At 69.4% G+C, this 88,785-nt stretch carries 86 protein-coding genes and 1 pseudogene; 53 read left to right on the forward strand and 34 right to left on the reverse strand.

Features of this window, described 5'->3' with window-relative positions:
* Nucleotides 1–914 (forward strand): TonB-dependent receptor domain-containing protein (locus tag DTS01S_RS21990; protein ID WP_156493782.1); only part of this gene is annotated, 914 nt, incomplete at its 5' end.
* A gap of 304 nt (nucleotides 915–1,218) precedes the next feature.
* On the opposite strand, the gene DTS01S_RS21995 is transcribed toward DTS01S_RS21990, so the two are convergent.
* Nucleotides 1,219–2,112 carry a LysR family transcriptional regulator gene (locus tag DTS01S_RS21995; RefSeq protein WP_046983776.1) on the reverse strand — a complete coding sequence of 298 codons (894 nt, stop codon included), beginning with the start codon at nucleotides 2,110–2,112 and terminating at the stop codon, nucleotides 1,219–1,221.
* Nucleotides 2,113–2,248: 136 nt separating this feature from the next.
* Between DTS01S_RS21995 and DTS01S_RS22000 the strand changes: the two genes are divergently transcribed.
* From DTS01S_RS22000 to DTS01S_RS22020, 5 genes and pseudogenes are all read left to right on the forward strand, one after another.
* Complete coding sequence (locus DTS01S_RS22000) at nucleotides 2,249–3,241, forward strand: TerC family protein (RefSeq protein WP_061288777.1); 993 nt, start codon at nucleotides 2,249–2,251, stop codon at nucleotides 3,239–3,241.
* A gap of 218 nt (nucleotides 3,242–3,459) precedes the next feature.
* Nucleotides 3,460–4,718: pseudogene (locus DTS01S_RS22010) on the forward strand (IS3 family transposase).
* A gap of 372 nt (nucleotides 4,719–5,090) precedes the next feature.
* Nucleotides 5,091–5,246: a hypothetical protein gene (locus tag DTS01S_RS30940; RefSeq protein WP_164474684.1), complete on the forward strand. Its 156-nt coding sequence runs from the start codon at nucleotides 5,091–5,093 to the stop codon at nucleotides 5,244–5,246.
* 39 nt (nucleotides 5,247–5,285) lie between these two features.
* The gene (locus DTS01S_RS30945) at nucleotides 5,286–5,441 is read left to right on the forward strand and encodes a hypothetical protein (protein WP_016448436.1); all 156 of its coding nucleotides are present in this window, start codon (nucleotides 5,286–5,288) and stop codon (nucleotides 5,439–5,441) included.
* A gap of 149 nt (nucleotides 5,442–5,590) precedes the next feature.
* A complete protein-coding gene (locus DTS01S_RS22020; protein WP_061288786.1) occupies nucleotides 5,591–6,637 on the forward strand; it encodes a hypothetical protein in 1,047 nt (348 codons plus the stop codon).
* A 120-nt stretch (nucleotides 6,638–6,757) separates the two neighbouring features.
* Here the strand turns inward: DTS01S_RS22020 and DTS01S_RS22025 are convergent, their stop codons facing one another.
* The 4 genes from DTS01S_RS22025 to DTS01S_RS22040 form a co-directional block, all read right to left on the reverse strand.
* On the reverse strand, nucleotides 6,758–9,271 hold the full coding sequence (locus DTS01S_RS22025) for a TonB-dependent siderophore receptor (protein ID WP_061288788.1): 2,514 nt from the start codon (nucleotides 9,269–9,271) through the stop codon (nucleotides 6,758–6,760).
* A 96-nt stretch (nucleotides 9,272–9,367) separates the two neighbouring features.
* The gene (locus tag DTS01S_RS22030) at nucleotides 9,368–10,321 is read right to left on the reverse strand and encodes a FecR domain-containing protein (RefSeq protein ID WP_061288791.1); all 954 of its coding nucleotides are present in this window, start codon (nucleotides 10,319–10,321) and stop codon (nucleotides 9,368–9,370) included.
* A gap of 2 nt (nucleotides 10,322–10,323) precedes the next feature.
* Nucleotides 10,324–10,803 (reverse strand): sigma-70 family RNA polymerase sigma factor, encoded by a 480-nt coding sequence (locus tag DTS01S_RS22035; RefSeq protein ID WP_061288935.1) that lies wholly within the window; start codon nucleotides 10,801–10,803, stop codon nucleotides 10,324–10,326.
* Nucleotides 10,804–10,950: 147 nt separating this feature from the next.
* On the reverse strand, nucleotides 10,951–11,589 hold the full coding sequence (locus tag DTS01S_RS22040) for a TetR/AcrR family transcriptional regulator (RefSeq protein ID WP_017407121.1): 639 nt from the start codon (nucleotides 11,587–11,589) through the stop codon (nucleotides 10,951–10,953).
* A gap of 140 nt (nucleotides 11,590–11,729) precedes the next feature.
* On the opposite strand from DTS01S_RS22040, the gene DTS01S_RS22045 reads away from it, so the two are divergent.
* From DTS01S_RS22045 to DTS01S_RS22080, 8 genes are read left to right on the forward strand one after another with little or no spacing between them, the layout of a single operon-like run.
* Nucleotides 11,730–13,076: an NAD(P)/FAD-dependent oxidoreductase gene (locus DTS01S_RS22045; RefSeq protein WP_061288794.1), complete on the forward strand. Its 1,347-nt coding sequence runs from the start codon at nucleotides 11,730–11,732 to the stop codon at nucleotides 13,074–13,076.
* Nucleotides 13,073–13,825 carry a DUF1365 domain-containing protein gene (locus tag DTS01S_RS22050; RefSeq protein WP_061288797.1) on the forward strand — a complete coding sequence of 251 codons (753 nt, stop codon included), beginning with the start codon at nucleotides 13,073–13,075 and terminating at the stop codon, nucleotides 13,823–13,825. Before DTS01S_RS22045 ends, DTS01S_RS22050 begins: the two co-directional genes overlap by 4 nt.
* Complete coding sequence (locus DTS01S_RS22055) at nucleotides 13,822–15,090, forward strand: SAM-dependent methyltransferase (RefSeq protein ID WP_016448428.1); 1,269 nt, start codon at nucleotides 13,822–13,824, stop codon at nucleotides 15,088–15,090. Before DTS01S_RS22050 ends, DTS01S_RS22055 begins: the two co-directional genes overlap by 4 nt.
* Before the next feature lie 17 nt (nucleotides 15,091–15,107).
* The gene (locus DTS01S_RS22060) at nucleotides 15,108–15,677 is read left to right on the forward strand and encodes a chalcone isomerase family protein (protein WP_016448427.1); all 570 of its coding nucleotides are present in this window, start codon (nucleotides 15,108–15,110) and stop codon (nucleotides 15,675–15,677) included.
* Between the two features lie 17 nt (nucleotides 15,678–15,694).
* Nucleotides 15,695–16,975 (forward strand): MFS transporter, encoded by a 1,281-nt coding sequence (locus DTS01S_RS22065; protein ID WP_061288800.1) that lies wholly within the window; start codon nucleotides 15,695–15,697, stop codon nucleotides 16,973–16,975.
* Nucleotides 16,972–17,532, forward strand: a complete 561-nt coding sequence (locus tag DTS01S_RS22070; RefSeq protein ID WP_061288803.1) for a DUF3833 domain-containing protein — start codon at nucleotides 16,972–16,974, stop codon at nucleotides 17,530–17,532. Before DTS01S_RS22065 ends, DTS01S_RS22070 begins: the two co-directional genes overlap by 4 nt.
* 5 nt (nucleotides 17,533–17,537) lie before the next feature.
* Nucleotides 17,538–18,329 carry an SDR family NAD(P)-dependent oxidoreductase gene (locus DTS01S_RS22075; protein ID WP_016448424.1) on the forward strand — a complete coding sequence of 264 codons (792 nt, stop codon included), beginning with the start codon at nucleotides 17,538–17,540 and terminating at the stop codon, nucleotides 18,327–18,329.
* Between the two features lie 5 nt (nucleotides 18,330–18,334).
* Nucleotides 18,335–18,775 (forward strand): nuclear transport factor 2 family protein, encoded by a 441-nt coding sequence (locus DTS01S_RS22080; RefSeq protein ID WP_061288806.1) that lies wholly within the window; start codon nucleotides 18,335–18,337, stop codon nucleotides 18,773–18,775.
* Here DTS01S_RS22080 and DTS01S_RS22085 read toward each other — a convergent pair.
* Complete coding sequence (locus DTS01S_RS22085; RefSeq protein WP_016452725.1) at nucleotides 18,759–20,126, reverse strand: aminotransferase-like domain-containing protein; 1,368 nt, start codon at nucleotides 20,124–20,126, stop codon at nucleotides 18,759–18,761. The two genes, DTS01S_RS22080 and DTS01S_RS22085, sit on opposite strands and share 17 nt — an antisense overlap.
* 69 nt (nucleotides 20,127–20,195) lie before the next feature.
* Between DTS01S_RS22085 and DTS01S_RS22090 the strand changes: the two genes are divergently transcribed.
* The 3 genes from DTS01S_RS22090 to DTS01S_RS22100 all read left to right on the forward strand — a co-directional run bounded on the left by DTS01S_RS22090 (nucleotide 20,196) and on the right by DTS01S_RS22100 (nucleotide 22,104).
* Nucleotides 20,196–20,600: a VOC family protein gene (locus DTS01S_RS22090; RefSeq protein ID WP_016448421.1), complete on the forward strand. Its 405-nt coding sequence runs from the start codon at nucleotides 20,196–20,198 to the stop codon at nucleotides 20,598–20,600.
* A 63-nt stretch (nucleotides 20,601–20,663) separates the two neighbouring features.
* Entirely contained in the window at nucleotides 20,664–21,521 is an 858-nt protein-coding gene (locus tag DTS01S_RS22095; protein WP_061288811.1) for a PhzF family phenazine biosynthesis protein, read from the forward strand.
* A gap of 22 nt (nucleotides 21,522–21,543) precedes the next feature.
* Nucleotides 21,544–22,104 (forward strand): DinB family protein, encoded by a 561-nt coding sequence (locus DTS01S_RS22100; protein ID WP_061288814.1) that lies wholly within the window; start codon nucleotides 21,544–21,546, stop codon nucleotides 22,102–22,104.
* Here DTS01S_RS22100 and DTS01S_RS22105 read toward each other — a convergent pair.
* From DTS01S_RS22105 to DTS01S_RS22145, 8 genes are all read right to left on the reverse strand, one after another.
* A complete protein-coding gene (locus DTS01S_RS22105) occupies nucleotides 22,074–22,832 on the reverse strand; it encodes a glycosyltransferase (RefSeq protein ID WP_016448418.1) in 759 nt (252 codons plus the stop codon). The two genes, DTS01S_RS22100 and DTS01S_RS22105, sit on opposite strands and share 31 nt — an antisense overlap.
* Entirely contained in the window at nucleotides 22,829–23,437 is a 609-nt protein-coding gene (locus DTS01S_RS22110; RefSeq protein ID WP_061288820.1) for a methyltransferase domain-containing protein, read from the reverse strand. The genes DTS01S_RS22105 and DTS01S_RS22110 overlap by 4 nt, the downstream gene beginning before the upstream one ends.
* Nucleotides 23,434–24,192, reverse strand: coding sequence for a PIG-L deacetylase family protein (locus tag DTS01S_RS22115; protein ID WP_061288825.1), 759 nt, complete (start codon nucleotides 24,190–24,192; stop codon nucleotides 23,434–23,436). The genes DTS01S_RS22110 and DTS01S_RS22115 overlap by 4 nt, the downstream gene beginning before the upstream one ends.
* Nucleotides 24,180–25,256, reverse strand: a complete 1,077-nt coding sequence (locus tag DTS01S_RS22120; RefSeq protein ID WP_061288827.1) for an acyl-CoA dehydrogenase family protein — start codon at nucleotides 25,254–25,256, stop codon at nucleotides 24,180–24,182. The genes DTS01S_RS22115 and DTS01S_RS22120 overlap by 13 nt, the downstream gene beginning before the upstream one ends.
* A gap of 111 nt (nucleotides 25,257–25,367) precedes the next feature.
* Nucleotides 25,368–26,894: an alpha,alpha-trehalose-phosphate synthase (UDP-forming) gene (locus DTS01S_RS22125; protein ID WP_061288938.1), complete on the reverse strand. Its 1,527-nt coding sequence runs from the start codon at nucleotides 26,892–26,894 to the stop codon at nucleotides 25,368–25,370.
* Nucleotides 26,891–27,709, reverse strand: coding sequence for a trehalose-phosphatase (otsB, locus tag DTS01S_RS22130; protein WP_061288830.1), 819 nt, complete (start codon nucleotides 27,707–27,709; stop codon nucleotides 26,891–26,893). Before otsB ends, DTS01S_RS22125 begins: the two co-directional genes overlap by 4 nt.
* 7 nt (nucleotides 27,710–27,716) lie before the next feature.
* A complete protein-coding gene (locus DTS01S_RS22135; protein WP_016452716.1) occupies nucleotides 27,717–27,950 on the reverse strand; it encodes a hypothetical protein in 234 nt (77 codons plus the stop codon).
* Nucleotides 27,951–28,201: 251 nt separating this feature from the next.
* Entirely contained in the window at nucleotides 28,202–28,525 is a 324-nt protein-coding gene (locus DTS01S_RS22145; RefSeq protein WP_016448411.1) for a hypothetical protein, read from the reverse strand.
* Nucleotides 28,526–28,832: 307 nt separating this feature from the next.
* On the opposite strand from DTS01S_RS22145, the gene DTS01S_RS22150 reads away from it, so the two are divergent.
* The gene (locus DTS01S_RS22150; protein WP_016448410.1) at nucleotides 28,833–29,798 is read left to right on the forward strand and encodes a ferritin-like domain-containing protein; all 966 of its coding nucleotides are present in this window, start codon (nucleotides 28,833–28,835) and stop codon (nucleotides 29,796–29,798) included.
* Nucleotides 29,799–29,823: 25 nt separating this feature from the next.
* Here the strand turns inward: DTS01S_RS22150 and DTS01S_RS22155 are convergent, their stop codons facing one another.
* The gene (locus DTS01S_RS22155) at nucleotides 29,824–31,227 is read right to left on the reverse strand and encodes a short-chain fatty acyl-CoA regulator family protein (protein WP_061288833.1); all 1,404 of its coding nucleotides are present in this window, start codon (nucleotides 31,225–31,227) and stop codon (nucleotides 29,824–29,826) included.
* A 117-nt stretch (nucleotides 31,228–31,344) separates the two neighbouring features.
* On the opposite strand from DTS01S_RS22155, the gene DTS01S_RS22160 reads away from it, so the two are divergent.
* Genes DTS01S_RS22160 through acnD form a run of 3 tightly spaced genes read left to right on the forward strand, consistent with a single transcriptional unit; the run spans nucleotide 31,345 to nucleotide 35,615 of the window.
* Complete coding sequence (locus tag DTS01S_RS22160) at nucleotides 31,345–31,743, forward strand: acyl-CoA thioesterase (RefSeq protein ID WP_016448408.1); 399 nt, start codon at nucleotides 31,345–31,347, stop codon at nucleotides 31,741–31,743.
* Nucleotides 31,740–32,927, forward strand: coding sequence for a bifunctional 2-methylcitrate synthase/citrate synthase (gene prpC, locus DTS01S_RS22165; protein ID WP_026062818.1), 1,188 nt, complete (start codon nucleotides 31,740–31,742; stop codon nucleotides 32,925–32,927). Before DTS01S_RS22160 ends, prpC begins: the two co-directional genes overlap by 4 nt.
* A 60-nt stretch (nucleotides 32,928–32,987) precedes the next feature.
* Entirely contained in the window at nucleotides 32,988–35,615 is a 2,628-nt protein-coding gene (gene acnD, locus DTS01S_RS22170; RefSeq protein WP_061288837.1) for a Fe/S-dependent 2-methylisocitrate dehydratase AcnD, read from the forward strand.
* On the opposite strand, the gene DTS01S_RS22175 is transcribed toward acnD, so the two are convergent.
* Both DTS01S_RS22175 and DTS01S_RS22180 read right to left on the reverse strand, forming a co-directional pair.
* Nucleotides 35,603–36,517, reverse strand: coding sequence for a LysR family transcriptional regulator (locus DTS01S_RS22175; RefSeq protein ID WP_061288839.1), 915 nt, complete (start codon nucleotides 36,515–36,517; stop codon nucleotides 35,603–35,605). The genes acnD and DTS01S_RS22175 overlap by 13 nt on opposite strands.
* A 142-nt stretch (nucleotides 36,518–36,659) precedes the next feature.
* Nucleotides 36,660–37,226, reverse strand: coding sequence for a TetR/AcrR family transcriptional regulator (locus tag DTS01S_RS22180; protein WP_061288842.1), 567 nt, complete (start codon nucleotides 37,224–37,226; stop codon nucleotides 36,660–36,662).
* Nucleotides 37,227–37,363: 137 nt separating this feature from the next.
* On the opposite strand from DTS01S_RS22180, the gene DTS01S_RS22185 reads away from it, so the two are divergent.
* From DTS01S_RS22185 to DTS01S_RS22195, 3 genes are read left to right on the forward strand one after another with little or no spacing between them, the layout of a single operon-like run.
* Nucleotides 37,364–38,593, forward strand: a complete 1,230-nt coding sequence (locus DTS01S_RS22185) for an efflux RND transporter periplasmic adaptor subunit (protein ID WP_061288941.1) — start codon at nucleotides 37,364–37,366, stop codon at nucleotides 38,591–38,593.
* A gap of 26 nt (nucleotides 38,594–38,619) precedes the next feature.
* A complete protein-coding gene (locus tag DTS01S_RS22190; RefSeq protein WP_061288845.1) occupies nucleotides 38,620–41,769 on the forward strand; it encodes a multidrug efflux RND transporter permease subunit in 3,150 nt (1,049 codons plus the stop codon).
* 5 nt (nucleotides 41,770–41,774) lie between these two features.
* The gene (locus DTS01S_RS22195) at nucleotides 41,775–43,265 is read left to right on the forward strand and encodes an efflux transporter outer membrane subunit (RefSeq protein ID WP_061288848.1); all 1,491 of its coding nucleotides are present in this window, start codon (nucleotides 41,775–41,777) and stop codon (nucleotides 43,263–43,265) included.
* Here the strand turns inward: DTS01S_RS22195 and dsbG are convergent.
* The 3 genes from dsbG to DTS01S_RS22210 all read right to left on the reverse strand — a co-directional run bounded on the left by dsbG (nucleotide 43,211) and on the right by DTS01S_RS22210 (nucleotide 47,090).
* Entirely contained in the window at nucleotides 43,211–43,813 is a 603-nt protein-coding gene (gene dsbG, locus DTS01S_RS22200) for a thiol:disulfide interchange protein DsbG (RefSeq protein ID WP_061288851.1), read from the reverse strand. The two genes, DTS01S_RS22195 and dsbG, sit on opposite strands and share 55 nt — an antisense overlap.
* Before the next feature lie 367 nt (nucleotides 43,814–44,180).
* The gene (locus DTS01S_RS22205; protein ID WP_061288856.1) at nucleotides 44,181–45,308 is read right to left on the reverse strand and encodes a FecR family protein; all 1,128 of its coding nucleotides are present in this window, start codon (nucleotides 45,306–45,308) and stop codon (nucleotides 44,181–44,183) included.
* 18 nt (nucleotides 45,309–45,326) lie between these two features.
* Complete coding sequence (locus tag DTS01S_RS22210; protein WP_061288859.1) at nucleotides 45,327–47,090, reverse strand: methyl-accepting chemotaxis protein; 1,764 nt, start codon at nucleotides 47,088–47,090, stop codon at nucleotides 45,327–45,329.
* A gap of 245 nt (nucleotides 47,091–47,335) precedes the next feature.
* Between DTS01S_RS22210 and cobG the strand changes: the two genes are divergently transcribed.
* The 4 genes from cobG to cobJ are packed head-to-tail and all read left to right on the forward strand — an operon-like array spanning nucleotide 47,336 to nucleotide 50,802.
* Nucleotides 47,336–48,586: a precorrin-3B synthase gene (gene cobG / locus DTS01S_RS22215; protein WP_061288862.1), complete on the forward strand. Its 1,251-nt coding sequence runs from the start codon at nucleotides 47,336–47,338 to the stop codon at nucleotides 48,584–48,586.
* A complete protein-coding gene (locus DTS01S_RS22220) occupies nucleotides 48,586–49,215 on the forward strand; it encodes a precorrin-8X methylmutase (protein WP_061288865.1) in 630 nt (209 codons plus the stop codon). The genes cobG and DTS01S_RS22220 overlap by 1 nt, the downstream gene beginning before the upstream one ends.
* Entirely contained in the window at nucleotides 49,205–49,975 is a 771-nt protein-coding gene (gene cobI, locus DTS01S_RS22225; protein ID WP_061288867.1) for a precorrin-2 C(20)-methyltransferase, read from the forward strand. The genes DTS01S_RS22220 and cobI overlap by 11 nt, the downstream gene beginning before the upstream one ends.
* Nucleotides 49,969–50,802, forward strand: coding sequence for a precorrin-3B C(17)-methyltransferase (gene cobJ / locus DTS01S_RS22230; RefSeq protein ID WP_061288878.1), 834 nt, complete (start codon nucleotides 49,969–49,971; stop codon nucleotides 50,800–50,802). The genes cobI and cobJ overlap by 7 nt, the downstream gene beginning before the upstream one ends.
* Here cobJ and DTS01S_RS22235 read toward each other — a convergent pair.
* The gene (locus DTS01S_RS22235) at nucleotides 50,736–51,530 is read right to left on the reverse strand and encodes a cobalt-precorrin-6A reductase (protein WP_061288887.1); all 795 of its coding nucleotides are present in this window, start codon (nucleotides 51,528–51,530) and stop codon (nucleotides 50,736–50,738) included. The two genes, cobJ and DTS01S_RS22235, sit on opposite strands and share 67 nt — an antisense overlap.
* Here DTS01S_RS22235 and DTS01S_RS22240 point away from each other — a divergent pair.
* From DTS01S_RS22240 to DTS01S_RS22270, 7 genes are all read left to right on the forward strand, one after another.
* Nucleotides 51,529–52,731, forward strand: a complete 1,203-nt coding sequence (locus DTS01S_RS22240; protein WP_061288889.1) for a bifunctional cobalt-precorrin-7 (C(5))-methyltransferase/cobalt-precorrin-6B (C(15))-methyltransferase — start codon at nucleotides 51,529–51,531, stop codon at nucleotides 52,729–52,731. The two genes, DTS01S_RS22235 and DTS01S_RS22240, sit on opposite strands and share 2 nt — an antisense overlap.
* A complete protein-coding gene (locus DTS01S_RS22245; protein ID WP_061288943.1) occupies nucleotides 52,728–53,225 on the forward strand; it encodes a cobalamin biosynthesis protein in 498 nt (165 codons plus the stop codon). Before DTS01S_RS22240 ends, DTS01S_RS22245 begins: the two co-directional genes overlap by 4 nt.
* The gene (cobM, locus tag DTS01S_RS22250; RefSeq protein WP_061288892.1) at nucleotides 53,222–54,112 is read left to right on the forward strand and encodes a precorrin-4 C(11)-methyltransferase; all 891 of its coding nucleotides are present in this window, start codon (nucleotides 53,222–53,224) and stop codon (nucleotides 54,110–54,112) included. Before DTS01S_RS22245 ends, cobM begins: the two co-directional genes overlap by 4 nt.
* The gene (gene cobF, locus DTS01S_RS22255; RefSeq protein ID WP_061288895.1) at nucleotides 54,109–54,906 is read left to right on the forward strand and encodes a precorrin-6A synthase (deacetylating); all 798 of its coding nucleotides are present in this window, start codon (nucleotides 54,109–54,111) and stop codon (nucleotides 54,904–54,906) included. Before cobM ends, cobF begins: the two co-directional genes overlap by 4 nt.
* A 63-nt stretch (nucleotides 54,907–54,969) precedes the next feature.
* The gene (locus tag DTS01S_RS22260; RefSeq protein ID WP_013800515.1) at nucleotides 54,970–55,299 is read left to right on the forward strand and encodes a DHCW motif cupin fold protein; all 330 of its coding nucleotides are present in this window, start codon (nucleotides 54,970–54,972) and stop codon (nucleotides 55,297–55,299) included.
* Between the two features lie 275 nt (nucleotides 55,300–55,574).
* Nucleotides 55,575–56,984 (forward strand): chloride channel protein, encoded by a 1,410-nt coding sequence (locus DTS01S_RS22265; protein WP_046988679.1) that lies wholly within the window; start codon nucleotides 55,575–55,577, stop codon nucleotides 56,982–56,984.
* A 114-nt stretch (nucleotides 56,985–57,098) separates the two neighbouring features.
* Nucleotides 57,099–57,611, forward strand: coding sequence for an MgtC/SapB family protein (locus tag DTS01S_RS22270; protein WP_061288898.1), 513 nt, complete (start codon nucleotides 57,099–57,101; stop codon nucleotides 57,609–57,611).
* Nucleotides 57,612–57,625: 14 nt separating this feature from the next.
* Here the strand turns inward: DTS01S_RS22270 and DTS01S_RS22275 are convergent, their stop codons facing one another.
* The 5 genes from DTS01S_RS22275 to DTS01S_RS22295 all read right to left on the reverse strand — a co-directional run bounded on the left by DTS01S_RS22275 (nucleotide 57,626) and on the right by DTS01S_RS22295 (nucleotide 61,994).
* On the reverse strand, nucleotides 57,626–58,117 hold the full coding sequence (locus DTS01S_RS22275; protein ID WP_046241156.1) for a type II toxin-antitoxin system YhaV family toxin: 492 nt from the start codon (nucleotides 58,115–58,117) through the stop codon (nucleotides 57,626–57,628).
* The gene (locus DTS01S_RS22280; protein WP_016452695.1) at nucleotides 58,114–58,443 is read right to left on the reverse strand and encodes a type II toxin-antitoxin system PrlF family antitoxin; all 330 of its coding nucleotides are present in this window, start codon (nucleotides 58,441–58,443) and stop codon (nucleotides 58,114–58,116) included. Before DTS01S_RS22280 ends, DTS01S_RS22275 begins: the two co-directional genes overlap by 4 nt.
* 97 nt (nucleotides 58,444–58,540) lie before the next feature.
* A complete protein-coding gene (locus tag DTS01S_RS22285) occupies nucleotides 58,541–60,784 on the reverse strand; it encodes a TonB-dependent receptor (RefSeq protein WP_061288901.1) in 2,244 nt (747 codons plus the stop codon).
* 123 nt (nucleotides 60,785–60,907) lie between these two features.
* Entirely contained in the window at nucleotides 60,908–61,303 is a 396-nt protein-coding gene (locus DTS01S_RS22290; protein WP_061288905.1) for a hypothetical protein, read from the reverse strand.
* A 28-nt stretch (nucleotides 61,304–61,331) separates the two neighbouring features.
* Nucleotides 61,332–61,994 carry an MSMEG_1061 family FMN-dependent PPOX-type flavoprotein gene (locus DTS01S_RS22295; RefSeq protein ID WP_016452692.1) on the reverse strand — a complete coding sequence of 221 codons (663 nt, stop codon included), beginning with the start codon at nucleotides 61,992–61,994 and terminating at the stop codon, nucleotides 61,332–61,334.
* A gap of 70 nt (nucleotides 61,995–62,064) precedes the next feature.
* Between DTS01S_RS22295 and DTS01S_RS22300 the strand changes: the two genes are divergently transcribed.
* Complete coding sequence (locus DTS01S_RS22300; RefSeq protein ID WP_017406574.1) at nucleotides 62,065–62,898, forward strand: AraC family transcriptional regulator; 834 nt, start codon at nucleotides 62,065–62,067, stop codon at nucleotides 62,896–62,898.
* A gap of 34 nt (nucleotides 62,899–62,932) precedes the next feature.
* Here the strand turns inward: DTS01S_RS22300 and DTS01S_RS22305 are convergent, their stop codons facing one another.
* Both DTS01S_RS22305 and DTS01S_RS22310 read right to left on the reverse strand, forming a co-directional pair.
* Nucleotides 62,933–63,625: a GntR family transcriptional regulator gene (locus tag DTS01S_RS22305; RefSeq protein WP_061288908.1), complete on the reverse strand. Its 693-nt coding sequence runs from the start codon at nucleotides 63,623–63,625 to the stop codon at nucleotides 62,933–62,935.
* Between the two features lie 57 nt (nucleotides 63,626–63,682).
* Entirely contained in the window at nucleotides 63,683–65,461 is a 1,779-nt protein-coding gene (locus tag DTS01S_RS22310; protein WP_061288911.1) for an IlvD/Edd family dehydratase, read from the reverse strand.
* Nucleotides 65,462–65,664: 203 nt separating this feature from the next.
* On the opposite strand from DTS01S_RS22310, the gene DTS01S_RS22315 reads away from it, so the two are divergent.
* The 7 genes from DTS01S_RS22315 (at nucleotide 65,665) to DTS01S_RS22345 (ending at nucleotide 72,485) form a co-directional block, all read left to right on the forward strand.
* Nucleotides 65,665–66,693 carry a Bug family tripartite tricarboxylate transporter substrate binding protein gene (locus tag DTS01S_RS22315; RefSeq protein ID WP_061288915.1) on the forward strand — a complete coding sequence of 343 codons (1,029 nt, stop codon included), beginning with the start codon at nucleotides 65,665–65,667 and terminating at the stop codon, nucleotides 66,691–66,693.
* A 150-nt stretch (nucleotides 66,694–66,843) separates the two neighbouring features.
* On the forward strand, nucleotides 66,844–67,785 hold the full coding sequence (locus tag DTS01S_RS22320) for an AraC family transcriptional regulator (RefSeq protein WP_043795679.1): 942 nt from the start codon (nucleotides 66,844–66,846) through the stop codon (nucleotides 67,783–67,785).
* 130 nt (nucleotides 67,786–67,915) lie between these two features.
* The gene (locus DTS01S_RS22325; protein WP_061288918.1) at nucleotides 67,916–68,500 is read left to right on the forward strand and encodes a carboxymuconolactone decarboxylase family protein; all 585 of its coding nucleotides are present in this window, start codon (nucleotides 67,916–67,918) and stop codon (nucleotides 68,498–68,500) included.
* Nucleotides 68,490–69,587 (forward strand): acyl-CoA dehydrogenase family protein, encoded by a 1,098-nt coding sequence (locus DTS01S_RS22330; RefSeq protein ID WP_061288921.1) that lies wholly within the window; start codon nucleotides 68,490–68,492, stop codon nucleotides 69,585–69,587. The genes DTS01S_RS22325 and DTS01S_RS22330 overlap by 11 nt, the downstream gene beginning before the upstream one ends.
* Nucleotides 69,584–70,399: an ABC transporter ATP-binding protein gene (locus DTS01S_RS22335; protein WP_013800535.1), complete on the forward strand. Its 816-nt coding sequence runs from the start codon at nucleotides 69,584–69,586 to the stop codon at nucleotides 70,397–70,399. The genes DTS01S_RS22330 and DTS01S_RS22335 overlap by 4 nt, the downstream gene beginning before the upstream one ends.
* Nucleotides 70,400–70,488: 89 nt before the next feature.
* Entirely contained in the window at nucleotides 70,489–71,730 is a 1,242-nt protein-coding gene (locus tag DTS01S_RS22340; RefSeq protein WP_016448371.1) for an ABC transporter substrate-binding protein, read from the forward strand.
* A complete protein-coding gene (locus tag DTS01S_RS22345) occupies nucleotides 71,727–72,485 on the forward strand; it encodes an ABC transporter permease (RefSeq protein WP_174538922.1) in 759 nt (252 codons plus the stop codon). The genes DTS01S_RS22340 and DTS01S_RS22345 overlap by 4 nt, the downstream gene beginning before the upstream one ends.
* 46 nt (nucleotides 72,486–72,531) lie before the next feature.
* On the opposite strand, the gene DTS01S_RS22350 is transcribed toward DTS01S_RS22345, so the two are convergent.
* Nucleotides 72,532–74,118 (reverse strand): Ig-like domain repeat protein, encoded by a 1,587-nt coding sequence (locus DTS01S_RS22350; RefSeq protein ID WP_061288923.1) that lies wholly within the window; start codon nucleotides 74,116–74,118, stop codon nucleotides 72,532–72,534.
* Nucleotides 74,119–74,347: 229 nt separating this feature from the next.
* On the opposite strand from DTS01S_RS22350, the gene DTS01S_RS22355 reads away from it, so the two are divergent.
* A complete protein-coding gene (locus DTS01S_RS22355) occupies nucleotides 74,348–75,100 on the forward strand; it encodes a helix-turn-helix transcriptional regulator (protein WP_043790986.1) in 753 nt (250 codons plus the stop codon).
* A 77-nt stretch (nucleotides 75,101–75,177) separates the two neighbouring features.
* Here DTS01S_RS22355 and DTS01S_RS22360 read toward each other — a convergent pair whose 3' ends face one another.
* Entirely contained in the window at nucleotides 75,178–75,558 is a 381-nt protein-coding gene (locus tag DTS01S_RS22360; protein WP_016448367.1) for a type II toxin-antitoxin system VapC family toxin, read from the reverse strand.
* Nucleotides 75,555–75,758, reverse strand: a complete 204-nt coding sequence (locus DTS01S_RS22365) for a type II toxin-antitoxin system VapB family antitoxin (protein ID WP_016448366.1) — start codon at nucleotides 75,756–75,758, stop codon at nucleotides 75,555–75,557. The genes DTS01S_RS22360 and DTS01S_RS22365 overlap by 4 nt, the downstream gene beginning before the upstream one ends.
* 150 nt (nucleotides 75,759–75,908) lie before the next feature.
* Here DTS01S_RS22365 and DTS01S_RS22370 point away from each other — a divergent pair, with 150 nt between their 5' ends.
* From DTS01S_RS22370 to DTS01S_RS22390, 5 genes are all read left to right on the forward strand, one after another.
* A complete protein-coding gene (locus DTS01S_RS22370; RefSeq protein ID WP_043790988.1) occupies nucleotides 75,909–76,721 on the forward strand; it encodes an SDR family NAD(P)-dependent oxidoreductase in 813 nt (270 codons plus the stop codon).
* 109 nt (nucleotides 76,722–76,830) lie between these two features.
* Entirely contained in the window at nucleotides 76,831–78,507 is a 1,677-nt protein-coding gene (locus tag DTS01S_RS22375; RefSeq protein ID WP_061288925.1) for a VRR-NUC domain-containing protein, read from the forward strand.
* A complete protein-coding gene (locus DTS01S_RS22380; protein ID WP_061288928.1) occupies nucleotides 78,504–80,822 on the forward strand; it encodes a helicase C-terminal domain-containing protein in 2,319 nt (772 codons plus the stop codon). Before DTS01S_RS22375 ends, DTS01S_RS22380 begins: the two co-directional genes overlap by 4 nt.
* 79 nt (nucleotides 80,823–80,901) lie before the next feature.
* Nucleotides 80,902–81,255, forward strand: coding sequence for an energy transducer TonB (locus DTS01S_RS22385; protein WP_012207609.1), 354 nt, complete (start codon nucleotides 80,902–80,904; stop codon nucleotides 81,253–81,255).
* 66 nt (nucleotides 81,256–81,321) lie between these two features.
* Complete coding sequence (locus DTS01S_RS22390; RefSeq protein WP_012207608.1) at nucleotides 81,322–81,711, forward strand: VOC family protein; 390 nt, start codon at nucleotides 81,322–81,324, stop codon at nucleotides 81,709–81,711.
* 33 nt (nucleotides 81,712–81,744) lie between these two features.
* Here the strand turns inward: DTS01S_RS22390 and DTS01S_RS22395 are convergent, their stop codons facing one another.
* Nucleotides 81,745–83,529 carry a monovalent cation:proton antiporter-2 (CPA2) family protein gene (locus DTS01S_RS22395; RefSeq protein ID WP_046239598.1) on the reverse strand — a complete coding sequence of 595 codons (1,785 nt, stop codon included), beginning with the start codon at nucleotides 83,527–83,529 and terminating at the stop codon, nucleotides 81,745–81,747.
* Between the two features lie 159 nt (nucleotides 83,530–83,688).
* On the opposite strand from DTS01S_RS22395, the gene DTS01S_RS22400 reads away from it, so the two are divergent.
* The 4 genes from DTS01S_RS22400 to DTS01S_RS22415 all read left to right on the forward strand — a co-directional run bounded on the left by DTS01S_RS22400 (nucleotide 83,689) and on the right by DTS01S_RS22415 (nucleotide 86,755).
* A complete protein-coding gene (locus DTS01S_RS22400; protein WP_016448361.1) occupies nucleotides 83,689–84,549 on the forward strand; it encodes an ABC transporter ATP-binding protein in 861 nt (286 codons plus the stop codon).
* A gap of 6 nt (nucleotides 84,550–84,555) precedes the next feature.
* Nucleotides 84,556–85,395 (forward strand): ABC transporter permease, encoded by an 840-nt coding sequence (locus DTS01S_RS22405; protein WP_061288931.1) that lies wholly within the window; start codon nucleotides 84,556–84,558, stop codon nucleotides 85,393–85,395.
* Nucleotides 85,396–85,400: 5 nt separating this feature from the next.
* Nucleotides 85,401–86,216, forward strand: coding sequence for an ABC transporter permease (locus DTS01S_RS22410; protein ID WP_012207604.1), 816 nt, complete (start codon nucleotides 85,401–85,403; stop codon nucleotides 86,214–86,216).
* 68 nt (nucleotides 86,217–86,284) lie between these two features.
* Nucleotides 86,285–86,755 (forward strand): RidA family protein, encoded by a 471-nt coding sequence (locus DTS01S_RS22415; protein ID WP_012207603.1) that lies wholly within the window; start codon nucleotides 86,285–86,287, stop codon nucleotides 86,753–86,755.
* A 23-nt stretch (nucleotides 86,756–86,778) separates the two neighbouring features.
* On the opposite strand, the gene DTS01S_RS22420 is transcribed toward DTS01S_RS22415, so the two are convergent.
* Both DTS01S_RS22420 and DTS01S_RS22425 read right to left on the reverse strand, forming a co-directional pair.
* The gene (locus DTS01S_RS22420) at nucleotides 86,779–86,988 is read right to left on the reverse strand and encodes an oxidoreductase-like domain-containing protein (RefSeq protein ID WP_013800552.1); all 210 of its coding nucleotides are present in this window, start codon (nucleotides 86,986–86,988) and stop codon (nucleotides 86,779–86,781) included.
* Between the two features lie 97 nt (nucleotides 86,989–87,085).
* The coding region (locus DTS01S_RS22425; RefSeq protein ID WP_156493783.1) for an IPTL-CTERM sorting domain-containing protein at nucleotides 87,086–88,785 on the reverse strand (1,700 nt) is incomplete at its 5' end.

Genomic DNA, 88,785 nt, shown 5'->3' on the forward strand with positions numbered 1-88,785 from the left:
GCTACACGCTGAACAACGTGGGCGCGTATGTGCAGGCCATCTTCAATGCAACCGACCAGCTCAAGATCATTCCGGGCCTGCGCCTGGACAAGTTCTCTGGCCGTACCGCCCTGAGCCCCAGCGGCACCACCGGCCCGCTGCAGGACTACGGCTGGATAAAGCAGCCTAAGCTCAGCATGGTGTACAGCGTGAACGACGCGACCAGCGTCTATGCCAACTGGGGTCGCACCTTCCAGATCCTGACCGGATCACGCGCACCAGCCTACATCACCTCCGCCACGCAGGCCAAGTTCGCCCCGTCCATCAACACCGGTACCGAGCTGGGCGTAAAGTTCAAGCCCAGCCCTCGGACCGACCTGCGCGTGGCCGTGTGGCAGCAGGACGCCACCGACGAAGTGGCCAACATGCCCAGCACCGGCACCAACGTGAGCCTGGGCGAAACCCGGCGCAAGGGCATCGACTTTCAGGCATCCACCCGCATCGGCAGTGCAGTCACGCTGTGGGCCTCGCACTCGCTACAGGAAGCCAAGGTGCGCCGTGCGTTCACCGCATCTGGCACCTCGCTGGCGGGCAAGGAGGTGTTCGCCACCCCGCGCCACATCACCAACGCCGGGGTGGATTACCAGGCGAACGAGGCGCTGCGCCTGGGCCTACAGGCGCGCGCACAAGGCAGCTACTTCATAGACGACCTCAACGCCCAGGGCAAGTTCGGCAGCTTTGTGCTGCTGGACTTCAATGCACGTTATGCCCTCTCCAAAACCGTGAGCGTGGACCTGCAGGTGAAGAACCTCGCCAACCGCAAGTTCGCCTACGTGTGGTGGGACAATTTCTTCTGGCCCGCTGACAGCGCCCAGCCCATGTACTCGCCTGGCGCGGGCCGCTCGGCCTTTGTGTCGCTCAACGTGAAGTGGTGATGGCGTAGTCTGCGTGCGACTTTCCCAGGCTGTCTGCTCAGGCGTTGCGCGCACTCAGCAGACTGGCAACCAAGTCACGCACGGTGCGTGACTTGGGCAGTCCCGGCCAATAAATCAGCAAGGTCGGAAAGTAGACCGTGGCCGAGAACGGGCGGAACGCCTCGCCCGGCAGCAACTGGCGAGCGCATGAATCCAAGCGTTGTGCAGGAGGTGGTGAGTCGGCCTGGACGAGGCGCTGGGGCTTCAGCCAGCCCGAGCCCGTTACGCCGACGCGTACCGACCTGTCGCCCGATCCGGCAGCGATTCAGCCGGCGACTCCGGTCGCCGCGGCGCCCATAATTTTCTGCACCAGCGGATGATGCTGGCCGCGCCGAGAGCGAATGGCGTGGATCTCTTCCTTCACGCCATCGGCGCTTCCCAACAGTCTCAGGCCCCGCATCACACCGATGCCGCCGGCGCCCAGGCGGCTAACCGGGAACACGCCCAGCCCTCGCGCAGCGAAGACAGCGAGCAGTGCGCTGTCCTCGAACTCTCCAACGATGCGCGGTCGCAGGCCCTGGGTCATGAACCAGTGCTCCAGCGTCGTGCGCAAGGCCGAGTGACCGGTCGGAAGCAGCACGGGTAGGTCATTCAGGCTGTACGGAAACCCATCGCGCTCGGTTTTGCCCACAATGCTCGCGGGACCATACCATTCGACCGGCGCATCTACCAGCCGTTCGCTAGACAAGCGCAAATTGGGGTTACGTGGTGCGGCCTGCCCGGCAAGCACCAAGTCCAGGTGGTGCAACGCGAGCTCACCCAGCAGTTGTTCGAATTCGCCTTCGTGACAGACGAGGCGAAGGTTGGTGGTTGTCAGCACCGGCTCCAGCAGCGCGTGGGCGGCGAGCTTGGAGATGCCGTCGGAGAATCCCACCGCGAGACGCGCCACCTTGCCGTTAGCCGCTTCACGCACCTCGTCAGGAATGACCTGGCCAAGCTGGAAGATCTCCTCGGCGCGTGCGAAGGCGGCCTGGCCCGCTTCAGTGAGCGCCACGCCACGGCCCGAGGGTTTGAGCAGCTCTTGACCCAATGCCTTCTCCAACTCGCGTACCTGAGCGCTGATGGTCTGCACTGCCATGTCGAGCCGCTCGGCTGCCCTGGCGAAGCCACCTGCTTTGGCCACAACCCAGAAGTAATGCAGATGGCGGTAGTTCAGCATGCGTGCTCCAGTGCGGAAAAACCGAATCTTAGGTGCGAATAACTCTGGTTTGTTCAAACGAAGACCATCCCTAAACTCCAGACATTCCATTACACCTTCACCAATGCATCAGACCGTCGTTCACTGAAAGAGCAAAATGGAACTTATCACTCCCTTCCTCACGTCCGACTTCATGGGCAAGCCGGTATGGGTCTGGCTGACCTTCGTCGGTATCGTCGTAGCGCTGCTGGCATTCGACCTAGGTGTGCTGCACAAGGACGATCAGGAGATCGGCGTGCGCGAGAGCCTGCTGCTGTCGGCCGGCTACATCAGCGTAGCGCTGGTCTTCGGTGCCTGGGTGTGGTGGTACCTGGGAGCTCAGAGCGGCATGGACTACTACACCGGCTTCATGATCGAGAAGTCGCTGTCGATGGACAACGTGTTTGTGATTGCGCTGATCTTCAGCTTCTTCGCGATCCCGCGGCAGTACCAGCACCGTGTGCTGTTTTGGGGCATCTTGGGCGTGATCGTGCTGCGCGCCATCATGATCGCTCTGGGCGCAACGCTGGTCAGTCAGTTCAGCTGGGTTCTGTACTTGTTCGGTGCATTCCTGATCTTCACGGGCATCAAGATGTGGATCATTGCCGACCACATGCCCGACATCGCGAACAACCCGCTGCTGAAGTTCCTGAAGCGGCATATACGCGTTACCGACGGCCTGCGCGGCAACGCCTTCTGGGTACGTATGAAGGATCCCGAAACTGGCCGGCTTGAGCGCTTCGCGACCCCACTGTTTCTCGCCCTGGTGCTGGTAGAGTTTGTCGATCTGATCTTTGCGGTCGACTCGGTGCCGGCGATCTTCGCGATCACGACTGACCCGTTCATCGTCTACACCAGCAACATCTTTGCCATCCTAGGCCTGCGCGCGCTGTACTTTGCGCTGGCGGCGATGATCCATCGCTTCAAGTACCTGAAGTACGCGCTGGCTCTGGTGCTTGTGTTTATTGGAAGCAAGATTTTCCTTGTGGGCATCATTGGAAAGATCCCGGCAATGATCTCGTTAAGCGTGACCTTCGGGCTAATCGCAGGTGGCGTTCTCGTCTCGCTGTGGAAGACGCGCGGCGAGCAGGCCGCGGCGGAGGTCCGGTGACGATTCCGATCTGGCAGCGGCTGCGCGATGCAGCCGCTGTCCTCAGCGACGAAAGGATATCGATGCATACGCTGGCGAAAGCCTACGGACCCGAAGCGCACGGTAGCGAGCAACACAAGTCACCGTGGCCTCCATCATGAGCCGCAGATGAAATAGACCCCTGATTCCCCGGCCCCGTCCTATCGCTTATCTTTGAAGATAGGAACAGGACTGTGCATATGACTAGGCATACGGAGTCAATAGAGGTAGTCGTGAAGGACCAGCGCCGCAGGCGCTGGTATCTCGCAGAGAAGGCGGCGCTGGTGCGCCGAATCTACGAACCAGGCATTAGCGTGTCATTGGTCGCTCGGCAGGAAGGCGTTTCGGCTGGACTGCTGTTCCAGTGGCGCAAGCTCGAACGCCAGGGGGCTTTGACCGCCGTCTCCGCTGGCGAGGCAGTCGTGCCCGCATCCGAACGGGCTGCTGCCCGCGCGGAAATCGCCAAGCTGCAGCGCGTGCTCGGCAAGAAAACCTTGGAGAACGAAATCCTCAAGGAAGCCGTGGAGTACGCCGCAGAAAAAAAGTGGATTGCGCGCTCGCCCTTGTTGCCCGGGGACGACCAGTGAAGACGGTTTGCCGGACGATGGGGCTGGCGCGCTCGCATGTGCGCGACCTGCTTGGGCGCGGTGAAGACTGGGCCGATGGCCGCAGCCATCGCACACCCAGCGACGATGCCGGGCTGCTCGCCGAACTGCGCCAGCAAATTGCCGACTTGCCCAGCTAGGGCTACCGACGGGCCTGTGCCTTGGTGAACCGCCAGCGTGCGGCACGGGGCGCCCCGAGGGTCAATGCCAAACGCGTCTATCGCGCCATGGCACAAGCCGCTCTGCTGCTGCCCAAGGCGCCTCGCCGGCGCCAGTCCGCACGCACGCATGAGGGCCGTGTTGCGGTCTCGCGCAGCGACCTTCGATGGTGCTCCGATGGTCTGGAAATCAAGTGCGATTCGGGTCAAACCGTGACGGCCACCTTCACCAAGGATTGCTGCGACCGTGAGGTGATGGCTTGGCGCGCGTGGGAGGGCAAAGGGCTGCCAGGTGAGCCGGTACGCGAGATGCTCATCGAGGCCGTGGAGCGCCGCTTCGGCTCGGTCGAAGCGGTCCCGCAGGGCCAGGAGTTGGAGTTCCTCAGTGACAACGGCGGAGCCTACATCGCCGCCGAAACGAGGGCACTGGCGCGCGCTCTGGGTCTGAAGCCCATCAACACGCCCGTCTGCAGCCCGCAGAGCAACGGCATGGCCGAGAGCTTCGTCAACACCTTCAAGCGCGACTATGTGGCGCGCATGGACCTGAGTGACGCGCAGACGGTACTGGCGCAACTGCCAGCGGCCTTCGAGCACTTCAACGAGGTGCATCCGCATTCTTCGCTGAAAATGCGTTCGCCTCGGGAGTTCAGGCGACAACAGGCTGCAGGGGCTGAGCAGGCACTTCATTGCGAATAGGGCGGGGTCGGGAGTACGGGGGCAACATCAGGCATTGCGTCGAGTTCACGACTTTATGGAAACGACTATTTGTATGAGCAGTGCGCTGAGCCGCATGGATGCTACGCTTCTGTTTACGACTTTATTTGGCCAGAATAGCGCAGGCCGTGGCCTGCCCTGGTCCTTCGTTGCCCCCTGTGCGAAATGTCCGTCGGACACCCGGCGGCTGGCCTACCTGCGGTGTCGCAACATGGGGCTGCGCACGCTCTGGCCGGTCCTACGGCTGAGCCGCATGTCCGGGCCCACACTGGTTACCAGCGCAGTGCATATCTGCGCTGCAGTCGGGCGCTTCGTTTGACGCGCCTCTTTGACCACCATGTGAAGGAGATACCCATGGCTCAGCAAAACGACCAGCAACAGCAGCAAAACAACCCGCAGCAGCAGAACCCGAACCAGCAAAACCCGGGACAGCAGCAGCAGGACAACCCCCAGCACAAGCAGCCTGGCCAGAACCAGCCAGGCCAGCAGCAGCCCAATCAGCCCCGCTGACAGGCTGGGCGGCGTTCCGTTTGACGTGAGGATGGAACCATGAAACAGCTTCTTCCCACGAGAGGCCCGCAGCATCCGGCCTATGTTCCCATGCAGATGGGGCAACCCATCACGGACAGGAACTACAGCCAGATGCAGTGCAAGGCGAACGTCCGCCAACAAGGGCAGCCTTTGCGCCAGCCACAGCAACGCTGATTGATCGCAGCCAGCGCTGGTGCAGCGCTCCCTGGAACCGGCCGCCTTCGGGCGGCTTTTCCGTGTCGAGGGCCTGCCCTGGCCGGGGCCGCCGGAGATCTCCCCGCACAATGACGCCTTTCCAGCATCAACCTCCAAGGATTTCAACGATGACACTGCAGCGCCCCTGCTTCGTTTTGCCGACCCTGGTGCTCGCCCTGGGATTGTCGGGGTGTGCCGCGCCGCCTTCCAGCGGGCAGCTCGAGAAGGAGGAAGCGGAGCAGGCGAAGACGCTGTGGGTGATCAGCGAGGCCTTGAAGGCCAACATGGCCGTGGTGCTGGTGGCTGACCTGACGCCGCACAAGTCGCTGGCCGACGCCGACGGCATGTCCAAATGGACCTCGAACGTGCTGTGGACCCACCAGGACAGGCCGGAGATCGTGTTCGGCCGCAAGTTCCAGAACAACGCGCTGCAGCGCGATCCCAAGACCACCTACCTCTTCAAGGCCTTCGAGGTCCATGTCCTGCCCCCCGGCAAGTACCTGCTGACGGGCGGCGATGACTACTGGCTCAATGCCCGGCTCGACCAGCTGGGGGCCAAGGCGGGCGCTGCGGGCGCAGGCCGCGGCGCCAGCGGCACGGCGTCCCTGGCGCCCGAGACCTACCGCGAGTTCTATACCGAGATGAACTGGAAGGAGGCCACCACGCACACGCAGACCCGCACCGAGAAGTACTGCACCACGGTGCACCGTGCCTCGGGCCATTGCGTGGCCTGGGGCGAGCGGCAGGTTACGGACAGTACGCCGGGCATGGGTGCGGGCTACTACCAGGACACGGACTCGCGCGACATCCCTGCGCTCAAGGTCCAGGTGCGCGTGCCGCCCCGGCAGGCCCTGGCCAGTTTCACGCTGGAAGGCGGGCAGCTGGTGCTGAGCCAGCGCTCGTATCTGAAGACGCCCAGCTACCAGTTCCGCCAGGCGGGCTGCCGCAAGGTGGCGGCCGAGAAGGTCGAATGCCCGCTGGAGGACTTCACCGTCCACACGCTGCCGGTGCCCATGGAATTCACGCGCACCTATCTGGCCTCCCGCGCCAACCTGACCCCTGACCAGGAAAAACTCATGGCGCGGCTGGTGCCCATGCAGTTCACCACGCTGGGCCGCCAGGGCGCCGCCGATCCGATCTGGGGCACGCCGATCTCGCTGCGCAAGGGGCCTTGAGGTCCGGGCGCAGCCGATGGCCGATGGTCGATGGTCGTTGATCGGCTGCGTCGGGTGGCTGCCCTTTCCGTGCCCGGCCGGTTGTTGGCGGGCTGCGGCGACCGGTGCCTGCCTATGGGGTCACCAGGTGTGCGCGTAGCTGATCTTCAGCACCGTGCCGGCCGCTGGCAGGCGGCTGGTGTTGTTGTTGCTGCGCAGCAGCTGGCTGTAGAGCGGGAAGTACTGGCGGTTGAACAGGTTTTCCACGCCCAGGGACACACGGTTCTTGGGGTCGATCTTCCACTGGCTGATCAGGTCCACCGTGGTGTAGCCCCGTGTGTCATAGCGGCCGAAGCCGGTCTTGCCGTCCAGGCGGTAGTCCTTGGAGGCATAGGCGGTGGCCTGGAGGCGGTGGCTCCAGCGCGTGTCGGGCCGGTACTCCACATAGGCGGTGAGCTTGAGCGGAGGGATGCGAAAGCCCGTCATGTCCTGGTAGCCGCTGGCGGCCTGGGGCAGCTCGCGGCCCTTCATCCAGGTGAAGCTGCCGCCCACGCTCCAGTGGTCGTCGTCGCTGAAGTAGTCCAGGCCGCCTTCGATGCCATGGATCTTCTCGCGGGTGCGCAGCAGGGTCAGGCCATTGTTGAAGCTCTGCACGGCGCCCAGGTTGGAGCGCGACTGGAAGACGCTGAGGTTTGCCATCACGTTGGAGAACTTGCCGCGCCAGCCCATTTCATAGGTGTTGGTCTTGACCGCCTGCAGGTTGGAGTTGCCCAGGTTGAAGGCCGGCGTGGCATTGCGCACCACCACACCGATGTCCGGCAGCTCGAAGCCCTGGCTGTACGAGGCATAGAGCTCCTGGCCGGGGACCGGCGTGAAGACCGTGCCCAGGTTGTAGGTCCAGGCGTTGTACCTGACGGTGCCGCCGTTCACGGACTGGGGGCTGGGGGCGCGTGACTGCGACAGCGGCGTGAAGTCATTGAAGCTGGCCTGGGCGCGGTCGTAGCGCAAGCCGCCTTCCGCCGACCATTGCGCATTGAACCGGTGCTGCAGCTGAGCGAAGGCGCCGATGCTGCGCGTGGTAACGGGCGGCATGTAGATCAGCTGGCCCGTCTTGTGGAAGACCAGGCCGCCGCTGGCGTCATAGGCCCGGGGATCGAAGATGTCGATGGGCATGTCGGTGCGCTCCTGGTTGAAGTCAGCACCCCAGATCAGCAGGCTCTTCTTGCCGGCGCCCAGCGGCGTCTTCAGGGTCAGGCGCCCGCCAAAGACCTCGGAGTTCTGCATGGACTGGTCGACATTGGCGCCCCGCACCGGCACGGCGCGTGCGTCGAAGGGCGCAAAACGGGTGAAGAAGTCCCGGTAGTAGAGCTGGGCGGCCAGCGTGCTGCCTGCGATGTCCCGGTTCTCGTAGTCCAGGCCCAGCATGGTGTTCTTGATCTGGTTCTGGTCGGCCAGCACCAGGCCCTTGATGGGGCGGGCCGCCGCCGTTCCTGCCGGCAGCCGCGCCACCGACGGGTCGGAGGCGTAGTCCGTGTCCTGGGCCGCGTTGTAGTGGCTGGCGGTCAATTGCAGGCGCTGGTCGGCATCGAGCTTGAAGCCGATCTTGGCCGAGGCGTTGTAGATGTTGGAGTCGAACAGGTCGCCCTGGCTGGGCTCGGGTGCAATGCGGTCGCCCCTGGCGTCGAAGGCGCCGCCCATGTGCCTGGCGCCCAGGCTCACCGAATAGTCGACCACCTCGCCGCCGCCGGACAGGTAGTGCTGCACCTCGCCGCCCAGCCCCGCGCCGCGCAGGCGGGACAGCGGGGCCGAGCCGGTGACGATGGTCTCGGCCCGCGTCTCGCCCGAGGGCCGCTTGGTGCGGATGGAGACAATGCCGCCCGCCGCACCGCTGCCGTAGATGGCGCTGCTGCCGCGCAGCACCTCGATCTGCTTGATGTCGGCCGGGTTGATGTTGGCCAGGTTCCTGGACGAATCGCGGTTGGTGTTCAGCGGAACGCCGTCCACCAGCACCAGCATGTTGCGGCCCCGCAGCGTCTGGCCGTAGTCGGTGATGGTGTGGCTGGAGTCCGCCATGCCGGGGACCACCTTGCTGAGCATGGTGGCCAGGCTGTCCGAGCCCTGGCGCAGCTGCTCGACCTCCTGGGCTTCCAGGATCGTCACCTGCCGCGAGGGTGCGACCAGGTTGTTCTGCGTGCGTGCGGTCACCGTGATGGCGGCAAGCTCCGTGGCCTGTGCCGCGGCTTGGGCAGCGGGCACGGCCGCTGCGGCAGACGGCGCCTGGCGGGCCGCCGCAGGCAGCTTCTCCAGCGCATAGTTGCCCGCACCCACGCGGCGTGCTGTCCAGCCTGACGTGTTCAGCAGCTGGGCAAAGCCTTCCTCCACGGAGAACGTGCCGGACAGGCCGCGTGTCTCCATGCCGCCGAGCTGCTGCAGGTCCATGCCCAGGTTCACGCCTGCCTGTGCGGCAAAGGCCATCAGCGCCGGGCCCAGCGGTCCCGGCTGGATCTGGTAGCTCCTGGCAGCGGCGCTGGCGGCCGGCTCGGCCGCCTGGACTGGCAGCGCGTGCAGCAGCAGCGAGGTGCTGACGGCCAGGGCCGCCAAGGCGGTGGCGCGCAGGCTGGCGCGTGGTCCGGCGGTGGAAGAAGGGGAGTGCATGGTGTTCTGTCCTCTGGGCTGTCGATGAAAGTGGTCTTCGCAAGCCTTGACAGGCGAGAGCGAAAAACCGGACAGCCACGGCAGAAAAAAAACGGATCAGCGCCGCGCCACCGTCACCCAGTACCGGCTGCGCTCGTGCACGCGCACCGGCAGGGTCTGGGCCAGCAGGGCCAGGATGCGGTCGGTGTCATGCAGCTGGTAGGTGCCGGAGACGCGCAGGTCGGCGACATCGTCGTCGCACCGCACAAGGCCTTCGCGGTAGCGCGACAGCTCGGCCAGGAAGTCCTGCAGCCGCAGGTTCTCGGCATAGAGCACGCCCAGCGTCCAGGCCGAGTCCCGCGGCGCCACCGGGCGGGTGGCGCTGGCGCCTTGTCCATCGAATTGCAGTTGCTCGCCCGCATGCACCACCACGGCCGTGGCCGATGCTGCCGGCGTGACGCGCACCGCGCCCTCCAGCACGGCCAGCGTCGTGCCACGCTCCAGCTTGCGCACGATGAAGCGCGTGCCCAGGGCCTGCATCTGGCCGTCGTCTGTCTGCACCATGAAAGGCTGGGAGGCGTAGGGCGCCGCATGCGCGGTCTCGACCAGGATTTCCCCGGCATGCTGGCGGATGCGCCGCGCCGTGCCATCCATGCGCACGCTGATGGCCGAGGCCGTGTTCAGCTGCACGCGGCTGCCATCGGCCAGCGTGACCGCGCGGCGCTCGCCCCTGGCCGTGCGGTAGTCGGCCGTCCAGTCCTGCCAGGGCAGATGGCGCCAGGCCAGCCAGCCCAGCGCAGGCGTGGCCAGGGCCAGCACGGCCGAGCGCAGCAACTGGCGCCGTGCCGCCGAGGGGCGCGCGCGGTTGAGCGTGGCCATGCCGACGGCGGCGGGCACGGTGTTGAAGCGGCCCTTGAGCTGCTCGGCGCATTGCCAGATCTGTTCATGCCGGCTGCTCTGGCTGCGCCAGCGCGCCAGTTCGGCCTGCTCGGCCGCGCTGAAGTCCGAGGCGTGCCTGCGGGCCAGCCAGCGGGCGGCCTCGTCCAGGATGCGTGCGTCTGCGGCCTGCATGCTCAGCGCTCCAGCATCACCAGCAGGCATTGCCGAAAGCCCTGGGCCATGTAGCGCGTCACGGTGCGCACGCTCAGCTGCATCCGGTCGGCAATGTCCTCGTAGGACAGGTCTTCCAGCTGGGACATGAGAAAGGCCGTGCGCACCCTGGCGGGCAGGGCGTCCAGCAGCGCATCGAGCTCCTGCAGCGTCTCCAGCAGGATGGCCCGCGCCTCCACGGACGGCACGGTGGCCTGGGGCAGGAGGTGCAGGGAGGCCAGGTAGGCCTGCTCCAGCGAGCGGCGTTCGAGGTGATTGACCAGCAGCCGCCGGGCCACTGTCGTCAGATAGGCCCGAGGCTCCCGGATGTCCTCGATGGCCTGCGTCCTGGCGCTGACCCAGATGCGCGTGAACGTGTCCTGGGCCAGGTCGGCCGCATCGCAGCGGTTGCCCAGCCTGCGTTGCAGCCACGCGACCAGCCAAGGGTTGTGCTGCGCGTACATGCTGCCCAGAGCCTGGCTGGCGCCACTGTCGGTGGATGGATGCACGTGCCGGGCCTTTCCTCTTGTGCGTCAAGAAACTGCCGGCATTTTATCCAGTTGATATGAATTCTCATTTGCATTGGGATCGGTGCGATCCCGCGCACCGGATCAGCCCGCCGCCGCCAGCCCGTCGAAGGTCGTGCTGGTCACCCAGTCGATGATCTGCGCGTGCGTGTACTGGCCCGACTCCTTGAGCAGGGCCACCACCGGATCGCAGGCCCGCGCGAACAGCGTGTAGAGCACCAGTTCGGCCGGCAGCGTGGCCTGCATCTGGCCGCTGGTCTGGGCCTCGGTGATCCAGATGCTCAGGCGGTTGCTCAGCGCGATCAGCCGGTCCATGTAGTCGTCGTTGGATTGCAGCGAGGCGCTGAGGTTGGAGTTCTGCGCGGGCAGGGAGGGCATCTCGCCTTCCAGCTGGGTCTGCATGGCCCAGCGCGTCACGGCCTTGAGCTGGTCCAGCGGGCGCGTGGGCGTGCCGGCCTCGGCCGCCAGGCTGGCTTCGTCGCGCAGGCCGTCCACGAAGGCCAGGGCACGGTCCAGCACGCCCACCATGGCGGCCCCTGCCAGTTCTTCCTTGGAGGTGAACAGCTTGTACAGGCTGGCCTTGGCCATGCCGGCCTCGGCCGCCACCTCGTCCACCGTCATGGCGTCGTAGCCCTTGGTGGCCAGCAGCCGGTTGACGGCCGCCACGATGGCCTGCTCGCGCACGCGCTGTATCTGTTCTTTGATGGAGGAGCGGCTTGTCATAGCCATATTTTAGACCCGACAGGTCATATCCGATACCAAATAGTGCAAAGCGGATACGTTTGGTATATAGTTTGAACTCATCAGTTCACAGTTTGATCTTCATGGTCTGACTGATCGATTCAACCAGGAAGGACGCTCCCATGCATCGCATTGCAGTCATCGGGTCGGGGATTGCGGGGCTGGCCGCAGCACGGCGGCTGGCCGGCGCGCCGGGCGGGCATGGCGTGACCCTGCTGGAGGCAGGCAGCCATTTCGGCGGCCATGCCAACACGGTCGATCTGGCGCTGGGCGGCGTGAGCCAGGGGGTGGACACGGGCTTTCTGGTGTTCAACCACCGCACCTATCCGCTGCTGACCCGTCTGTTCGAAGAGCTGCAGGTGCCCACGGCGGAGGCCGAGATGTCGTTTTCCGTGCAGGTGCCGCAGGCCGGCGGCCGGGCGGGCCTGGAGTGGAGCGGCAGTTCGCTGGGCGGTGTGTTCGCCCAGCGCAGCAATCTGCTGCGGCCCCGTTTCCTGAAGATGCTGGCCGAGATCCTGCGCTTCAACCGCCTGACCACGCGCATCGCCGAGGAAGGCGATGAAGCGCGGCTGCGCAGCTGCATCGAAGATTTCCTGGACGACCACGGCTTCGGGCCGGCCTTTCGCCAGGACTATCTGCTGCCCATGATGGGCTGCATCTGGTCCTGCCCCACCGACCAGATGCTGCGCTTTCCCGTGGCCACGCTGATCCGCTTTTGCCACAACCACGGCCTGATCCAGGTCACGGACCGGCCGCAGTGGCGCACCGTGCGCGGTGGTTCGCGTCAGTATGTGCGGCGCATGGTGGCCGCGCTGCAAAAGGACGGCCGCCACGAGGTCCGGCTGAACGCGCCCGTGCTGGGCCTGCGCCGCGCCGCCCACGGCGTGCTGCTGCAGATGGCGCACGGCACGGAGCGGTTCGACGCCGTGGTGCTGGCCTGCCACAGCGACCAGGCCCTGCGCCTGCTGGGCTCCGATGCCACGCCGCTCGAGCGCAGCGTGCTGGGCGCCATCCGCTACCAGCCCAACCAGGCCGTGCTGCACACCGATGCCGGCGTGCTGCCGCGCCGCCCGGCGGCCTGGGCCGCCTGGAACTACGAACGCGCCGCCGATCCCGGAAAAGACCGGGCCGGCGTCTGCCTGCACTACCTGCTCAACCGCCTGCAGCCCCTGCCGTGGCAGCAGCCCGTGATGGTGTCGCTGAACCCGGTGCGCCCCATCGATGACAGCCAGGTCCACGCGCGCATCGAGTACAGCCACCCGGTGTTCGACCTGGCCGCCATCGAGGCCCAGGGCCGGGTGGATGCCCTGCAAGGCCAGCGCAGGACCTGGTTCTGCGGCGCATGGTGCGGCTACGGCTTCCATGAGGACGGCCTGCGCTCGGGCCTGGTCGCGGCCGACGGCCTGCTGCATGCCCTGCAGACCTTGCCCGTCCTGCCCGCCAGCGCGGCCTTCGAGGGGGTCGCATGACGGCCCGGCCGCTCATCGGCTTCGGCCATGTCTGGCACCGCCGCCTGCGGCCGGTGGAGCATGCCTTCCGCTACCCGGGCTATTTCCTCATGCTGCCCATGCGCAGCCTGCGCACGCACCCGGACGCCGCGCTCAGGCGCAACCGCCGTGGCTGGCTGAGCTTCCATGACAGCGACCACGGCGAGGGCGGCTGCGACGCACTGGCCTGGTTCGAGCAGCTGCTGCACAGCGAAGGCATAGCCGACGCCGATGGCGAAGTCTGGCTGCACACCTTTCCGCGCGTGCTGGGCTACGTGTTCAAGCCCGTGAGCTTTTGGTATGCGCACCGCGCCGACGGGTCGCTGGCCGCCGTGCTGGCCGAGGTCAACAACACCTTTGGCGAGCGCCATGCCTATCTGCTGGCGGGGCCGGACCTGGCCTGGGGCCGCGAGCAGGTGGCGCGCAAGCAATTCCACGTCTCGCCGTTCTGCGAGGTGCGCGGCGAGTACCGCTTCCGCTTCGAACGCAGCGAAGACCGCACCCTGGCACGCGTGGACCTGCATGACGAGGACGGCCCGCTGCTGCAGACCAGCGTGGGCGGCGTGCTGCAGGTGCTGGATGCCGCCGCCGTGCGCCGCGCCTTCTTCGGCACCCCTTTGATGACGCTGGGCGTGGTCGCCCGCATCCACTGGCACGCGCTGCTCCTTTGGGCCAAGCGCGTGCCTTTCCATGGCAAACCCTCCGCGCCCAAGCGCTTCGTCACAAGATGAACACTACCGCCGCCCCCCTGCTGAGCCCCACCGCCGCAGCGCCGCGCCGCACGCCTGCGCGGGCACGCCGTGTGCTGAACCTGCTCGAACGCCTGCCCCACGGGCAGCTGGACCTGGAGCAGCCCGATGGCCGCCTGCTGCACCTGCCCCGTCCGCCGTCGGGGGCTGCCGACGCGCATTGCGTGCTGCACGACTGGCGGGCGCTGGAGCGCACCCTGAAATCGGGCGACATCGGCCTGGCCGAGGGCTATATCGCCGGCGAATGGGACAGCCCCGACCTGGCCGCCCTGCTGCGCCTGTGCATGGCCAACCGCGACCATGTGCAAAGCCTGGTCTACGGCAGCTGGTGGGGCCGGCTGGGCTACCGCCTGCGCCACCTGCTGCAGCGCAATACGCGGGCCGGCAGCGCCAGGAACATCCATGCCCACTACGACCTGGGCAACGATTTCTACCGCCTGTGGCTGGACCCCGGCATGAGCTACAGCGCCGCCTGGTTCCAGGGGCGCACGGGTGAATCGCTGCGCCACGCCGACCTGCAGGACGCCCAGCAGGCCAAGCTCAGGCGCACGCTGGACGAGGTGCGGCTGCAGCCCGGCCAGCGCCTGCTGGAGATCGGCTGCGGCTGGGGCGGGCTGGCCGAGGCGGCGGCGCAGGAGTTCGGCGCCCGGGTCACGGGCGTGACGCTGTCGCGCGAGCAACTGGCCTGGGGACAGCAGCGCATGCGGCAGGCCGGCCTGGCCGACGCCGTGGAGCTGCGCTACCAGGACTACCGCGACCTGCCGGCACGGCATGCGGGCGAGCCCTTCGACGCCATCGTCTCCATCGAGATGTTCGAGGCCGTGGGCCGAGAATACTGGCGCGGCTACTTCCAGACGTTGCGCGACTGCCTCAAGCCCGGGGGCCTGGCCTGCATACAGACCATCACGCTGCGCGAGGACCTGTTCGCGCGCTATCTGCGCTCCACCGACTTCATCCAGCAGTACATCTTCCCGGGCGGGCTGCTGCCCAGCATTCCTGCCTTCGAGCAGGAGGCACGGCGCGCCGGCCTGGTGGTGGAGCGCCGCATGGCCTTCGGCCGCGACTATGCGGAGACGCTGCGGCGCTGGCGCCAGGCCTTCGATCACCACCTCGACGCCGTGCGGGCCCAGGGCTTTGACGAGCGCTTCGTGCGCATCTGGACCTTCTACCTCGCCTACTGCGAGGCGGCCTTCGACACCGGCAACACCGATGTCGTCCAGTTCACGCTGCGCAGGCCCCTGCCATGAAATCGCCACCACGTCACATGCCGCGCCGCCAGGCGCTGGCCTGGGGCGCCGCCTGCGCCCTTGTCCCTTCACTGATCGCCATGCCCAACGAACTCCACGCCAAGACTCCGACTGCCGACCTTCCGGCCGAACTGCGCAGCGCCCTGCCGGCCGCGCGCCTGGTGGGCACGGGCGTGCTGCGCTTTTTCGGCCTGCGCGTGTACGAGGCACGGCTGTGGGCCGCACCGGGCTTTGTGCCCGAGGACTACGCCCGCCACCCGTTCGCGCTGGAGCTGGTCTATGACCGCAAGCTCGAAGGCGCGGCCATCGCCGAGCGCTCCATCGCCGAAATGCGCAGGGTCGACGGCTTCACCGAGGAGCAGTCCCGCCAATGGCTGGCGCTGATGAAGCAGGCGTTTCCCGATGTGGCGGCCCAGGACCGGCTGCTGGGCCTGAACGACGGCCAGGGCGAGGTGCGCTTCTTCCACAACGGCCGCCAGACTGCACAGCTGCGCGATGCCGACTATGCGCGCCTGTTCTTCGGCATCTGGCTCGCGCCCCAGACCTCGGCACCTGCCATGCGCAGCTCGCTGCTGGGCCAATCCTGAGCGCCCGGGACCACGCCATGGCCTCGCACCCTGCCGCCGCCCCCTTGCTGCCCTGGCGCACAGGGCTGGCCTATGGCAGCCTGGCCGCGCCGCTGGCGTTCGTGTCCCTGCCGCTGTATGTGAACCTGCCCTACCACTACGCCAGCGTGGCCGGTGCGCCGCTGGCGGGGCTGGGCGCGGTGCTGCTGGCCACGCGTGCCTTCGATGCCCTGGTGGACCCCGCCATCGGCCGCCAGGCCGACCGGCTGCTGCGCCGGGGCATGCGGCCAGCGTGGTGGGCGGCTGCACTGGCCAGCCTGCTGATGGTCCTGGGCTTCTGGGCGCTGTGGCATCCGCCGCGCGGTGCCCAGGCCGCCATGCTGGGCTGGCTGGCCTGCAGCCTGCTGGTGTGCACGCTGGCCTACAGCTTCGTCACCATCGTCCACCAGGCCTGGGGCACGCGCTGGGGCGGGCAGCCCGCCTGGCGGGCCCGCGTCACGGCCTGGCGCGAGGGCGCTACGCTGGGCGGTGTGCTGCTGGCCAGCGTGTTGCCGGCCTGGCTGGGCTTGGACGCCACCAGCGCCGTGCTGGCGCTGGGCCTGGCGCTGGGGCTGGTGGGGCTGTACCGGCTCAAGGCTCCGGTGACGCTGCCGCAGCAGGCCACGGCGGACACCTCTCGGATCTCACCATGGGCGGATGCCGGCTTTCGCCGGCTGCTGGCCGTCTTCATGGTCAACGGCGTGGCCGCAGCCATTCCGGCCACCTTGCTGCCCTTCTTCGTGGCCGACAGATTGCAGGTGCCCGGGATGCAGCCCCTGCTGCTGCTGTGCTTTTTTGGCGCGGCGGCCCTGGGCCTGCCGCTGTGGGTGAAGGCCGTCTCGCGCTGGGGCCTGGCGCCCAGCTGGCGCGCGGGCATGCTGGCCAGCGTGCTGGCCTTCGGCTTCACGCCCTGGCTGGGCACGGGTGACGGCCTGGCCTTCGCCGTGATCTGCCTGGCCAGCGGGCTGGCCCTGGGCGCGGATCTGGCCCTGCCGGGCGCACTGCTCACGGGCGTGATCCACGAGTCCGGCCAGGGCGGCCAGGGCGAGGGCCGCTACCTGGGGTGGTGGACCTGCGCCACCAAGCTCAACCTGGCCCTGGCCGCAGGGCTGGCCCTGCCCCTGCTGTCCGTTGCGGGCTACCGCAGCGGCAGCACCGATCCGGCCGGCCTGCAGGCCCTGGCCTGGGCCTATGGCGGGCTGCCCTGCCTGCTCAAACTGGCGGCGGCCGGGCTGCTCTGGCGCGCCGAGCGACTGCATTCTTCCTGGAGGCACACATGAGCCACATCACCCACTGCGCTTCGTTTTCACCACTGCGGCGCGCCTGCCTGGGGGCGGCATTGGCGCTGTCTCTGGCGGGCTGCGCCGGTCCTTCCGTGCAGGACTACGCCAAGGAGCAGCCGACGCTGGACCTGCGCCAGTACTTCAACGGGCCGCTGACGGCCCACGGCATGTTCACGGACCGCTCGGGCAAGGTGGTCAAGCGATTCACCGTGCGCATGACGGGCCGCTGGAATGGCGACGAGGGCACGCTCGATGAGCACTTCGTCTACAGCGACGGCAGAACGCAGCAGCGCATCTGGCATATCCGCCACCTGGGCGAGGGCCGCTACAGCGGCCGGGCCGACGACGTGGTGGGCGAGGCCCAGGGCCAGAGCGCGGGCAATGCCATCCGCTGGAGCTATGTGCTGGCCCTGCCCGTGGACGGAAGGGTCTGGAACGTCAGCATGGACGACTGGATGTACCTGATGGACGGGCGCACCCTGCTCAACCGCACGGCCATGAGCAAGCTCGGCCTGCACCTGGGCGACGTGACGCTGGCCATCATCAAGGAGTGATGGCCATGCCACTGTTATCCCGCCGGCTGAACCCGCCGCTGCGCGACTGGAAGGGCCGCTCGGCATGGCTTCTGGGCGCCTCCTCGGGCATAGGGCGCGCCACGGCCGAAGCGCTGCACGGCCAGGGCGCGCGCGTGATTGTCTCTGCGCGGCATGGCGGTGCGCTGCAGGATTTCGTGCGCGGCCGCGAAGGCTGCCTGGCCCTGCCGCTGGACGTGACCGATGCCCAGGCCGTGGCACAGGCAGCCCGTGCCGTGCGGGCCCATGTGGGCAGGGCGCCCGACCTGGTGGTGTACTGCGCCGGCCACTACCGGCCCCAGCGCGCCACCGAGTTCGACCTGGCCGAGATGCAGCGCCACCTGGCCGTGAACTATGGCGGCGCGCTGCACCTGCTCGATGCGGTGCTGCCCATGCTGCTGGAGGCCGGCCAGGGGCATCTGGCCCTGGTCGGCTCGGTAGCAGGCTATCGCGGGCTGCCCATGTCCCTGGCCTACGGTCCTACCAAGGCGGCGCTCAACAACCTGGCAGAAAACCTCTACCTGGACCTGCACGGCCCGGGCCTGGGCGTGTCCATCATCAACCCCGGCTTTGTCGATACGCCGCTGACGGCGCAAAACAGCTTCAGCATGCCGGCCCTGATCGGTGCCGACGAGGCCGCCCGGCATATGCTGCAGGGCTGGGCACAGGGGCGCTTCGAGATGAATTTTCCGCGCCGCTTCACGCGCTGGGTGCGGCTGCTGCGCTGCCTGCCCGATGCCTGGTATTTCTCGGCGGTTCGCCGCATCACAGGAGCCTGAAACCGATGAGCACTGCCCTCGGCGATCCCCGACTGGACCGGCTGGCCCAGGCCTATGAGGCGCTGCGCCGCGACAACCTGCCGGCGCTGCTGGCCCTCTATGCGGAACAGGCCCGGTTCAAGGACCCGTTCAACGATGTGCGCGGCCACGCAGCGATACAGCGCGTGTTCGCCCACATGTTCGAGCAACTGGACCGGCCCCGCTTCGCCGTCAGCCAGGGCGCGGTGCAGGGGGACAGCGGCTTTTTGCTGTGGGAGCTGGGCTTTGTCAGGGCATCGGGCCAGCCCATGCACATCTGCGGCACCAGCTACCTGGAGTTCGATGCGCAGGGACTGGTGGCAGTGCACCGCGATTTCTGGGACCCGGTGGAGGAAATCTTTGCCAAGGTGCCCGTGCTGGGTGCCGTGGCCAGGGCGCTGCAGAACAAGCTCAAGGCTCCGCAGTAAGCAGCCTGGCCAATTGCGCCAGGGCGCCGTCCAGGTCGTCCAGGCCTGGGGCGCCCAGGCAGATGCGCAGCCCGCTGGCACGGTCGTGCGGCTCCACCATCAGCGAGCCCGGATCGGTCAGCGTCACGCCCAGCGCCGCTGCGGCCGACACCAGGCGGTCGGCGGCCTCGCGCTCCATGGGCAGCCAGGCGTTGTAGGCCTCGGGGTGCAGCACCAGGCGGCTGTCGCCCAGGTGTGGGGCAAGGTGCGATGCGGCCAGCCGCACGCGCCGCTGTGCCTCATGGCGCAGGTCGGCCTGCAGGGAGGCGACCACGCCCTGGGACAGCCATTCATCGACCACGGCGCATGACAGGGCCGAAGGCGCCATGGACAGCTCCTGCAGCGTCGCCAGCGCGGCGCCGCACAGCGCTGGCGGCAGCACCAGCGTGCCCACCTGCAGCCCCGGGCCCAGCGACTTGGACAGCCCGTTCACATGCAGGGTGATCTCGGGCGCCAGGGTCGCCAGGTGCGCAAGGCGCGCGTGATCGGGCGAGCAGGCGGCATACACGCCGTCCTCGATGATCCAGGCGCCTGCGTTCCGGCAGATATCCACGATCGCCCGCCTGCGCTCCGCGCCCATGGTGGCCGTGGTCGGGTTGTGCAGCGTGGGGGTGAGGTAGAGCACCTTGCCTTCGGCGGCGGGAATGCCGTGCAGCGCCTCGGCCAACGCCTGCGGCAGCAGGCCCTGCGCGTCCATGGCCAGGCCCTGCAGGGCGCAGCCCTTGCGCCGGGCCAGGGCAATGGCGCCGGGGTAGGTGATGCGCTCGGTCAGCAGCCGGCCCCGGGGCTGGCAGACCAGGTCCAGGGCCAGGGACAGCGCCTGGCGCGCGCTGCTGGTCAGCACCATGTGGCCGGGTTCCACGTTCAGGCCCAGCGTCTGCAGCCAGCGCGCGAGCACGCGGCGATGCTCCGCATGTCCGCCCGGCGGCGCGTAGGAATTGAAGTGATCGGCATCGATGCGGCGCGCAATCGCGGTCAGCGTGCGCGCCAGCAGGCGTTCGCTGATGGCGGCCGGCGGCGCGTTGGAGGACAGGTCGATGGCCTCGCCGCCCTGCGTCCGCCGGGCGGCCACGAAGGTGCCCCGGCCCTTGACGCTGCGCGTCAGCCCCCGGCGCTCCAGCAGCGCATAGGCCCTGGTCACCGAGCCCAGGCCGATCTGCAGCCTGTCGGCCAGGTCTCTGTGGGCGGGAAGGCGGTCGCCGCCGGCCAGCCGGCCTTCGACGATGTCGTCGGCCAGGGCGCGCGCCAGCCGCTCGGCGGCACTGGCTTCAATGCGCGCAAGACGGGGTGTCCAGGGGGAGGGCAGGAGCATGGTCGGGGCAAGGAAAAAAAGAGTGTGCCGTGACACTATTTCATTTCTCGATAGTGTAACGTTCACCCCATGTTCAGCCACATCACCGTCGGCGCCCGTGATCTCGAGCGGGCCGGCCGCTTCTATGACGCGGTGCTTTCCCCGCTGGGACTGCAGCGCCGCGCCGTCCAGCCCGATGGCGGGCCGGCCGCGCTGTGCTGGGTGGCGCCGCAGGCTTCCTTGCCGCGCTTTTATGTCTACAGCCCCTTCAACGGCGAGCCGGCCACGGCGGGCAACGGCAGCATGGCGGCCTTTCTGGCACCGTCGCCCGAGGCGGTGGATGCGGCCCATGCCGCCGGGCTGGCCCGGGGCGGCAGCGACGAAGGCCCGCCCGGCCCGCGACCGCATTACGGCGATGGCTACTACGGTGCCTACCTGCGCGATCCCGACGGCAACAAGGTCCATGTGGTGCATCGCGCCGATGTGCGGCCGTAGCGCAGATCGGGCCCGCCGCCCGTTTCCCCTTCTTTTCCTTCCCATGCAACAAGGACTGTCTTCATGAGCATTGCCGTTCATATGGTCGACGTTTTCGCCAGCGGCCCGCTGTCCGGCAATCCGCTGGCCGTGATCACCGGTGGGCAGGCGCTGACCACCGCACAGATGCAGCAGCTGACGCGCTGGTTCAATCTCTCCGAAACCGCGTTCCTGCTGCCGCCCACGCAGGCGCAGGCCGACTACCGCGTGAGGGTTTTCACGCTGGACCGGGAGATGCCTTTTGCCGGCCATCCCACGCTGGGCAGCTGCCATGCCTGGCTGTCCCAGCGCGGTGCGCCCAGGAACGCAGGCCACATCGTCCAGGAGTGCGGGGCGGGCCTGGTGCAGATACGGCAGGAGCATGGGCGGCTGGCATTCGCTGCGCCGCCCATGCTGCGCTTTGGCGCGCCCACCGCCGACGAGCTGGATGCCGCGCTGCGCATGCTGGGCATCACTGCCGAAGAGGTGCAGGCCGCCTCGTGGATAGACAACGGCCCCGGCTGGCTGGGCATCCGCCTGGCCTCGGCCGAGCAGGTGCTGGCGCTGAACCCGGCCCGGCAGTGGCCCACGCGCATGGACGTGGGCGTGGTGGGGCCCTATGCCAGGGGTATCGGCGGTGCCAGCCCTGCCGCCTGCGAGGTGCGCGCCTTCTTCTCCGATCACCAGGGCGCCATCGTCGAAGACCCCGTCACCGGCAGCCTCAACGCGTCGCTGGCGCAGTGGCTGTTTGCGACGGGAGTGATGGACAGCGACTACGTTGCCGCCCAGGGCCGCTGCCTGGGCCGTGACGGCCGCATCTTCCTGACCCGTGACGGCACGGGCCAGGTCTGGGTGGGCGGCACGGCGCGCACCCATGTCGAAGGCGCACTGAGCGGCCTTTGATCCACACCGAAAGAACCCACGAATGACAGCGATCCAAGAGAGCCTGTGCGCTCCCGTCTCATCGGCCAGGGCCAACCTGAAAATGCTGGTGCGCTACAAGGCCTGGGCCAACGGCCTGACCTTCAAGAGCGTGATGGAGCTGCCCGAAGGCGAGGCCTTGAAGCAGCGCCCCACGAGCTTCGGCAACATGGTGCGCACGCTGAACCACGTCCTTGTGGTGGAGGACATCTTCAGGCACCACCTGCAGGGCCGCAAGCATGGCTACACCATGCGCAACACCGACCACACGCCCACGCTGCAGGCGCTGTGGGAATCCGTGCAGGCAATGGACCGCTGGTATGTGGAGTTCGTCGATGCGTGCCCGGACGAGGAACTGGCGAAGGTCGTGCACTTCGAGTTCGTGGGCGGCGGGCAGGGCGCCATGACGCGCGAGCAGATCGTGCTGCATGTGGTGAACCATGGCAGCTACCACCGTGGCTTTGTCAGCGACATGATGTACCAGGTGCCCTTCGTGCCGCCGGCCAACGACCTGCCGGTGTTCCTCAGGGACTGCTACCGCGTGGACGAGCCGGCCTGCGGTTGAGGCAGGGCCAGGGCCTGCTGCGCCAGGGCGCCCTGGAGCACGGGCAGCGCAGGCGGCGCGTCGCCGGGCAGGGCCCATCCCTGGCGCAGCGCACCGGCAAAGCCGTCGGCCACGCGCGAGTAGGCGCGGCCGCTGGTCATCACCCGGGGCCTGGCCGACCAGGCGATGCGGGCGCCGCCGGCCGCCAGGCGGTCCACCAGGTCCTGATCCTCGCCGCAGGTGCGTGCGTCGAACCCGCCGGCCTGGCGGTAGTGCCAGGCTGAGATGCCCAGGTTGGCGCCATGCACGTGGCGGTGGCCGTCGCGGTCCGTGTAGGTGGTCTCGAAGTGCCGCCGCGCCGTGTCCGCCTGGACGCCGTGGGCCGACCAGTCGGCCACCTGCACCGTGCCGCAGACCACGTCGGACTGAAGCGCCAGCTGGTCGGCCAGCCAGCTCGGCGAGACGGTGGTGTCGGCGTCCGTGAAGGCCAGCCAGCGGGCGCCCAGCAGCAGCAGGTACTCCGACCCCAGGGCCCGCGCCTTGCCCACGTTGCGCGCGGCAATGGACAACGGGATGGCGGGCCAGCGGCGCACGGCCGATTCGGTGGCGTCCTGGCAGCTGTCCAGCACCACCACGACGGCCACGGTCTCGCCTTGCAGGTCGGCATGGGCGGCCGCGCAAAACACGCTGTCCAGGCAGCGGCCTATGAGGTCTTCCTCGTCATGGGCTGGGATGCACACGCCGATCATCTGTCCGTCCTTTCAGGGGTTTTCTGCCAGATGTCCAGCTGGAAATTCGGTTCGCTGTGGCTCAGCAGCAAGTGCAGCTGCGCATGGGCCGACACGCTGTCATGCAGGGCGCGGGTGCTCTGCAGGTGGTCGTGCGCCCCATGCCGCCAGTGGCACATGAGCCAGTGGCCGCCGCCCTGCAGCGAGGCCAGGCACTGGCGGTTGAAATGCGCCAGTGCCGCGTCGTCGAAGTAGTAGGCAAGCTCCGAGACCACGATGAGATCGAAGCCTTGCTGCGGCGCCTGGGGCACCTGTGGCCATTGCCAGGGCAGGGGCAGGGCCTGCAGGTCCAGGCGGGCGCGGTCCTGCGGCGCAATCCGCTGGCGGCACAGATCCACGGCCCTGTCCGAGAAATCGACGGCGCACAGCCGGTCGCAGCGCTGCAGCAGGCGCTGCGTGGCCTCGCCATTGCCGCAGCCGGGCTCGAAGCCGTGGGCATAGCGCTCGCGCGGCAGGGCGGCCAGCAGCAGGTCGCGCTTGCGCCGTTCGTACCAGCGTGATGCGACCTGCCAGGGGTCGGGGTCGGCCTGGTACATCTGCTCGAAGTGCTGCCGGGCGCCGTTCATAGGAACACCACTTCAAACGGACGCAGCAGGCGCTGCGTGGCCCAGGACGGCAGGATGGCGTCGCGGCCCGTGGACGGGTCGGGCAGCAGCTGGCTGCGAAAGCACGACAGGGCCTGGCGCTTGAGCGCCAGCTCCTGCGGCGCCAGCGCAATGGCGGCGGCGCGGTGCCAGGGCACGCGCGCGTCGCCGGGCTCGGCCCAGTGCCAGGCCCAGATCGGCAGCTCGAAGAGCCGGCAGCCCGCGTGCCGGGCTGCCGTGGCGCAGGCCTGGCCCGTGGCCTCGTGGTCCGGGTGACCGTCTTCGCGCCAGGTGCACAGCAGCGCATCCGAGGGCTGCAGCAACTGCTCCAGCCGTTGCAGCAACTGCGCTGCATGCTCGGCGATATGGCCGTCGGGCAGGCCCAGCCGCAGCACCTGCGCCTGCGGCGCAAGCAGGGCCAGGGCCTGGGTGCTCTCGTGCACGCGCTCGCGCACCAGACGCTGCGGCGGCCACAGCGTCGAGTCGGGGTGGCTGGCTCCGCCATCGGTCACGGAGACGATGAGGCAGGGCATGCCCCGCTCGGCACAGCGGCGCAGCAGGCCGGCGCAGCCCAGGATCTCGTCATCGGGGTGCGGCGCGACGATGACGGCGCGGCGCCGGCCGTCCAGCAGGTCGTCCATGGATACCTGCGCTGGCCGGCGCTGCGCAAACCAGGCCTGCCAGCGCGATTCCGGCGTGCCCCGGCCCTCGATGAGGCGCGGCTTCACAGCATCCATGCCGCGCCTCCCGGTGCCTGCGAGGTCTGTGCCTTGTCGGCCAGCAGGCGGCCCAGCGCGGCCTGGTCGCGCTCGGCATGGCTTTGGCGGATGAAGACGGGCAGGTCGGCCATTAGCTGCGCCAGGCCCCTGTTCTTGCACAGCGGGCCGGGACCGATGGCGCGCGGCACGCGCCGCAGCACCTCTTCGGCGGCGGCTTCCACGGCCAGGCGGGCGCGGCTCACGGCCAGCAGGCAGGGGTCCGAGGGCGTGGCATCGATGCGGGCTGCAGCGTCGCGCAGCAGGCCGGCCGCGCCGGCCAGGGCCACATCCAGCGCGCCCAGGTGGGCCTGGCGGTGCGGGTCCTCGCCTTGACCGACGGCCTGCTGCAGATGGCTGGCGATGCGCGCTGCCGCGCCATGCCAGCAGGCAGCAACGCCCGCGCCGCCATGGTGAAAGCCGGGGCGGCTCAGGTACTGGCCCGGTTCGCCGACCAGCACGCCGGTGGCGCCGTCGAAATGCACGTCGGCGCTGGCGCTGGCGGCCATGCCCACGGCCTGCCAGTGGCTGTCGTCCCTGCGGATGCCGGGCTGGTCCATGGTGACGGCGATCAGGCAGCGCCGGCCGTCGGCCAGCCAGCCGCTGACCAGGGCACGGTCCACCGCGCGCGCGCCCGAACACCAGGGCTTGTGGCCGGACAGCTGCACGGCCATGCCGGCATGTGCCGCAGCATGGGGGGCCGTGGGCGTGGCCTGCACGCGCTCGCCCGGCGGCTCGGCGCACCAGACGGCCCAGCGCAGGCCTTCGGTGCACAGGTCTGCCTGCAGCTCGGACAGGATGGCCAGGGCATCGGTATGGCCTTCATAGAGCTTGGCCAGGCTCAGGCTGTGGGCGGCCACCTCGGCCAGTGCGCGCCAGCGCTGCAGCGTGTGGCCATGGCCCGGCAGCGGCAGGCGGTCGGCGCCCTGCGCCACCAGCAGGGCCAACTGGTCCGCTGGCGACAGGTCCGTGTGGCCGCGCAAGGCCTGCGCCAGCGTGTCGCTGCATGTCCACGCATGGGCGTGCTCGTTGTCGTGCTGGGCCATCGCCGCTTGCCTTCCTTTTGTGTGTCGTGCGCAGCCCTGGAAATGGGGGTGGGGCCGGGCGATGCCATGGTGCCGGGAGGATGAACGCGGCGCCGCAGGAGCAGGAAGGCATTACCTGTCGGAGACCACCGACCGGCAGGCGTCCCGTTCCACGCCGTCGGCAGGGCAGGCGGCCAGCTCCAGGCGCAGCGGTGCCTGCTCCTGCCTGATCGAGGGAACGGGGATGCCGAAGGCTTCCCTTTCCCTGTGCTCCAGCGGCCTGGCCTCTTTCAAGGCAGACAGAAAGGCCTTGCGCCACCAGTGCACATCCTGCTCGGCGATGCGCTGCAGCAGCCGCTGGTGCCGCTGGCGCCTTTCCTGCAGGGGCATCTGCAGGGCCTGCTGCACCACGGCGGCCGTGCCGTGCACGTCGTAGGGATTGACCAGCAGCGCCTCCTGCAGCTGCTCGGCCGCGCCGGCAAACCGCGACAGCACCAGCACGCCCGGGTCGGCCGGGTCCTGCGCCGCCACATATTCCTTGGCCACGAGGTTCATGCCGTCGCGCAGCGGCGTGACCAGGCCCACGGCCGCCGCGCGGCACAGGCCCGGAATGCCATCGCGCGGCAGGGTCTGGTGGATGTAGCGCACGGGCATCCAGTCCAGCTCGCCGTAGTCGCCGTTGACGGCGCCGCACAGCGATTCAAGCTCCCGCCGTATGTCGGCATACGCGTCCAGGCCCTCGCGCGTGGGCGAGCCGATCTGGATCAGCGTGGCGCGCCGGCGCTGCTCGGGATGGCGGGCCAGCAGCTCCCGGAAGGCACGCAGGCGCTGCGGCAGGCCCTTGGAGTAGTCCAGCCGGTCTATGCCCAGCAGCAGGCGACGCTGTGCGTACTCGTGCTTCATGCGCGCATGCATGTCCTGCGATGCGCCGGACAGGGCCAGCGCCGCGAAGCCCTCCACATCGATGCCGATGGGGAAGGCGCGGCACACCAGGCGCTGCCCATGGGCACGCAAGGCGCCATCGCCCAGCGACTGGCCCCCGGCCTCGTCGCAGACATAGCGCTCGAAATGCTGCACGTCCTGGCGGGTCTGCAGGCCCACAAGGTCGTAGGCAAACAGGCAGCGCATCAGCCACTCATGCTCGGGAATGGCCGCCAGCAGGGTCGGCGGGGGCAATGGGATGTGCAGGAAAAAGCCGATGCGCTGGCGGCAGCCCAGGGCGCGCAGCTCGGCCGCCAGCGGGATCAGGTGGTAGTCATGCACCCAGAGGATGTCGTCCTGCGCCAGCAGGGGCAGCAGTCGGCGCGCAAGCAGCTGGTTCACGCGGCGGTAGCCGGCCGCAAGGCCCGTGTCGAAGCTCGCCAGGTCCAGCCGTCCGTGAAAGACGGGCCACAGCACGCCGTTGCTGTAGCCCGCGTAGTAGCTGTCATGGTCCGCGCGGTCCAGGTCCACCGTGGCCAGCGTGACCTTGCCGGCCTGGGTGCGGTGCACATGGCCGGCCGGCGCGGCCTGGGCACCGTCGTCGGTGACGGTTCCACTCCAGCCGAACCACAGGCCGCCCGTCTGCCGCAGCGCATCGCCCATGGCCACGGCAAGGCCCCCGGCTGCGGCCCTGCGCGGATCGGCCACGCGGTTGGAGATCACCACCAGCCGGCTCATGGCAGGGCCTCCGCGCAGGTCTGTGCCGCCAGGTGCATGCATGCGGACTGCAGCCAGGCGTGCACGGCCTGCGGGCTGTCCAGCCGGTGGCGGGCCCTGCTTGCGCCTTCGCCCACCTTGATCGCCATGCCGCCGTGCGCCTGCACCACGGCAAAGCCGCTCTCGTCCGTGACATCGTCACCGGCAAACACCGGGATGCGGCCGGCGAACGGCGCTTCGCGCAGGAAGGCCGCAATGGCGTGGCCCTTGTCCACGCCTGCGGGCCTGACCTCCAGCACGCATTTGCCGTGCAGCAGCTCCAGACCGGGCTGGTGTCGCAGGGCGCGGCCCAACATGTCCAGGCACAGCGCCGCCAGCTCTGGCGCACGCCGGTAGTGCAGTGCGACCGAGGAGCGCTTGCGCTCCACCAGCAGGCGCGGATGGTCGGCCGCCAAGGCATTGCACATCTGCAGCACGGTCTCTGGCATGGCCGATGCCTGCATGTGCAGGCGGCCTGCGGCATCCCGCCGCTGCAGGCCGTGCTCGCAGGCGGCGGGCAGATGCAGCGGCGCCAGAAAGTGGTCCAGCATCTCGACCTGCCGACCCGTGACGATGGCCAGCGCACCGCCCAACAGACCCTGCAGCCTGGCCAGCATGGGGATCAGGACGGGGTCTGGCGCAATGGCGTCCGGGGTCTCGGCCAGCGGCACGAGCGTGCCGTCGAAGTCGAGGAACAGGGCGGATCTGCAGGTGGGGGATGGGGGTGTTTCCATGGAGGCGCCAGGGTATGGGTTGCCGGTTTCGTGGATCGACATCAGGAAAGCGTCTGCTGCCATGGCCTGCTCACCGCTCGGCCTTGATGGAGCCGCGGATGTTGGTGATGGCCAGGCAGAACTGCAGGCTCACCAGCGCCCAGGCCGCCGTGGACCAGCCCCACAGCGCCCACAGCGCATTGCTGAGCATCAGGATCCAGAAGCCCAGGTTGCGCCTTTGCGCAGAACGCGAGCCCACACACCAGGCGCCGGCGATGGAGGCCAGAAAGGCAGGCCACTGGAGCCAGTCGGGAATGTCGGGCATGGGGCTGCTCCTGTATGGAGTGAAGCGCGGGCACCTCAGTTGCAGGGCCGTGCCGGGTCGTCTTTGTCGATGGAGTGGCATTCCTTGCAGGCTCCGCTTTCGTGCGCGCGGGCGGCTAGGTTGACGTGGAAGGCCGCCACTTGCTGCAGCTGCTCCCCGTCCAGAGCCCTTCGATGCCGGTCATGCGGTTGCTGGCGATCTTGTTGGCTGCCAGCAGCTCGTTGCGCTTCAGGTGCAAGCTTCAGGTGCCATCAAGGCTGCTTGCGCACCATCTTCTTGCGCCGTTCGGCATCCAGGCCCGGCGTCTGGCGCATGTCGGTATCGACCTGGCCGGAGGCGAGGTCGTCATGGGCCTGGCGCATCACCGGATCGGGCGCATCGCTGGTAGCGTCCAGGCTCTGGTCGCGCTCGTGCGGAAGGCGCAGGCCCTGTTCGGATGCGTCGGATGCATCGGATTCACCGGGCGCATGGGGCGCCTTGCCGACCTGTCCGGGCAGCTTGGTCTGGCCATCGCCCGACGGCTTCGCCTGTGTGGGTGCAGAGGACTTGGATGCGGATGGGGTCTTGTCTTTCATGGCGTCTTCCTTTCATTCGCGGCCCTGCGCAGGCGGCGCTTGGGCCATGGTCTCTTGGCCCTTTCGCAGCCGCCGTGGGACCACGCCGAAAGCGCAGGAACGAAAAGATGCCTCGCGCATGAACGCCGTTCTCAGGCACGCCGATTGCCCTGTGCCGGGGTGCGAAAAATGGCCACAGGCCACTGGCGCGATGTCCGCAAGGCCCGGTCGCCGCGTTCCTACGGCACATGGCCGCAAGCGCGCACGCCGGCGGCGCGCCACGGCGATCACGATAGACATCACTTTCAACTGCCAAGGAGCACATTCCATGACGCAATCGAATCCCGCAAACCGTGACCCGCTGTCCGACGCGCCCGGCGCACATCCCGTGGGCACCGGCATAGGCGCTGCAGGCGGTGCCGTGACCGGCGCTGCATTCGGCGCAATGGGCGGCCCCATCGGTGCTGCCGTGGGCGGTGTGGCCGGTGCCGTGGTCGGCGGGCTGGCCGGCAAGGGCGCGGCCGAAGCCGTCAATCCCACGGTCGAGGACGCCTACTGGCGCGACGCCTACCAGAACGAGCCCTACTACGTGGCCGGCCGCAGCTATGAGGAGTACCGCCCCGCCTACGAGCTGGGTTGGAACGCGGCCGCCGCGCGCCGCGATGCCGATTTCGATGCCTTCGACGCCGAATGGGAGCGCGAATGGACCACGCGCCGTGGCGCCAGCCATCTGGACTGGGACCAGGCCCGGCCCGCAGCGCGCGCAGCCTGGGAGCGCGCAGGCGTTCGCGATGTCCGTGATGACACGGGGACCATCGTGGCACCGGCCTACACCGGCGACATCGACAACGACGATGTGGCCGACGTGCTCAACGACCTGCTCGAATCCTGCCGCGATGGCGAGTACGGCTTTCGCACCTCGGCCGAGAACGCCGACTCGCCGGACCTCAAGACCCTGTTCCTGCGCCACAGCGCCGAGTGCGGCGCCGCCGCGCTGGAGCTGGAGGCCGAGATCCGCAAGCTGGGCCGCGAGCCCGCATCGGGCGGCACGGTGGCCGGCGCGCTGCACCGGGGCTGGGTGTCGGTGAAGACGGCGCTGACCTCGCAGGACGACAAGGCCGTGCTGGAGGAGTGCGAGCGCGGCGAGGATTCCGCCGTCGCCCAGTACCGCAAGGCGCTCAAGCAGCCGCTGCCTCCGGCCATCCGCGTGATGGTGGAGCGCCAGGCCCAGGGAGCGCAGCGCAACCACGACGAAGTGCGCGATCTGCGCGACCGCATGCGCGCGGCCTCCTGACCCGGCACAGGATGCCTGGGGGTTGCTAGCCGCCTACGCCGTACGGCGCAAAGCGGCTGGCGTTCTCATCCACATGCAGCGCCTTTCCCACATAGGGAAAGGCGCGCTGCGTGCACTGGTCGCGCTCGCAGACCTTGCAGCCCATGCCGATGGGCGTGGCCGATTCCGGATCGCCCAGGTCCAGCCCCTTGGCATAGACCAGGCGCGAGGCATGGCGTATGTCGCAGCCCAGGCCGATGGAGAAGGTCTTGCGCGGCGAACCATAGCCGCGCTGGCCATGCGAGACCGAGCGTGCAATCCACAGGTAGCGCCGCCCGTCGGGCATGCTGGCGAGCTGGCGCAGCACCTGGTCGGGCTGGCCGAAGGCCTCGTACACCGTCCACAGCGGGCAGGTGCCGCCGGTGCGGCTGAAGTGGAAATGCGTGGCCGACTGGCGCTTGGAGATATTGCCCGCGCGGTCCACGCGCACAAAGAAGAAGGGCACGCCGGGCGCGCCGGGCCGCTGCAGCGTGCTCAGCCGGTGGCAGACGGTTTCAAAGCCCACGCCAAAGCGCTGGCCCAGCAGGTCGATGTCATAGCGCAGCTGCTCGGCCGATTCCAGGAACAGGTCGTAGGGCAGCAACAGCGCGCCCGCAAAGTAGTTGGCAAGGCCCACGCGGGCGAGCTTGCTTGAGGCCGGGTCGCCCTGGAAGGCGGCGGTGGCGATCAGCCGGTCCAGCGTGTCGCCCATCTCCAGCAAGGCCAGCTGCGTGCCCAGCTGGAAGGCCTGTTGCGCAGGCTCCAGCGCCGAGGACAGCCACAGCGAGCGCGTGGCCGGGTCGAACCGGCGCTGGCTTTGCCGGGAGTCTTCCAGGCGATGCACCTGCACGCCGTGGCGCTGCTGCAGCCGCCGGACCAGCCAGTCCGCCAGATGGCCCGGGTCCGCACGCGCCTCGCCGGCCAGGGCCTGGGCCGCGCGGTCGACTTCATCGAAGTAGTTCTGGTGCGCAAAGAAGAAATCGCGCACGGCCTCGAACGGCATGGTGCGCGCCACCGGCATGTCCGAGCGGTCATCGCCCAGCCTGAGCGACATGCTCTCGATGCGCTCCAGGGCCTCCAGATGGCGGCGGTGCAGCGCCATCACCGCACGTCCCAGGGCGGGCATCTGCGCGGCGACTTCCTGCAGCTCGGGCAGGGCAATGGATTCGGGCGCCTCGGCAAGGGCCTCGCGCAGGCCGGCGACCAGGCGCGCTTCCTCGTCCTCCGAGAACTGCTGGATATCGACGCCCAGCGCGCGGTTGAGCTTGAGCAGCACCGACACCGTCAGCGGCCGCTGGTTCTGGTTCAGGTAGCTGGGCGACAGGCCCAGCGCGTGGGCCAGGGCGATCTGGGACAGGCCGTGCTCCGCGCGCAGTTTGCGCAGCTTGACGCCCATGAACGTCTTCTTCATGGCTGTTTCCTCGGGTGGCTGTTATTCGCAGAATTTGCAAATTCACGGACTTCGTTTCGCAAGAATTCGCCTTTTCAGCACTATGGCAGGGGCGCTATTTTGCGTAAATTGCGAAACATGACAACACCCACCGGAACCGCCGAGCTGCATGAACTGGTATTGCCCGCGCTGGCCAACCACCACGGCACGCTGTTCGCGGGCCAGGGCCTGCAGCTCATGGCCAAGGCGGCCTTTCTCGCTGCGCGCAGCCTGGCACAGCGCGAGGTCGTGATGGCCGCCGTCACCGGCGTGGACTTCCTGGCGCCCGTGCCCGTGGGCCACGAGATCGTCCTGCGCGGCTGGGTCAGCCGCATCGGGCGCAGCTCCATGACGGTCTGCGTCACCGCGTCGGCCCAGGCTCCGGGCATTGCCTGCGAGGACGTGCTCAAGGGCCTGTTCGAGATGGTGGCTGTCGACCACAACGGCCTTCCTGCGGCCATTGCCCATTCCTATCTGAACCAGGAGACCCTTTCATGAGTACCACGACCATCGACGCGCCATCTGCGCCAACTTCGTCATCTGCGTCCGCATTCAAGCCCAAGAAATCCGTCGCGCTGTCGGGCGTGACCGCCGGCAACACCGCGCTGTGCACCGTGGGCCGCTCGGGCAACGACCTGCACTATCGCGGCTACGACATCCTGGACATTGCCGAGGTCTGCGAGTTCGAGGAGATCGCCCATCTGCTGGTGCACGGCAAGCTGCCCACGCGCCCCGAACTGCAGGCCTACAAGACCAAATTGCAGGCGCTGCGCGGCCTGCCGGCCAGCGTCAGGCAGGCGCTGGAGCAGCTGCCTGCCGGCGCCCATCCGATGGACGTGATGCGCACCGGCGTCTCGGCCCTGGGCTGCGTGCTGCCGGAAAAGGACGACCACAACCTGGCGGGTGCCCGCGACATTGCCGACCGGCTCATGGCCAGCCTGGGCTCCATGCTGCTGTACTGGTACCACTGGAGCAATTCGGGCCGGCGCATCGAGGTGGAGACCGACGACGACTCCATCGGCGGCCACTTCCTGCACCTGCTGCACGGCCACCGTCCGTCCGAAGGCTGGGTGCGCGCCATGCACACATCGCTCAACCTCTATGCAGAGCATGAGTTCAACGCCTCCACCTTCACGGCGCGCGTGATCGCGGGCACGGGCAGCGATATGTATTCCTCCATCGCGGGCGCCATCGGCGCGCTGCGCGGCCCCAAGCATGGCGGCGCCAACGAGGTGGCCTTCGAGATCCAGAAGCGCTACGACACGCCCGACGAGGCCGAGGCCGACATCCGCCGCCGCGTCGATGCCAAGGAAGTGGTGATCGGCTTCGGCCACCCGGTCTACACCGTCAGCGACCCGCGCAACGTGGTCATCAAGGGCGTGGCCAAGCGCCTGTCCGACGAGGCCGGAACCACCCGCATGTACGACATTGCCGACCGGCTGGAATCGGTGATGTGGGAGGTCAAGAAGATGTTCCCCAACCTGGACTGGTTCAGCGCCGTCAGCTACCACATGATGGGCGTGCCCACGGCCATGTTCACGCCGCTGTTCGTGATCGCGCGCACCAGCGGCTGGGCCGCGCACGTGATCGAGCAGCGCCAGGACAACAAGATCATCCGCCCCAGCGCCAACTACACGGGGCCGGATGACCAGAAGTTCGTGCCCCTCGATGCGCGCGCCTGAGCCGCCGCTGTCCTGAACCTGGCGGGCGGGCTGCAGGCCTGCCCGCATTGCATCCGCCCCATGAACAACGACCACAAGAAACCCCTGCCCGGCACCACGGTGCACTACATCGATGCCCGCGCCGCCGTCGATGCGCTCTCGCCCGGCGCCTGGGCACGCCTGCCCTACACCGCCCGCGTCCACGCCGAGAACCTCGTGCGCCGCGCCGATCCCGCGCAGCTGGACGGCTACCTGCTGCAGCTCATCGAGCGCCGGCGTGACATCGACTTTCCCTGGTACCCCGTGCGCGTGGTCTGCCACGACATCCTGGGCCAGACCGCCCTGGTGGACCTGGCCGGCCTGCGCGACGCCATCGCGGCCGAAGGCGGCGACCCGGCCCAGGTCAACCCCGTCGTGCCCGTGCAGCTCATCGTGGACCACTCGCTGGCCGTGGAGTGCGGCGGCTTCGATCCCGATGCCTTCGTGAAGAACCGGGCCATCGAGGACCGCCGCAACGAGGACCGCTTCCACTTCATCGAGTGGACAAAAAAAGCCTTCGCCAACGTGGATGTGATCCCCGCAGGGAACGGGATCATGCACCAGATCAATCTGGAGAAGATGTCCCCCGTGGTGACAGTGCAGGATGGCCTGGCCTTCCCGGATACCTGTGTCGGCACCGACTCGCACACGCCCCATGTCGATGCCCTGGGCGTGATCGCCGTGGGCGTGGGCGGCCTTGAGGCCGAGAACGTCATGCTGGGCCGCGCCTCCTGGATGCGCATGCCCGAGATCGTGGGCGTGCGCCTCACGGGCCGGCGCCAGGGCGGCATCACCGCCACCGACATCGTGCTGGCCCTGACCGAATTCCTGCGCCAGCAAAAGGTGGTGGGCGCCTATGTGGAATTCTTTGGCGAGGGCGCCGACAGCCTGAGCATCGGCGACCGCGCCACCATCTCCAACATGTGCCCCGAATACGGCGCCACGGCGGCCATGTTCTCCATTGACGACCAGACCCTGGCCTACCTGCGCCTGACCGGCCGCGACGAGGCCCAGGTGCGCCTGGTCGAGGCCTATGCGCGCACCGCAGGTTTCTGGAGCGACAGCCTGGCCGATGCCCAGTACGAGCGCGTGCTGCAGTTCGACCTGTCCACCGTGGTGCGCAACATGGCCGGCCCCTCGAATCCGCACCGGCGCCTGCCCACCTCGGCCCTGGCCGAGCGCGGCATTGCCGATGCCGCAAAACTGCAGGCCGCCCGCGCCCAGGAGCGCCAGGGCCTGATGCCCGATGGGGCCGTCATCATCGCGGCCATCACCAGCTGCACCAACACCAGCAACCCGCGCAACGTCATCGCCGCGGCGCTGCTGGCGCGCAATGCCAATCGCCTGGGTCTGGCGCGCAAGCCCTGGGTCAAGTCCTCGCTGGCGCCGGGCTCCAAGGCCGTGGAGCTGTACCTGAAGGAGGCCGGGCTGCTCACCGAGCTGGAGCAACTGGGCTTTGGCATCGTCGCCTTTGCCTGCACCACCTGCAACGGCATGAGCGGCGCGCTGGACCCCAGGATCCAGCAGGAAATCGTCGAGCGCGACCTCTACGCCACGGCCGTGCTCTCGGGCAACCGCAACTTCGACGGGCGCATCCATCCGTATGCCAAACAGGCCTTCCTGGCCTCGCCGCCGCTGGTCGTGGCCTATGCGCTGGCGGGCACCATCCGCTTCGACATCGAGCAGGACGTGCTGGCTGTGGTGGGCGGCCGCGAGATCCGCCTCAAGGACCTGTGGCCCGCCGACGAGGAGATCGACGCCATCGTTGCCCAGGCCGTGCGCCCCGAGCAATTCCGCGCCGTCTACGAACCCATGTTCGCCATCCGCAAGGACGATGGAGACCGGGCCCGGCCACAGTACGACTGGCGCCCCCAGTCCACCTACATCCGCCGCCCGCCCTACTGGGATACCGAAGGCGTGGGCGCGCTGGCGGCCTTCCCGCGCACGCTGCGCAACATGCGGCCGCTGGCGCTGCTGCCCGACAACATCACCACCGACCACCTGTCGCCCTCCAACGCCATCCTGGCCGACAGCGCGGCGGGCGAATACCTGGCGCGCATGGGCCTGCCCGAGGAAGACTTCAACTCCTACGCCACCCACCGCGGCGACCACCTCACCGCCATGCGCGCCACCTTCGCCAACCCGCAGCTGGTCAATGAAATGGCCGTCATCGATGGCGTGCAGCACAAGGGCTCGCTGGCGCGCATCGAGCCCGAAGGCCGCGTGGTGCGCATGTGGGAGGCCATGGAAACCTACCTGAACCGCCGCCAGCCGCTGATCATCATCGCGGGCGCCGACTACGGCCAGGGCAGCTCGCGCGACTGGGCGGCCAAGGGAGTGCGGCTGGCCGGAGTCGAGGCCGTGGTGGCCGAAGGCTTCGAGCGCATCCACCGCACCAACCTCATCGGCATGGGCGTGCTGCCGCTGCAGTTCCTGCCGGGCACCGACCGCAAGACCCTGGCGCTGGACGGCACGGAGATCTATGGCGTGGAAGGCGAGCGCACGCCGGGCACCCAACTCACGCTGGTGATTGAACGCAGAGGCGGCCAGACGCTGCGCGTGCCCGTGACCTGCCGGCTGGACACGGCCGAGGAGGTATCGGTCTACGAGGCCGGCGGGGTGCTGCAGCGGTTTGCGCAGGACTTCCTGGCGCAGGCTCAGGCAGCCTGAGCAGGGGGGGCGCCAGCGGCCAGCGGCTGGCGCGCCAGCTCGATGAAGGCCTGCAGATAGTCGGTCTGCAGGTCCGCCACGCGCGCGCCCAGGAAGATCTGCTTGGCAATGCCCTTGGCGCCCAGGCGCACGGGAACCACGTCCAGCTTGCCCGCGTACTCCTGCACCAGCCAGCGCGGCAGGGCCGCCACGCCCCGGCCGCTGGCCACCATCTGCATCATGATGTCCGTGGTCTCTATGGCCTTCTGGCGGCGCGGCGTGATGCCTGCCGGCATGAGGAACTGGTTGTAGATGTCCAGCCGGTCCATGGGAACGGGATAGGTGATCAGCACCTCGGGCGCGAGCTGGGCGGCCTCCACGAAATCGGCCCCTGCCAGCGCATGCGCGCTGGAGACCACCAGCACCTGCTCGTAGTCGAACACAGGCACGAACTCCAGGCCCGCCTTGAACAGCGGATCGGGCGTGACCAGCAGGTCGATCTCGTAGCCGAACAGGGCGCCGATGCCGCCGAACTGGAATTTCTGCTTCACATCCACATCCACATCGGGCCAGCTCGCCAGATAGGGCGCGACGATCTTGAGCAGCCACTGGTAGCAGGGATGGCACTCCATGCCGATGCGCAGCGCGCCGCGCTCGCCCTGGGCGAACTGGCGCAGCCGCTCCTCGGCCAGGTCCAGCTGGGGCAGCACGCGCTGGGCCACGGCCAGCAGGTACTGGCCGGCCTGCGTCAGGCGCAGGCTGCGGCCTTCGCGCAGCCAGATGTCCGTGCCCAGCTGCTGCTCCAGCTTCTTCATGCTGTGGCTCAGCGCCGACTGCGTCACGCACAGCACGCCGGCCGCCGCCGTCAGCGAGCCCTGTTTTTCGACTTCACGGACGATGGCGAGGTGGGTGCGTTCCAACATTTTGGTGAGAAAAATTCATGGATTTTTGAACTAGAAAAATTTTAGTTCATTGATGCGAATCCATTCCATGGCTGCCTTCATCGATTGAAAGCAGTGCATGACCATCATTCATCACCTCGGTTTCCCATCGGCGCCCGGCGTGCTACGCAGCCGGTGCGCCGGGCTGCAGGGCGCCGTGCAGGAAGGCCTGCTCCATCACGGCCGCCACGCTGGCCCGCGCAACACGGCCGCGCCGCTCCGCATCCAGCAGGCCCACGGCCATGGAAAGCCACAGCTCGGTCATCGCCGCGGCCGTGATGTCGATGCGGAACACGCCGGCCTGCTGGCCGCGCAGGAAAAAGGCATCCATGGCTGCCACCCATTCGCTCTCTATCTGGCCGACCACCGAGATGTCGGAGCGCCAGAAATACATCAGGAACAGCAGCAGCGTCTGGTGGTCCTGGCAGTGGGCGGTGAGGCGGCGCAGCGCCTCCAGCGGCGCGTGGCGCTCCAGCTCGGCCGCGCGCATGGCGCGCGACAGCGTGTCGGCCGCATGCCCTATGAGCCGGTCTATGAGCTGGTCGCGCGTGGGGCAGAAGCGGTAGAGCGTGGCCTTGCTGATGCCGATGGCGCGTGCCAGCTCCTGCAGATTGGCCTTGGGATCGTCCAGCAGCGCCAGTGCCAGTGCGCCCAGCAGCTTGCCTTCGTCCTCTTGCTTGGTGCTCGTCATCGCTTGTCATGCCTCCTTGGAAAGTGCGGGGATTTTATCTGTTGATGTTTTAAAGAATCAAATGAATCGATGTTGACTCATTTGATTCTGATATGTACCATCGCGGCCTTCGTATCGAACTCAATCAGGTTGTGAACATGAGCATGCGTCTGAACAAGCGACGTGGCCTGCCGCTGGCGGCCCTGGTGCTGGCCGCCCTGGCCGCCCTGGCAGCGGGCTGCGGCCGCAACGAGGCTCCGGCCGCAGCGGGTGACGCGCTGCCCGTGGTGCAGGCCGTCACCGTGCAGCCCGCGCCGCTGGCCCTGTCCAGCGAGCTGCCGGGCCGTATCGAGCCCGTGCGCGTGGCCGAGGTGCGTGCGCGGGTGGCCGGCATCGTGCTGCGCCGCCATTTCGAGGAAGGCGCCGACGTCCGGGCCGGCCAGGTGCTGTTCCAGATCGACCCGGCGCCCCTGCGCGCCGCCCTGTCCCGCGCCCAGGGCCAGCTGGCCAGCGCCGAAGCGGTCCTGATCGAAGCGCGTGCCGTGGTCGGCCGCAACGCGCCGCTGGTGGCCCAGGAGGCGGTCAGCCGCCAGGACTTCGAAGCCATGCAGGCCCGCCTGCAGGCGGCCCAGGCCGCGCGGCAGTCCGCCCAGGCCGAGGTGCAGGCGGCCGCCCTGAACCTGGAATACGCCACGGTCAGGGCGCCTATCGCTGGCCGCATCGGCCGTGCGCTGGTCACCGAGGGCGCCCTGGTGGGCCAGGGCGAGGCCACGCCCATGGCGCTGGTCCAGCAGCTCGACCCGGTCTATGCCGACTTCCAGCAGCCCGTGGCCGAAGCCCAGCGCCTGCGCGCGGCCCTGGCCGAGGGCCGCCTGGCACAGACGGAGGGCAAGGACGGCACGCCGGTCTCCCTGAAGGTGGATGGCACGGGCCTGCAGCGCACGGGGCAACTGCTGTTCTCGGATGTGACGGTGGACCGCGGCACCGGCCAGATGGCGCTGCGCGGGCGCTTCGACAACCGCGACGGCATGCTGCTGCCCGGCATGTATGTGCGCGTGACCGTGGGCCAGGGCGTGGACCCTGCCGCCATCCTGGTGCCGCAGCGGGCCGTGCAGCGCAGCACCGACGGGCAGGCCCACGTGCTGGTGGTGGATGGCCAGGACACGCTGCAGATGCGCCCCGTGCAGACCGCGGCCATGCATGGCGCGCAGTGGCAGATCAGCGCAGGCCTCAAGGCCGGCGAGCGCGTGGTGGTGGGCCGCATGGCAGGCCTGCAGCCCGGGGCGCGGGTTCAGGTCACGGCCCTTTCCGATGCCGCGGCCTCCCCTACGGCGGGGCTGTCCGGCACCTTCAGCGCCTCCGGCAGCTCCGCCACGTCCAGCGACTGAGCCGGCGCCTGCCCAAGGAATAGACCATGTCCAAGTTCTTCATCAACCGCCCCAACTTCGCCTGGGTGGTGGCCATCTTCATCATGCTCGCCGGGCTGCTGGCCATACCGGCGCTGCCCGTCTCCCAGTTTCCCAACGTGGCGCCGCCGCAGATCTCGATCACCGCCAACTACCCGGGCGCCTCCGCCACCACGGTGATGGAGTCGGTGACCAGCGTCATCGAGGAGGAGCTCAACGGCACCAAGGGGCTGCTGTACTTCGACTCATCCAGCGGCTCCACGGGCCTGGCCGAGATCACGGCCACCTTCGCCCCGGGCACCGAGCCCGCGCTGGCCCAGGTGGAGGTGCAAAACCGCATCAAGAAGGCCGAGGCGCGCCTGCCCGCGTCCGTGATGCAGATGGGCCTGCAGGTCGAGCAGGCCAGCGCCAACTTCCTGATGATCTACTCGCTGACCTACAAGGACGGCAGCGGCAGCAACAGCGAGGTGGCCCTGTCCGACTACGCCGTGCGCAACATCAACAACGAGATCCGCCGCGTGCCCGGCGTGGGCAAGGTGCAGTTCTTCGCGGCCGATGTGGCCATGCGCGTGTGGGTCGATCCGAACAAGCTGCTGGGCTACGGCCTGTCGGTGGCGGACGTGAACGCGGCCATCGCCGCCCAGAACGCGCAGGTGCCGGCCGGCAGCTTTGGCGCCTCGCCCGCAGGGCCCGGCCAGGAGCTGAGCGCCACCATTGCCGTCAAGGGCACGCTGGCCTCGCCCGAGGAGTTCGGCCAGATCGTGCTGCGTGCCAGGGCCGATGGCTCGGCCGTGCGCCTGGCCGATGTGGCGCGGCTGGAGGTCGGCCAGCTGGACTACAGCTTTTCCTCGCGCGAGGACGGCCGCCAGGGCGTGGCCGCCGCCGTGCAGCTGGCGCCCGGCGCCAACGCCATGCAGACCGCCAAGGCCGTCAAGGCGCGCCTGGCCGAGCTGTCGCAGAACTTCCCCGCCGGTATCCAGTACGCCGTGCCCTATGACACCTCGCGCTTCGTGGAAGTGGCCATCGGCAAGGTCATCCAGACCCTGGTGGAGGCCGTGGCGCTGGTGTTCCTGGTGATGTGGCTGTTCCTGCAGAACCTGCGCTACACGCTGATTCCCACCATCGTCGTGCCCGTGTGCCTGGCCGGCACCCTGGGCGTGATGTATGCGCTGGGCTTTTCGGTGAACATGATGACCATGTTCGGCATGGTGCTGGCCATCGGCATCCTGGTGGACGACGCCATCGTGGTGGTGGAGAACGTGGAGCGCCTCATGGCCGAGGAGGGGCTGTCGCCGCTGGCGGCCACGGTCAAGGCCATGCAGCAGGTCTCGGGCGCCATCGTCGGCATCACCCTGGTGCTGGTGGCCGTGTTCCTGCCGCTGGCCTTCATGAGCGGCTCGGTGGGCGTGATCTACCGGCAGTTCTCGCTGTCGCTGGCCGTGTCCATCCTGTTCTCGGGCCTGCTGGCGCTGACCTTCACGCCGGCGCTGTGCGCCACGCTGCTCAAGCCCGTTGCCAAGGGCCACCACGCCGAGCGCAAGGGCTTCTTCGGCTGGTTCAACCGCCGCTTCGCGGCGCTGACCGAGCGCTTCGACCTGCTCAACCAGCGGCTGGTGCGCCGCGCCGGGCGCTGCATGCTGGTGTATGCCGCCATCGTGGCCGGGCTGGGCGTGGCGTACACGCGCATGCCCGAATCCTTCGTGCCCTACGAGGACATGGGCTACTACATCGTCGGCGTGCAGCTGCCGCCGGGCGCCACCACGGAGCGCACCAAGGCCATGGTCAAGGACATGGAGGACTACATCCAGGGCCGCCCCGCCACGGCCCAGGCCGAGTTCCTGATGGGCTACAGCTTCTCGGGCATGGGGCATAACGCGGCCCTGGCCTTCGTCACGCTCAAGGACTGGTCGGTGCGCGGCGCCGGGCAGGCGTCGTGGGACGAGGTGCAGGCCTTCAACCAGCGCTTTGCCAGCCTGTCCGACGGCACCGTCATGGCCGTGGACCCGCCGCCCATCGACGGCCTGGGCAACTCCGGCGGCTTTGCGCTGCGCCTGCAGGACCGCGCCAGCCTGGGCCGCGAGGCGCTGATCGCCGCGCGCGACCAGCTGCTGGCCAAGGCCAATGCCTCGCCCATCATTGCCTACGCCATGATGGAAAACCTGGAGGATGCGCCCCAGCTGCGGCTGGACATCGACCGGCGCAAGGCGCAGGCCCAGGGCGTGGATTTCAGCGCCATCAACACGGCCCTGTCCACCGCCTACGGCTCGGCCGTGATCAACGAGTTCCCCAACGCGGGCCGCCTGCAGCGCGTGGTGGTGCAGGCCGATGCCCAGGCCCGCGCGCGGCCCGAGGACATCCTGCGCCTGCACGTGCCCAACGCCGGCGGGCAGCAGGTGCCGCTGTCGGCCTTTGCCACGGTGCGCTGGGAAAGCGGGCCGGTGCAGATCTCGCGCTACAACGGCTATCCGGCCTTCCGCATCTCGGGCGACGCCAGGCCCGGCCACACCACGGGCGAGGCCATGGCCGAGCTGGAACGCATCATGGCCGAGATGCCGCGCGGCATCGGCTACGAGTGGACGGCCCTGTCCTTCCAGGAGAAAGCCGCCGGTGCCCAGGCGCCCAAGCTGTTCGCGCTGGCCATCGTGGTGGTGTTCCTGCTGCTGGTGGCCCTGTACGAGAGCTGGAGCATTCCCGCCGCCGTGATGCTGATCGTGCCCATCGGCGCGCTGGGATCGGTGCTGGCCACCTCGGCCGTGGGCCTGTCCAACGACGTGTACTTCAAGGTGGGCCTGATCACCATCATCGGCCTGGCGGCCAAGAACGCCATCCTGATCGTGGAGTTCGCCAGGGACCTGCATGCGCAGGGGCACAGCCTGGCGCAGGCCGCGCTGCAGGCGGCGCGGCTGCGCTTTCGGCCCATCGTCATGACCTCGCTGGCCTTTATCCTGGGCGTGGTGCCGCTGGCGCTGGCCTCGGGCGCGGGCGCCTCCAGCCAGGCCGCCATCGGCTTCGGCGTGATCGGCGGCATGCTGTCGGCCACGCTGCTGGGGGTGGTCTTCGTTCCCGTCTTCTTCGTCTGGGTGCTGTCCCTGTTCCGGCGCAAGGCGCCGGCCGGCACCCCGCCTGCCCTGCAGGCCCCGGCAACCCCCATCGAGTAAGCGCCATGTCCATGCACTTCTTCCCACGCGCCCTGTGTGCGCTGGCCGCCAGCCTGGTGCTGGCGGGCTGCTCCCTCGCCCCGGTCCACCAGCGTCCGCAGGCGCCCATTCCCACGCAATGGCCGCAGCAGGATGCCGCGCCCGTGCTGTCCTCGTCGGCGGCCACGCTGGACTGGAACAGCTTCATCGCCGACCGCCAGCTGCGCCAGCTGGTGGACCTGGCCCAGGCCCACAACCGCGACCTGCGCCAGACCCTGCTCAACGTGGAGGCGGCACGCGCCCTGTACCAGGTGCAGCGCGCCGACCGCCTGCCGGGCGTGGGCCTGCAGGGCGGCGGCACGCGCCAGCGCCTGCCGGGCGACATGAATGCCACGGGCCAGCCCCAGGTGCAGGGCAGCTGGCAGGCCGGCCTGGGGCTGGCCGCCTTCGAGCTGGACCTGTTCGGCCGCGTGCGCAACCTGTCCGAAGCCGCCCTGGGCGAGTACCTGGCCACCGAAGAGGCCGCGCGCGCCGCCCGCATCAGCCTGGGCGCCGAAGTGGTCCAGGCCTACCTGTCCCGCGACGGGGCCCTGCGCCGGCTGCAACTGGCGCAGCGCACGCTGCAAAGCCGTGAATCCTCGCTGCGCCTGAGCGCGCAGCGGCGCCAGGCGGGCACGGCCACGGCCCTGGACCACCAGGACGCCCTGGGCCTGGCCGCCCAGGCCCGCGCCGACGTGGAGCGCAGCGAACGCGAGCTGCGCCAGGCCGGCAACGCCCTGCTGCTGCTGACGGGCGTGGAGGATCTGACGCCGTACCTGTCCGCACAGTCGTCCCAACCGTCCCAACCATCCGATGTGCCCCTGCTGCTGCAGGACCTGTCGGCCGGCACGCCTTCCGAACTGCTCATCCACCGGCCCGACATCCAGGCGGCCGAGCACCGGCTGCGCGCGCGCAGCGCGGACATTGGTGCGGCGCGCGCGGCCTTCTTCCCGCGCATCTCGCTCACCGGCTTCCTGGGATCGTCCAGCGCCGATCTGTCCGACCTGTTCCGCCCGGGCCAGCGCGCCTGGTCGTTCACTCCCCAGGTCACGCTGCCCCTCTTCGACGGCGGGCGCAACCGCGCCAACCTCGACCTGGCCGTGCTGCGCAAGGACATGGCCGTGGCAGCCTACGAGCAGGCCATCCAGACCGCCTTCCGCGAAGTGGCCGACGCCCTGGCCGCCACCGACACGCTGCGCCGCGAGGAAGCCGCGCGCCTGGCGCTGCGCGACAGCAGCCGCGAAAGCCTGCGTCTGGCGCAGGCCCGTTACCAGGCGGGGGTGGACGACCATCTGCGCTACCTGGACGCACAGCGCAACGCCTTCGCCAATGAAAGCGCCTACATCGATACCGTGACCCAGCGGCAGTTGGCGCTGGCCCAGCTGTTCCGCGTGCTGGGCGGCAGCTGGACGGCGCCGCCGCCTCACAGCGCCCCGAACACCTCCGGCAAGGCCGCATCGCGCGGCATGCCGCCATAGCTCTTGGTGCCGCCCTGGCTGTCGATCACCACGATGCCCGGCGTGCCACGGAAGCCCAGGGACATCATCAGCTTGCGGTGGGCCTCCAGCGTCTTGCGCACGTCGGGGCTGACGCTGAAGGCGGGCGCTATGCCGCCCTGGGCGGACTTCTTCTCGTGCTCCATCAGTGCGGCCGCGCGGTCCGGGGCCTGCAGGATGGCGGCGGCCTTGGCCGGGCTGTCGTCCCGGATCACGCCCACCAGGATGTGGCGCAGCTGCACCTTGCCTGCGTCCACCCAGGGGCGTGCGGCCTCCCAGAACTTGTGGCAGTACTTGCAGTTGGGGTCGGTGAAGGTATAGATCACGCGCGGCGCATCGGCCTTGCCGTCGGGCACCCAGGTGGAGGTCTCCAGCTGCGCCTGCACGGTGTCGCCCGCCGGCTTGGCGGCCTGGGCCTTGGCCTGGGGGGGCTGGGCCGTGGCAGGGCCTTCTGCGGCCGTGGCCCATCCCGCCGCCAGAAAGAGGCTGGCAGCCATGCCTGCAAAAAGGACGGTGCGTTGAAGATGCATGGGAACTCCTTGAAACGGTTGAATGAATGAGGGTGCGGCGCTGCGCGGCAAGCGTGCAACGCCTGGTGCTGTGGCCACAGCGGCGGACGGTGTGAGTCGGAGTGCATCCGCCGCGTTCCATCGGTCCAGGAAATCGCTTGCGGCAATCTCTTACACGACGGCCGACCGACCACACGCCGTTTCCGCCGCGTTGCAGCCCATGGGCTTCGCACGCCGCTGATTGTCATTGACACCCTTGCAGATGCTGCGCATCGGCGCTGGGCAGTCGTCATTGCAGACAGCCAGGGCGAGCGGGGCAGGGTGGAGGAGGGCTTGCGCCCGGCGCGGCAGGCAGTCTTGGAAGCGTGGGCCGGTCCCGCCTCCGTGCTCAGGGCGCAGCGGCAATCTCGGTCTGGCCATCGGGCCCGGCCACCAGAGTGACGGGCAGGATCTGGGCCAGCATGCGTGCGAACTCGGCGGGGCGGCTGGCCTGGTAGGTGCCGCCAATGCGCAGAGCCGCCACGGCCGGGTCGTGCACTACCAGGCCGGTCGGCCCGTAGCGCTCCAGTTCCACCAGGGCGTCGGCCAGGGGCGTGTTCTCGAAGCGGATCAGTCCCTTGCGCCACAGCGCAATGCTGCCGGGCGCCACAGCCGACACCGGACCGAGCACGCCTGCAGGCGACACGCTCAGGGCCTGGCCAGCGACCAGGTCGGCAGGCGTTGCCGCGCCTTGCGCACCGGCCACGCGCACATGGCCTTCCTGCACGGCCACCTGGGCGCTGCCCGCCTCCATGCCCGTGGCGCGATAGCGCACGGAAAACCGCGTGCCGCCCACGGTGACGCGCGCCGGGCCGGCCAGCACATGAAAGGGCCTGGCACTGTCGGGTGCCACGGCAAACAGGATCTGCCCTTGCGTGATGCGCACCTCGCGCCGGTCGCGGTACAGAGTTACCTGCGCCTGGGTATCGGCATCCAGGGACAGTGCGGTGCCATCCGGCAAGGTGATGGTCCTGACCTGGCCGCGTGGGGTCAGGTGGCTGCTGGTGAAGGTGGGCTGCTGCTGCCACTGGTGCCAGCCCACGCCCACGCCCACGGCCAGGGCCACCGTGCAGCACAGGGCCGCCAGGGCAGGTCGCGGCAGCAGGGGGGACCAGCTCCAGCCTTGGCGCTCTTCGGAGGACGGGCGCTGCGAGGCCGGTTCCGGGTGTGCGTGAGGCACTGACTGCGAGCGCCGGCGTGCCTGCTCCGCGCGCAGGCGCGCCACCTGTTCGGGGGGAATGGACCGCGCTGCCGCCAGGCTCTGGCCCAGGTGGCGCAAGGCGGCCTCGTGCGCCGTGCTGGCCGCCAGCCATTCGGTGAATTCGGCTTCTTCCTCGGCGGTCAGGCCTTGCTCCATGCGCGTGTGCCAGTCGGCCGCAGCGAGGTCGATGGGGTTTTGCCCGCGGAAGAACTCTTCCAGTTCGCGCACCTGCGCAGCCTTGTCCAGGGGCGCGGTGCAGGAGCGGTGGCGGCGCATGCGTGCGGCTTGCCGGTTTCAGAAGCTGGTCCAGTCCTGCGATTCGGCGGACGGCTTGGTCGCAGCCAGGCGTGCAGGGCTTGCAGGGCGCGCGCCAGCTGCGGGTCGTGCCGGTGCCGGCCTGGCCGGCGCCAGCGCAGATGCCGTGGCCGTGCGCGTGGGCACGGACGCCGGCAGCGGCGCCTGCAAACGCGGCTGTTGTGCCGCGCCACCCTGGTCGCCCAGGCGGAAGATGGCCACGGCCTGCACCAGGCGCTGGGCCTGGGACTTGAGGCTGGAGGCCGCCGCCGCGCTTTCTTCCACCAGCGAGGCGTTTTGCTGCGTGACCTGGTCCATCTGGCTCATGGCCTGTCCGACCTGGGCCACGCCGGCGCTTTGCTCGTCGCTGGCATTGCTGATCTCGCCCATGAGGTCGGTCACGCGCTGTATGGATTGCAGCACCTCGGCCATGGTGGCGCCGGCCTGGTCGGCCAGCTCCGCGCCCTGGCTGACGCGCGTGGCGCTGTCAGTGATGAGCTGCTTGATCTCGCGGGCGGCCTGCGCGCTGCGCTGGGCCAGGGTGCGGACCTCGGCGGCCACCACGGCAAAGCCCTTGCCCTGTTCACCGGCGCGAGCGGCTTCGACGGCGGCATTGAGGGCGAGGATGTTGGTCTGGAAGGCGATGGAGTCGATCACGCCCACGATGTCGCCGATCTGGCGCGAGCTGGCATGGATGTCCTGCATGGCGCCGACGACTTCCTGCACCACGGTGCCGCCCTTGACCGCCACCTGGCTGGCTCCGAGCGCGAGCTGGTTGACCTGGCGCGCGTTGTCCGCGTTCTGCTGCACGGTGGAGGACAGCTCGTCCATGGAGGCTGCGGTTTCCTGCAGCGCGCTGGCCTGCTGCTCGGTGCGGCGGCTCAGGTCGGCATTGCCCTTGGCGATCTGCTCGCTGGCCACGGCCACGCTGTCGGCGTTGTTGCGCACGTCGCTGACCACGCTGGCCAGGCTCTGGTGCATGGCGTTGAGCGAGGCCTGCACGCTGCCGGCGGGCGCTTCGCTGCGCAGCAGTCCGGGGTCGAGGTTGCCGTCGGCGATCTGGCGGGCGACCTCGCCCAGCTGGGCCGGCTCGGCGCCCAGCGCGCGTGTCAGGCCGCGTGCGATCAGCCGGCCCATGAGCAGGGCCAGCACGAAGGCGACCGCGCTCATGCCGATCTGCATGTTGCGTTGCTGCACATAGGACTGCGTTGCCTGCTCCACCATGACCTGGGCGTGCTGGCGCGTGAGCCGGCTGTACTCGTCGGTGGCCGCGATCAGCTGGGCCAGCAGCGGCCGGCACTCGCTGTTCATCTTGGCAATGGCCTCGTCCCGTTGCTGGCGCAGCGCCAGCGCGACGATGTCCAGCGCCACCGGGCCGTAGCGCTGCTCTATCTGGTCGATGCGGGCGACCAGGGCGCGTGCCTCCTCACCCACCCCGGGCGCGGCCACCAGGGCCATGAGCTGGTCCAGCCGGTTCTTGACCTCGGCATGGGCGGCGTACACGGCCGCTTTTTCCAGCTCCAGGTCGGCTGGCGTGTTCACCAGCACCAGGTTGCGCGCCGCGATGGCACGGCTGTCCACGGCTGCGCGCACCTGTTCGGCCAGTTGGGCACGGGCGTTCACGCCATCGACGAACCGGGTCAGGTTGCGGTTGGCATCGTCCAGCGCCTGCAGAGCGGATACGGAAACCAGCGCGACCAGCAGAGCCAGGGCGGTGAAGGCGGCGTAGAGCTTGGTCTTGACGGTCCAGGTGCGGAGATTCATGGCGCTTTCCAGGTAGATGGTGCAAGTATCAGTTTTTATCAAAGAATAAGTGATTAATTTGATAAAAGCCCTTTGAAAATTGTTAAATTTCCATGAGAAGTGACAAATTCAGACGAGGCATCGGTTCAGCGTCACCGCTGCGCTTCCCATGCAGGCTGGATCAACAAAGCCCGCATTTCTTGAACGCCTGCGGGTGCTGCCCCTGCGGGACAGGCTGCGTCGGCGCTACAGTCGGTCCCCATCCCATGCATACCCCTCCCCACATACAAGGCTGGTGCCCCGGCGCCTGGCAGCCCATGGCCTCCGGCGATGGGCTGGTGGTGCGCGTGCGCCCGCCGCTGGGGCGGTTGACGGTGGTCCAGGCGCGGCGCCTGGCGCGCCTGGCCCTGGTGCATGGCAGTGGCGTGCTGGAGCTGTCCAGCCGCGCCAATGTGCAGCTGCGCGGCATTGCACCCGGTCGGCACGCCGCCGTGCTGCGCGCCCTGGCGGCCGTGGGACTGCTGGACGCCGACGCGGGCCGCGAGCGCCGCCGCAACCTGGTGATCGACCCGCTGTGCCGGCCGCAGGAGGCTGTCCATGCGCTGGGCCAGGCCCTGCAGCAGGCGCTGGATGCGGCCGACGACCTGGCCGGCCTGCCCGCCAAGTTCGGCTGGTCGGTGGAAGGCGCGCCGGGCCGGCTGGCCGGCGTGTCCGCCGATATCCGCCTGCAGCGCACCTCTACCGGCTGGCAGGTGCAGCCCGATGGACGGCAGCAGGCGCTGGCCGTGGCCGACGCGGACCAGGCCGTGGCCGCAGGCCTGGCGCTGGCGCGCTGGTTTGCCGGTCAGGCCGTCCTTCGCCGCGCCCAGGGCTTGCGGCCCGGGCGCATGGCCGCGGTGGCGGCGCAACTGCAGCCGCCCCCGGGACTGGACTGGGTGGAGACAGAAACCCCGGCCCACGGCGAAGGACCGGCGCCCGGTGCCGTGCCCGGCGTGGGCTGGCTGTTGGGCGCGCCGCTGGGCCGCTTGCCGGCCGTGGCGCTGGCGCGGCTGCTGCGCGCCTTGCCTGAGCAGGCCTTTTTGCGTGTCACGCCCTGGCGCATGCTGCTGGTGGAAGACCAAGACGCGGAAGCTGGCGCCGCCATGCCCCGCTGGTGGGCGGCTGCAGGGCTGGACAGCGCCGCTGACTGGATCACCCACGCCCATGACCCGCGCCTGCGCGTATCCGCCTGTACCGGCGCGCCGGGCTGCACCCAGGCCCTGGGTCCCACGCAGACATTGGCGCTGGAGCTGGCGCCGCAGGTGCCGCCCGGCGCGCACCTGCATGTGACCGGATGCGCCAAGGGCTGCGCGCGGCAGGCGCCGGCCACGGTGGTGCTGCGGGCAGAAGGTGAAGACGAGGGCGAAGGCCCCGTCTATTCCGTAGTGCGCCACGGCCGTGCCGGGGATAGGGCGCAGGAGCAGCGGACCCTGGCCTCGGTGCGAGACAATCCGGGATTGCTGTTTTCAAAAGAATAATGCTGCACCGCTACGAAACCGATGGCGCCGAGATCTACCGGCAGTCCTTTGCCACCATCCGCCGCGAGGCGGCGCTGGAACGCTTCACGCCTGTCGAGGAACGCGTGGTGGTGCGCATGATCCACGCCGCCGGCCTGGTGGGGCTGGCCCCGCACGTGGCCTTCTCCCCCGGCATGGCCGAGGCCGCCGCGCAGGCCCTGCAAAACGGCGCGCCCGTGCTGTGCGACGTGCGCATGGTCAGCGAGGGCATCACGCGCTCGCGCCTGCCCGCCGCCAACCCCATCATCTGCACGCTGCAGGACGAGCGCGTGCCCGCGCTGGCCCGTGACATGGGCAATACGCGCAGCGCCGCTGCGCTGGAGCTGTGGCGCTCGCACCTGGCCGGCGCCGTGGTGGCCATCGGCAATGCGCCCACGGCCCTGTTCCACCTGCTCAACATGCTGCAGGACCCGGCCTGCCCCCGGCCGGCCGCCATCATCGGCTGCCCCGTGGGCTTTGTGGGCGCCATGGAATCCAAGCAGGCGCTGATGCAGGACCTGCCCGTGCCCTGCATGGCCGTGCACGGCCGTCTGGGAGGCTCGGCCATTACCGTGGCCGCCATCAACGCACTGGCCAGCCATGTCGAGTAGGCAGCCGCGTCCCAGCCAGGGCGGGCCCGGCATTGTCTGCGTGGGCCTGGGCCCGGGCGACCCCGAACTCATGAGCGTCAAGGCCGACCGCCTGGTGCGCGGCGCCCGCCAGGTGGCGTTCTTCCGCAAGAAGGGCCGGCCCGGCAAGGCCCGCCAGCTGGTGGACGGCCTGCTGGCCCAAGGCGCTGCCGAGCACGCCATGGAATACCCGGTGACCACCGAGCTGCCCGTGGACAGCCCCGCCTATGTGGACCTGCTGGCGCGCTTCTACGACGACTGGTGCCTGCGCCTGGAAGCGCTGGCGCAGACCGGGCAGGTGGTGGTGCTGTGCGAGGGCGACCCCTTCCTCTACGGCTCCTTCATGCATCTGTACACCCGGTTGCGCGAACGCGGCCAGGTGCCGCTGGACGTGGTGCCCGGCATCCCCGGCATGGTGGGCTGCTGGCACGCCACGGGCGAGCCCATCACCTGGGGCGACGACGTGCTCAGCGTGATGACCGGCACCCTGTCCGAAGACGAGCTGGTGCGCCGCATGCAGTCCGCCGAGGCCCTGGTGGTCATGAAGGTCGGCCGCAACCTGCCGCGCATCCGCCGCGCCCTGCAGCGCACGGGCCGGCTGGAGGCCGCCTGGCTGGTGCAGAACGGCACCACGGACAGCGAGCAGGTCGCGCGCCTGGGCGATGTGTCCGACGACGCCTGCCCCTATTTCGCCATCGTGCTCGTGCACGGCCAGGGCCGCCGCCCGGAGGCCGCATGGTGAGCGCCGGCCGCCTGACGGTGGTGGGGCTGGGCCCGGGCGCACTGGACCAGATCACGCCCGAAGCCGCAGCCGCCTTGCACGGGGCCGACGATGTGGTCGGCTACCTGCCCTATGTGTCCCGCGCGCAGGCCCTGCTGGCGCAGGCGGGTCAGGGCCAGGCCGTGGCCTGGCATGCCTCGGACAACCGCGTGGAGCTGGAGCGCGCGCGCCAGGCGCTGGCGCTGGCCGCGCAGGGGCGGCAGGTGGTCGTGGTGTCCTCGGGCGACCCGGGCGTGTTCGCCATGGCGTCGGCCGTTTTCGAGGCCATGGAATCGGCCGATGCGGCGCAGGCCGCCGCCTGGCAGGCGCTCGATATCCAGGTGCTGCCCGGCATCACCGCCATGCTGGCCGCCGCCGCGCGGGCCGGCGCGCCGCTGGGCCATGACTTTTGCTGCATCAATCTCTCGGACAACCTCAAGCCCTGGCCGGTGATCGCGCGGCGCGTGGAACTGGCGGCCGAGGCCGACTTCGCCATGGCCTTCTACAACCCGCGCTCCAAGAGCCGGCCCGAAGGCTTTGTGCGCCTGCTGCAGCTGCTGCGCACCCGCTGCGAGCCGCAGCGCCTGCTGGTGTTCGCGCGCGCCGTGTCCACGCCCGAGGAACACTTGCACGTATGCACGCTGGCCGAGGCCACGCCCGAGATGGCCGACATGCGCACCGTGGTCCTGGTGGGCAACAGCGCCACGCGCCGCGTGGGCCGCTGGGTCTACACGCCACGCCACTACGGCATGGATGGCGGCGCGGGCGGTGCTGTCGGCGCCGTCGGCGCTGTCGGCAGCACGCCATGAGCGATCCAGTGCAGCACCGCAGCCACCGACCCGGTGCGCTGGCGCTGCGGCAGCGCCGGGCGCTGCACCATCACCACGGGCAGGCCCAGGGCGCGTGCGGCATCGAGCTTGCCGCGCGTGGCCTCGCCGCCTGCGTTCTTGGCCACCAGCCATTCGATGCCTTGCGTGCGCAGCAAGGCCTCGTCATCGTCCGCGCTGAAAGGCCCGCGCCCCAGAACCACCGTGGTGTGGGGCAGGGGCAGGCTGCCGGGCTCGGGCGCATCGACCAGGCGCAGCAGATAGTGGTGCTGCGGCTGGCCCGCAAAGGCCGCAAGCTGCTTGCGGCCCACGGCCAGAAACACCCGGGCGGCTGCCTGGGGCAGGGCGGCAGCGGCGGCTTGCATGTCGGGCACGTCGATCCAGGCATCGCCGGCACTGGCCTGCCAGGGCTCGCGCTCCAGCGCCAGCAGCGGCGTGCCGGTGGCCTCGCAGGCCTCGCAGGCATTGCGGCTCATCTGCGCGGCAAACGGATGAGTGGCATCGACCACATGGCTGATGGCCTGCCCGCGCAGGAATTGCGCCAGGCCCTGGGCACCGCCAAACCCGCCCACGCGCGTGGGCAGGGGCTGGGCCACGGGCGACTGCGTGACGCCCGCATACGAGAACACGGCGGCAATGCCGGCGCGGTGCAGGGCCTGGGCCAGCTGGCTGGCGCCGCTGGTGCCGCCCAGCAGGAGAACATGGGGCATGACTGATCCCTGGTTGACATTGGTGGGCCTGAACGAAGACGGCCTGGACGGCCTCGCACCCGCCGCGCTGCGCGCGCTGGACGCTGCCGAGACCGTTTTTGGCGGGCCGCGCCACCTGGCGCTGGCCGGTGCCGGCGAGCGGGGCCGTCCCTGGCCCGTGCCCTTTGACGTGGCGCCCGTGCTGGCTTGCCGTGGCCGGCCCACGGTGGTGCTGGCGTCGGGGGATCCGTTCTGGTTCGGGGCGGGCGGCAGCCTGGCGGCGCATCTGGCGCCGCAGGAGTGGCGCTGCCACGCCCAACCCTCGACATTTTCGCTGCTGGCGTCCCGCCTGGGCTGGAAGCTGGAAGACACGGTCTGCCTGGGCCTGCACGCCGGCCACGTGGAGCAGCTGCTGCCGCATCTGTCGCCAGGCCGCCAGTCGCTGGTGCTGCTGCGCGATGGCGCCGCCGTGGCCGCACTGGCGGACTGGCTGGTGCAGGAAGGCTGGGGCGACAGCCGCCTGGAGGTCATGGAATCCGTGGGCGGCCCGCGCGAGCGCCGCCGCGCATGGCGCGCCGCCGAAGCCGCCCAGGCCCTGGCCGCCGACCCTGCCTGCGCGCCCGTGGCCGTGGCCGTGCTCGCCCAGGGCGGCGCGGCCCTGCCGCTGGTGCCGGGCCGGCCCAATCACTGGTACGCCAACGACGGCCAGATCACCAAGGCCCCGGCCCGCGCGCTGACCCTGGCGGCTCTTGCGCCGCGCCACGGCGAATGCCTGTGGGATGTGGGCGGCGGCTCGGGCTCGGTGGCCGTGGAGTGGTGCCTGGCCGGTGGCTCGGCCATCAGCCTGGAGCAGCATGCGGCGCGTGCGGACAACATCCGCCTCAACGCCCGGCGCTTCGGACTGCAGGCGCGCCTGCGCGTGGTGCAGGGCGTGGCGCCCGAGGCGCTGGCCGAACTGCAGGCGCTGGCCCGGCCCCAGGCCGTGTTCGTGGGCGGGGGCTTTGACGCCGAATTGTTCGATCGCCTGCAGGCCCTCATGCCCGCAGGCTGCCGCCTGGTGGTCAATGCCGTGACGCTGGAGACCGAGGCCCTGCTGGTGCAACTGCAGGCCCAGCACGGCGGCCAGCTGCTGCGGCTGGAGATCTCCAGCGCCGAGCCGCTGGGCCGCATGCGCAGCTGGAAGGCTGCGCGGCCGCTGGTGCAGTGGAGCTGGCAGCGGTGAACCCGGACCAAGCCATCCCCCACCGCTGCGGCGTGCTGGGCCTGGGCCTGCACACCGACGCACTGCCCCATGCGCTGCAGGCGCTGTGGCAGCGGGCGCAGGCGCAGCTGCCGGAAAGCGCAGACGCAGGCGCCTGCGCGCCCCAGCCCATCTGCGCGGTGGCCGTGCTGGATACCAAGGCCGGCCACCCGGCGCTGGCCGCCTGGATGGCGGCTGTCGTGCCCACGGCCGTTCTGGTGCGCGTGCCGCCAGGGCAACTGCCTGGGCAGCCCGTGGTCACGCAGTCGCCGCGCATGCTGGCGCGCTATGGCACGGGCAGCGTGGCCGAGGCGGCGGCGCTGGCCGCCGCAGGCCCGCACTCCGCCCTGAGCGTGACCCGCCTGGTGGCGGACGACGGCAGCGCCACCCTGGCCCTGGCCGTGGGCCAGGGCGGACCTCTGAACTGTTGCCTGGCCCACGCCAGCCAGGCCAAGAAACAAGGAGCAACGGCATGACCGTGCATTTCATCGGCGCCGGCCCCGGCGCCGCCGACCTGATCACCGTGCGCGGGCGCGACCTCATGGCAGCCTGCCCGGTCTGCCTGTATGCGGGCTCGCTCATTCCCTCGGAACTGCTGGCGCACTGCCCGCCGGGCGCGCGCATCGTCAACACCGCATCCATGAGCCTGGACGACATCGTGGCCGAGATCCAGGCCGCCGAGGCGCGTGGCGAAGACGTGGCGCGCCTGCACTCGGGCGACCTGTCCGTCTGGTCGGCCATGGGCGAGCAGCTGCGCCGCCTGCGCGAGGCCGGCATTGCCTACACCGTCACGCCCGGCGTGCCCTCGTTCGCGGCCGCCGCCGCCACGCTGGGCGCGGAGCTGACCCTGCCCGGCCTGTGCCAGTCCGTGGTGCTGACGCGCACCTCGGGCCGCGCCACGGCCATGCCCGAGGGTGAGAACCTGGCCGCCTTCGCGGCCACGGGCGCCGTGCTGGCCATCCATCTGTCCATCCATGTGGCCGCCAAGGTGCAGTCCGAGCTGCTGCCGCACTACGGCGCCGACTGCCCCGTGGCCATCGTCTGGCGTGCCAGCTGGCCTGACGAAACCGTGGTGCGCACCACGGTGGGCAGCCTGACCGAGGCCGTGGCCACCCACATGGAGCGCACGGCCCTGATCCTGGTGGGCCGCAGCCTGCAGGCCGAGGACTTCGGCGAAAGCCGCCTCTACGCGGCCGACTACGACCGCCGCTACCGCCCGCTGGGCACCGAGCCGCGCTTTCCCGCCACCGATGTGCGCGGCGGCGCCGCGCTGGATACCGCGAGGGATACCTTGAGGGACACCGTGAGCGGCACCGGGAGCGACACCGTGATCGACGTGCCCCTCGGGAACCCCGCCCCATGAGCGCGGCCCTGCCGCCCGTGGCGCTGAGCCTGATCGGCATCGGCACGGGCAACCCCGACCACCTCACGCGCGAGGCCCAGGCCGCCATGCAGGCCGCCGACCTGATCCTGCTGCCGCACAAGGGCGAGGACAAGGCCGAACTCGCCGCCCTGCGCCGCGACCTGTGCGATGCCGTGCTCACTGCGCCCGGCCCGCGCATCGAAGGCTTCGACATGCCCGTGCGCCGCAGCGTGGGCGACGACTACCTGGCCCAGGTCGATGAATGGCATGCGGCCATCACGCGCTGCTGGCAGGCGGCCATCGCCCGGTCCCTGGACGAGGGGCTGCAGCCGTGCAGCCCCGGCCAGCCCTTGCAGGTCGCCCTGCTGGTCTGGGGCGACCCTGCGCTGTACGACAGCACCCTGCGCATTGCCGCGCGCATGCAGCCGGCGCCGCACAGCGTGCGCGTGGTGGCGGGCATCAGCTCCATGCAGGTGCTGTGCGCCGCGCATGCGATTGCGCTCAACGGCATAGGCCAGCCCTTCGTGGTGACCACGGGCCGCCAGCTGCGCGAGCAGGGCTGGCCGCCCGGCGTGGACACGGCCGTGGTGATGCTGGACGGGCAGTGCAGCTTCACCGAGCTGCCCTCCCACGGCCTGCACATCTGGTGGGGCGCCTACCTGGGCATGGACCGCCAGATGCTGGACAGCGGCCCGCTGGCCGAGGCGGCACCGCGCATCGTGCAGGCCCGCGCCGCAGCGCGCGAGCGGCATGGCTGGATCATGGATATCTACCTGCTGCGGCGCGGGGACTGAGGCCGAGGCTGCTGCCGACGCCGGTCCCCACGCTGTACACCCCCTTCATCAAGGAATCCCGCCATGCAGATGGACAACATCCCCTTCAACACCACCGACTGGGCCGCCGTGGCGCCCACCGAGCATTCGGCCGAGGCCGGCCAGGCGTTCTGGCGCACGCAGAACTTCGGCAACATCCGCGTGCGCACGGTGGAGTACACGCCCGGCTATGTCTCCGACCACTGGTGCACCAAGGGCCATGTGCTGCTGTGCCTGGAAGGGGAACTGGAGACCGAACTGGCGGACGGCCGCCGCTTCACGCTGACGCCCGGCATGAGCTACCAGGTGGCGGACAACGCCGAGCCGCACCGCTCGCGCTCGCCCAAGGGCGCCAGGCTCTTCGTGGTGGACTGAACCTGCAGGCACGATCGGCACGGCAGCGCGCTGCAGGTCTGCGACAGGTTCGCGCCGGCGCGGGCGAGAGCTGCGCAAACGTGCCGTCATTGAGTGGCGTACGGCACGGGTTGCCAGGTTGCCCATGCCCGGGTGGTGGAATGCCTGACGGACGGCTCTCCAGGTACACAGTCATCGGCCATCAACTCAGCGGCGAAGTAGGCATTGCCGATGGCGACAGCCCTTGTGGCCGGGCTTGTGCACAATGAAGAGCTTTCGCCCAGCCTCTTCACGCGATGCAGCAAGAACCCGACTTCCTCCACAACCTGAACCAGGAATTCCGGGACGGCAGGCGCTGGCTGGACCGCACCATCGTGCTGGCCTATGCCGCCGCCGCCGGGCTGTGCGTGGTGGCCTTCACGCTGATGGCGGACGCGGGCTTCGAATTCTTCGAGAGCATCTACCACTGGCAGGGCGGCTGGGCCGTGCTGCTGTGGATGCCTGCCGTCACGGCGGGCGCCGTGTGGCTCACGCGGCGCTGGGCGCCGGGTGCGGCGGGATCGGGCATTCCGCAGGTGATCGCCACGCTGGACCCGGCGCTGGACTCCACGCAGCGCGGGCGCTTCGTGTCGCTGTGGCTGTCCTTCGCCAAGATGGCGCTGGCCAGCGCAGGCTTTGCGGCGGGGCTGTCCATCGGGCGCGAGGGGCCGTCGGTGCAGGTGGCCGCCGGTGTCATGCACCATGCGCGGCGCTGGTTCGGCCCGCATTCGGGCATCAGCCACCATGCGCTGCTGGTGGCTGGCGGCGCGGCCGGCATTGCGGCGGCCTTCAACGCGCCGCTGGCCGGCGTGGTCTTCGCCATCGAGGAGCTGTCGCGCAAGCTGGAGTCACGCTCCAGTGGCCTGATCATCGCGGCCATCGTGCTGGCCGGCCTGATGGGCGTGTCGGCCTTCGGCAACCTCAGCTATTTCGGCCGCATCCAGGTGCCCCACCTGACCTGGGACGCGCTGCTGCCCGGCCTGTGCGTGACCTTGGCCTGCGGCGTGCTGGGAGGCCTCTTCGCCAAGCTGCTGGCCGCCTCGCTGACCCGTGCGCCCGAGCGGCTCAACCAGCTGCGCGCGCGCTTTCCCATCCGCTTCGCGGCGGCGGTCGCGCTGGTGATCGCCGTCATCGGCATGGTCACGGGCGGCGCCACCTTCGGCGCGGGCTCGGAAGCCGTCAAGCACATGCTGGCGGGCCAGGCCGACGTGCCTTCGTTCTACGTCACCCTGAAGTTCATCGCCACCTGGCTGTCGGCCTGGGTGGGCGTGCCGGGCGGCATCTTCGCGCCCTCGCTGTCCATTGGCGCGGGCGTGGGCCACAACGTGGCCGGCCTCATGGGCGCAGACATCGCGCCCGCCCTCATCGCCATGGGCATGGCCGCCTTCCTGGCCGCCGTGACGCAGGCGCCGCTGACGGCCTTCATCATCGTCATGGAGATGGTGGACGGCCACTCCATGGTGCTCAGCCTCATGGCGGCGGCCATGCTGGCCAGCCTGGTCTCGCGCATGCTGGCCCGGCCGCTGTACGAGACGCTGGCCCAGCACATGCTGAGCATGGTGGTCGCACCTGCACCTGCACCTGCACCTGCTCCTGCGTCGGCACCCGCACCGGTGCCCGAGCAGGCCTCTCCCCCGAAGGACCAGGACAAGCCCGCAGGCGCCTGAAGCGGGCGCGCTTGGCTGACAGCCAATGGCGAATGCCGATGGCCTGGGTGTGCTGCACGCCACGCCATGCTCCCTTCCTGAGTCCGGACGCAAACCCAAGGAAAGGAACGCGGCATGTGGGAGGAAGTGGCCAACACCCTGGTCGAGGAATTTTCCAGCCTGCCCGATGCGGCCGAGGTCACGCGCGTCATGGTGCGCCTGCTGCTGGCGGCGCTGCTGGGCGGCATCGTCGGCTACGAGCGCGAGCACAAGGGCAAGGCCGCAGGCCTGCGCACCCACATGCTGGTGGCCATGGGCGCGGCGCTGTTCGTGCTGGTGCCCGAGCGCGGCGGCATGGACATTGCCGACATGAGCCGCGTGATCCAGGGCGTGGTGGCCGGCGTAGGCTTCCTGGGCGCGGGCGCCATCATCAAGCGCCACTCCGAGGAACAGGTGCAGGGCCTGACCACGGCAGCTGGCATCTGGATGACGGCCGCCATCGGCGTGGCCTGCGGCCTGGGGCGCGAAGCCATCGCGCTGCTGGCCACGCTGCTGGCCATCGTCATCCTCGTGATGCTGCCGCATATGGTCAGTGCGCCGCCCCCGCACGATGACGCGGAGCCGGACACCAAGCCGCGCGAGACCTGAGGGCGGGCTGCGGCTCAGGCGTGCGGCTGTGAGTCGGGTGGCGGGGACTTCGCCTGTGCCAGCAAACTGTCCCAATCGCCAGGAGGGTGCCCGTTGGCGAGCATTTTTCGGAACACCCTGTAGGCATCGTCGCTGCCCTCATAGGCTCGCCTGGTGTCCTCATCGTTGACCCAGGCGAACACGATGATTTTGCTGGGGGCGTGAAAGCGGAAGAACAGGCGGTACTGCTGGAAGAACCTGGCCCGAAACCAGTGCTTGTGCTCCTCGCCCAGGGTATGGCCCTGGCGGTAGTCTGGCCGCGTCGGATCCTGCGGGATGACATCGAATGCCAGCTTGCGGATCGCCGCCAATCGCTTGGTCGCGTTCTTGCGTGTGTACCCGCCAGGGTCCTTCGTTTTCAGACCCTCCACTTCGTGGCTCAACGCCTGTAGCTGGGCCAGGAAAAGCGGGTGCATGAATACCGTCCAGCCGTGGATGCGCAAGGGGGCGGGCGGTACGGCGCTCATTCGTCGTCTGCCGAAAGCGGTGCATCCAGATCGACCTCGATGCCTTCGGTCAGCGCCTGGATCTGCTGCGCCAGACGGGCATCCATGGTCTGCAGGCGCTCGGGGTGGGCTGCCATGTCCTGGGCCAGAAAGCCGAGAAACTGGCCCAGCACGGGATCGGCATCCTCGGCGGAGTCGGCGCGACTGAGCACGACCTCCCCGCCGGGCAGGATGGTGTAGTGGATCCTGTCGCGCTTGCTCAGGTGCAATGCGCGGCGAACGGCTTCGGGAATGGTGGTCTGGTAGCGGTCAGTGAGCGTGGATTCGGCTTCAAGTGTCGAAAACATGATGGCATCTCCTGATAGGCTGCCATGCATGGTAATGCAGGTGCATTACCATGCCCGGGCGAAAGGTTCCTTCCCCAAAAAGCACGCGCATCCCGCCTCAGAAATCCACACTCGCACTCAGCGAGAACGTGCGCGGACCGCCCACCGTCAGGTAGCCCGAACCCGGGTAGCCGCCCACGGAAGCCCAGTAGTTGCGGTCCGTCGCGTTGTCCACGCGCAGGCGCAGCGTGAGCAGCTTGCCCTGCACTTCGGTCATGTAGCGCACGCCCAGGTCCAGGCGGTTCCATCCGGCCACGCGCAGGGTGTTGATATCGTTGGCGTAGCTGGCGCCGGTGTGCACCAGGCGGCCGTCCAGCGCCAGGCCGTTGATGCCCGGCACATCCCACTCCACGCCCGCCGTGGCCTGGAAGCGCGGCACGCCGATGACGCGCTTGCCGTCGGTGGTGGCGCGGCCCGTGCTTTGCTGCCTGGCGTCCAGCCAGGTGGCGCCGCCCAGCAGGCGCAGGCCGCGCATGGGTTCGCCGAAGACGTTGAATTCCACGCCCTGGTGACGGTCCTTGCCGGCCGAGGTGAAGAGGTTGCCGTCGATCAGCGAGCGTGGCTTGTCGGTGGAGAAGAAGGCCAGGCCGCCGCCCAGCTTGCCGCCGTCGTACTTGACGCCCACTTCCTTTTGCTTGGTCACGTAGGGCGACATCTGCTGGCCCGCGTTGGCGATGAGGGTGTCGCCCGACTTGGCCGGCGCCGTGTCGCCCTGGGCCAGTCCCTCGATGTAGTTGCCGTACAGCGATACCTGGGGCGTGAGCTTGAACACCGCGCCCAGCACCGGGCTGGTGCGGCTCTGGTCATAGGCCGTGCGCACGCCGCCCTGGCTGGTGACTGCGCCGTTGCTGACGATGCGGTAGCTCACCGAGTCGGTCTCTATCGTCTGGCGGCGCACGCCGGCCGTCACCAGCATGCGGCCGTCCATCAGCGACAGCGTGTCGCCCAGCGCAAAGCTGTTCAGGCGCGTGCCCCGGTTGTAGGCGGGGTTGGACAGGTCGTTGCCCAGGTAGTTGAGCGGCGTGATCGCGTAGTAGCTGGGGTTGTAGAGGTTGGTGTTCAGCACATTGCCCTGGACCGCAGACGTGCTCATGCCATAGGCGTTGTAGACCTTGAGGTCGAAGGCCGAGTAGCTGGCCACGATCTCATGGCCCACGCTGCCCGTGTTCAGGCGTGCGCGCACGCCCAGCTCGCCTGTGCTCACGCGGTCCTTGCGCGCGTTGTCGAAGCGGCTGGTGGTGGCCGCGCCATTGCCGGCCGCCGCCAGCGTGATGTTGGCCAGCGAGTTGTTCTCTGAACTGCGGCGCAGGCCGTAGGCGGCCCAGGCCGTCACGTTACTGTTGATGTCCCATTCGCCGCGCAGCGTGCCGAACAGGTCGCGCTCGTCGGAATAGGTCCAGGGCTGGGCCCAGTTGGAGGAAGCATCGGGCGCCGCAGGAATGGCGGCCAGCCCTGCGCCCGGCGTGACATTGGTGCGCGTGCGCTTGAGGCGGTTGTCCTGCCAGCCGATGTCGCCCGACAGGCGCACATTGCGGCTGCGCCAGTCCATGCCCACGGACAACAGATCGAGCTTGGAGCTTTCCTGGTCGATGGCGGTATCGCCGCCCCGGTGCGCGGCATTGAGGCGGATGCCCGTGGCCTGGTCGGGGCCGAAGCGCCGGCTCACGTCGGCCGCCACGAAGGCCTGGCCGCCGCTGGCAATGCCTGCCGTCACGCGCGACAGCGGATCGCTGCCCGCGCGCTTGGGCAGCAGGTTGATGTTGCCGCCCAGCCCGCCGCCATTGGGGCTGGCGCCCATCAGAAAAGCCGATGCGCCGCGCAGCAGCTCCACGCGCTCGAACAGCTCGGTGGCGATGTACTGGCGCGGCAGCAGGGCATACAGGCCGTTGTAGGCGACGTCGTCCGAGCCCAGCACGAAGCCGCGCACGAAGTAGGACTCCTGGAAATTGCCGAAGCCGCGCGCCACGCGCACGGAAGGATCGTTCTGCAGCACATCGCCCACGCTCTTGGCCTGGCGGTCCTGGATCAGCTCGTTGGTGTAGCTGGTGATGGAGAACGGCGTCTCCATGTTGTCGCGCGTGCCCAGAATCCCGGCCCGCCCGCCGCGTGCCACCTGGCCGCCCGCGTAGGGCCTGGACAGGCCTTCAGCCGACGCATCGGCGCTGGCCTCCACGGTGACGGTGCCCAGCTCGGGCGCGGCCGTTGCCGTGGAAGGGGCAGGCTGGGCCCATGCGGCGCCAGCAGACAAAAGAAGGGCCAGAGCCCCGGCGATCGGGGTCAGCGTGTGGAGGGGGGAGTGCATGGAAAAAACGGGATGAGAATGCGGGATGAGAATGATTCCCAATAATTTTATCGATGCGACTCCCCCGTATGGAGCTTGTAGGGAGATGTGTCTGTTTGTGCCCACACTCCGCCTGGCCCGCCTTCACGCCTGTCCAAGCAGCTCCCACGAGCAGACCTGCGCCTCATCCTCCCCCTGCACGAACGCAACCCGCATGCCCAGCGCCTTGCCCATGCCTTGCACGGCCAGGCGCAGGGCGGCGGGCACGGCGCGGTCGCCTGTGATGACGACCATGCCCCGGCACAGCTGGCGCATGCGTTCGCGGTTGCGCTTGAAGAACAGGGCGCGCTGCTTGCGTTCTTCGTGGCTTTCCTCGGGGTGGTCGCCGGGCAGGTGGTCGGTGAGCAGCACGAATTGCCGGCCCTGGTCGAGCAGGGATTCCAGCTGGCCTTCGGCCGATGCGTCTTCGTTGGTGCGGGCCTTCTGCGCCGCATGCTCGCGCAGGTAGACCAGGGGAAAGCGGGAGGTATCGATCAGCATGTCATGGTTCCTGGGAAAAAGCAGGGCATCAGTACAGGTCGTGCCTGACCGCATGGGCGTAGTGGGCGTCGGCCTGTTCCTGTTGGGCGGCATCCATGGCGGGCGCCGTGGCATCGGCCAACTGCGTGAGGGCGGCCATCATCTGGCCCACGGTGGGCAGGGCGGTGCGGTCCAGCTGGCTTGACGGGTTCCACAGGCCGGAGCGGTGGATGGCCTTGCCGCAGTGCAGCAGCACCTCGTCGACCAGCACCACGGTGGCGGTCTTGGGCGTGCCCCGGCCTTCGCTCAGCTCCTGCAGCAGATGGGGGTCGGTGGAGATGCGGCCGCGCCCGTTGATGCGCAGGAAGATGTCCAGCCCCGGGAACAGGAAGAGCATGGCCAGGCGGTCATCGGCCTGCAGGTTGCGCAGGGATTCGATGCGGTTGTTGCCGGGCCAGTCGGCAAAGGCCACGGTGCGCTCGTCCAGCACCTGCACAAAGCCGGGTGGCCCGCCGCGCGGCGAGGCATCCAGGCCGCGTTCGCCGGCCGTGGCCAGGCAAAAGAAGCTGGCCTGGCGCAGATAGGCCTCGTGGAAGTCGGACAGGCGGTCGCGCACGGCCTTCTGGATTCTTTCTGCCGGGGCGGCGTAGAGCGAGTCCAGGTCGATGGCCGGGCCTGGCGGGTCTGCAAGGGCGGTGTTGTCTGTGTGCATGGCACAAGCGTAAGAACAAAGGCGTTGGCGGCTGTAGACTGGATCGGCCAACAAATAGCTCAAAGACGCCATGCCCGATGCCATTCTTGAACTGGTCAGCCATGTGAACCGTGCCGATGGCCCCGTGCTGATCGCGGCCGTGGGCAACCAGGACGAGGAGCTGGCCTCCGAGCCGCACCGCCACGCGCGCGGCCAGCTGTTCGGCTCGCTGCGCGGGCTGCTGTCGGTGGGCGTGGAAGACGCGGTCTGGGTGGTGCCCGCCATCCATGCCGTGTGGCTGCCGCCGCACCAGCTGCATTCGGGCCGCTCCCATGGTCCCTTCCACGGCTGGAGCGTCTACGTGGCGGAGCCGGCCTGCGCCGACCTGCCGCAGCGGCCCTGCGCCATCCGCACCTCGGGCCTGCTGCGCGAGGCCGTGCTGCGCGCCGCCGGCTGGGGATGGCAGCAAGGCGTGCCCACAACGCAGCCCGTGCAACCAGGCCCTTCGGCGGACCAGGCCCGCGCCCATGTGATGGCGGTGATCCTGGACGAGATCCGCACCCTGCCCGTGGAGCCCCTGGGCCTGCCCCTGCCCGCAGACCCGCGCCTGCAGCGCATCGCCCGCGCACTGATCGCCGACCCGGCCGATGCCCGCGACCTGGAGGCCTGGGCGCGCTGGGCCGCGGTCAGCTCGCGCACGCTGAGTCGGCGCTTTGTCTCGGAAACCGGCTTCAGCTTCACTGCCTGGCGCCAGCGCGCGCGGCTGATGCGCTCGCTGGAGATGCTGGCCGCCGGCGCGCCTGTAACGAACATCGCGCTGGACCTGGGCTACGCCACGGCCAGCGCCTTCATCGGCTTGTTCCGGCGCACGTTCGGGGAGACGCCTGCGGCGTACCGGGGGAGGTTGAGGGCGGCTCGGGACTGAGGGGCTGCACTACCCGCCCAGCTAAGGACTTCGCCTACAACCGCTGCAACTGCGCATTCAGATACGCATCGCGCGAGGGCAGCAGGTGCTCGGCGCACAGGCGGACCAGGGCGTCGCGGTCCTGGGCGCGCAGGGCTTCGATCATTTGCCAGTGTTCCTGGCGTGCGCGCTCGCGGTAGTTGGCCGAGACCAGGGAGGCGAAGCGGATGGGGTGCGTCTGGCGCGCGTATTCGGTGATGGCCTTGTGCAGCGTGTCGTTGCCCGCCAGCGCAAACAGTTCCTGGTGAAAGGCCAGGTTGATGCGGAACACCAGGCGCGCGTTGCCTTCGGCCACGGCGGCGTCGTGCTGCTGCTGGATGGCGGTCAGGCGGTCCAGGCTTTCGGGGGGAACGGGCAGGGGGATCTTGCGCGCGGCCTCGACTTCCAGCATGCCGCGCAGCTCGTACAGTTCCTGCACTTCCTGGGTGGAGAAGGAGCGCACCAGGGCGCCCACGTTCTTGCGGCGCTCGATGAGGCCCATGCGGTCCAGCGCGGCCAGGGCCTCGCGGGCCACATGGCGCTTGACGTCGAAGCGGGCCATGAGGTCGTCCTCCACCAGGCGCTCGCGCGGGTGCAGCCGGCCGAAGACCACGTCCTCTTCCAGCGCGGCCACCATGGCGCCCAGGGCGTCCGGTGCCGGCGCGGGTTCTGCATCCAGGGAAATCGGCAATGGGGCGGCAACGACCATCAAGACAAGCGGTTGGGACAAAGACGCCATTTTGTCCGAATTGACCGCCTGCGCCGACTATTCGCGCCGGCCGGGAATGGTGCCGCGCTCGGTGGCGCAGCGCAGGAAGTCGAAGTCCACGCCCTGGTCGGCCTGGTTCACGGTGGTGAGAAAGAGCTTGCGGTAGCCGCGCTCGGCCGTGGGCACGGCCACCGGCTGCTCGCGGGCGCGGCGGGCCAGTTCCTCGTCGCCGACCTGCAGCGTGAGCTCGCGGCGCGCCACCGATAGCGTGATGCGGTCGCCATTCCTCACATGGGCCAGCGGCCCTCCCACGGCCGATTCGGGCGTGACGTGCAGCACGATGGTGCCGAAGGCCGTGCCGCTCATGCGCCCGTCGGAGATGCGCACGATGTCCTTGACGCCGGCCCGCGCCAGCTTGCGCGGGATGGGGATGTAGCCGGCCTCGGGCATGCCGGGCGCGCCCTTGGGGCCGATGTTCTTGAGCACGAGGATGTCGTCGGCCGTCACGTCCAGGTCGTCGCTGTCGATGCGGTGGGCCAGGTCGGCCGCGTTCTCGAAGACCACGGCGCGGCCTTCGTGCTCCATGAGCCGGGGATGGGCGGCCGACTGCTTGATGATGGCGCCGCCCGGCGCGAGGTTGCCGCGCAGCACGGCGATGCCGCCCTGCGGGTAGATGGGGTTGGAGCGCGGGCGCACCACGTCCTGCGCAAAGCCGGGGCCGGCGCGATCGATCTCTTCGCCCAGCGTGCGGCCGGTGACGGTGAGGGCGTCCAGGTTCAGCAGGGGCTTGAGCTCGCGCAGCAGCGTGGCCATGCCGCCTGCGTGGTGGAAGTCCTCCATGTAGTGGTCGCCCGAGGGCTTGAGGTCCAGCAGCACGGGCGTGTCGCGGCCCATGCGGTCCAGGGCCTGCAGGTCGATGTCATAGCCCATGCGCCCCGCGATGGCGGCCAGGTGCACGAGCCCGTTGGTGGAGCCGCCGATGGCCAGCAGCACGCGCATGGCGTTCTCGAAGGCGGCGGGCGTGAGGATTTTGTCGATGGTCAGGCCCCCGCGCGCCATGCGCACGGCCTCGGTGCCGGTCTGCTCGGCAATGCGGATGCGGTCGGCCGTGACGGCGGGGGGCGAGGCGCCGCCGGGCACGGTCATGCCCAGCGCCTCGGCAATGCAGGCCATGGTGCTGGCCGTGCCCATGACCGAGCAGGTGCCCACGCTGGCCACCAGCTGGTTGTTCACGTCGGCGATCTCTTCGGCGTCGATCTCTTCGGCGCGGAACTTGCCCCAGTAGCGGCGGCAGTCCGTGCAGGCGCCCACGCGCTCGCTGCGGTGCGAGCCGGTGAGCATCGACCCGGTGATCAGCTGGATGGCCGGGATGCCGGCCGAGGCCGCGCCCATCAACTGGGCCGGCACCGTCTTGTCGCAGCCGCCGATGAGCACGATGGCATCCATGGGCTGGGCGCGGATCATCTCCTCGGTGTCCATGGACATGAGGTTGCGCAGGTACATGCTGGTCGGCGCCGAGAAGCTTTCGTGCACCGAGATGGTGGGGAAGTCCATGGGCAGGCCACCCGCCAGCATCACGCCGCGCTTGACGGCCTCGATCAGCTGGGGCGCATTGCCGTGGCAGGGGTTGTAGCTGCTGCCCGTGTTGGTGATGCCTATGACGGGCCGCTGCAGCGCCGAGTCCGTGTAGCCCGCGCCCTTGATGAAGGCCTTGCGCAGGAACAGCGAAAAGCCGCGGTCGCCGTAGTTGGTCAGGCCCTTGGAGATGCCCGTGGCCGCATCGGCGGGGGCGATGTCATGGCCTGGAGCGCCATCGGGAGTCTTGGGGTCGGTCATGGGTGGGGTGCTTTGCAGAGGGTCTTGGCGGGGTCGGAAGGCAGGCGCTGCCTTGTCGTGGGGCAGGATAGCGGCGGATGCCGCGGATTATTATCGTCGTTATCACCTATATTATTAATAATCTATCTGGCCAACCATGCAGCCGTGCCCGGCGTGCGTGCCGGGCATGTTTTTCCGACACAAGACAAAAGGAGGAGACACCCATGGTTGTTGCTGCATCCCGCATCCGTCGCATTCATGCGCCCAACCGGCGCGCCGCCCTGGCTGCGGCGCTGCTGGCCTCGCTGGCGCTGGGCCCAGGCCTGGCCACGCCCGCACTGGCCGACGGCGCCTATCCGGCCCGGCCCATCAAGCTGGTCGTTCCGTACACGCCCGGGGGCGCCACCGACGTGATCGGCCGCGTGGTGGGGCAAAGGCTCTCGCTGGCGCTGGGCCAGCCCGTGGTGGTGGAGAACCGGGCCGGCGCGGCCGGCAACCTGGGCGCCGCGGCCGTGGCCAAGGAAAGGCCCGATGGCTATACGCTGCTGCTGGGCGCGCTGACCAGCCATTCCATCAACAGCGTGCTCATGCCTGCCACGGCGGGCTTCACCATGGACAAGAGCTTCGCGCCCATAGCCGTGGTGGGCCGCGTGCCGCTGGTGATCACCGTGGGGCCGTCGGTGACGTCGGCCAATCTGGCGGAGTTCATCGCGCTGGCCAAAGCGAAGCCGGGCGGGCTGAACTACGGCTCCTCGGGCAATGGCTCACCCCAGCACCTGGCGGCCGAGCTGTTCAAGCGGCAGGCCGGCGTGCCGCTGACGCACGTGCCCTACAAGGGCAGCACGCCCGCGCTCAACGACCTCATGGGCGGCCAGGTGGATGTGGTGTTCGACACCCTGCCCGCCACGCAGGGCTTCATCAAGGGCGGGCGGCTGCGCGGCCTGGCCGTGACCACGGCGCAGCGCGTGCCCTCCATTGCCGACATTCCCACCACGGCCGAGGCCGGGCTGTCAGGCTTCGAGGTGACGTCGATGTTCGGCCTGCTGGCGCCTGCGGGCACGCCCGCACCCATCGTCGCCCGGCTCAGCGGCGCGCTCAAGGAGGTGATGGGGCAGCAGGAAGTGAAGGACGCCCTGGTCGCCCAGGGCGCCATGCCCACCTTCACCACGCCTGCCGAGGCGCGCATGCAGATCGCCAAGGAGGTGGGCCGCTGGTCGGCCGTGATCAAGGAGTCGGATATCAAGCCGGACTGAGGCCGGGTGCGGGGCGGGGCCGGGTGGGGCCGCGCTGATATCGGTAAGGGCACAAGCATATGCCCAAAGATTCGTTCCCCCGCGCCTGCATCGTGGCGATACTGGCCGGCCGCATTCCCTCCACCGCCTCAGCTTTTTCACCGCCGCACCGTGCTACCCGACCCAGTCCCCGACAGCGCGGCCGAAGCGCAGGTCGATCGCGTCATCGACGGCCTGCTCAACGGCCTGCAATGGCGCGCCAGCGTGTTCCATGTGGGGCAGTACTGCGGGCGCTGGCGGGCCTCCACGGCGGGGCGCGCGCGGGCCAGCTTTCACCTGATCCTGGACGGGCGCTGCTGGCTGCACCTGCCGGGCCAGCCCTCGGTGGAGCTGCAGCCGCGCGACGGCGTGTTCCTCTCGCGCGATGTGCCGCATTTCATCTCGCCCTATGCCGACCCGGACATGGCCTGCGCCCCGCAGGCCATGCGCGCCGTCACTGGCGATGCCGGCATCGGAGAGACGGCGCTGGCCTGCGGCTTCTTCACCTTCGAGGGGCCCATGCGCGGCCTGCTGGTCGATGCCTTCCCCGACCACCTGGTGCTGCGCGGCGACGACCATGCGATGAGCGGCGCCTCCATGCTGTTCGACCTGATGCGCGCCGAGGCGCTGCGCACGGGCACCGAGCCCTCGGCCGTGATGGACCGGCTGGTGGGCCTGCTGTTCTTCTACGGCCTGCGCCAGCTCGCGCATGGCGATGCGCGGGCGCGCGGCATCTGGAGCCTGCTGCGCCGGCCGGGCTTTGCGCCGCTGGTGGCCGAGCTGCTGCGCGAGCCGGCCCGCAACTGGAGCGTGGCCGACATGGCCGCGCGCGTGTGCCTGTCGCGCGCCACGTTCTTTCGGCAGTTCGCCGAGGCCTGCGGCCAGCCGCCCCAGCAATTCCTGCTGCTGCTGCGCATGCAGCTGGCCGCGCGCCGCCTGGCCCAGGGCGAGGCGATAGGCCAGGTGGCCGAGGCCGTGGGCTACGAGTCCTACGCGGCTTTCTCGCGCGCCTTCAAGCGCGTGATGGGCGAGCAGCCCGGCGCCTGGCAGCGCGCGCAGGCACGCTGCTGCTGAGCCGCCATCCGGGCCCGCCGCATCTGCCTGCGGGTTGACACGTTCGGGCATAAATCCGCGACGCGGCGGCATTGATGGCAAGGGGGGCGCGGCCGATCATGAAGGCATTCCTTCATTCCTGCAAAGCACCATGGCACGCCTGACCCTGCACACCCCGCAAACCGCCCCTGAAGCCAGCCGCCCCTTCGTGGAGCGCGCCCTGGCCGGCAACGGATTCCTGCCCAACCTGATCGCCATCCTGGCCAACTCGCCCCAGGCGCTGGAGACCTATGTGACCGTGGGCCAGATCAACGCGCGCGCCCAGCTCACGCTGGCCGAGCGCGAGGTGGTGCAGATCACGGCGGCGCGCATCCATGGCTGCGACTTCTGCGTGGCCGGCCACACCAAGCTGGCCTTCAAGCAGGCCGGCCTGACCCAGGCCGAGGTGGTGGCGCTGCAGGACGGCCGCGACACGGGCCAGCCCCGCCTGGACGCCGTGCGCCGCTTTGCCGAAGCCGTGATCGCCACGCGCGGCGCCGTCGCCGACGAGGCCCTGGCCGCCTTCCATGCGGCCGGCCTGAGCGAGCAGCAGGCGCTGGAGGTGGTGCTGGGCATCAGCCTGGCCACGCTGTGCAACTTTGCCAACAGCCTGGCGCAAAGCCCCGTCAACCCGCAGCTGCAGCCCTATCTGCCCGAACAGTTCCGACAACCGCAGGAGAGCGCACATGCTGGCTGATTCGCTGCGGCAGTGGCTGGACGCCCATGCCGACTCCCTGGACGAAGGCCCCGCGCATGCGCACGAAGTGCTGCCCCGGCTGGCGCAGCACGGCCTGTTCGGCCTGGGCGTGCCCGTGGCCGAGGGCGGGCAGGGCGGCAGCCTGGGCGATGCGCTGGAGGCCATTGCCGGCGTGGCCGGGCATTCGCTGACGGCGGGCTTCGTGTTCTGGGCGCAGCGCGCCTTTGTCGAATACCTGCTGCAGTCGCCCAACGCGGCGCTGCGCCAGCGCTGGCTGCCGGGCCTGCTGCAGGGCACGCAGGCGGGCGCCACGGGCCTGTCCAACGCCATGAAGTACCTGGGCGGCATCGAGGCCCTGCAGGTCGAGGCCACGCCCGTCGGCACTGGCGGCGCTGTCGGCGCCGACGGCCTTGCACTGCGCGGGCGCGTGCCCTGGGCCACCAACCTGGTGCCGCCGGGTCGCTTCGTGGTGGCCGTTGCCGTCTCGCGCAGCGACGGTGCAAAGCCCTTCGTGGCCGCGCTGCCCGGCGATGCGGCGGGCCTGCAGCGCAGCGCCGACCTGGACCTGATCGCGCTGCGCGGCAGCCATACGGCGGCGCTGTCCATCGAGGGGCTGCAGATCGGTCCGGCCGATGTGATCCATGCCGACGCCAACCATTTCCTGCCGCGCGTGCGGCCCGCCTTCATGGGCCTGCAGCTGGGGCTGTGCATCGGCCTGGCGCGCGCCTCGCTGGCGGCGGCCTCGGCCCGTGCCGGCGCCGGGCGCGATGTGCTGGGCGGCCCGCTGCAGCAGCAGCGCCACGTGCTGGAACTGGCCACGGCCACGCTGCATGCGGGCCTGTCCGACGGGCGTTTTCTTGACCGACCTCAAGCCCTGTTCCGCCTGCGCCTGGAATTGAACGACATCGTGCAGCAGTCCCTGCAGCTGGAGCTGCACGCCAGCGGCGGGCGCGCTTATCATCGCGACCAGCCGCTGGGATTTGCGCGCCGTTGGCGCGAGGCGGCCTTCATCCCCATCGTGACGCCCAGCGTCACGCAGCTACAGGGTGCGCTGGCTGGCGCGGCCCTGGCAACCACCAGTTCATGACCCAGACGGAAGCTTTCTCCCCTGACGCTCCCGCGCCCGTGCTGCAGGCACGCGGCGCGGGCTTTGGCTATGCGCCCGGCAAGGCCGTGTTCGAGGACATCTCCCTGAGCATTGCCCCGCGCGAGATCGTCTGCCTGCTCGGCGGCAGCGGCTGCGGCAAGTCCTCGCTGCTGCGCGTGCTCGGCGGCCTCGAATCGCCGGACGGCGGCGCCTGGAGCCGGGGCGAGCTCCAGTTCCTCGGCCAGCCGCTGACCGCGCCGCACCCGCGCGCGGGCTTCGTGTTCCAGCAGCCCAGCCTGCTGCCCTGGCTGGACGCGCGGCGCAACGTGGGCTTCGGCCTGGACTTCGAGCGCCAGCCGAAGCTGGAGGCCGAGGCCCGCCGCCAGCGCGTGGAGCAGGCGCTGCAGGCCGTGGGCCTGGGCGGCAGCGGCGCGCTCTACCCCTCGCAGCTGTCGGGCGGCATGGCCCAGCGCGTGGCCCTGGCGCGTGCCCTGGCGCGCGAGCCGCAGCTGCTGCTGGCCGACGAGCCGTTCTCGGCCCTGGACGCCATCACGCGCGCCGAGATGCAGGAGCTGATGGTGGACGTGGTCCACCGCTGGCACACGGCGGCGCTGCTGGTCACGCATGACATCGACGAGGCCATCCTCGTGGGCGACCGCATCCTGCTGATGGGCGGGCGGCCCGGCCACATCGTGCGCGAATGGCGCGTGGACATTGCGCGCCCGCGCGAGGACCAGGCCGCCGCCGTGACCGCGCTGCGGCTGGACATCCTCTCGGCCCTGCACGGCGTGCGCCATGCGGCCCAGGCCTGATCCGGCTCGCCTGCCTGCCCGCCTGCCGATCCGCCTGCAGATCCGCCATTTCTTCGACTTCAACCATGCTCTTCTGAAAGGTCTTTCGCATGAGCTTCCAGGACCACCCTTCCTACACCCACATCTGCGCCTCGTCGGACTGCGGCTGCGGCCTCACGCGGCGCGACATGCTGCGCCTGGGCGCGCTGGCCACGGCCTCGGTGGCCGCGCCGCTGCTGGCCGCAGGCGATGCGCGCGCCCAGGCCTTCAAGGGCGATGACCAGCCCGTGAAGATCGGCTACCTGCCCATCACCGACGCCACGCCGCTGCTGGTGGCCCACGGCAACGGCCTGTTCGAGGCCGAAGGCCTCAAGGCCGAGGCGCCGCGCCTGTTCCGCTCCTGGGCCCAGATCGTCGAGGCCTTCGTCTCGGGCCAGGTCAACGTCATCCACCTGCTCACGCCCTCCACGCTGTGGGTGCGCTACGGCGCCAAGTTCCCCGCCAAGATCGTGGCCTGGAACCACGTCAACGGCTCGGGCCTGACCGTGCTGCCCGAGATCCAGAAGGTGCAGGACCTGGGCGGCAAGACCGTGGCGATCCCGTTCTGGTACTCCATCCACAACATCCTGCTGCAGGACGTGCTGCGCAAGGCCGGCCTCACGGCCGTGACGCGGGCGCGCGGCGGCGCCATTGCGGCCAACGAGGTCAACCTCGTCGTGCTGGCACCGGCCGAAATGGTCTCGGCCCTGGCCGGCAAGTCGATCGCGGGCTTCATCGTGGCCGAGCCCTTCAATGCCGCCGCCGAGATCGCGGGCGTGGGCAAGATGCTGCGCTTCTCGGGCGATGTCTGGAAGGACCACGCCTGCTGCGTCACCTTCCTGGCCGAGCGCGATATCGCCGACAAGCCCGAATGGGCGCAGCGCGTGACCAATGCCGTGGTCAAGGCCCAGCTGTGGACGCGCGACAACCGCCTGGCCGCCGCGCGCCTGCTGTCGAGCACGGGCGAGCGCCGCTATACGCCGCATCCGCAGCAGACGCTGTCCAAGGTGCTGGCCGCCACCGACTACGCCAGCTACGAGGCCAGCGGCGTGGTCGTCAACAAGGGCTGGCACCAGCGGCGCATCGACTTCCAGCCCTATCCCTATCCCTCGTACACCGAGCAGCTGGTGCGCGCCATCAAGGCCACCAAGGTCGAGGGCGACACGCGCTTCCTCGACAAGCTGGAGCCCAGGTTCGCGGCCACCGACCTGGTGGACGACCGCTTCGTGCGCAAGGCCATCCAGGCCGTGGGCGGCCCGCAGGTCTTCGGCATTCCGGCCGATTTCTCGCGCCGTGAAACCATCGTGGTGTGATCCAGGTGTTGCGACGTATTGGATTGCCGCTGCTGGGCGCGGCCCTGGTCCTGGCCCTGTGGTGGGTGGGCGGCGCGCTGCTGGCGCGCAGCACGCCCGTGGCTGCGGCCTTCGCGCCCTGGCCTTCGCTGCAGGCGCTGGGCCAGCTGCTGACGGGCGCCGACATCTGGATGCACACCCTGCTGAGCCTGCAGCGCGTGGCCGTGGGCCTGCTGCTGGCCTTCGTGGTCGGCGTGCCGCTGGGCGTGCTGGTGGGCCTGTCGCGCGGGTTCTCGCAGGCGTTCTCGCCCGTGTTCCAGTTCCTGCGCATGATCTCGCCGCTGTCGTGGATGCCCATTGCCGTGATGGTGCTGGGCGTGGGCGACGCGCCCGTGTACTTCCTGCTGGCCTTCGCCGCCGTCTGGCCCATCCTGCTGAGCACGGCGGCCGGCGTGGCCCAGCTGGACCGCAACTGGCTGCTGCTGGCGCGCAGCCTGTCGGCCACGCGCACCGAGACCGTGCTGCGCGTGGTGCTGCCCGGCATCACGGCCCAGATCCTCACCGGCGTGCGCCTGGCCATCGGCATCATCTGGATCGTGCTGGTGCCCGCGGAAATGCTGGGCGTATCGGCCGGCCTGGGCTACTTCATCCTCGACACGCGCGACCGCCTGGCGTATTCGGAGCTGATGGCCGCCGTGGTGCTGATCGGTGCCCTGGGCTATGCGCTGGACCATGCGGCTCGGTGGCTGCACCAGCGCTGGATGCATTTGGCCTGAGGCCTGCGGGCAGGCGGTGGCATCAGGTGCTGCATCAGGTGCCGCATCAGGTGCCGTGCACGCGGCGCAGCCGCAGTCCTGCCCATCCCGTCAGCACGGCGCACAGCAGCACTCCCCAGGGGCCCAGCGCGGGCACGGGGGTGGCTGTTGCCGGGGCCGGGGCTGCGGGCTCCACGGTCTGGGCCCATGCGCCGCTGTCCGCGGCGAGATAGTTCGCATCGCCGCCGTACCGGGCCACGATGGCATGCGGGCCGGCCGCCGTCAGTTGGGTGGTGGCGATGATGGCCCTGGCATTGGACAAACCTGCCGTGCCCAGCGATAGGCCGCCAGCCAGGATTTCGACCGTTCCCGTGGGGACGGCAGCGGTGCCCAGGGAGACATCGGGTGCGACCACCACGGAGAAGGACAGCGACTGCCCGGAACGCGAGGGATTGGCGCTGGAGGTCAGCGTGACACGGGAGGGGCCCTGTCCCACCGCCGCCATCTGCACCGCCTGCGTAGCCGCGTCATGGTCCGCATCGCCGAGCTGGCTGGCGTTGATCGTGCATGTCCCTGCGGCCTGGAAGCGGATGGTGCTGCCGGAGGCGCTGCAGATCGCCGCGGTCAATGCATCCACGGCGAACATGACGGGGTTTCCCGAGGCGCCTCCGACGGCGGCCACGTCATAGGTATCCCCCACCCGTGCGCCGGCCGGTGGTGCCGTGGTGAAGGTGATGGCCTGCGGCGCTTTGGCGATGGCACCTGCCGCCGCCGGGCAACTGGTATCGCTGGCCGGCCAGTAGCGATTGCCCGTCCCCGTGAACGTTTCGCCGCCACAGTTGTTGCCGGGCGCGTTGTTCGTGATCTGGTTGCCGTGGAGTGTGCGGGGGCGGGTGAGCGTGAACGAGACGCCGGCACCCGAGCCCGGAGACACCAGCACGTTGCCGGTGACGGTGCTGTCGGTCATGGTGGTCGGCACCCCGCTGCGCAGGCCCCCGCCCAGCGTGCGGGCCGTGTTGCCGGACAGGCGGCTGCGCTCCACCGTCAGCGAGCCGCTGCCCGTGCTGTAGATGGCACCGCCCTGTCCCCCTGCCTGGTTGCCGCTGAACACACTGTCCACGATGGTCACCGTGCTGTCGCGGCTGTACAGTCCCCCGCCGTTGATGCCGGCCGTGCTGTCCTGCACCACGCTGCGCTCCAGGCGCAGGGTGACGCCGTTGTCCAGGTAGATGGCACCGCCGTCTTCACCGGCGGTGGTCAGCCCGCCGCGCAGTGTCAGGCCGCGCAGCGTGAGCTGGACACCGCTGCCCTGGGCCGACACCAGGCGGGAGGCATTGCCCCCATCGAGCGCCACCCGCTGGTCCCCGTCGATCGTGATGTCCGAGGTGGTGAAGTTGAGGTCGATGGAATGGCCTGCCAATGCAATGGCGGTGAGGCTGCCTGCCGGAAAGACGGCCGGGTCGAACACGATGGTGTCCGCGCCATTGCCCGATATGCATGCGCCGTTGCCCCAACTGCCGTCATCCATCTGGGCACTGGTCAATGCCTCATTCAGACTGCAGTCCGCTGCACCGGGCGTGTTGTCCGTGGTATTGACCACGATGGTCGCGGCCTGGCCATTGAGTGCCAGCAGGCTGCACAGCGCGCCAGGCACTGCCAGAAGCCGGAGGCGTCGAAGGGGTCTGTGAAGAAAAGCGTGCACGGTTCCTCCCGTTGCGCTGCGTGTCCCGGGCAGACCCGCGCGCTGTTGTTGCGGACCGCGTGACCTTAGCTTTCTGCGAAGATCGTGAAAATGTGCCGACGGCACATCGCAGGCCTGAAAATGCGGCCTCAGCCGGCCCACCTATCGCCAGCACCTCGAGCACGCCATTGGATTTCGCGACATGACCCTGTCAACGCAGCAACTGGGGCAACTCAATCAGGCCATCCTCGCGGTGCACGGCGCGCCCGATCTGCACGCGCTGGCCACGCATTTGCTGCACGCGCTGCGCCTGGTGGTGCCGGGTGACATTCGGGTGGTGGATTTCTCCGGCATTGCGGAAGTCCGTGGCTACACGGCCTACGATCCGGTGCGGGCCATTTCCTCCGAAGTCAACGCTGCGGTGCACCGGCATCTGGCCGACAACCCCTTGTATCGGCAGCGCCAGACGCAGGCCGCCAGCATTTCCGACCTGCTGACTCGCGGGCAATGGCAGAGGACGGCGCTCTATGCCCAGGCCTACTCCCAGGTGGGCCAGCAGGACGGACTCGCGCTGGACGTGGAACTGGGCCACGGCGCGATGCTGACCCTCAATGTCACACGCGCCTCGCGCGGCTACACCGCGGCGGAGCGCATGGCGCTGACCTTGCTGGGGCCGCATGCGCAGGCGCAGTGGCGGCGCCTGAGCCAGCAGCAGCGAATCAGCCAGGCGGCATGGCAGGCGCTCTCACCGGGCTCGCCAGCTGCCGACGTGCTGAGCCCGCGCGAACGTGAAGTGCTGCAATGGGTCGCCAACGGCAACACCAACGCAGAAATCGCCACCATGCTGGAGTTGCGTGCAGGCACGGTGAAGCGGCACCTGGAAAACATCTACCGCAAGCTGGGAGCCGCCAATCGGCAGGATGCCTTGTCGAGGATGCGCAGGCCGGATTTCTAGCGCGTGTCGCGCGCTTGTGCGAACCCGCGCGAGTGCTGTGCGCCGTGCCAGCCATTCGAGAAACAGGGAAGCCTGCTTTACGGCAGGACGCTCCGGCAGGCAATGCCAAACCGCTGGGCCAGCGCGTGCAGGCGTTTGTCCAGCGACCACAGGCTGGCGCCTGAAGACATGAGTGCCGAGGCCAGGAGCGTGATGTCCACCAGACCGCAGCCCAGACCAAAGAGTTGCTCGCGCTCTATCAAGGCCAGCACTTCGCGCATGCTGGCCTGCCGGGCAGGCTTGAGCCGCTGAAGGTCCGCGAGCGTGCGTGCGCGTGCCGGTGGCGTGCCGCAAGCCAGTTCACCCAGCACCAGGGGATGCATGAGCGCCATGTCTTGCTGCAGCAACTGCGCCAGGTGAGGATTGCCCTGCCTGAAGTGATCGATCCAGACCGAGGTATCGACCAGAACGGGATTCATGGCTCGATGCCCTGTGGGCGACGGGGAATCTCCCGCATGTCCGGTGCGGAGCCTCCCAGCGCGGCCAGACGCTTGGCCGCCTGAACTCTCACGAAAGTCTTGATGGCTTCGCGAAACAGGTCGGCCTTGTCCATTTCTGGCTCCGCCAGCTCCAGCGCTTCCTCGTACAAGGCGTCGTCGATGGTGACCGTGGTTCTCATGGCAGGCCTCATTGCATCAATGTTGAAGCAAGTTTGCATCCAATGGCGCATCCCTGCAAGTGAGCCGCGCGGGATGGCACCGGCTTTGCCTGGATGGTGTTTTTAGTCTATTGGTTGTACCATGCAACTAAATTTCGAAGGAACATCGCCATGGACATGCAGCAGCGTCAGTTGGAACTGGCCGGCCCCCTGCCGGCCCTTGCACCATCGGGGCGGCTCCGAGGGCGTGTCTGCCTGGTGGTGGGTGCCACCAGCGGCATAGGCCGGGCCACCGCCTTGCGCATGGCCGAGGAGGGCGCCGCCGCCGTGGTGGTCACGGGGCGCCGCCGTGAGCTGGGCCTGGAGCTGGAGCAGGAAATCCGGCAGCGGGGGGCGGACGGCCTTTTCCTGGCCTGCGATGCAACGCGGCAGGAGGACATGGCAGCGGTGGTGGAGCAGGCCGTGGCGCGCTTCGGGCGGCTGGACGCGGCCTTCAACAATGCGGGCTTCCAGGAGCGGCGTGCCGCGCTGGCCGAGCAGGATGACGCGGTCTTCTCCCAGGTCTTCGACACGAATGTGCGTGCGGTCTTCCACGCCATGCGCCATGAACTGGCGGCCATGCTGGCCGCGGGCGGCGGCACCATCGTGAACAACACCAGCGTCAGCGGCATACGCAATCCCAACCCGGGCCTGTCGCTGTACGGCGCCTCCAAGGCGGCGGCCCTGTCGCTGACCCGCGCCGCCGCCATGGAGTACGCGCCGCGCGGCATCCGCATCAATGCCGTTGCCCCTGGCCGCGTGGTCACGGACATGATGCTGGGCTCAGGCATTGCCGACATGCATGCCGTGGCGGCGGGCCTGCCGCTGCGGCGCATGGGCCATCCGCAGGAGGTGGCCACGGCCGTCGTCTGGCTGATGTCGGACGAGGCGGCCTTTGTGGTCGGGCACTGCCTGGCGACCGACGGCGGCTTCCTGGCCGGATGAGCCTGCCCGGGGCAAGTCCGTTGCGCGAAGTGAGCACTACCGGGTTTGATATGATGACTGTATAAAGATACAGTTTTCGAGCGGCCTGGCTGCCCGATCTGCCAGGCCCATGCTCCCTCCCCACCGCTTCTACTACCTGCACAACTTCCAGCGCGCGCTGGACTGGATTGGCCAGCGTTACGGCGATCTGCTGGACGCGCCCGAGCAGGCATTCCTCACCCGTTTCACGCAGCTGCCCCAGCCCTCGCAGGCGCTGATGGTGCGTTTGCTGATGCGGCGCGGGCCCTGGTTTCGGGCCGGCAAGCTGGTGTACGAAGAGATTCCCGCCATTGCCGACGCGGCCGCGCCCCTGCTGGAGCTGGGCTGGCTGGACGCGGACCACCCCATGGCGCTGGAGGAGCTGTTTGCGCTGCACACCAAGCCCGAGCTGCTGCAGCTGTTCGCAGGCGCACCCGTTCACTCAGGCCTGCGCAAGGCCGAGCTTTTGCAGGCCCTGCAGCCCCTGCATGAGGCACCCAGGCCCTATGCGCAATGGCAGCCCCAGGGCGTCGCAGCCGGCGAAGCCGCCTGGCGCGTGATGGTGGGTGCGCTGTGCGAGCGCTTTCGGCTGATGTTCTTCGGCAATCTCTACCAGGACTGGTCGGAATTCGTGCTGGCCGACCTGGGCGTGTTCCGCTACGAGGCCGTGGCCTTCGATGCGGCGTCACGGGCCTTCCAGTCGCGTGACGATGTCGATGGCTACCTGGCCCTGCAGGCCTGCCGCGCGGCGCTGGATGAGGGCGTGGAGATCGATGCGCTGCTGCAGCAGGTGGCCGGCTGCGCCAGCGGCAATGCCTGGCTGGAGCAGCGCCGCGCCAAGGTGCTGCTGCGCATAGGCCAGGCCTGCGAGCGCATGCAGGACTGGGAGCGTGCCGAGCAGGCCTATGCGCAAAGCCGCTACCCCGGCGCCCGCCACCGGCGCATGCGTGTGTACGAGCGCATGGAGCGCTTTGCCGATGCCATGGCGCTGGCCCAGGCCGCCCAGGCCCAGCCCGAGAGCGACGAGGAACTGCAGCGCGTGGCGCGCATGCTGCCGCGCCTGCGCCGCAGCCTGGGGCAGGGCGCACGCGGGCGTGCGGCGGCGCTGGCGCCCGTGGTGGCGCAGATGCGCATGGACGTGGAGCTGGAGCTGCCGGCCCGGCCCGCATCGGTCGAATACGTGCTGCGCGACCACTGGCACAGCGACGCCGCGCCCGTGTTCTACGTGGAGAACGCGCTCATCAACTCGCTGTTCGGCCTGCTGTGCTGGCCGGCCATCTTCGCGCCGCTGCCGGGCGCTTTCTTCCACCCGTTCCAGAGCGGCCCGGCCGACCTGTCCGCGCCCGACTTCGTGCAGCGCCGCGCAGCCTTGTTCGAGGAATGCCTGGCGCATCTGGACGATGGCAGCTGGCGCGAGGTCATCGTGCAGCGCCATGCCGACAAGCAGGGCCTGCAGTCGCCCTTCGTGTTCTGGGGCACGCTGAGCGCGCCCCTGCTGGCGCTGGCGCTGGACTGCATTCCGGCCGCCCACCTCAAGCTGTTCTTTGCGCGGCTGCTGCGTGACGTGCAGGCCAACCGCACGGGCTTTCCCGATCTGGTGCGTTTCTGGCCGGCCGAGCGCCGCTACGAACTGGTCGAGGCCAAAGCCCCCGGCGACAAGCTGCAGGACAACCAGATCCGCTGGCTGCAGTACTGTGCCGAGCACGGCATTCCCGTGCGCGTGTGCCATGTCCAGTGGCGCGGCCAGCCGCTGGGAGAGGCCGCGTGAGCTACACCGTGGCCGTGCGCGCGCTGTGCGAGTTCACGGCGCGCGCGGGCGACCTGGACCTTCGCTTCACGCCCGCGCCCAGCGCGCTGGAGGGCATGGCCGGCCACAGCCTGGTGCAGTCGCGCAGGGGCAAGGACTACGAGACCGAGATCAGCCTGGCCGGTGAGTACGGCGACCTGCGCGTGCGCGGCCGCGCCGACGGCTTCGACGCCGGGGCTGGCCAGCTCGAGGAAATCAAGACCTACCGCGGCCAGATCGAGGGCGTGCGCGCCCACCACCGCGCCCTGCACTGGGCCCAGGCGCGCATCTACGCCCATCTGCTGTGCCAGGCGCGCGGCCTGCAGCGGCTGCGCGTGGCCCTGGTGTATTTCAACGTGGGCAACTCGGAGGAAACCGTGCTGGTGCAGGAGGAAGACGCGGCCACGCTGCGCGCCTTCTTCGAGCAGCAATGCGCGCTGTTCCTGGACTGGGCGCGCAGCGAGGCCGCCCACCGCACGGCGCGCGAGGCGGCGCTGGCCGCGCTGCGCTTTCCCATGCAGGGCTTTCGCGCGGGCCAGCGCGAGCTGGCCGTGGCCGTCTACCGCGTGGCGCGCGCGCAGCAGGGTGGCCAGTGCCTGATGGCGCAGGCGCCCACGGGCATCGGCAAGACGCTGGGCACCATCTTCCCCATGCTCAAGGCCATGCCGGACCAGGGCCTGGACAGGCTGTTCTTCCTCACGGCCAAGGGCACGGGCCATGGCCTGGCGCTGCAGGCGCTGGCCAGCGTGAACCGGCAGATTGCCGAGCAGCACCAGCCAACGCCGCCCGCGCCACCCGCAAGGCTGCGCGTGCTCGCCATCCTGGCGCGCGACAAGGCCTGCGAGCATCCCGACAAGGCCTGCCACGGCGACTCCTGCCCGCTGGCGCGCGGCTTCTTCGACCGGCTGCCCGCCGCGCGCGCCGCTGCGCTGCAGCAGGCGCCCTGGGACCCGCCTGCCGTGCGTGCCGTCGCCCTGGCGCACGACATCTGCCCCTACTACCTGGCCCAGGAACTGGTGCGCTGGAGCGACGTGGTCGTGGCCGACTACCACTACTTCTACGACAGCGCCGCCATGCTGTACGCGCTCACCCAGGCCCAGCAATGGAAGGTGGGCGTGCTGGTGGACGAGGCCCACAACCTGCTCGAGCGCGCGCGCCGCATGTACACGGCCGAGCTGTCGCAGTTCGCCCTGGCGGCCGCCCGCAAGTCGGCCACCGGTGCCGTGCGCAAGGCGCTGGACCGGCTCAGCCGCAGCTGGAGCGCGCTGAACAGGGAACAGACCGCCAGCTACCAGGCCCATGAGGAAGTGCCCGCAGGCCTGCTGGGCGCCGTGCAGCGCGCCGTGGCGGCCATCGCCGACGCCAATGCCGACAGCCCCATGCTGCCCGGCGACCCGGTGCTGGATTTCTACTGGGAGGCGCTGCAGTTCATGGCGCTGGCCGAGCAGTTCGGCGGCCATGCGCTGTTCGATGTCCACCTGCTGCCCGGGCGCTCAGGCCCCCGTCGCACGCCGGCCTCCACGCTGTGCATACGCTGCGTGGTGCCCGCGCCCCACCTGGCGGCACGCCATGCGGCGGCCCATGCCTCGGTTCTGTTCTCGGGCACGCTGAGCCCGCCGCACTTCTACCGCGACATCCTGGGCCTGCCCGAAGGCACGCACTGGCTGGAGGCCGACTCGCCCTTCCAGGCCGACCAGCTCGATGTGCAGGTGGCCGGCCACATCTCCACGCGCTACCGCGACCGCGACCGTTCGCTGCGGCCCATCGCCGACCTCGTGGCCGCGCAGTACGCGCGCCGGCCCGGCAACTACCTGTGCTTTTTCAGCAGCTTCGACTACCTGCAGCGCGTGGCCGAATGCCTGCAGCGCGCCCATCCCGATCTGCCGGTCTGGCTGCAGACCCCGTCCATGGACGAGGAGGGCCGCGCGGCCTTCCTGGCCCGCTTCACCGAAGCCGGGCAGGGCGTGGGCTTTGCCGTGCTGGGCGGGGCGTTCTCCGAGGGCGTGGACCTGCCCGGCGAGCGCCTCATCGGCGCCTTCGTGGCCACGCTGGGCCTGCCCCAGGTCAATCCCGTGAACGAAGAGATGAAGCGCGCCATGGAACGCCAGTTCGGCGCGGACAAGGGCTATGACTACAGCTACCTCTACCCGGGCCTGCGCAAGGTGGTCCAGGCCGCAGGCCGCGTCATCCGCAGCGAGCACGACCGCGGCGTGGTCTTTCTCATCGACGACCGCTATCGGCGCGGCGAGGTGCAGGCGCTGCTGCCGCGCTGGTGGCGGGTGGAGGGCATGCGATGATCCGGGGCCGCACCAGTCCGCGACTGCCATCCCATCCCCATCCAGTCCCCCATCCCGCCCCCATCCAGGAGCCTTCCGAATGCCCCGCATGCGCTGCGCCATCCTTGCATTGACCCTGGGCCTGCTGGCCGGTGGCCCGGCTGCGGCAGGCGTGGTGCAGCCTGTGCCCGACAGGCAGGCCAGCGAGAACAAGATGCCGGCCTATCCCAAGGAAGCCAGGCGGCTGGAGCAGGAAGGCAAGGTGGTGCTGCGGGTTCTGGTGGGCGCCAGCGGAAAGGCACTGGCCGTGGATGTGGCAGACAGCAGCGGCTATCCTCTGCTCGACCAGGAGGCGCTGGACGCCGTGCGGACGTGGCGCTTTGTCCCCGGCACGCGCGACGGCGTGCCGGACAGCATGTGGACGCGCGTGCCCGTCACCTTCCTGCTGAAATAGCGGCATGCCGGTGGTGGCAGGTGTGTACCCGGTGCGTGCCCTGCGCAGCGACACAAGGAGCATTCCATGAAGATCGTCATCACCAGCGTGCTCGTCGACGACCAGGACAAGGCCCTGGCCTTCTACCGCGACGTGCTCGGCTTCGTCCTCAAGCACGACATTCCCATGGGCGGCGACGCGCGCTGGCTCACCCTGACATCACCCGGCGATGCCGATGGCGTGGAACTGCTGCTGGAACCCGACATGCACCCGGCCGCCAGGCCGTTCAAGACCGCCCTGCATGCCGACGGCGTGCCGGCCACCTTCTTCGGCGTGGACGACGTGCAGGCCGAGTACGAGCGCCTGAGCGCGGCCGGCGTGCGCTTCACCAGGCCGCCGACGCATCTGGGGCCGGTCACGATTGCGGTGTTCGACGACACCTGCGGCAATCTCATACAGATCAACCAGCGGCATTGAGCGGGGCCTGCGGCCCCTGCGGCCCTTGCGCGCTCAGTCCCTGGCGGTGGGCTTGTCGTGCCGGGGCGGATCGATGCGCTCGATATTGCCCAGCAGCAGCGCGCGGCCCGCAAAGGTGCCGCCGGCGGTCTCCAGCGCAAAGCGCTCGGTGTCGCGGCCGCGCACTTCGGACTCCAGCGTCCGGGCCTCGTCCTCGGTGGCGCCCAGGGCCAGCACGGCGTGGCGGCCCATGAGCAGGGCGGACTCGAAGCTCTCGCGCACGACATGGTCGGCGTCCTTCTGGATGAGCTCCAGCGCGTGCTCGCGGTCATAGGCGCGCACGATGAGGCGGGCGTGCGGGCATTCGTGGCGCACGTTCTCCACGATGCGCGTGGCGGCGGCCTTGCTGTCCACGCAGACCAGGATGGCGCTGGCATGGCTGGCGCCGGCCGCATGCAGGATGTCGGCGCGCGCGCCGTCGCCGAAGTAGACCTTGAAGCCGTAGGGCTCGGCGTTGCGGATCACGTCGGGGTCGTTGTCGATGATGGACAGCCTGGCCCCATGCGCCAGCGGCCCCTGGCTGGCGATCTGGCCCACGCGGCCGAAGCCGATGACCAGCACGTTGCCGCGCAGGTCCTGCGGCGCCTCCACGCCGTCCAGCGACACGGCCTGGGCGCCGGCCAGGCGCTTGTGCAGCAGCACCACCAGCGGCGTGATGGCCATGGACAGCACGACGATGGCCGTCATGTTGGCATGCACCTCGGGGCTGAGCACCTTGAGCTTGAGCGCCTCGGCAAACAGCACGAAGGCGAACTCCCCGCCCTGGGCCATGAGGATGGCGCGGTCCAGCGCATCGGCATGGCTGCTGCGTGCCACGCGGGCCACGGCGTAGATGCACAGCGCCTTGCCCAGCATCAGCGCCACCACGCCCATGCCCACGATGCGCCAGTTCAGCGCCACCACCTCCAGGTTCAGCGCCATGCCCACGCCCAGGAAGAACAGGCCCAGCAGCAGGCCGCGGAAGGGCTCCACATCGGCCTCCAGCTGGTGGCGGAACGAGGATTCGGACAGCAGCACGCCCGCCACAAAGGCGCCCATGGCCATGGACAGGCCGCCCATCTCCATCAGCAGGGCGGCGCCCAGCACCACCAGCAGCGCGGCGGCCGTCATCACCTCGCGCGCCTTGGCCTTGGCCAGGATGCGGAACAGCGGGTTCAGCAGCCACAGGCCCGCGCCCACCAGCGCGCCCAGCGACAGCAGGGCCACGCCCGCGCGTTGCCACAGGGGCGAGGTGGCCACGGGCGCCGCATCGGCCGGCGCCAGAAAGGCCACGGCGGCCAGCAGCGGCACGATGAGCAGGTCCTCGAACAGCAGGATGGAGACGATGCGCTGGCCGCGCGGCGCCAGGATGTCGCCCCGCTCGGCCAGCACCTGCATGACGATGGCCGTGGAGGTCAGCACGAAGCCCGCGCCGCTCACGAAGGCCACCTGCCACGGAAAGCCGAAGGCCATGCCCACGCCCGTGAGCAGCAGCGCGCACACCACCACCTGCAGGCTGCCCAGCCCGAAGATCTGGCCGCGCAGGTCCCACAGGTGCGAAGGCTTCATCTCCAGCCCGATGACGAAGAGGAACATCACCACGCCCAGCTCGGCCACGTGCAATATGGTCTGCGCGTCCGTCACCAGGCCCAGCCCGTAGGGGCCTATGGCCAGCCCGGCGGCCAGGTAGCCGAGCACGGCGCCCAGGCCCAGCCGCTTGAACAGCGGCACGGCCACCACGGCGGCCCCCAGCAGCGTGACGATTCCTACGAGCTGGCTTGCATTGCCTTCAGCGGCCATGTTGTGTTTCCTTTGTGCGTGCGTGCGTGCGTGCGTGCGTGCGTGCGGCAAGGCGGATTTCCATCCGCGAATTTGCGCGCAGGATAGCAAAGCCCGGTCCTGTGTAGAATCGCGCCCCCTCTGTGCCCCCCCTCTGCGCTTACCTCACCGCCCAGCGCCATGCCCCAGATCCTCGTCCACGACCTCCGCAAGACCTACCGCATCCATGAGCGCGACCCCGGCGTGATGGGCGCGCTGCGCGCGCTGGTGCATCCGCGCCATCGCACGGTGCAGGCGCTGGATGGCGTGTCGTTCGCACTGGAGCGCGGCGAGCTGCTGGGCTTCATCGGCCCCAACGGCGCGGGCAAGTCCACCACCATCAAGATCCTGTCGGGCATCCTGCGGCCCGATGGCGGGCGCGTGGAGGTGGACGGGCGCGACCCCTTCGCCGACCGCCAGCGCCATGTGGGCCGCATCGGCGTGGTCTTCGGGCAGCGCTCGCAGCTGTGGTGGGACCTGCCCGTGGGCGATGGCTTCAACCTGCTGCGCGACCTGTACCGCGTCGATCCCGCACGCTACGGGCGCACGCGCGACGAGCTGGTGGCGCTGCTGAACCTGGAGCGCGTGCTGGACCAGCCCGTGCGCCAGCTGTCCCTGGGCCAGCGCATGCGCGCCGAGATCGCCGCGGCCCTGCTGCACGAGCCCGAGATCCTGTTCCTGGACGAGCCCACCATCGGCCTGGACGCACCCTCCAAGCTGGCCGTGCGCGAGTTCGTGCTGCGCGCCAACCGCGAGCGCGGCACCACGGTGCTGCTGACCACGCATGACATGCACGACATCGAGGCGCTGGCGCGGCGCGTGATCGTCATCGGCCATGGCCGCGTGCTGGCCGACTGCGCGGTCGATGCGCTGCGCGCCCAGGTGGTGGCAGCGCAGGGCGAGGGGCGTGGAGGTGGTGATGGCGAAGGCAATGGAGAAGACATGGCCATCGAGGCCGTGATCGCCCGCTTCTACGCCATGCACGGAGCGGCCGAAGGCTGAGCCGGCATGACGCTGCGTGAACTCCTGCGCCCCTATGTGGCGGCCTTTGCATCGCGGTTCCTGGTGATGCTGCAGTACCGCACGGCCGCCTACGCGGGCTTTGCCACGCAGTGCTGGTGGGGCGCCATCAAGACCATGGTGCTGGCGGCGTTCTACGGCAGTGCCTCGGCATCGGCCGGCGCGCCCATCTCGCTGGAGCACGCCATCACCTACACCTGGCTGGCGCAGGGCCTGTTCGCGCTGCTGCCCTGGAGCGGCGACCCCGACGTGGCATTGGCCGTGCGCACGGGCGCCATCGGCTATGACCGGCTGCGGCCCGTGGATGCCTATGCGCTGTGGTTCGTGCGCTCGGCTGGCTGGATCGCCGCGCGCGTGCTGCCGCGCGTGGCGCTGATGGTGGCGTTTGCAGGGCTGGCCCTGCCGCTGACGGGGCTGGGCGCCTGGGGCTGGCAGCCGCCGGCCGGCTGGGCCGCAGGCCTGGGCTTTGCCGCCTCCATGCTGCTGGCGTTGCTGCTGTCCACGGCACTGGTCATGCTGCTGAACGTTGCCGCTGCCGCCGCGCTCAATGAAAAAGGCATCAACACGCTGGCCGCGCCCGTGGTCATCGTGCTGTCGGGCAACCTGCTGCCGCTGGCGCTGATGCCCGACGCCTGGCAGGCCGCGCTGCTGCTGCAGCCGCTGGCGGGCGTGATGGACATCCCTGCGCGCATCTATTTCGGCCAGATGGCCGGCGCGCAGATGCTGGCCTGCCTGGCGCTGCAGGTGTTGTGGATTGCCGTGATCGTGGCCCTGGGCCGCGCGGCCATGGCGCGCACCATGCGCCGGCTCGAAGTGCAGGGAGGGTGAAGACCATGGCCAAGCAAAAAGGATCGCTGTCCATGTTCCTGCGCCTGGCGCTGGCCTCGCTGGGCGGGCAGGCGCGCTACCCGGCCTCGGCGCTGATGCTGACCCTGGGCCAGTTCCTGGTCACGGGCATCGAGGTCATCGCCGTCTGGGCGCTGTTCCACCGGTTTGGCGAGGTGCAGGGCTGGCGCATCGGCGAAGTGGCCGTGTTCTATGGCCTGGTGAACTGCATGTTCGCCCTGGCCGATGCGCTGGGCCGGGGCTTCGACGTGCTGGGCACGCAGTTCCTGCGCACGGGCGCCTTCGACCGCCTGCTGCTGCGCCCGCGCCCCGTGTGGCTGCAGCTCATGGGCCATGACGTGCGCATCAGCCGCCTGGGCCGCCTGCTGCAGGGCCTGCTGGTGCTGGGCTTTGCCACGGCCCAGGGCGCCGTGGCGTGGACGCCCCAGGCCGTCGCCGTGGCGCTGTTCGCCGTGGCGGGCGGCGTGGCGCTGTTCCTGGGCATCCTGGTGCTGCAGGGTGCGCTCTCGTTCTGGACCGTGGAAAGCCTGGAAGCCGCCAATGTGCTGAGCTACGGCAGCGTCGAGGCCGCCCAGTACCCGCTGGCCCTGTACGCACAGTGGTTCCGCCGCCTGCTGACCTTCGCCGTGCCGCTGGCCTGCGTGGCCTACTACCCGGCGCTGGCTGTGCTGGGCAAGCCCGACCCGCTGGGCGCACCAGCCTGGCTGGGCTGGGTCTCGCCGCTGGCCGGCTTTGCCTTCCTCTGGCTGGCCTCGGGCGCCTGGCGCATGGGAGTGAGGCATTACGCGTCCACGGGCAGTTGAAGCCGCTGCAGGCGCCGGTGCACCACAGGCTCTAGACTGCGCGCTTGCCTTACTCCGGACACCAGACCATGACAGCAGATGAACGCTTCGCCCAGGCCGCCCTTGAGCTCGGCCACCGCTTCGATGGCGAGATCAAGATAGGCGGCAACTACAGCCCCGTCGTGCGCGACGGCCAGCAGCTGTTCGTCAGCGGGCAGATTCCCCGCGTGGGCGATGAAGTGCTCTACGTGGGGACGGTCGGCGCCGGGATCGACCTGGCATCGGCCAGAACGGCCGCCGCCATCTGTGCCATGCGGGCCCTGGCCTTCGTGCAGCGCGCGGCCGGCTCGCTCGATGCCGTGCGCGCCGTTGCACGCATCACCGTCTATGTGCGCTCGGCGCCCGATTTCACCCAGCAAAGCGAGGTGGCCGATGGCGCCTCCGACCTCATCGCCCGGGTGCTGGGCCCCGTGGGTGCCCACACGCGCACTTCGGTGGGCGTGCTGCAGCTGCCCAAGGGCGCGGCCGTGGAGCTGGACCTGATCGCCCGCGTGGACTGATCGCGCTACCCCGATCCCTATTCCTATCCCTGGCCCGCTGGCGTTTCGTTGCGCGCCTTCCAGGCCCGCAGCGCCTGGCGGTACTCGTCCATGGCCAGGTCATAGCTGTCGAAGATGCAGGGGTCGCAGCCATTGCCGCAGCAGGCGTCCAGGTCGGGCTGCTCGGGCGGCTGGGGCATGGGGTCGGCGGAGGCGGCGGGATCTGCGGAAACGGGAATCGGCGCGGTGGTCATGGGGGCGATTGTCTCGCGCCACGGGGCTTTCTGTAGAGCACCAAAAGCAAACCCGCGCTGCCGACATGCAGCAGCGCGGGTTGCTTGTTGACGCGTCTTAACGTCCGGTACGCTGCCTGCGCGCCATGCTCACGAAGCCGGCGGCTCCCGCCATCAGCGACAGCAGCAGCAGGCCCCAGCGGTCCAGCGTGGGGATGCTCTGCGCTCCTGCGGGGGCTCCAGGCAGGGCCAGGATGACGGGATCGACGAACTCGCCGTTGACCGTCTTGTCGTCATCGCGCAGGCCGCCGTCCACGATGGTGTAGCTGACCTGGTTGCCACTGATGGTGGGCGTGAAGGGCTGCCACTTGGGCGTTGCGGTGGCGTCGTACTTCATCAGCTGCGCGTTGGCGGGCACGGGGGACGTGAAGGTGAGGGTCACGGTCAGCGTGCTGCTGGGGGCGCACTGCTTGGCCGTGAAGTCCACGGCGGCCTGCGGGTAGGTGAAGGCCGCCGGCAGCGGGCCCAGCGAGCCGGCCACGGCAGAAGGCGAGGTGAAGTTGGCCGCAGTCAGCGTGCAGGTGGGGCTGCTGTTGGCAATGCCCAGATCCACGCCCGAGCCCGATGCGCTTTGCCTGGCCTCGCGCGTCACCGTCACCACATAGGTTTTCTTGGTCGTGCCGTCCTGCGCCGTGACTTCGATGGACACGGTATTGCTGCCCACATTCAGCGCCACCGGGGTGGAGGCCGCTGCGCCGTTGACCAGGATCGTGGCGCCCGCATCGGCTGCGGTGGCCGTCACCGTGACGGTGCTGCTGGCGTTGGGCACGGTGGCCGTGTAGGCCAGGGTGCCTGCGCCAAAGCCCGGTGCGAGCGTGCCGCTGCTCAGTGCCAGGGCGCTGAGGTCGGCGTTGGTGGAGTTCACCACCAGGGTGTAGCTGGTGCTGCCCGAGGTGAACGGAGCACCCGTGCCCGTGGAGGAGTCCGTGGCCGTGATGGTGAAGGTGAAGCTTCCCGCCGCGGTGGGCGTGCCGCTCAGAACACCGGTGCTGGCGTTGAACGTCATTCCGGTCGGCAGCGTGCCGCTGCTGGCGTAGGTGTAGGGCGCCGTGCCTCCGCTGGCAGTGAAGGTCTGTCCTGCATAGGCCGTGTTCAGCGTGGCGGCCGGCAGCGTGGAAGCTGCAGGCGTCAGCACCACCGTGGCTGCCGCCACGCTGCCACTGTAGGTGCGCTGGCCGCTGATGCTGCTGCTGTCGGTCGCCTGCACCGTGAAGCTGAAGGCCCCGGCCGCCGTGGGCGTGCCGCTGATCACCCCGGCGGGCGACAGCGACAGGCCTGTGGGCAGCGTGCTGCCGCCGGCCATTGCAAAGGTGTAGGGCGTTGCGCCGCCGCTGGCGGTCAGGGTCTCGCTGAACGAGACGCCTACCTTGGGCGTGCCGGCCAGCGTCGCGGGCGTCACCGTGATGGCCACATAGGTGAACTGGTCGGCCGCGCTGGTGGCGCTGGTGCCGCCGGTCGTTGTGACGCGCACATCGACCGTGCCCGCCGATCCTGCAGGCGCTGTGGCCGTGATCTGCGTGGCGCTGTTGACCGTGAAGCCCGTGGCTGCCGTGCCGCCGAAGGTCACGGCCGTGGCGCCGGTGAAGTTCGTGCCGGTCAGGGTGACCGTGGTGCCACCAATCGAAGAACCGCTTGCTGGCGAGACGGAAGTCACCGTGGGTGCGGGCACATAGGTGAACTGGTCGGCCGCGCTGGTGGCGCTGGTACCGCCTGCGGTGGTGATGCGCACGTCTACCGTGCCCGTGCCGGCAGGCGCGG

The organism is Delftia tsuruhatensis NBRC 16741, assembly GCF_001571325.1.
In the GTDB taxonomy this organism is placed as follows: domain Bacteria; phylum Pseudomonadota; class Gammaproteobacteria; order Burkholderiales; family Burkholderiaceae_C; genus Comamonas; species Comamonas tsuruhatensis.

Coding starts and splice junctions, on each gene's coding strand:
- DTS01S_RS21995 (WP_046983776.1), bottom strand. CDS start 2,112: ATGCTGAACTACCGCCATCTGCATTACTTCTGGGTTGTGGCCAAAGCA.
- DTS01S_RS22000 (WP_061288777.1), top strand. CDS start 2,249: ATGGAACTTATCACTCCCTTCCTCACGTCCGACTTCATGGGCAAGCCG.
- DTS01S_RS30940 (WP_164474684.1), top strand. CDS start 5,091: ATGGCTCAGCAAAACGACCAGCAACAGCAGCAAAACAACCCGCAGCAG.
- DTS01S_RS30945 (WP_016448436.1), top strand. CDS start 5,286: ATGAAACAGCTTCTTCCCACGAGAGGCCCGCAGCATCCGGCCTATGTT.
- DTS01S_RS22020 (WP_061288786.1), top strand. CDS start 5,591: ATGACACTGCAGCGCCCCTGCTTCGTTTTGCCGACCCTGGTGCTCGCC.
- DTS01S_RS22025 (WP_061288788.1), bottom strand. CDS start 9,271: ATGCACTCCCCTTCTTCCACCGCCGGACCACGCGCCAGCCTGCGCGCC.
- DTS01S_RS22030 (WP_061288791.1), bottom strand. CDS start 10,321: ATGCAGGCCGCAGACGCACGCATCCTGGACGAGGCCGCCCGCTGGCTG.
- DTS01S_RS22035 (WP_061288935.1), bottom strand. CDS start 10,803: ATGTACGCGCAGCACAACCCTTGGCTGGTCGCGTGGCTGCAACGCAGG.
- DTS01S_RS22040 (WP_017407121.1), bottom strand. CDS start 11,589: ATGACAAGCCGCTCCTCCATCAAAGAACAGATACAGCGCGTGCGCGAG.
- DTS01S_RS22045 (WP_061288794.1), top strand. CDS start 11,730: ATGCATCGCATTGCAGTCATCGGGTCGGGGATTGCGGGGCTGGCCGCA.
- DTS01S_RS22050 (WP_061288797.1), top strand. CDS start 13,073: ATGACGGCCCGGCCGCTCATCGGCTTCGGCCATGTCTGGCACCGCCGC.
- DTS01S_RS22055 (WP_016448428.1), top strand. CDS start 13,822: ATGAACACTACCGCCGCCCCCCTGCTGAGCCCCACCGCCGCAGCGCCG.
- DTS01S_RS22060 (WP_016448427.1), top strand. CDS start 15,108: ATGCCGCGCCGCCAGGCGCTGGCCTGGGGCGCCGCCTGCGCCCTTGTC.
- DTS01S_RS22065 (WP_061288800.1), top strand. CDS start 15,695: ATGGCCTCGCACCCTGCCGCCGCCCCCTTGCTGCCCTGGCGCACAGGG.
- DTS01S_RS22070 (WP_061288803.1), top strand. CDS start 16,972: ATGAGCCACATCACCCACTGCGCTTCGTTTTCACCACTGCGGCGCGCC.
- DTS01S_RS22075 (WP_016448424.1), top strand. CDS start 17,538: ATGCCACTGTTATCCCGCCGGCTGAACCCGCCGCTGCGCGACTGGAAG.
- DTS01S_RS22080 (WP_061288806.1), top strand. CDS start 18,335: ATGAGCACTGCCCTCGGCGATCCCCGACTGGACCGGCTGGCCCAGGCC.
- DTS01S_RS22085 (WP_016452725.1), bottom strand. CDS start 20,126: ATGCTCCTGCCCTCCCCCTGGACACCCCGTCTTGCGCGCATTGAAGCC.
- DTS01S_RS22090 (WP_016448421.1), top strand. CDS start 20,196: ATGTTCAGCCACATCACCGTCGGCGCCCGTGATCTCGAGCGGGCCGGC.
- DTS01S_RS22095 (WP_061288811.1), top strand. CDS start 20,664: ATGAGCATTGCCGTTCATATGGTCGACGTTTTCGCCAGCGGCCCGCTG.
- DTS01S_RS22100 (WP_061288814.1), top strand. CDS start 21,544: ATGACAGCGATCCAAGAGAGCCTGTGCGCTCCCGTCTCATCGGCCAGG.
- DTS01S_RS22105 (WP_016448418.1), bottom strand. CDS start 22,832: ATGATCGGCGTGTGCATCCCAGCCCATGACGAGGAAGACCTCATAGGC.
- DTS01S_RS22110 (WP_061288820.1), bottom strand. CDS start 23,437: ATGAACGGCGCCCGGCAGCACTTCGAGCAGATGTACCAGGCCGACCCC.
- DTS01S_RS22115 (WP_061288825.1), bottom strand. CDS start 24,192: ATGGATGCTGTGAAGCCGCGCCTCATCGAGGGCCGGGGCACGCCGGAA.
- DTS01S_RS22120 (WP_061288827.1), bottom strand. CDS start 25,256: ATGGCCCAGCACGACAACGAGCACGCCCATGCGTGGACATGCAGCGAC.
- DTS01S_RS22125 (WP_061288938.1), bottom strand. CDS start 26,894: ATGAGCCGGCTGGTGGTGATCTCCAACCGCGTGGCCGATCCGCGCAGG.
- otsB (WP_061288830.1), bottom strand. CDS start 27,709: ATGGCAGCAGACGCTTTCCTGATGTCGATCCACGAAACCGGCAACCCA.
- DTS01S_RS22135 (WP_016452716.1), bottom strand. CDS start 27,950: ATGCCCGACATTCCCGACTGGCTCCAGTGGCCTGCCTTTCTGGCCTCC.
- DTS01S_RS22145 (WP_016448411.1), bottom strand. CDS start 28,525: ATGAAAGACAAGACCCCATCCGCATCCAAGTCCTCTGCACCCACACAG.
- DTS01S_RS22150 (WP_016448410.1), top strand. CDS start 28,833: ATGACGCAATCGAATCCCGCAAACCGTGACCCGCTGTCCGACGCGCCC.
- DTS01S_RS22155 (WP_061288833.1), bottom strand. CDS start 31,227: ATGAAGAAGACGTTCATGGGCGTCAAGCTGCGCAAACTGCGCGCGGAG.
- DTS01S_RS22160 (WP_016448408.1), top strand. CDS start 31,345: ATGACAACACCCACCGGAACCGCCGAGCTGCATGAACTGGTATTGCCC.
- prpC (WP_026062818.1), top strand. CDS start 31,740: ATGAGTACCACGACCATCGACGCGCCATCTGCGCCAACTTCGTCATCT.
- acnD (WP_061288837.1), top strand. CDS start 32,988: ATGAACAACGACCACAAGAAACCCCTGCCCGGCACCACGGTGCACTAC.
- DTS01S_RS22175 (WP_061288839.1), bottom strand. CDS start 36,517: ATGTTGGAACGCACCCACCTCGCCATCGTCCGTGAAGTCGAAAAACAG.
- DTS01S_RS22180 (WP_061288842.1), bottom strand. CDS start 37,226: ATGACGAGCACCAAGCAAGAGGACGAAGGCAAGCTGCTGGGCGCACTG.
- DTS01S_RS22185 (WP_061288941.1), top strand. CDS start 37,364: ATGAGCATGCGTCTGAACAAGCGACGTGGCCTGCCGCTGGCGGCCCTG.
- DTS01S_RS22190 (WP_061288845.1), top strand. CDS start 38,620: ATGTCCAAGTTCTTCATCAACCGCCCCAACTTCGCCTGGGTGGTGGCC.
- DTS01S_RS22195 (WP_061288848.1), top strand. CDS start 41,775: ATGTCCATGCACTTCTTCCCACGCGCCCTGTGTGCGCTGGCCGCCAGC.
- dsbG (WP_061288851.1), bottom strand. CDS start 43,813: ATGCATCTTCAACGCACCGTCCTTTTTGCAGGCATGGCTGCCAGCCTC.
- DTS01S_RS22205 (WP_061288856.1), bottom strand. CDS start 45,308: ATGCGCCGCCACCGCTCCTGCACCGCGCCCCTGGACAAGGCTGCGCAG.
- DTS01S_RS22210 (WP_061288859.1), bottom strand. CDS start 47,090: ATGAATCTCCGCACCTGGACCGTCAAGACCAAGCTCTACGCCGCCTTC.
- cobG (WP_061288862.1), top strand. CDS start 47,336: ATGCATACCCCTCCCCACATACAAGGCTGGTGCCCCGGCGCCTGGCAG.
- DTS01S_RS22220 (WP_061288865.1), top strand. CDS start 48,586: ATGCTGCACCGCTACGAAACCGATGGCGCCGAGATCTACCGGCAGTCC.
- cobI (WP_061288867.1), top strand. CDS start 49,205: ATGTCGAGTAGGCAGCCGCGTCCCAGCCAGGGCGGGCCCGGCATTGTC.
- cobJ (WP_061288878.1), top strand. CDS start 49,969: ATGGTGAGCGCCGGCCGCCTGACGGTGGTGGGGCTGGGCCCGGGCGCA.
- DTS01S_RS22240 (WP_061288889.1), top strand. CDS start 51,529: ATGACTGATCCCTGGTTGACATTGGTGGGCCTGAACGAAGACGGCCTG.
- DTS01S_RS22235 (WP_061288887.1), bottom strand. CDS start 51,530: ATGCCCCATGTTCTCCTGCTGGGCGGCACCAGCGGCGCCAGCCAGCTG.
- cobM (WP_061288892.1), top strand. CDS start 53,222: ATGACCGTGCATTTCATCGGCGCCGGCCCCGGCGCCGCCGACCTGATC.
- cobF (WP_061288895.1), top strand. CDS start 54,109: ATGAGCGCGGCCCTGCCGCCCGTGGCGCTGAGCCTGATCGGCATCGGC.
- DTS01S_RS22260 (WP_013800515.1), top strand. CDS start 54,970: ATGCAGATGGACAACATCCCCTTCAACACCACCGACTGGGCCGCCGTG.
- DTS01S_RS22265 (WP_046988679.1), top strand. CDS start 55,575: ATGCAGCAAGAACCCGACTTCCTCCACAACCTGAACCAGGAATTCCGG.
- DTS01S_RS22270 (WP_061288898.1), top strand. CDS start 57,099: ATGTGGGAGGAAGTGGCCAACACCCTGGTCGAGGAATTTTCCAGCCTG.
- DTS01S_RS22275 (WP_046241156.1), bottom strand. CDS start 58,117: ATGAGCGCCGTACCGCCCGCCCCCTTGCGCATCCACGGCTGGACGGTA.
- DTS01S_RS22280 (WP_016452695.1), bottom strand. CDS start 58,443: ATGTTTTCGACACTTGAAGCCGAATCCACGCTCACTGACCGCTACCAG.
- DTS01S_RS22285 (WP_061288901.1), bottom strand. CDS start 60,784: ATGCACTCCCCCCTCCACACGCTGACCCCGATCGCCGGGGCTCTGGCC.
- DTS01S_RS22290 (WP_061288905.1), bottom strand. CDS start 61,303: ATGCTGATCGATACCTCCCGCTTTCCCCTGGTCTACCTGCGCGAGCAT.
- DTS01S_RS22295 (WP_016452692.1), bottom strand. CDS start 61,994: ATGCACACAGACAACACCGCCCTTGCAGACCCGCCAGGCCCGGCCATC.
- DTS01S_RS22300 (WP_017406574.1), top strand. CDS start 62,065: ATGCCCGATGCCATTCTTGAACTGGTCAGCCATGTGAACCGTGCCGAT.
- DTS01S_RS22305 (WP_061288908.1), bottom strand. CDS start 63,625: ATGGTCGTTGCCGCCCCATTGCCGATTTCCCTGGATGCAGAACCCGCG.
- DTS01S_RS22310 (WP_061288911.1), bottom strand. CDS start 65,461: ATGACCGACCCCAAGACTCCCGATGGCGCTCCAGGCCATGACATCGCC.
- DTS01S_RS22315 (WP_061288915.1), top strand. CDS start 65,665: ATGGTTGTTGCTGCATCCCGCATCCGTCGCATTCATGCGCCCAACCGG.
- DTS01S_RS22325 (WP_061288918.1), top strand. CDS start 67,916: ATGGCACGCCTGACCCTGCACACCCCGCAAACCGCCCCTGAAGCCAGC.
- DTS01S_RS22330 (WP_061288921.1), top strand. CDS start 68,490: ATGCTGGCTGATTCGCTGCGGCAGTGGCTGGACGCCCATGCCGACTCC.
- DTS01S_RS22335 (WP_013800535.1), top strand. CDS start 69,584: ATGACCCAGACGGAAGCTTTCTCCCCTGACGCTCCCGCGCCCGTGCTG.
- DTS01S_RS22340 (WP_016448371.1), top strand. CDS start 70,489: ATGAGCTTCCAGGACCACCCTTCCTACACCCACATCTGCGCCTCGTCG.
- DTS01S_RS22355 (WP_043790986.1), top strand. CDS start 74,348: ATGACCCTGTCAACGCAGCAACTGGGGCAACTCAATCAGGCCATCCTC.
- DTS01S_RS22360 (WP_016448367.1), bottom strand. CDS start 75,558: ATGAATCCCGTTCTGGTCGATACCTCGGTCTGGATCGATCACTTCAGG.
- DTS01S_RS22365 (WP_016448366.1), bottom strand. CDS start 75,758: ATGAGAACCACGGTCACCATCGACGACGCCTTGTACGAGGAAGCGCTG.
- DTS01S_RS22370 (WP_043790988.1), top strand. CDS start 75,909: ATGGACATGCAGCAGCGTCAGTTGGAACTGGCCGGCCCCCTGCCGGCC.
- DTS01S_RS22375 (WP_061288925.1), top strand. CDS start 76,831: ATGCTCCCTCCCCACCGCTTCTACTACCTGCACAACTTCCAGCGCGCG.
- DTS01S_RS22385 (WP_012207609.1), top strand. CDS start 80,902: ATGCCCCGCATGCGCTGCGCCATCCTTGCATTGACCCTGGGCCTGCTG.
- DTS01S_RS22390 (WP_012207608.1), top strand. CDS start 81,322: ATGAAGATCGTCATCACCAGCGTGCTCGTCGACGACCAGGACAAGGCC.
- DTS01S_RS22395 (WP_046239598.1), bottom strand. CDS start 83,529: ATGGCCGCTGAAGGCAATGCAAGCCAGCTCGTAGGAATCGTCACGCTG.
- DTS01S_RS22400 (WP_016448361.1), top strand. CDS start 83,689: ATGCCCCAGATCCTCGTCCACGACCTCCGCAAGACCTACCGCATCCAT.
- DTS01S_RS22405 (WP_061288931.1), top strand. CDS start 84,556: ATGACGCTGCGTGAACTCCTGCGCCCCTATGTGGCGGCCTTTGCATCG.
- DTS01S_RS22410 (WP_012207604.1), top strand. CDS start 85,401: ATGGCCAAGCAAAAAGGATCGCTGTCCATGTTCCTGCGCCTGGCGCTG.
- DTS01S_RS22415 (WP_012207603.1), top strand. CDS start 86,285: ATGACAGCAGATGAACGCTTCGCCCAGGCCGCCCTTGAGCTCGGCCAC.
- DTS01S_RS22420 (WP_013800552.1), bottom strand. CDS start 86,988: ATGACCACCGCGCCGATTCCCGTTTCCGCAGATCCCGCCGCCTCCGCC.